The following is a 94,740-nucleotide window of genomic DNA, read 5'->3' as shown; positions in this document are numbered from 1 at the left end:
CGTCTGTTACATTTCCTGTACTCCACACTCCATAACCTACTGCCCAAAAATGTTTTCCCCAGTAAGTATGACCCAGTGAACTAAACTCTTGTTGAAGTTTCCTTGATGTTCTTCCCTTCATTTGTTTCACTATTGAGCTTATACTATATTTAGGAGCATATTCTATATGCATGTGCACATGGTCTTGACTTACAACTCCTTTTAAGATTTCAATCCCCTCTGCATCACATATTTGTATCAGTAGTTCGCGACATCGTGATTGAATATCTCCTTTTAAAACTTTATATCTATACTTGGTAGACCAAACTATGTGGCAACTAAGACGGCTGGTGGTATGTGAACCCTTTCGATTATAGCTTGTCATAAGCTAATCTACAAAATTTTATCGCACTACTAAAGTGCTGCAATAAAATTGCAGGGTTTTAATATCCCTGTTCTGAGACCAATAAAATGCTAACCATTACAATAGTAAATTATGCATAACTTTCTACTACTTGAAGTACTTTGTTACAACTCAATTTCTGCTAAAAATATAAACTCATCTGTTGCTGCATTTTCAGAAATTATATTTTGGTTGTTATAAGTTAGTTTCGTAGGTACAAAATAAGAAACTCCACAAGGAAGTTCCACAAACTTAGCTTCCACATTCAATACAATTGTTGTGGTACTGTTCAAATGAATGGTATATTCAAAATTTGATTCGTTGGGAATAGACAAACTTAGCGTATGATCATACTTTCGTATATCAGCATCTGGATTTGCAAATTCATTAGGCGGAATATACCAAAAGCCCGGTGACTCAAAATTACCTTCCACTGTAATATTTTCAGGATTTACCGTTCCGTTTTCAATTAGATTAGCACCCGTATCATCAACGAGTCTTATATACAATTCAGGGAATACCGGGTCAAAAAGTGAACAATCAACCTCATTGGCATCATCACTAGAACAGCTCGCAAACAAAATTCCTATCAGAACAAAAGCAAGTAATTTTTTCATAATTCAGTTTTTGTATAGATGCTTCGTTCCCCAAGGAGTTGCGTGCTAATATCCGCTAGTCATGAAACTTTTACCAAATAAACCTTTCAGAAGAGCAAGGCTTATTTCATTTTCAATTGATATACATCGCTTACTATTATTAGTCAATACATCACTATTTATTTCTCTTCGTAATACTGAAGCCAAGATTTTATTCTTCCAACAAACATTTTTAGATAATTTTCAGTCAGAAAAATATTTGACCAATCAAATCTCTGCGCTTGTATCCCAAGATAAAAAATAAAAACAGAAGCTCCTGCTTTTGGAATTAGATCGAGTTCCCTTTTTGATAAACTCCTATTTTTGCTATACCCACTTAGAAAACTCTCAACTTTTGACTCATACTTTTCTTTATCCAATTCTATGAAAAAAAGTTGTTTACAAAAATAAGCTACATCCAATATGAGCTTTCCATTTCCACAAAAGTCAAAGTCAAAAATCGTGATTTCTTTTTCATCGGCAATCGCCATATTATCATACCAAATATCCATATGTAAAATTCCGTTTTGAGCTTGGTCAAAATCTGAATCGCTAAAATCTTCACCAAATTTCTTAATGAATTCCATTTCTGGTAAATTATCAGAAAAAAATTGGCTCAAATATTCGTAGGGTTGTTCTACTAGAGATTTTTTATCATAGAAAATTCGGTTAATTATTTTATCTGAAGTTAGATTATGAATTTTAGCCATAAGTGAGCCAATTTCAAAACAGGTGTCTTGGTCCATAAACCTCATTTTTTCTCCTTTAGCAAAAGAGAATAAAACAACATAACGAAGCCCTTCAGGCGCATTTATCTCCTGAATTTGATTGTTTTCTTTGTCTGAAATTGGATATGAAACGGAAAGATTGTTTTTTCTGAGTAATTCAAGTAATACTAATTCTTCTTGAATTTCAGCTTTTGTTCTCCAATTATAACAGTAAACTCTAACAACAAATTTTCTTTCTGCATTTGAAATGAAATAGGTGTGATTCATGCCTGTTCTGAATAATTTACATTCAAAACTTCGGCTTAAATTGTATGTATCTTTAATAAATTCACCTAATTCTTTTTCTGATAAAGTTGAATTTGATACTGGAAAAGTTGTCATTCTATTATATATCTATGATTTGCTGTATTATATATTTGAACTTTATAATTTCTTTTATCAATTACTGTATCTTTTCGTTTTTTAAAATCAATATCAAAAATTCCATAGTCAGACTCAACAACTTTTAAAGAATAGCTTTCATATAGTTTAATTCCTAAATGCTCAATTCCGTAATTGGGAAGTTGTTTTATTTTATGAAATACAGAATCATTTTTTACAAAATAGAAGTAAACAACATCTTTTTGGGTTGTTGTACCTTTTCGAACATTGGGTCGCAACTTTTCAATAGTTCCATATGTTTTAAAAGAATTATTTTCCAATTTTTCAATTCGGTTTTTCCTATTAAAAAAAATTAGAATTGTCAAACCACATAAAAGTCCTCCAACAATCAGAACTGAATAGATTTTATCTTTTTTACTCCAATATTTTTTCTTTTTTCTTCTACCCAAAGTTTTTCTGAAATAATTTAAAACAGCTTCTCGCTACAATCGGTTACAGATTTAAAGATAGAAATTTTTTGTCACAGACATGAACATGTAATTCCTAAAACAAGCTTTTGCAATAGCAAAATCAGCAAAACCTTTTAATGAAATTTATAGCTCTAAATTATCCTAAAACAGACTTGTTTTTTTAACCTAGATCTTTGTTGTGTGTAGGTTTTTCAATTTATTTTTTCAATTTTCGGTTCAACAGTTGATACTACGTTCACAATGTGATTCAGCGATATAAATGCATAATGTTTAAATTCTCCTGGATAGTCCGCCGATGCAAAAGTGTCCGCTTTTACATAGTCCAAGAAATTCGATTTGTTATAAGTCCGAATTTTTTCTCCAACGTATTCAGTTCCTCCAAGACTTTCGTAACTTTCATTAATTACCGAGTAGGCAATATATCGGTCAAAAGTTATTTTGAATATTTCACTGTTTTCATTGTGATAAACTGGTCGAGAAGGTCCGATATCAACACCGAGAATTTTATGACTCTTTTCCAATTCGCCTACTATTCCCATTGTCAATTCAAATTCCAATGAGTTTTCTTCTGGCTCAAATATTTTGGTCAGAAATATATTCCTTTCGCTATTTATTCTATCGTAGTTACTCATTTTTTAAACTTACGCACAACTCATTTATATCATGAACAATATACAACTTTTTATACTCCTCTCGCCCAATTCATAAAAACAAAGAAGCTCAATAGCAACTCATAAAAACAAAACACCAACTTTTACCAAAGAGTTGTGTAACGGTTACTAGTGTTGGCAGTAGTTTTTTATTCCGTTTAGTATGGTTCAAATTTTTCTTTTTTTAGAAATCCATGATAATAAAGAACTTCTATTTATAAATTAAACTTTGTTTTAACGCGTTGCCACAATGAAACATAGCCAATGTCATTACTAGTATTTTTTCTTAAACTTTTTAGTGGAACATTCACGTCACACTCATTTTTTGCTAAGTCGGAGTAATAATTGTCTTGAAATAATTTCAGATTATCCCAATTCGAAAAACTTTGATAATGTCTAGAAGATGAATAGCTTTTGTCAACTTCTAATTGTCCAACTTTTTCAATTTCAATTTCTGCCTTTTTGTAGTGTTGAGCGTAGTACCAACTTATTTTTTCTTTTGGTTTAAACTCTTTATTTATTTGTTGCTGAAGTCCGAATAGAATTTTTGCGTTTTTAAAATCTTGTTCAGTTGGTTTATCAGATTTTTTTATGTTGGTCACAGCAACTAAATTAAGTCCAAATTCCGATTCTTTTTCTGATTCAAGAACGAATGCTCCACAGAAGTCTCCGTCACTTAATTTGAATATTAAACAATCTCCTTTTTGAAAAATCGCATCTCTTTTTTTCTTTACCTTTCTTTTTCGAGCAGTTTTCTTTTCAGTTGATATTTTTTCCAGAAAATTTTCTAATACTTTTCTCCGTTTTGTCAAATCCGATTTTGAAGCGTCAAGTTCTTTCCACAATTCAATGTCCTTTTCGGATTTCACAATATCTTCAATTTGGTTGTAGATTTTTGGATCAAGAGCTTTACATTCCCATTGAGACTTTGCTATAGTAATCCAAAAATTATTTTGGTCTTCGTGAGAATCAATTAATTCTTTATTTTCTTTGATTAACCTTTCGGTTATGGCAGAAACTTCCATTCCTTCATTATATAATTCAAAGAATTTATAGTTGATGTCTTCGTAAATGTCATTTGAAGAAATTCCTGTTCCCCAACTTCCCATAGGCGTTTTTCAATATTAGTTACAACGGTAAATTGTATGAGTAGTGGCAGATTGCGTGGCAGTTTCCTGTCAAACCGCTACGCAGTTTGAGCGGGTTACAAACCTTGATATTTAACACTTTACCTGCCATTACTTATACAAAATGTGTGTGCTTAGTTTTTTTTCTTTTATATTCATCACGGTCAAGTTTCTCGATGGTTATTTGCATCAAACAAAAGAGCAAATCTCTTTATCTATTTTTTATTCTGGTAAGCGTCCAAATTTATTTATTTCTTCCAACGAATCATCCCAACTTGCTTTGTTTGAAATAAAAATATGTGCATCAGGTCGTTTTTCTAAATTTGTATCTAAACATCCTGCTGGAACTACTAGAAGGTTACCATCCATTTGTAAATTGGGCAGAGCTGAACCACAATTTGTACAAAAAGCTTTCACATGATTACTCTTATGTGGTTGATATGTTTTAATTTCAGTTTCTGTTTTTATCCATTCTAGTTTAGCTGTTGTAGAAAATAAATTTGCAGCATGCGCAGACCCTGTATCTTTCCTACAATATCTGCAATGACATAAATAAAAACTCTCAAAGTCACCTAAAACTTTAAATTTAATTCCTTTGCATAAACAAGAACCCAAGTATTCCATTTGATAAGTCCCTTCTTAAAATTATGATTTTAGTGAAAACCATTTTTTGTTATTTTCAATTTTTTCTCACTTGCACTTTCCAATCTTTTCTTTAAGCAGTCCGCGTCTCTCTGTTAAAATTAAGCACAACTCATTTACATCATGAACAATATACAACTTTTATACTTCTATCGCCCAACTCATAAAAACCACCCACCCCACTTTTACCAAGGAGTTGTGCAACAGTTACCATCTTTGTTGGCAACCGTTATTTTTTCCAGCCTTTATAATTTGAAAAGGTCTCATAATCACAACCTGTTTCATATTCCAATTCCTTGTTCATCCGTTTTTCATAGGCTTCTTCTGCAATATATAGCAATGGCTCAAAGTCCTTATCCTTTGGCATATCCTTTGGATTTTTCAATACACTTTCAAAATATTCCTGACCATTTGCTATGACGCAACATCTAACATATAGAAAGTAGTCAACTGAAAAATTTGAACTTTCGTCTTTGAATGAATCTTCGCCAATATTTTGAGCGTGTTCTTTGGTGTCCAGCAAATACAACTTATAAGCCAAACTTTCTTGAAACTGTTTTATCTCGCTAACCTTTTTCTTCGCTAAAAAATCAATTGCAGGCTCCATTCTTTCTTGGTCGTCATCTTTCGTCCAGTCAATTTTTTCTATTACTTCCCAAAACATATTATCATCCAACATCTTTTTAGGCTTCATAGATTGCTTTCTATATTCTTCTCTTGCAATACGAGCTTTTTCATTTTCTACTTCAACTTCTTTTTTGAATTCTTCTTTTTCATTTTCCCAACGCCATTCAAAAAAAGCAGTTTTACCATAATCATTACCCATTAAGCCAACTAAAGGGAAGCCGCCTTTTAAGCCACTTCTTCCATCTCCCAATTTGAAGTCAATACTTGTTTCGAATTCTGTCATTGGCCTATTTCCCAAGTATTCAAACTTGCTTAAATCATTGTATTTTGGGTTATTGGTGTAAAAGTCAATTGCATATTGATTTGAGCATAAAAATCTATTGCAACAAAGAATTTGATTTAATCTTTCATCATTTAATTCTGGTTTTTTCTTGTCCACATAATTCAAAACACCAAGCATCATTAGATCTCCATCAATTTCTTCGAAGAATGACTTTCCAATTTTGATGACTTTGAACGCCCCAAAAAAGTCTCTTTCCAGTTTTGTTATGTATATGTCTCCTTCTTTTCCGTTCATTTTCAGCTTGTTGCTAACTCATTTACATCATGAACAATATACAACTTTTTATACTCCTCTCGCCCAACTCATAAAAACAAAATACCAACTTTTACCAAAGAGTTGTGTAATGGCTACCGCTGTTACCCAACGTTTTTTATTCCAATTTTGTTTTCAATCCAATCGTGAAAGTATATTAAAACTCCAATTATTAAATGAAAACAAATTAATATTTGTCCTAATAATGCTGACGAACCTTTAGAATACATTCCAAAAAGCCCAGATATTATGTGATAACCAGCTAATAAAAACAACCCAACATTAGATTTACTGCTTAAAATCCAAAAGATTAAAATAAGCTGAAATATCAGTCGCCCAATTTGAGATGGAAGTCTTTCAGTACCAACTTTGTTATAAACTAAAACCATTAAAATCAGTTCAACAATTAAAGTCAGAAATATTGCAGAAATCAAAACAGGTCTTTCCTTCATAGCTTTGCTCAATCAGAATAAGGTATTAATCCAAAAAAATGTAAACCTAAAAGTATTATCGATAAAACAACTCCACCAATACTACTAATAAAAATTGTTATTGATATTGAGTCCGGTGAATTTTTAAATTTAGCGTGACTTACTTTACTATCATAAATTGAATAGATAAAAAGTATAATGCAAAATATTATTAATAATGTTGAACTTTTCATTGTTTTCAAATGTTGGGTAATGATTGGTATAACCATAAGTTACCGGATTCAAAGATACCTATTTTCAATCAAGCACTGTTATAGCAAACAAACTCCTAAAACAAGCTTTTGCAATAGCTAAATCAGCAAGACCTTACAATGAAAATAATGTCTTCAAAGTATACTAAAACAGACCTATTTTTTAACTCAGATCTTTGTTGTATTTTCGTGCTTTATTTTCCGTTCTGTTTGTAGCGTTGGCAAAGACATACTCTTTTGCAATTTTTGGCTTGTGTATTGGCTTAAGTGAATTGCAAATGTGTATGGCTTTAGGCGTTGGCTATTACATTCCGCTTATCAATTCCTTTGCCTTGTCCAATGTAAACGCTCCATCAACTTCTTTTTTGTCAAAAATCATAAAGTAAGCGAAGTCATTACCAGCTTGTTTTTCCCATTCGTTTCCAAGTCTGCATTTTCCTTCACTGTCTGAACCATCCAAATGGTCTCCTTTGGTTTCAATCAAAATGGTTTTTCCTGATTTAGTTCTCAAAATAAAGTCAGGATAATGATTTGCCTTAAATCCGTTAATGTAAAATCCTTTTCCTCTTTCTAAATTTCTATGCCAAAACTCAATGTTTGAGGAAGTTCCAATTTCCATAATTACTTTTTCCTCAAAGTTGTTCATTGAGCCTTCTTTTTCGTACAAAGAATTTCCAATTGATGAACCAACATTCCCAGGAACAATTTCCTTTCCTAATTTCCAGTTTTGCTTTGTGATTATGCGTTTAGATTTTACTAAATCCATAAACCTTTTTTCTGCATAACTGTCCGCAAGTTGTCTGATTTTAGCTTTTATTTTGTCTGTATAACTCCATTTTCTAACTAAAATATCACGCATTTGTTCTGCGTTCATTCCTTTTAAAATTCTACCAACGTAGACTTTAATTTCTTGGTCTGGAATTGGATACATATTGCCAATAATCTGCATAATTTGGTGAGTAATATCACTTATTTGTGCATCTTTTGGTTTGGCTAAAATGTATTCTGCAATTGGGTCTTTTACTTGACTTTCTTCAATTTTTACCCAATCTGGTGTATAATTATCTTTTACAGTTTCGGTTAAATCTACTTTGTACAAAGCAGATGAAATTTTGTCAAAATCAATTTTTATATCTTCATCAGATAATTTAAAATCTTTCAATAACGATTCTCTGTTTAGCAGTTCTTCGTCTGTTCCAAAAATGTCACTTGCTACAACTTTTAAAAAGAATTGAGGAAAATTTATCTGTTCAATAAATTCTTTATTCGCTTCTTTAACTCGATAGCGTTTTACTTTATCTCCCATTTCTTGAAATATATTTTCGTCAACTGGTTGCTTTTCTTGTTCCTGTATTTGCTGTTCTAACTCTTTGTTTTGTTCTTCTGCCATTGATTCTATTTCTTCAATGACTGAAGTATTTTCAATTTCTTCTTCAGTTGCATTTGGGTTAAAAGAAATTCGTCCTTTGTCAATGGTTTCTTCTTTTTCCTCTGTTTGTTGCTCTGGAAATAAGAAAGACTCAACAGGATTTACAACTTCTGTTTGTTTCTCTTCTTCTGTCATTTTATCTGCAACTCTGTGTTCGTTGCCACTAAAACCTGATGCTTTTAAGCCTTCAACAATACTTTGTAAAGTTTCGTTGAATTTTGCAGAAGCTGTTAGAACATAAGAAAGGTTTAATTGAAACGCTTTGTGTTTCTGAACATACGGTTGACGTAAAACTCTACCCAAAATTTGCTCTACATCTACAGCACTTGATTTGTCAGCCAATGAAGCCAAAATGTATGCAAAAGGACAATCCCAACCTTCTTTTAAAGCGTTTATTGTAATGATATATCGAACTTCACAGTCTTTACTTTGTAAATCTGGAATGCTTTTAAGTTCGTCAATATTTGCTGTTTTAATTTTGATTTGATTTTCAGGAATACCTAAACTCAATAATTGTTCTTTTAATTTCTCAAAAGTTGTATTATCATTTTTAGTTTTTGGTTGTGCCTGAAACAATACAATGGGTCTAATGTATTTTCCGCCTTCTGCTTCTTGTTTTTTGGCTAAAATTTCCAATTTGCGTTGTAAGTGCAACGCATTGTTTATCACTTCTGTTTTATCGTGATTGTTGTAAACAATAACAGGAAGTTTAACCATATGTTCCTTTTTCAATTCTATTGCAGGAACCAAACTCACAATATTGCTATTGTCTTTTGGTGTTGCTGTTAAATCTAAAATAAAAGACGGATTTAAGTTTTTGAGCATATCAACACTCAAATCACTTTCTGCATTGTGACTTTCGTCAACCACCAAAACAGGATGTAAACTTCTAATCACATTTATTAAAGCTGTGTCGTCAACATCTGCTAATAAGTGTTTTCTATTTGCGTATTGTGGAACAAAAGAAGCCAATTCGCCATTTTCTTGATAGACTTTTCTATCTTCTTTTTTTCTTGCTCTTAAACTCGCAAAGCTCAAAACAAAAATGCTCAATTGTTCTTTTACAATGGTAGGATTGAAATTTGTACCTTGTAACAAATCTTCTTTTTGATAAATCTCAACTTTATGGTTAAAAAGAGCATTTAGTTTTTGACGATAAGGATGTTCTGGATTTGATAAAGCGTTTACGGTTTGTTGTAATAAGTTACTCCAAGGTACTAACCAAATAACTGCTTTTGTTTTGCTTGTATCGTAAGCTGAAAAAATAGAGTGCAAAGCATTTACAGCAATAAATGTTTTACCACCAGCAGTTGGTACTTTTACGCAAACGTGAGCAGAATTTGGAACGTTATTTTTATATGGTTGCATTCCTGTATTGTCAATAGGATTGTAAGGTCCAATTTTATCTTCCCAATATTGGTTGAATGCAGTTGCTACGTTTTTATGTTCTTGAACATATTCTAGATACTCTTCAAGATTTTCTATTACTTTTTGTTGATAGCCTTTTAATTCCATAATCTAAAATCTTGTAATGTCTCTTGGTATTTTTTTGAAAATGATATTGTTTTTTGCCATAAATTCTTTTGGTAACAAACAATTATCTGCATAAATAACATATTGTTCTCCTTTGGTTTTTATGAGTTGTAAAGCATCAAAATCTAACGTGGTTAATTGGTCTTTTTCGTAAATAAAGTAGTAAACTGAATCTTCTTTTTTACCTAAAAAGTAATCTGAATCTTTTGGTTCTATAAATGGTGTTCTAGTTTCTGAAAACCAAATGTATTCTCGTATTTTATTTATGCCAACTTGCTCGTTTAAGTTTTGGTTGTTATCAAAAAGTGGTAAGCCTAATTCGTAAAAATCAAAATCGCCACCAGTTCCATCAATTTTTTTGTCGCCTTTACCATAACCTTTTGAAGCTCTTTTTACTCTCTCTGCTGTTATTGTGTTTGCATATTCCTCCATTTCAATTAAAATGAATTTTCTATTGCCTTTATCTTTTTGATTTAAATTTAAAACTGCGTTTCCAGTAGTTCCTGAACCAGCAAATGAATCAAGTATTATAGCCTCTTTATCTTTTATAGCTATATTTATTAGATATTCAACAAGTTTAGATGGTTTTGCAAAATCGAACTTAATCCCAAGCTTTAATAATTCTTTAGAGCCGTGTCTGTTCTCATATTCTGAAATCAAATTTGTTGGTGTTTGACCTTCTTCTTGTCTTTTTTTAAGCCATATTTTAGTATAAATATTCCACTTTGCGGGCTTACCATTTGAGTCAACTAAAACTTCGTTTTTTGTTTTTTTGAAAACAATATTTCCTTCTTCTTTCTCCTTTAGATATCTTTCAGCAGTCCATCTCCAAACTTTGTCATTTTTAGTTTCTGGCGGAATTGATGCTCCATCTGCAATTTCTTTTGGAAAAATATTACCACTTGGTATTACAAATGAGCCATCTGGACATTCTATGTAATACCTCTGATTGACACAGCCTCTCAATGGGTCAAGTGTTGATTGATAAAGGCCAAAAGCTCGATAATTTTCTCCTTTTCGTTCTCCTTCTGTTTCTACCTGATTATATAATTTTTTCACCAGCTTTTCATCCAGTTCAGCTTTAAAGTCAGAAATCATATTTTTATTTCTTGCATAGGCTAAAACGTAATCTATATTGGGTGAAAAATAGTTTCCTTTATTTCCACCAGATTTCATTACTCTCGAAACAATTCCACACTTATTTAGACCACCAAATATTTCATCACATAATGTTTTCAGATTACTTATCTCATCTTCTCCTATGCTGATAAATATGACTCCATCATTTGATAATAACTTTTGAAGTAATTTTAAACGCGGATACATCATACACAACCATTTGTCGTGTCGTGTTAAATCATCTCCATCTTTTCCAACAACTTCTCCTAACCATTTTTTTATTTTTGGGTGGTTTACATTGTCGTTATAAACCCAACTTTCATTTCCTGTGTTATATGGTGGGTCAATATAGATGCACTTTACCTTTCCTTCGTATTCTGGTAGTAGGCTTTTTAATGCTTCTAAATTGTCTCCGTGAATTATTTTGTTTCCGCTTTCAGTTGGTTGATTCTGTTCTCCATTTTCAGCAGTAAAACCGTATTTGTGTTCCAAAACTCTGTAAGGTACATCTTGGTGGTGGCTTATAACTTTATCTTTTCCTATCCAATTGAGTGTTGGCATATTATAGTTGGTCTTTGTTTGAGATTATTAATTCTTTTACGTCAACATCTAAAATATTTGCAATTTCCATTAGTGTTTCCAGTCGTGGTTGTTGTCTGTTTTGGGCATAAGCATTTACCATATTGTAGCTTTTCCCAAGTTTTTCAGCCAACCAAGTCTGCTTTATTCCTTTATGTTCCAACACTTCCTTAATTCGGTTCATTTAATTCGGTCTTGTTTATATTTAAATGGTCTCATTGAATTGCTTCGCTTATTTCAAATGTTTTGTCAGTCCACTAATTTACATTTATATCTCAAAAAACTGTGTAAAAAATCAAAATGTTTTCGTGTGGTGGTGGTGGTGGGGAAGTGAAAGCTCTTTTGGTTTTTCAGCGCTGGCTTTGAGCGTTGAGAAAAACCAAATGTGCTTGATCATGTGGTGGCTCTTTTTTTAGCTTGCTTACAACAGTTAGTATATGAAAAGTAGGCGATTTCGAAGCCTGAATCTTTCGGTTAAGCACAAAGTTTGATACGAGCCAAAAGCCTTGATTTTATTGCTATTTCGCCTATTTTTTATATACATCTTTGTTATCTGCTGGCTTTTTATTTTCAGGTCTATTATTCCATATAGTTAAAAATTGTCCTGTGGACATTTTACGAGCTGATTGTTTTGCTTTTAAGGCTAATTCTCCTTCAAAGAGTTGGTCGATAGTTTCAAACCAAAGTTGAAGCCAAGTTCCAAAGTGGGTTTGACTTATAGAATGGTTCAAATTTTTGTCAACGTTTATGTGTTTCATTGACGGGCTCCCTTTAAACTTTGCTATACCAAATAAATTGGTTTCCCAAAAATCAGTCAGTTTTTCAAGGTGTACTGGCCATTCTTCTTCCGGAATATGGCTATTGAAAATTGGACCTAATGATTCGTTCTTCCGAATTTTTGAGTAGAACGTATGTACTAATTTACTAATGTCTTCACGATTATTTATTGTATCCATTACATTAAGAATTATCAGCGACTTTCTTTACTCTAGAGACATCATCTAATTTGGATAATGTTAAACGAACAATGCTGTTTTTTTTAGCTGTCAAATCGTGATAAACATTACTTTCCAGCGTGATAATATCTCCCGTTTGAAGCAATTTTATTTCATCTCCTATTCCAAAGTCTATTTCACCTTCTAGAATATGAACTATAATAGGATACGGAGCTTTATGCTCTTTCATTGTTTGTCCATTTTTCAAAAGAACTCTAATTTCCTTTGAAAATGAAGTTTCCAAAATGATTTTAGTATCAACCCGATTATCACTATACTCTATATTTTCATTAAATGACTTGATATTCATTCCATTCTTATTTTATGCCTGCAGATAACTCATTTATATCATGAACAAGATACAACTTTTTATACTCCTCTCGCCCAATTCATAAAACAAAGCGGCTCAAAAGCAACTTGTATAAATTAACCCCCAACTTTTACCAAGGAGTTGTGCAACGGTTACCGGTGTTGTGCCAAGTTGTTATTTTAATCCGCTTTATGCTTTTCCGAAAGACAAGGTTCTGCATATTCCAAAATTCCGTCGTTCTCATATTCCGTTAATATTTTTTGGATTTTAGAATAATTTACATCTTTCAGAATCTCCATTGAAAAGTATGATTCATTTAGCCCTTCGCTTTTGCAATTCAATTCTTTAAATCTATTTCTAATAATTTCCTTGTCAAACCCTTTTTTGGTGATGATTACTAAAATTATAGAATTTCCAGAATGTTTAATTGTCTTTTTGTAAGTGAGCATTTTTTCTGATTCGTCAAATTCCGCGTAAAATTGGTCATCGGTTGCAATTTGTGGTCCGTAGAATGGAATATTATCTAGTTTATAAATTCCTTTGTCCTTGTCAATTATTTCCGCCCACATAGTTTCTACAGTCAGTTCATCCAGAACATTGCTGTGATATTTGAATAATATCTTTTCGTACTTTTCTATAGTTTTTGTCATTCCGCAATTAGGCCCAACGGTCTTGTATAACAATCAGTTGCGGATTGATTTGAAACTAAGATAGCTAAAATCCCCGACTTTTATGCTTGCGCGGTTGTGTCCGCAGGACACAAAACCGCAATTGTTGTTATACGGTGTTGTAAAACGTTTTTATCGTTTCGGTTTTGGAGGTAATGGTCTAGGTGGCCTAGGAGAAGCTGGAGGTTGTCCTAATTGTCTCCCTGGTGGCGGAGGCGGAGGCGGTGGAGGTTTTTGATTTGACATAATTTCAGTTTAATAGAGTTAATAATGCTGTTATAGCTAAAAAAATAATAGCTAAAATTAATATTTTTCTAGACCAATAAAAATCTTTTATTCTACCATCATTCACTAATTGATTATGAGTTCCAAATTCAATATAGTAATTCAATAAATTTTTTTGAAATTCATCATCTGCGTCTTTAATTGCACTTTCCTTTGGATTTTTCACTTTCGTTTCTTTATAAAAATTAAAGAAGTGATGATATAATTCATTTTCACGATTCATTAAGTCTAATGAACAAGGTAAATATTTGTATTTTCTAAATCTGTTTAAATACATTCTTGATAGAAATATTATTGCAGAAATGATTGATAATAAAAAAAATATACCTCCTAAAATAATAAGGTAAGATAAAATATTTCCATTTGTAAAGTCAATATTTTCTTTTCTAAAAAGATAAAATCCACCACCCAATAATAAGGTCAGGAGCGTAGTAGGAAAATTAATAGAATTATCAATTTCGCTTTTTCTTTTCAATTCACTTATATGAATGTCTTTATAAAATTGAAGTTGATTTTTCAATTTTTATTTCTAAAATTAGATTAATCACCTTTTTTATGCTTATGAGGTTTTAATGACGGTGTATTCCCTGGTGTAGATTTATTATCTCGTTGTCGTCTGTCTGGTTTACCTGTAGATTTCGCAGTTCTTTTTGGTCCCGGTTTAATTCCCATAATTTTAATTTTTAGAAAGTTAAATATAAAAATAAACCTTTTAATTAAAAATCGGAAATTTTTCAAATGTTTTACAACGGTCTTGTATATGAAAAGTAGCAGATTTGTATGTGCCATTTTTCAGTTGAAAACAAAGATAGCAGAAAAGAACCAAACTTTTAGTTTAGCTCTTAACTGCTATTTTTTATATACGTTGTTACCCACTGGCTTTATTCCGTTCTGCTTTTCAATTCCGATATTTTCTTAAATGTTCGGATTGAGCGTTGGCAAGACATACTCTTTTGCAATTTTTGATGGCGTGGTGGCTTTGAGCGAATTGCAAATGTGTATGGCTTTTAGTAGGGATTAACTTGCACAACAACTCAATTTAGAAACATCTTTTCCAAAAGTAATTGCCGCTAATTTTATCCCTTCTCCAAGAGTTAAATACGGGTAAAAACTTTCCGCAAGTTCTTTTACCGTAATACCAAATTTAATAGCCATACTTAATTGTTGAATCAATTCACCTCCTTCTGGCGCAATCACTCGTGCTCCAATTAACTTATCGGTTTCTATATTGCGAATTAATTTAATAAAGCCTCTTGTATCTTGTGCTGCTAAAGCTCTTGGAACGTGAGATAAATCTAATTTTGATACTTCAAAGGGAATGCCCTTCTTTTCTGCTTCTATTTCGTCCATTCCAGCTCCCGCAATTTGAGGGTCTGTAAATACTACCCATGGTAAGGATGCATAATCTACACTTTGTTTTGATAATGAAAATGCATTGTTAACTGCTGTGCTGCCTTCGGTTGCTGCTGTATATACAAATGGCGGTGTATTTGTAACATCACCTGCGCCATAAATATTAGAAACATTAGTTTCCATTTTCTCATTCACCACAATATGCCCTCTTTCTGATAGTTTTAGGTCTATATTTTCAAGTCCTAATTTAGAGGTATTTGGCGTGGTTCCTGTAGCAACAACAATATGTCCTTTTTCAACAATTTGTGTTGTAGAACCATCAGGACAGTTACAATGAATAATAGTATCGTTGCCCTCTTTTTCAAATTTAAAAGCTCTAAAATTTGGAAGAATTTCAATCCCTTCACTTTTCATTTGTTCAACTAAAACATCAGTAATGTCTTCGGTTTGACTTCGTAAAGGCCTATCGGTAAATTCTATGATACGTACTTTTACTCCTAAACGATTATATGCCATTGCCATTTCCAATCCGATATAACCTGCGCCCATTATGGTCAAGCTTTTGGGTTTTTCTTCCAAATCGAATAAGGACACATTGGTTAGATAACCAACCTCATTCAATCCTTCAATATTTGGAATATTGGTAGTTGCACCTGTTGCTATTATAATGTTGGTAGCATTATATTTATCTTTTCCATCTACAAGTATTGTGTTATTATCCACAAACTCTGCCCATCCCTTTAGCATGGTTAAGTTTTCAAAATCACTGACCACATCCATATATTTTTGTTGCTGAAGTGAAGCAACCAATGCTTTTTTATCTTTTATGATTTGTGCAAAATCAATGTCTGCACCTTTAGGTTTTATGCCTTTAAAATTTGAATGTGTCGCGTGATGTACCGTTTCGGCAGCCCTAATAAGGTTTTTAGACGGTACACAACCCACGTTTACACAAGTGCCACCAAAATCCAATCCTGCATTTACCATTAGCGTTGTGAGCCCTAAACCTTCAGCATTAATCGCTGCTGAAAAAGCTGCTGAACCACCACCAATAATGATTAAATCGAATTGGTTTTTGTATTTGGAATTAACAGCGGAAACTTCTTCGTCATCAACATTATTTACAACCGAATAATCCCCAACACTGTTGACAGCATTTATGACATCTGCTTCACTCATCTTATCAGCATCAAAAGTAAATTCGCCTTTTCCGGTTTCGTGGTTTACTGTGGAACTTAAAACACCTTGAGTTGCGTTCATATCCTTTTCGATATGTGTTTCACAACCGTTACAGGTCATACCCTCGATTTCCAATGTAATTGTTTCTGTTTGTTTTTTCATATCCTGTCTTTTTTTAATATATTCTTTAACATTTTATTTGTAATTAAGTATGTTTTTATGTGGTGCTTAATAAATATGGGTTATTATTTTTAACAACATTTTAAGCCAATTTTATTCGATTCAAACAGATCTTCCAAGGTTAATATCTTGCCATTTGCATTGCTGTCAAGCCATTGTTTTGCGGTTTGTTCGCTTGCAAAAAAAGAAACGTGATTACAGAAGGAGCCTCTGATATTGCAAGAGTCCATTTTTTCAACCAAAGAGAGAAATATTGGATACGGATTAGATGATACCAAATGATCACAGTCAATATTCAACTCAATTAAAGAATTGTCAATTGGGTCTTGAGATATAATTTGGGACGAAACATCCAGCCATTCGGTAAACAATATAGCGTCTAATGCACACCAAGTATAAAGTGTTTTGCCTTGCACTATAAACTTGTGGTTAGTAGGTGTGATCGACAAACCAGAAAAGGCAGTGATTTCATCATTTTCATTTAGCTCTCCTAATAATTCCAACAGTGAATCAGCTTTCTCTTTAGTCGCATCGATAAGTGCATAAAATGTTGTTTTTGGCAGTGGATTGCCTTTAAGTAATTCCCTTTGGACATTCACGATAAAATTATTATCATCAAGTTGAATTTCAGATAACATGGTGTTTAATTGTTTGCCCAAATATTGCTTTGCTGTTTTCATTTTGTATATAATTTAGATTATGTTTATTTCATTTTCCGCACGAAGAAAATGCTGATCATTTTAACAAGTCGTACCTTGTCTGTTCTTTAAACTTAATGCCTTCAAATCGAAATAAGTAATACCAATATCACCGATGTCTTCTAAATTGAAAATGTCGTTGACCAATTCCGTATGGTTATCAAGATGAGTGCCTATAAGTGGAAATTGATTGCTAAAATTTTCCGTGAAAAGTATGTACTCATTTGAGCTAATTTTGTTTTTAAGAAGCCGATGTGCTATTATTAAATCTTTACCAAAGAGTTTACAATAGTCTTTTACCATTACAGAGCCAAGTTGTCCAAAATGAAGCACAAATTTTAGTGAAAGGTTATATAGATTTTGGCAAGACTCACACATACATTTCGATCGTTTAAATTCATCTATTCTTTGATGAAATTTGTCGAACATCAATTGACATTGATTAATGATTTCCGTTGCTGAATATGGAAATTCATAACTGTAAAATAAAATAGCATCGCCTTCGATTTCAGACACTTTAAAATTTAGTATATTATTTTCTAAAATTGATTCGAGCAATAGTGCAATTTTTTCCTGACTATGCCTAATTTCAGAAGTGGCAATGTATTTGGTAAACCCACTAATATCTGGTATAAGAATAAGTGCTGGGTTACTGGTGTGACAAACTTCCATTTTGATATCTTTTTTTAAATTAAGTACTGTATTTTCAGTCCATTTAAAAGCTAACTAGCGATTATCATTTTGAGTTTTAAACCCTATTTTCTTTTTAAATTTTATAACTAATTTTTCTTGAGGTTTAAGAAACTCTTCAATAATTTTTTTACAGTCACTGATGGGCTGTCCAATAAGTTTATCAATTAATTCTTTTGGTGGATTTTGCAATTCACAATCTCCAATCTCTATGCAACAATCCAAGTGGTCCGGATTGAAAACTTCCTTCTTTGACTGTTTCATTAGAACAATTATTTAATTAAATACTTAAATACAGTTTGAAAAAAATTGAGGTATTATACCCCAACTTTTTTTGCGACTTTAGTTTCCCTAGCTTTTTGGCTCCATCAAACTTGCCTTATAAGGTGTTTTATTAATGGCTTCAATAATGGCTTCTACTGTAGTTAACTTTGGATTGAAAGTCACAACCGCTCTATCCTCTTTATACTCGACCAACGGTTCTATAACTCCCTCTACTTTTTCTAAAGCCTTCATTACATGGTTTGAACAAGACATACAAGTCATGCCTGTAACTTTTAAAGTAACTGTTTTAGTTTCTTGCATATTGATATTGGCTTTCTCTACCTTTTTGTCATTTTTCGGCAAACAACACGATTGTGCTTGTGCATTAAATGAAAATAATAAAAGGAATAATCCTGATATAACTAATAATTTTTTCATAAGATTTATTTTTATTTATTAATAACTTTATAACCCGTTGAATTTATAGCTTTTTCTATATCTTCTTTAGATGTTTTTGTATTGTCAAACTCCACTTCGGCATTAGCTTTCTCATAAGAAGCAGCTACATTAACAATACCTTCTAATTCGTTAACAGCGTGCTTAACGTGTTCTTCACAAGAAGCGCAAGTCATACCTTTTACATCAAAATTTACAGTTTGAATGTCTGATTGATTTACGACAATAACCTCTTTTTTGTTATCTGGATAAAATATATGAGAATAATAAGGAAAGCTAATTGAAATAGCTGCAAACAATGTAATGCCTATTAAAAAGCCTTTGGTTTGATACCATTTTGGTTTTGCATCAACTTCGCAACAGTCATCGGCTTTTTTGGGTTTTAAGTAAGCATACCAAGCATAGCCAATAGCTATTACAGCTAAACCTATTAAATAGGGTCTAAAAGGTTCCATCCAAGATAGTGCAGATGCACTTCCTCCTACACCTGCTATTAATGCAATCACTGGTGGTATGCAACACGATGATGCCGCAATAGCAGCAAACAGACCTGTATATGCTGCATTTTTTGATGTGTTTTCTGTTTTCATTTTTTAAAAATTATGCGATTTTTCTAATTAATTCTATGGATTTAAAAATGCTATTAAAAATCTCTGTTTCATCACTATTTAATGAATAGTAAAGCGTTTGACCGTCACGTCGTGATGTAATAATTCCTGCATCTTTAATTTTACGAATGTGTTGAGATACAGCAGGGACGCTCATTTTTAAAATGTCTGCCAAATCACAAGGACATAATTCGCCTTCTTCTCCTAAAAGGTAGAGTATTTTTAAACGTACATCGTTCCCGGCAATGGATAATAATTTTGTCAATTTCTGAAAACTTCCTTCCATTTTATGTAATTTTTCCATACAGTTTAATAACTGTTTATGGTTGGCTTCTGCTCTTGTACAGGTTATTTCTAATTTCATAAGTTATGTTTTATAGGTGCAAATATATAATTAATTATGTATTTAAGCAAATACTTAAATACATAATTACGAATTTTGGGAAAGTTTTAGCTCTTTTGGTTTTTAGAGCGTTGGATTTATGTGTTGGGAAAAACCGAAAGTGCTAAAATATGCGGCTGGTTTTCAGCTTGTGGGTAACTCGTTTATATCATGAACAAGATATAACTTTTTATACGATTATAAATTTTTATTCCAAAAAATTCTCACAAACAGCAATAAAAAGGCAATAACCATACAACCTCAAAAAAGGTGATTTAAAAAATTCTTTTCAGGAGACACCAAACAAAAAAACCTCCTGCAAAGCAAGAGGTTTTTGGGTATACAAAGGAGACACTGCCTAACTTTCTAAAGCAGCCTCCGTTTCTTCTACTCTTTGTTGATATCCAGCTTTTTTACCGGCATAAAATCCTAGTAAAAATATCCCAACAGGTACAGCCAGTCCTAGTACCGATAATAATATAAGTTGTAGTGGTCCTACGATTCCTAAAGTCATAAGCTTCTTTTTAGTGAGTTAATTTCTTTCAAAATACATTTTTTTATACAAACCGTACTTACAATTAACAAAACATTAGTAGTGATAAATAGTGACGGTGATATGACACTATAATTTCAATCATAAACACTTCATCATACTTAACTGTTTTAGCAAAGAGACCAGCTAGCGTAAAGGCAGTATCTAACCATCTAAAATACGAACCATCTAACAGTCTAAAATTCTAACCTCTCACTTCTAACTTTTCATGTCAGGCTGAGCATTATCGAGAGTAAAATATATTTTAATCGAAGATACATTACGAAGTAATCGAAGCCTATAAAAACGCATCTCCAGCCCCTCAAAAGAGGGGAAGAAATGCGCTAACAATCTAATAATTAAACAATCTAACCATCTAACCATCTAACTATCTAACTATCTAACAATCTAACCATCTAACCATCCAACCATCTACTAACTTACGCCGGCATCACATACGAATATTGCAAACTACTAAATTCAGAAACCTTTTTTCGCCCCGTATAAAACACCCGGCAAACATATTTAACATTAGGTTCCAAATTTGAAATCGTAACACTATTATCAGCGCTTACGCGCTGTTGCAAATTGCTCAAATTACCAGCCGTATCAGCAGGGCCATAACAAAACACATAACTATCTACCTGAGTATGGCTTTTTACCGTCATATACAATTCCAGAGGATTAGACCCCGGTCTGGCCTCAAAATCAGTAGGAACTTGTAGCGGTTTAGGCTCTGTAGTTTCATAAGCCATCATAAAGCCACTGGTTTTTAAAATAACCTCATCATTATTTCCCTGTAGGTTTACCTGCTGTGCCACCGAGCGCAGCAACGCCACCAGCGTAATGCGCGCTGCCCGTTTTTCGGCAGTATTTACTTTGCCTCCACCCAAAGTAGCCGCTAGTTTTTGTGCGTAGGTAGTACTAGCCGTAGCTAAACTCGTTAATACCCCTTCTGTAAAAGTAAAATTGGTATTACCGGTTAATTGAACCACCACATCTTCTGCAAATACGCTTAAATTACTGTCTCTCATGTTTTCGTAATTAATCTTGACTTTCATAATTTTTTGAGCCATTTTTTTTAGTTTTAAATAATTAATAATTCAGTTTAAAAAATGCATAGGTAGCCTGGGTTACTGCTTACAAAAACAGTAACTACTACAAAACCAATACATTAATTTTTAAATTCGGAAAGCATACACGCCTCGCCATGACTATAAATAAGGTAGCTAAACTCCGTTTGTTCATGGCACATCCATGGTATAGGCACTTAAAATCAGTACTTTTTTACTAGGATTTAAGCCAATTTCAGCTCCATAAACTGTTTTTGATGAAGCAAACAAAACATAGTTTATCATTTCAAAAACATTTGATGGAACAAACAAAACAGTTGACAGCGCATCAAAAACATATTTTACGACAAACAAAACAGTTTTTGTAGTAAACAAAACATTTGATAACGCATCCAAAACAGTTGATGCCGCTATCCACAACATGTTTTACTACAAACACAACAATTGTTGTAGTAAACAAAACAATTTATGGAACATCAAAAACAATATATGTGACGTCAAAAACATTTGATGAAGCATCAAAAACATACATTACGTGCTACCTTCTTGTAATCAACATGGCAAAGAACTTGTTCGCTGTGTTCTATAAGCGCTTAGTAATTAAGAACATACCAAAACTAAAACATACAATTGATAGTTGACTTGACTTAGATCAAGTCAAATGCACTTTTTTGTAAGAAATTACCAATAAAAACGTGTTTTTTTTGAAAACAGGTAGAAAATTAAGCTGTAAAGTAATTACAGCCAGCTATATAGACAGTGCTTTTATGTGTCTATTTGCCATCTGCTCAACGTAGAAGGATTGACTCCCAAATAGGCTGCAATGTCTTTTTTATGTACATGCTTTATAAGCATAGGTTGGTGTTTACACAAATAGGCAAAATGTGCTTTGGGTGGTAAAGTAGCAAACCGTATTCGTTCGTAAGTTCGGTAAGCGTGGCAGTGTTTTACAAAATCTAGTTCTAGCAATAGCAGTTCCGGGCATACAGTTTGTAATTGTTGCAAAGCATCAGCATCTATATACAACAAGTGTGCAGAAGTAATCAGTTTTGTGTACACCTCTGCCCCGGGTATCGTAGGGCACGTATGCGGAGTACAAATAAAATCACCCGGATAAAAAAAGCGTGTAATGCTATGATGCTCTTCACAATACACCAAATTACAAGCCATACCCGATAACAGCAAATACATACCGTTCTTAGCAGTACAATGGGTAAACAAGGTATCATTTACATCTTTATAATGATACCGCAACAGTTGATCCAGCAAACCAGGACATGCCTGTTCTATACTGCTTAAACATGCCAACAAACGCGCACCAAGAACCTTACGGGTTTCGCCCGTAACCATCTCAAACGGATTGTGTAACTGTACTATTTCACAGATCATAACAGCTGTATTACCTTGCTACTTGGTCATTTGCGTAACAAGTTAATACACAACACCACACCAAAAAATCCCCATATATAGGGATTTTACAACCATACGTTATCAACTGAAATTGTATACTGAAAGGTCATAAGTCCTAAGTCATAAGTCCTAAGTCATAAGTCCTAAGTCGTAAGTCCTAAGTCATAAGTCCTAAGTCCTAAGTCCTAAGTCCTAAGTCCTAAGTCCTAAGTCCTAAGTCCTAAGTCCTAAGTCATAAGTCCTAAGTCCTAAGTCCTAAGTCCTAAGTCGTAAGTCGTACTTCTAACCTCTAACTTTTCATGTCAGGCTGAGCGGAGTCGAAGCCTCACTTCTAACTTCTCACTTCTAACTTCTAAACAAAACAGAGGGTTAACAAATTACTTGTAAAGCTGCGGGCATAATTTCTATATGCAAAGAACCATCATTACAATAGCGCAATTCTCCATCCTGCTGTATGCATAAATTATTCTTTATACTCGACATAATTTCTACTGATTTTACTTTTACATGGCGTAGTCCTCTGCAATAATTTTCTTTGCGTAGTAGTACCAAAAGCGTCATCCATAAAATAGCTAGTTTGGGTTTACGGTCTATTATGATAAGATCTAGCATTCCATCCGTAACACTCGCTTCTCGATGTAATGAAATTTGATACCCCAATTGATTGCTATTAGTAATCATAACTAAAAACGGAGTCACGGTAAAAGATGTGCCTTCTGCAGTAACAATCTCTACCTCTTCTAAATTCCATTTCTTAAAGAATGCTTTTACAACCGCATGTGCATAATTAAGAAACGGAGATGATGTAGCATGGGCTCTAGCTTCCAAAACACGTGTATCAAAACCAAAACCTGCATTACTAAAGAAAAAACTATTGTTCACCTTTCCTACATCAATGCGTTTTACTTTGCCTTTCACCAGTACTTCTGCTGCTTTAGCTATGTTTTTTGGTATGTTTAAATGACTTGCCAATCCGTTACCGCTTCCCAAAGGTATGCATCCAAATAAAACAGATTGCCCTACCAATACCGATGCTACCTCGTTAATAGTACCATCACCACCACAAGCTACTATAATATGAGCGCCATCTTTAAGTGCTGTTGCAGCTAAACTAGCAGCATGTTTACTAAAGGCCGTGTATGCATAGGTTACACTATATTTTTTAGCTGAAAAATGACTACCAAGCTGATTTTCTAAATCACTTATCTTGCCTATCCCTGCTTTTGGGTTGATAATAAACCATAACTTCTGTTGCATATGTCCTACTCTTTTAATCCATTATGATGGTATAAATAATCGGCTGTTTGGTAGTTGGCTATAGCCTTAGCTACCGATGTTGTATCTGTTTTTGTAGGATGTAAAGTATTGCTACTACGATCCCATATATATGCATTTGCTGTTCCTTGTTCGTCTAAAACCGTGAGTTTATGAGGTGTTAAGTACCCTAATTTTCTATAGTTACCTACAAAAGCTCTTTCTGGTGCGTGAGGATCAAATACATTATGCCCATACAGATTGGTTTCATAGCTAAAATGTTGCAAAGCAAATAGCGAAGGAAAAAGGTCTATCTGTGAACACATCTTGTTAATTTCTCCCTTTTGTCCTCCAGGTGCATTAATCACAATAGCAGGAATACGGTAATTGGCAATATTCAATTCCCAACGACCCGCACTACTAGCGCAATGATCTGCCACTATAACAATAGTAGTGTTTGCATACCAAGGCTTAGTTTGTGCTTCTTTTAAAAATTCACCTATCGCATAATCTGTGTAAGCTACTGCTCCTTTACGCCCTGTACCACTGGGTATAGCTACTGTACCTTCTGGGTAAGTATAGGGTCTGTGATTTGAGGTAGTCATGATAAAATGAAAAAACGGTGCAGTATGTGTTTTCACATAAGTATCTGTATAGGATATCGTTTTATTAAACAAATCTTCATCACAGACACCCCAGGCATTTTCAAAAGTAACCTCATCATCCGTAATACTGTAATGGTTAGTTTCAAAATCATTGGAAGAAGCCAACCCCCTGTTTCTATCTACAATGGTAAATCCATTATTGCTAAAAAAGTAATCCATATTATCAAAATATCCATCACCTCCATACAAAAATGTATTGGTATACCCCAGTTGTTTGAAAACGCTGCCTACAGTAAACAAATGCTCGTTATCCTTTCGCTTTAAAATGCTGCGACCAGGTGTAGGTGGAATAGAAAGAGACAAAGCCTCCATACCTCTTACAGTACGTGTTCCCGTAGCAAAAAGATTACTAAACCATAAATTTTGATCAATGATACTATCTAATTTTGGAGTATTATGATCTGTATTACCAAAATGCCCTAAAACATCGGCACTTAAACTTTCTACACAAATAAGAATTACATTGTTTTTGATGGGAGCTATACTATCTATAACATTTCTTCGTACCGAAAAATTTGGTGCTTGCTTTTCTATGGGTTGCAAAAAACTATGCTGTACCATACGAAAAGCTTTCTCGTTTGGCATTGTTTCATAAAACTGACGAAAATTGAGCTCATTACTTCGAAAGGCTGCAAAAAAAGAATAAATACCAGCTTTCCCTATTTCGTTCTCGTATCTATTTGCAGACCACTCTGCAGTAGTATTATTGATGAATACTGAAAAAAAAGCAACTAGAATCACATTCAATACCAGTATACTCCATTTTTTAACAACGGATGCTTTTCCCTGAAAAGTAGCCGCAAAAATACCTGCTTTTTGAAATAGCCACCAAAATAACCAAACCAATAGAGCTACACCTGTAAGCAAAAGCGGTATAGGGTACGATTCGTTGATATTATGAACTACTTCATAGGTATAGATAAGATAGTCAACAGCTATAAAGTTGAAACGGCTTTTAAATTCTTCCCAAAAAGTAATTTCAGCAAAGAATGTTAGTATTTGAATCAACATAACAGCAACAAATCCTGTATGTACGAGCATCTTATCGGCTAAAGAGCCATTCCATTTAGAGGGAAAAACAGCTAGATACAATGAAAAAGGAAGACAAAAGAAAACTAGTACACCAAGATCCATAAAAGCTCCTGTACACAATACCCCCAAAAAATGAGTTACATGAAAAGGAATATCTGCACCACTCCAAATCCAAAATACAATTCGCAATACTGCCGAAACTAGTAAGAACCAACCTGCATAGCTAAACATAGTGCTATACCTTTCTTCATATCTCTTTGCTGCCATTGGTATTATTTTATAAAAAGCAATACAAACTTATGGCAATAACAGCTTGGTTTTCTTAAGATTCAATTAAGATTGAAATGAATAATAAATGACTCAACAGAATGGTTGAATCTTTCATAGAAGTAACAAAACATTAGCTACCAAAGCTATCTGCTAAAATTCATAACTTCCAACTTCCATTGTCAGGCTGAGCATTATTGAGAGTAAAATATATTTCAATCGAAGATACATTACGAAGTAATCGAAGCCAAACTTCAAACTTCTAACCTCTCACTTCTAACTTCTAACTTCCATTGTCAGGCTGAGCATTATGGAGAGTAAAATATATATATCAATCGAAGATACATTACGAAGTAATCGAAGCCACACTTCCCACTTTTAACTTCTAACCTCTCACTTCTAACCTCTCACTTCTAACTTCTAACCTCTCACTTCTAACCTCTCAAGTAAAAATTTCTCAAAATAATTTTTCCTACTAAAAATATGACATATAACAAGAGATGTTTACTTTTGTTATTTAAATTGAGTTTAAATAAAGATAAGATAGCGGTGCATAGAGAATACGCTACAGCATCATTCTAGTATATCTATTTAATGCCTATATAATTATGAATTTTAATCAGTTAAAATATATACTGGCTGTGGCTAAACATCAAAGTTTTACCAATGCCGCACATGCTTGCCATGTAGCACAATCTACTCTAAGTAAAGAAATTCAAAGACTAGAACAAGAGTTTGATATCATTATATTTGATAGAAGCAGAAACCCGGTAGTCCCTACTACTTTGGGAAAAAATCTACTTATTCAAGCTCAAAATATACTAGATACCAGCAAAGAGTTTGAAAAAACAGCTCGCACCTCCTATAATAATATAGAAGGCACGTTTAAACTAGGTATTTTATCTATACTGGCTCCATACCTGCTACCTAGCCTTTTATACACCATAGGGCAATCTCATAAAGCTATTAAAATAGTGGCTACCGAAGCCAATTTTGAATTGTTGGAAGCTCAGTTACACGCTGGAACCATAGATGGTTTTATAGGGTTTATTCCTTTTATAAAATCTGGATACTACAATACATTTCTAGGAACAGTATCATTAGTATCCTACAGCAATAAAAAGCCTGCTTTAGCAAAAACTCATAACCATAAAATACCCATATTATTACATAATGATTTAAAACACGTTTGGGAAGATGATCGGTTACAATCAGTATCCAAGAACCAACTTCAGGTGTATGAAGGCTCTTTAGAAACTATCAAACAAATGATTAAACTACACGGTGGACAAACTTGGCTGCCAGATCTTGCCAAAATTTCTTTAAGTAGTGAAGAAGCATTGTTCTTGGAAAATCAAAACGATGTTTACAAACAGTCAGTTGGTCTTATTACCTCTCGTTATTTTGAAAAAGAAAGCATCATTAAACTTATCAAAGAAACTATTCAAAATAACTGGCCAATCTTAGATAATTAAGCAATGTTTTTCTTAAATATATAACATTAATTTTTCTTGGTGATTGTTTGATGGTTTTTAGCCATAAGACACATCGCTAAAATGCATAGGAACAAAAGGTGTATTTAGTCTAATTTTGAATAAGTCTAAATAAAAAACCAACAATGAGAAAAAACGACTTTTTAATTCTATGTTTTCTAGTGCCCTTGCTATCGGTAGCACAACAGTTTACTAACCATACTTCGCTTTCAGGTATTTTATATGGTGAAGCCATTTGGGTACCTACTACAAGTCAACCAACGGCGTTGATTACTGTAGGGTATGATACCAACTATGGAAACTTTGGTACTGGATATCATTATGACGACAATGCCTTTAACCAAGACATAGCTAGTATAGATGCCTACGGGTATGCCACTACTGATACATTGGATGTAAATGCAGACGGACTTACAGACTTTCTGGTATCGGGCTATAATAGCAATGACGAAGAAGTAGTAGATCTATACACTCAGCAAGATGATTTTACCTTTACCAAAACTACACTTGCCATGGCCGGTGTTACTACAGGAAAATTAAGAGCAGCCGACTTAAACCAAGATGGGTACGATGATTTTATAGTAACAGGCGTATCGGGTTATGATTATATAGCCTACCTTTATATAAATAATGGTGATGCTACTTTTACACAAACAACCAGTCCATTCTTTGGGAATAGCTATGGTTCCATCACTATTTTTGATGCTAATAACGATACTTATCCCGATGTTTTACTGTGTGGATATAGCAACAGTTATGAGCCGGAAACGCACCTTTATCTAAATGATGGTGAAGCTACCTTTACAGAAAATACCAATGCTGGTATTACAGGACTTTACTTTTCTGATGCTAGTGCAAATGATTATGACAATGATGGAGACCTAGATCTTATAGCCAGTGGTATGAATTCATCATACGTTCCGTTTACAGCTATATACCACAATGATGGTTCAGGAAACTTTACGGTAGATGTAACAAATGAATTTACCCAACTCTATTTTGGAACTACAGACTTTTTAGATGTAGACGGTGATGGAGATGCCGATATTTTACTTACAGGATCTGACGCAGATGTAAATACCCATGCTACGCTTTACATAAATGAAAATGGTACTTTTACAGCAGATGCTAATACACCGTTGGAAAGTGTATATATTAGTTCTTCTCACTGGGCAGATTTTGATGGAGATGATGATCTAGATCTTGTTTTAACAGGACTTAATGCAGATGGTGATGCTTCCACTACTGTTTATGCCAATACACAAAACGATATCTTGTATTGTACACCAAGCTTTAACTTTCCAGATAGTGAGGCAGAACCTATTTCTTTAGTTCAGTTCAATACTATAGATAATAGTACAAGTGCAACAGTGGATGCCACAACTCCACAGTACGAAGATTTTACTGCAATAAGCACACAAGTAGCTATAGGAGAAACCTATACGCTTACTTTAGCAGGTAATACCAACGGAGATTATACCAATTATTTTACTGTGTATATAGATTGGAATCAAGACGGAACATTGTCTAACTCCCTATCTAATAATGAAAAATACCAATACATAGATGAGATTACAAATAGTACAGGCGAAGATGGGATTACCACAAGTGTAGACATTACCATACCTGCAGATGCGGTATTAGGTAATACCAGAATGCGTGTAATTAAAAATTACCAAGCTCCGTCACCATCTCCATGTGATTATGCAGCAACCTTTGGCCAAGCCGAAGATTATACCATAACTGTAACCGGCGCTACCACTGTATGTAACAATACATTACCGGGGGAAAGCGCAGGAGATACCGGTTGTGTTACATTAACATACAACAATGAAACCGTATCATACACTACTGTAAGAACAGCAGATAACCAAATTTGGTTACAGCAAAACTTAGGAAGTGAGCAAGTAGCAACGGCTGCTACCGATGCTAGTGCTTATGGAGATCTTTTCCAATGGGGTCGCTGGGATGACGGTCATCAAAACAGAACTTCTACAGAAAGTACTACAGCTTTATCTCCCAATGATCCAACCGGATTAGATGGTGGAATGAACGTATTTATTCTTAGTAATCCTGAGTGGTGGGCAGCAGGAGCTTCATCAGACACCTGGGAAGCTTCCACCCCTTGGGAAGCTACTGATACAAATGGTTGTGACCCTTGTAAAGCTCTAGGAGAAGCTTGGCGTTTACCCACTGCTGATGAATGGCAAACAGTAGTAACTGCAGAAGAAATTACCAACGTTGCCTCTGCCTATAACAGTAATCTTAAATTAACTGTTGCCGGTGCAAGAAGTACATCTGGTATATATAATGACGGAGTTCGTGGATATTACTGGAGTAAAACTACAAGTGACAATCCAGCATACGCAAAATATCTTTACTATAGTAACTATATAGTAAATACTACTGCAGGTGGTTTTAGAGAACAAGGTTCTTCTATAAGATGTATTTATGATGAGACTTCTTTAGCTACCAGTCCTGTAAGCATAGATCAAACCAAAATACAACTATACCCAAATCCGGCAAAAACATCTATTACCATAAGTGCTCCACAAATAGTAACAACTGTTACCGTTTATGATATAACCGGAAAAACCATCGTTACACAACAAGGAGCAAGCAAAGAAATGAACATTGCCATAGCTCACCTAGCTAAGGGGGTTTATGTTGTAAACGTTACTACTCAAAACGGAAGTGTTACACTACGTTTTATAAAATCTTAGAACCATCCAAATTTTTATCTGACTAGAGTTGCTACATATCCCTTTGTAGCAGCTCTTTTTTTGTAATAACTCTATATTTTTGTTAAAAAACAGTGTGAATAGCAACATTTTATAGCATAAAGATTTCAAATTATATTTAATTTTATTATTTTTAATGAATCTAGATAAATATAAATATCAGTACTTAATCACTATGATACCCAATACATTTCCCATCGCAAATATGAACACTGTTTCTTGGAAAGAATTACAACAATTAATTGTTAAAGAACTTCCTATTTTATACAAACAGCGCATTCTACAACTCTATTGCAGTACTTATCCATTAATAGAACCTATCATAGAAAATTATAATGTTCACTATTTTGGCTTTGAAAGAGATGAGAGTTATGTGGTACCTCTTTTTCAGCAATACAAACAGTACATTAAAAAAAGAAAATTACTTGTTGGTTTATTACAGGAAGAACAAATACCGTATGTGCAAGGTTTTTTCCATCACATCATTAGTATGAGTCCTCCTACAGAAAATGATAATGAATTACAAGATCACCTACAAGAAACTTATAGAGTGCTTACTGCTGGTGGTTATATGGCATTGTGGTTTACCAAAAATACTTATCAAGAAATAATGGCAACTATTACTGCAGTAAAATCTTCTACATTTCAAATGCTAGATGTAAAAATTTTATCGCTCAAAAGAGAGAAAGACTTGCCTATTAACTCTGTGTTGTTTATTCTTAAAAAGCCACCAAAACCAGTAGAAGAAAAACAAATTGTACAAATAGTTACAAAACAGCGGTACTACTAATACATATTCCTAAAAAGGACCAGAAACAGCTGATTCCAAAGCTAGAAAATGAGTTACATTTTCAACCATTAAAGGATATATCTTTAATTCACAATAATAAGGGGTATTGTCTTTTTTATAGTTAAGCACCACAGTAGAAAAAGGAGTTTTTTGTGTAATGTTTTTTCGAATTATTTGTTTACTCTCTGCTGTGGTTGCCACCCCTTGTAACATTTTTGGTGATTGTTGTAATACTTCGGTTTTACCATAACCCGTCATATCTACAAAACCATTACTTACCCAAACAATTTTTTCGTCTGTATTGGTAACTACCAATGCATCAAATGATTGTTCTTTAAATATAGATTCCCAATCATTGGTCCATTCATATGTTTTTTGCAATTCTTTAAAAGCACAAATGGCAGCCTCTTGACGTCTTTTTGCTAATAATTCATGATAATTAAAATAGTGCATATCCCAACTAAGTAAAGGCATATGATAATATGCTTCTTCTGTAGTAGTTTCCAAAGCCACTGCTGCATCTTCATTTTCTAGCATGAACAAGTCTAAAGCTAGCATGTGGTTCATTTTGTATTTCATTTCAAATAGCTATTTAGTTCTGGACTATAAAACTACAAGAATTTGTTGAATTTATAAACTAAGGTTTGAAACAGGTGTAAGCACGAAGTTATAAATTGAAAATTCAGCATAAATCTTTCTAACTCCTCACTTCCCCTGAGCATTATGGAGAGTAAAATATATTTTATATCGAAGATACCTTACGCAGTAATCGAAGCCTCACAACTATAATTAAAACTACACCCTTTGTAATTCTTCCAAACGCTCAATAGCAAGCATTTCAGTACTCAAATTAGAATATTCAAAATCTGGCGAACCTAATTCTTTGGGGTTATCGGAAAGATATCCCGCATATGCATACAAAACCCCTTTGGAAGCTAATATATGGGGTTCATACATCTCAAACTGAAAAACTTCCAGTACCGTACCATCTTTTAAATACTTAGTGGTTGCATGCTCTAATCTAGGAGGAATTTCGTCTACCTCCATATGATCTTCTAGCCACAAAGCTACATAAGACGCAGCAAAATCTTTGCGGTTTTGCAACGCTTCAGGAAATAATTCTAACCGGTTATATTTCAACAACAATTCATATAACAAAACTCTTTTACCTAGCTGATTTGCATAGGTATGTATATACTTTTCTTGGGGTTCTTTCCCTTTTTGTAACGCATCATAAACTTTCCGTACATCATCAAAATACAAAGCCTCAGGAGAAGCATTTTGGATTCTAAAATAGATGTATCTATATTTTATTACAAGTACAAAAAACATAAAAAGAATAAATACTCCTACCAAAAGAGACACTGGAATCTCATCAGAAATAAATAGCCACATAGATCAGTTTTAGAAAATAACGTTTAAAGATAAATAACTTTCTTAAAACCAATATACGCTTCCCATTAAAAACAAAAACCCCTGCACATGGCAGGGGTTTTCTGAAAATCAAACAAATAAAGCAATGTGATGCTTTGATTAGTTGTTCATTAATACGTTCTTCATATCTACATCGGTATCAAATGCATTGTGAACTTTCTCTGCAGTGATATCTTTAGATACGTTCATATCGTTTGTTAATTTAATGTCTGTTGAAGAAGCTCCTACTTTTACAGTATACGTTCCTTTTTCAGCAATCCAAGCGCTTTGTGCATCTACAAAAGAAGCTAGGTCTTTTGCAGTTAACGTAAATGTCAACGTTTCGCTTTTTCCTGGTTTTAATTTTTTGGTTTTACCAAAAGCTTTCAACTCTTCTGATGGCTTGTCTACCATATTAGCAGGAGCCGAAAGATATACTTGTACTACTTCTTTACCTGCAACATCGCCTGTATTGGTTACTTTTACAGATACCTCAACTTCATCTTTAAAGTTGGTAGTGCTTAGTTTTAAGTCTGAATACTCAAAAGTTGTGTAAGAACCACCAAAACCAAACTCATACGAAGGTTGTACTTCAAAAGTGTTGAAATAACGGTATCCTACATAAATTCCTTCTTCATAAGAAACCTCTTTAGGATCGTTTGCTGGAAATCCAGGGAAATTAGCTGCGGATGCATGGTTGTAATAATCTACAGGGAATGTCATAGTCAATTTTCCACTTGGATTTGATTTTCCACTGAAAACATCTGCTACAGAATTACCACCTTCTTGACCTGGTTGCCAAGCCAAAAGAATAGCATCTACTTTATCTTTCCAAGTTGCTGTTTCAATAACACCACCAATGTTTAAAATCACAATCACTTTTTTACCTTCTGCATGAAATGCATCTGCAACGGTATTGATCATTTTCACTTCATCCTGACCTAAATAGAAATCGTTAGCAATTTTTCTATCGTGTTGCTCACCAGCGTTTCTACCAATGGTAATTACCGCAACCTCTGAAGCTTTTGCTTTTTTAGCCACCATGTCTTTTGCCAATGGCATTTCTGGAATACGTTGCACGTCTGATAACAATCCGCCATTTTTCTCTCTACGTGCCATTTCTTCTGCAGTTACTTTTTCTACAAAAGGAACATAAGCAGCCTGTAAATCTTTGTCTATTTTATATCCTGCATTGTTCAATCCTTCAATTAAAGAAATGGTATAAGCTTCGTTTACATCGCCACTACCAGTTCCACCAGCAATAAAACTATACGATGTATCTCCAAACACAGCAATGGTTCCGCTTTTCTTGGTAAATGGCAATACGTCTCCTTCATTTTTCAACAATACCATTCCTTCGGTTGCAACGCTACGTGTCACTTCGGCATGTGCTTTTAAATCTGGCTTGTTACTATATTTTCCATCTTTTACTGTTGGAGATGCTGCAACATATTCTAAAACTCTACGAAGACTGTTTCGAACTGCTGCTTCATCTATAGTACCGTTTTTGATAGCTTGGATCAACTTGCTTTTTTGAGCAGCTGTACCCGGCATCATTAAATCGTTACCAGCTTCTATTTGTGCTACAACATCACTCACTTGTGTAGAGTCCATAATAGCTCCAAAACCTGGGTAACCACCAAACCAGTCTGTCATAACCAAACCTTTGTAACCCCATTCATCTCTCAAAACTGTGGTTAAAAGATCATGACTTGCAGATGCATAAATACCATCAATTTTATTGTAGGCAGTCATTACAGTCCAAGGTTTTGCTTCTTTTACAGCAATCTCAAAACCTTTTAAGTAAATCTCACGCATCGCACGCTCTGTAATATGTGCATTTACAGACAAACGGTTACTCTCTTGATTATTCGCTGCAAAGTGTTTCATAGAAGTCCCCACTTTGTGCGACTGAATTCCTTTGATATACGCTGCAGCAATTTTACCTGCTACCAAAGGATCTTCAGAATAGTATTCAAAGTTTCTTCCGTTCAATGGATTTCTTTGAATATTTAAAGCCGGAGCCAACAATACATCTACTCCATACTCTTTTACTTCTTCTCCCATAGCTTCTCCAACAGATTCTATTAAATCTGTATTCCAAGAGGAAGCCAAAGAAGTACCTACAGGAAATGCCGTTGCATAGTAGGTGTTTGGATCATTTTTACGTTTTGGCTGAATACGCAATCCTGCAGGACCATCTGCAAAAACAGTCTCAGGAATTCCTAAACGCTCTATAGGTGCGGTTCCACCTGCTGCACCTAAAACACGTACATCTGGCTCTCCTTCTAAAGGTACCAACCCTGCATAACCAGGCATCCCAGGACCAATTAACAATTCAGCTTTTTCTTCTGGAGTCATGGCATCGATCAGCTCATCTATCGATGCTTTTCCAAACTGAGGTGCTTTTTGCGCAGTAGCAAACTGTACACTTCCTACAGCTGCCAACGCTACAACGCCCAGTTTCAAAACGCTATTTCTCATAATTGATTTGTTTGTGTTACTATTTAATTCTTATTATTTCTTCGTGTATGTTTTTGTTCTTTCGTCTGAAATCACTCCGTTCCAATCTAGACCATAACCAAAATCATAGGAATGCCCTTCTGAATCTTTATACGGAATCATATCAAACGGAACATCTTCTTTTTGTGTTTCCACCGTTTCCATGTTTGCCGGCATTTGTAAGGGTAACAAACCAGATGGTTCTGCTTTTCCTGAAATGATATCTAGCACGGCTTGTGTAGAAACTCCAAAATTCAATACAATACCTTCCACTTGATTTTCAAACTCTGAAAAGATCATGGGCTTGTCTGCCGTTACCGAAACAATTACAGGTTTATCGCCCATCATCATTTTGGTATCCTGAATGGTTCTAAGATCCATAATATTAGAAGCTGTGGAAGTTTTTCCTTTGAAACTTCTGTCTGTAATTTCAGGATCTATAACCGGATCTCCTGCTGCAATACTTTTAGCTCTTGCCGAAGTTGCCGTATAGGTTTCATACTGAAGAGAAATAGGTACATAACCATTTCCGCCTTCCTTTCTGTCAACCTCACTATAACCGCCTTCTTTACTCTGCGGACTTTTTACAAAAACGATTGCAAAATCTGCTTTTTGAGGATCTTCCGTTACGTTATAATATTTTTTTACCAATTCCATATCTACCGGATATTTGTAGCTTGCCGGCGTGGCAATACCCCACCAATTGGTAGCAACCGGGGTGTAAATTTTTGGAACGTAAACTGTTTTCTTTTCTTGAACAGGAAGCGTTGCTGCTTTATTCTTCAATAAAACAATTGATTTTAATTGTGCTTCGTAGCCGGCCTGCATAAATTCTGGTTTCCCAACAATGCTTTTAGTTGCTGATACATTCAAATATGGATTTTCGAATAAGCCCGTACGGAAAATATTCTTCAATAAACGTACTGCAGAACGCTCAAATCGTTTGCGCATATAATCTTCGCCAAATTCTTTCACCCCCATTTGATAGGCTTCCAAAACCGGACCTTTATCATTATTCCCACCAAACTGATCTACACCTGCCATCAACACTTTGTAATGACGTTCGGCAACGGTCATAGCCTCTGTTCCCCAAGGTTTCCCGGCAAATGTTCCCGGTGTAGCACCTTCATCAGCAGTAATTAACCAATCGGTGCACACAACGCCATCGTACCCATATTTATCACGCAACAATTCTGTAATCATGTATTTACTGAAACCGTTCCCTACGTTTTCATTATAGACATCATCACGATCAAAACTAATGGTGTAATAAGGCATTACAGCAGCGGCTTCTTTGGTTCCGCCATCCAATTTAAAGGCACCTTCTAAAAATGGTTTGGTATGATCTGAAAAATTATCTCCCGGATATACGGCAAATTTCCCCATAGCCCAGTGTCCGTCACGACCACCTTCTTCCGGTCCGCCTCCTGGCCAGTGCTTCACCATAGCATTTACACTATGATATCCCCAACCTTTTTTGATTTCGGTTGCTTTATCAGATGTTTGAAAACCTTCAATATAAGCTTTTCCCATATCCGTCACCAATTCAGGAGACTCGCTAAAAACATTGGCGATACGAAACCAACGAGGCTCTGTTCCCAAATCTACCTGAGGCGATAAAGCTGTACTAATCCCCAAAGCTCTGTATTCCTGAGAAGCAACCTCTCCAAATTGTTTTACCAATTCAGGATCAAAAGTTGCTCCCATTGCCAATCCATCAGGCCATAAAGAAATGGCTCCTCCTGCTCCGGCATTGAATTCTGAAGTAACCATGGCTGTATTTCTTGGATCGGAACTATTATTGGCCGGAATTCCCAATCCTAAGCTTTCTACATACGCCTGTACATTGTTATTCCACTCCGCAGCAATCTCTGGAGATTCTACCGAAGTTAACAACACATGGCGCAGGTTATCGTCTTTTAAAAATTTCTTTTGCTGATCTGAAATTGCAGATGCTTTTAAACCACTTTCTGCAAATGGCTTACCCTTATAAGTTCCTGCTCCAAAACCCACCGGATGTGCCGGAATGGCCTGGTGTTGACTGTACAACATTAAACCCGCAATTTGCTCAACCGACATACGCTTGGCCAAATCTTTCGCTCGTTTTTCTGCTGATAGTCGCCAGTCTTCATAAGGATCTAATACACCGTTTTTATTCAAATCTTTAAAGCTTTCTCCTTTCACTTTTAAAATTTGAACTCCGGAATTAGTACTATATCCTAATACAGTTCCTGATTTGCTTTTTACCGTTTGTATGCTTGCGTCCTGGGCGAAACCTACTCCTGTCCCCAATGCCAAACATATTTGCAACAACAATTTTGTTTTCATCGTATATTAATTTTGATTGGCTATCTGAAGCTTTGCATAGAAATCTTCAAACAGCAATCGGTTATCCAAATGATGGTATACACGAATGTTTCTTCCCGAATGGTTCACCTCATACAATCCTGCATCATTGATTTTCGGAGCTTGTTTAAGCGTGTAGAAACTAGAAGAAGGATCGGCCTCAAAACTTGATTGTAAAGCCGTTAACAACACCAATGGATTATCGCCCATGATGTAGGTTTCTCCTGTGTATATTTTATATTTATTGGTCAATTCCATTACGTTTTCAATTTTTTCCGTAAGGTATTTACCTATTTTTCCTTGTGGTTTTACTTTGGTCAGCAATTCTGCATAGGAAACCAATGTTTCTCTGTATGCATTTCTTGGTACTTGCCAAAGTGAAATATTGGACTGATTGAAAATTACTTGAGTTGCTTTGATATCAATCGCTGTATTGTATTCCAAAGAAGTATATCCTGGAGGAGGTGGGGCAATATCTGTGTATTCCGGACCACCAATCCAAATCAGCGTGATCTTCTCTGCTATTTTTGGTTCTAGTAGATAAGCATTCGCTATTTCTGATAATCCACCACCACAAACTACATACAAAGGCGAATCTACATCGGTACGCATCGCTTCTTTTACAATAAACTTGGCAGCAGCTGACTCATTGGGTGTTTCGGTATCTTTCAAGCCTTGATTACTTCCTTGATAGACATCAAATTTTCCGTCTAACTTTAGTAATGACAATACTTCATTTACATTTTGAACGGCATGTGTAGCGGTTTCGTTAGAAGGATCAAAACCATCACCCGGCTTTAAATGTGAACCAATAATACCACGAATATCAACAGATGGTGATAATACATGCTGAACCAATTGGAACAATCCGTCTGGATCGCCAGCATAGTCATTATCTAGAATTACGCGCATTCTAGGAGTTACTTTTTGTGAAAAATCCTTTTGAGCAATTCCAAAAAACGGAATTGCCAAAAGGATGATTAAGATATATTTGTTTGTTTGTCTTTGCATCATTAGAAATTAAAGTTGACCGATAATTGTACTGTGAATGGTCTGATGTATGAACCAGATAATAATTGACCGTAATACTGACTTGCATCATCAATCAATTCTGCTCCGTTGATGGTTCCTTTAGCTCCGGTTTGGTTTAAGAAGTTCACTACTGTTGCTCCAAAACCTATATGATCGTTATACTGATAGTTAATACCTCCAAAGTTTTCCCAACGCGGCGCAAAATACAAGGCATTGGTAATGTTGGCATATTGCTTACTGAAGTATCTGAAACTTGCCCAAAATCTCCATTTATCTACAGAATAACTCGGATCTATTTCCATTAATACATTGGAGATTTCTAATACCGTATTATCGCTGTAATCATAATCGTTACCAAAAGCTGAGAAAGTAAAATCTTTGTAAACAGGATCTTGGAACGTAATTAAATAATGAAGATTGAATCCTTTGAAAGGTGTAATCATCATATCCGTTGTCCAACCCAATGTTTGAATTTTATAGAAAATAGTTGCTTGTTGCGTTTCTGTATCGTCTTCAGGATTAACCAGGTTGTAACGGGTTAAATAGTTATTTTTAGTAAGGTACGTAGCCTGAGAAACTAGACTAAAATAATCTGTATTCCAGAAAATTCCGGCACCTGCTAACGGACTTCTACTTTTTACAATACTTGGATATACTGCTGTCGAGAAACTTTCTAAACGTCCATTTTCTTCGGTATATAAAAAGTTTGCCAATGCACCGAAGTTCTTAGTAATATTATAGCTTGCATTTAAACTTCCTGCTACGTGGAAAAAGCTCTTATTGATATCTTCGGTAGTTGCTTGAGTAAGATCCCAATCTGTTGTTCTTGTTGTTGGCGAATAATCTCCATCTAACAATTGGTGTCTTAGCATTAAACCATATTTCAGTTTGAATTTATCTGAAACTTGCCAACTATCGTTACCGTATACAGCTAGTTTGTTTTCCGCTCCGTTAAAATATTCTGCACTGGTATTGTATGCGTAAAACCCGCTTTCATCTGTTCCAGGTCCAATTAAACGTTGTGGTTGATCTTCTACCGTTTGAAAGAATAAAGATCGGTTTGAATGGTATTTATCTACATGATAATACTGCTCTAAAATTCCGAAAGTAAGATCGTGATTCTTAATTTTTTTGTTCAACGAAAAACGTCCCATAATGTGCGTGGTAGGAATTTCTGGAGAATTCATAGCCAATTGTGTTCCTACATTTCCAGTATAAGTTTCTCCTGTAGAAGCAATGGTATAACCATCGGAAGCCTCTGCGGTAAAAATACTCAACGGTATGCTATACATTAAAGAAGCTTTGGCTAGATGCATGCGGGTAGAATATTTAAAATTCCATCCGTTATCCAATTTATAGTTACCAAAAACATCTACAGTGTGCGATGTATTTGTATTTGCAGCACCATCTAAAGAACCCCAGTAATAATCACCAGTTATAGCGTCTTTAAAACGAAGTTTTCCATCTCTTACGATGTAGGAAGAATTACCAATATCAAAACCATCTACTTCTGAAGCTTCTCCATTTGGTCCGTATTCAAAAACCGCATAATTGGTATTGATATAAGAATCAGCATATTTATAAAATATATTGAACTCACCCTTATCATCTTTAAAATACTTGGTGACACCTGCTCTAAAGATTTTAGTTTGATCTACATATTTATTAAAACCAAGATCGTATGTTGAAGGATCAAAGTTTACAAAAGCACCTGCAGAATAGGTCCATCCATTTTTAGAAATAGGTCCGGATACATTTACATCTCCCTGAAACCAACCAAAATGACTTCCTGATAAATTTCCTTTTACATGAAAATCTTTAGTTCCATTCTGCGTATATGAATTCACCGCAAATCCAAGGTCACCCATAGATAATGCAAGATCCTCCATTTTTAAAAGCCCTGTGTTTTTAAGTGACACGCTTTGGCGCCAAGACTTGTTTGGTAACTCTGGCCAAAAGAAATAGACCAAAGGTAAATCGTTTTCGAGAATAGTAATACCACCCACACTTGCAGGAAGACCGATGTTAACATCTCTGGGGCCGGAATTGTTTGCGGCGTTTAGCATTACGTTTCTGTCTCCGCCCTTTTCAGGGTCGTTATCTGTTTTACTTGTTTGTTTTTCAATCGCTATAGAATCTTGTTTTGAAATGTTTTGATCCTGAGCGAATACGTTAGAGAAACTCATAGCAAAGAGCCCCCCTAATACTAGCGTTAAACCATTTGTTTTTTTCATGCTTCGTTAGTTATCCATTTGTTTTTTGATACGCCTTTTTAAACGCATCACAACAATAAGGAGGTAGTTTCATCACCGTACTTATAAAAGATTTGCGATATAACCCGAAAATCGCAGCGATAACCTTTTAGTAAATCCATGCACAGTATTTTGAAAAGAACACACTTATTGCTTATATCCGAAGCAATATTACATCATTTTATTTATGTTTCAAAATGAAGCATACTTTTTTTATAATTTTAAATACTTTATTTTATATTTTTCATAAGAATATGCTTTTTAAAACCACATATTATCATTTTATTTTTCAACAGCTACATGACTGTTCCTGGTAAAACGTCATAAAAAAACCTTCCAACAGCATTAAATACTATTGGAAGGTTTTGGATGAATACATTCTTCGATTGGAATTCCAACCGATTATTCATCTATTAAAAAGGCAATTTTTACTGTAGTTTTAGTAGTATTGATTCATGTGGTTTCAAAGAAGCTTCCACAGTTTTTCCTGAATATTCAAAAGCTTCTCCAGACCATAGGTTGGTTGCTTTTAATTCTTCTGAAAGACCTAATTGTTCCAATGTTACTGAAACCGTTTTTACTTCCTTATCTCCTAAATTAAATAGAGCAACATAGGTTGCGCCAGTTTCTGGATTTTTAGAAGTTACAGCAAGTTCATCTTCAGTTTGAAATACTTGTTTTACATTAGTTGCTTTTTCATGCATTTCCAAAACGTCCTTATTGGTTAGTAGTGATAATGTAAACTCATCATTACTTGGTAAATCTCCTCCAAAGAATAATGGAGATTTGAATATGGTGAAAAAGGACATTAAACTGTATTGCTCTTCCTTTGTAAGACGCGTCATGCGATCTTCTCCTCTTTCCCCACGAATAGAGATTCTACCTAAAGGAATCATATCACAATCTGGCCAAGTGCCATCACCAATGTATGGATACCAATCTTCAGAAGTTTTAATTAGATGTTTCATGTGCCACCATTCGTCCCAAACATCATTCACCATTCTCCACATGTTTGCATGACTGTCTACATGTGCTGCAGCATCAACAGGCGTTTCTCCCGGAGATGTACTTAACACAATTTCTCTTCCTGTTTGATCAATCGCATTACGTATCAAATCAATTTCTCCTTGATGATAAATTGGTGCCGAAAGGTCATCGATCTTAATAAAATCTACACCCCACGAAGCATACAACTCCATAATAGAATTGTAATATTCCTGAGCTCCCGGTTTATCGGCTACAACCGTATAATTATCTGTTAACCATTTACACTGCTCTTCCGGAGAGTAAATTTGGTCTGCTGTAATGCCTTCGGTTCCTTTGATCAGTAGTTTTTTGTTTACAGCTTCTACAGGAATACCACGCATAATATGGATTCCAAATTTTAAACCTTTGCTATGTACATAATCTGCTAGTGGCTTAAACCCTTGCCCATCTTTTGCAGAAGGAAACTTGTTGGTAGCCGGTTGATAGCGGCCATATTCGTCCATTACATAAATAGGATCGGTTTGATTGTAACCAGATGCTTTGGTATTTTCTACAAACCAACGGATATCCACAACCACGTATTCCCACCCAAATGACTTCAGGTTTTCTGCCATATAATCGGTATTGGCTTTCACCTCTTTCTCTGTTACTGTGGGTCCGTAACAATCCCAACTATTCCACCCCATAGGAGGCGTTTCTGCCCATTGGGTGAAATTGGTTGTTTTTACTTCGGTTTGTTCTTGTTGTTTCAGCATTTTTGCTTCTTTTTTCTCTTCTTTACAAGAGGCAAAAACAAGCAACAATACTCCTAAACCGGTTAGCATGTTTCTTTTCATTGTTTTGTTGTTTAGCTGTTTGTTAAATTGACTTTGTGCTAATTTAAAAAAATTAAACCTGATGCAGGAATAATATTCCTGCAAACAGGTTTACGTAAAAAACACATTTATTAATAGATCGCTCTATCCGAATTTATAAGTATATCTTTTCAACCGGTGTGTAATAGTATTCATTGGAAGAATTAGATCTCACGCCTATTCTCATGAATACATATTCTCTGTCTGACAGATTTTCCGGTACATCAATAGCTATAGAATTTGCAGTTCCTGGAGTAACAGTTTCCAGGTCCACGTGATATACTGAGGCATTATAATTACTATCTGTAAGGTACTTGGTTCCAAAATAAACATTTACAGATTGTAATCCGGTTTCTTCAACCACTTGATTCACGGTAAAAGAAGTATTTATAGTAGTACCTTGATTTTCAAAAGATGCATTTTCTATAGTAAAGTATGGCGTTACAGGTACATCATACGTGGTTCCGCCATTTACATTGATGACCAACGTATCTTGCAACGCTGCTTCCCATGGAGCTCCGGCTATTCTTACCATTTTATATTCTCCATTGAATAACGATGCTGAATAGGTACCATCTTGTGCTATATACACTTCAATACTTTTATTGAGTTCATAACCATCTTGCCAAAGTTCAAACCTAGCTCCATTGTTACGTACTCCAACTGCTTCGCCTTCATACACTACTCTACCGGAAAGCATTGCATTGGGTTCATCAAAATTATCGTAATTTTCACAGCTGGTGAACAGTAAACCTGCCAACAACCCTACTATATATAAGTTTCTAATTTTCATATCTATTACATTTTAATGGATTAATGGAATGGATTTTTAACCAATAACGGATTGTTATTTAAGATTCCCTGATCTATCAACGAATAGTAATTCGCAAAACGGAAGAATCTTGCTCTCATAAAACGTGTTGGTTCAATTCTTCTATAGATATATTTATTATTATCAGGATGTCCTGGGCGTACAATACGGTATGGGTAAATACCTCTTACCATAGCATTGTCATCGTTTTGATCACCATTCCAAATTTCGTGAGCAACTCTCCATCTTTTTAAATCGAAATATCTATGATCTTCAAAAGCCAATTCTACGCGACGTTCATGTCTAATAATATCATTACTAAGACTTGTTAAGCTATTTGCTTCAAATCCTGCACGTTCTCTTACAGCATTGATATATTCTAAAGCAATACCTTCTTGCCCCAATTCATAAGCAGCTTCTGTAGCATTTAAATAGATTTCACCTGCTCTAAACCAAGGCCACCAATTATCTGCTAAAACTCCTCTAATACTAGCACCAGGACCTTCACTCACAAATTTTCTAAGATAGAATCCTGTATTACTCACATTCTGAGTATTGTCTTTTGGGCCATCAAAACCGGTCATTAAACCTCCATCTCCACCAGCATCTGTTTCATAGTTGCCTCCTAAATTTGGTGAGGTAAGAAAATCATAGCTTTGAGTATCCTCGTTCCAATCTGCAACTCCGGCTAAAATACTTAATGGCGCTCCTTTGAAACTAGAACCACCATACAATACGGTTCCTGCTAATCTTGGATCTTTATTATCAAAAATATCATCTATTTCATCATAAACAATATAGTTCCCGTCACTATCCATTGTTTGTAGCGTTCCTTCTGACCCGTCAAGGTATTCAAAACTTTCTACCAAACTTAACGATGGAGATATCATACATTGCTTTTCATTATCTTCTGATAATGTTCTAGGGATATTCTCGTAGGTAAATGAGTGTGTTTTTAAGCTCAATTCATAATCTTTCGCAAAAATAACCTCAGAGCTACTTTTTTCTATAAGCATTTCATAAAAGTTAGTAGCCTTATCAGGGTTTAAGTCATACAAAGCATAGGCTCCACTATTGATTATTTCTTGCGAAGCGGCCAGTGATTTGGTATAATACCCATCTGCCATATCTGCAGGGATACCTACCTCTTCTCCCGGTAGGGAAATAGAGGCTGACATTAAATTGTTATACTTTGCTAAAGACCCGGCATACAACATAGCTCTACTCTCCAATGCAAGTGCTACATAGGTATTGGCTCTTGTTTTACTAGCGTTGTTGGCTGCAAGACTTCCTTTAATAGCCTCCAACTCATCATAAATAAAATCATACACCTCATATTCTTTAGATCTAGGAATTTGAAGGTTTGAAGGGTCTCCACTATAGTCATAAATTAATTGTTCTGTAACCAACGGAACACCTCCCATACGTTTTACCAATTCAAAATATACAAAGGCTCTAATGAATCTTAATTCTGATTGATACAAGGCTTTTTGTTCTTCTGAAATATCGGTACTATACTGGTCTATATTATCCAAAGCAAGGTTGATATCTCTAATAAACCCGTAATCCCAATAACTACCATAATTATCTCCGTATTCAAAGTTATTATGCCAATTGGAATCCCAGTGACCAGACCACATGGCCTCGTCTGTCTCTGTCATCCCACCAGTATTGAAAACCCCTAGTAATGTGGGTAATCTATTATAATAGTTTGCCATTAATGAATTTATAAGGGCAGGATCATTCCATAATTGTTCGTCTGAAATAATGTTTTGTGGATCTCTCTCTAGCCATTCTTCATCATTACATGAAAATGTAAAGAATGCTATTACTAATGCTGCTGATATAACTAGTTTCTTCATTGCTTGTTTTGATTAAAAGGTTAAGTTAAATCCGGCTAAAATGGTACGCTGCGTTGGGTATACAACTGCCGCTCTTGCTTCTATCTCTGGATCAATTTGATAATCTTTTACATTATCAAAGGAAACCAAGTTAGATCCGCTTAGATACACACGAACTTTTTGAATGTTGATTTTCTCTGTGAAGGTTGTTGGAATGGTATACCCAACTTCCAAATTTCTAATACGAAGAAAACGAACATTGTGTAGCCAAAAATCGCTATTACGTGCATTAGGACCCGAATTTCCGTTTCTTATAGCTGGATATTTTCCTGGAATCCACTCACTATTTGGATCATACGGATCTGCTCTGTGCCAACGATCTGTTAACAAGTATGCTGGTGAATTTCCTCCTGCGTGAAATGCATTTCTAAGCTCGTAATCCTGAAACCAAGACTGCATTGCTCCTCCAGAGAAATCTACATTTAAATCAAATCCTTTAAAGTTTAAATTGATGTTACCACCAAAAGACATCATTGGCGACCACCCTGTTGGGTATCCTATTGGTCTTTCATCTAAATAGTTGATGACACCGTCACCGTTTACATCTTTGTAAATAAAGTCACCCGGTAATTGAGTAGTATTGTTCTGTCCATCATTATTTATACCATAGTTATCTATCTCTTCCTGACTTTCGAAACGACCTACAACTTGATATCCCCACCAAATACCTCCGTATCTGTTTTCAGCTGAATTGCGGTATTCGTCATACGAATTACCAAAACGAGGCTTATAAGACTCTATGTTTCTAAATCTAGAAAATGTAAAGTTTCCACTCACGCTATAGCTAAGGTCACCTACAAAATCTTTATAGGTTAAAATTCCTTCTACCCCATTGTATCCATTTTTACCTAAGTTTTCGTTTGGTAAAGAATATCCAACCTCACTAGGTAATAGTACATCATAGCGTTGCCCAGGAATACCGGTTCTTCTGATCCAGAAAACATCGGTAGTTGCTGTTAATTTACTATCAAACATGGCTACATCTATACCTATGTTTGCGTTGGTGTTCTTAACCCAAGACAAGTTGGTTACCGGTAAACCTCTCGGTTGCATACCTGTTACATACGTACCGTCTAAAACTGCTCCTCCACTATTCCAAGTATAGCCCGGTAAATAATCAAACATACCTATACCTTGTTCCATACCAGTTTGCCCTACGGAAGTTCTAAATTTAAAACTATTGATAACACCGGTTAGTTTTTCAAAGAATGGCTCTTCTGAAACCTTCCAACCTAGTGAAGCACCAGGGAAAAATCCGTAACGGTGTCCCGGAGGGTATAGATAAGAACCATCATATCTTCCTAATAATTCTACTAAGTACTTTTTCTTGTAGTTATAGTTTACTTTTCCAATATATCCTACACGTGCTTCGTAATCCCACCAATCACTAAATGAATTCATTTTATCATATTCTAACAATGGTAAATAATCGTTAGATGGATTGGTTCCTACTGATAAATAATCCTTCTCATAATCTGAACGCTCATACGCAGCTACCACTGCTATGGAGTGATCTCCAAAATCTTTAGAATAGTCAAATTGTAATTGATAGAAACGAGCCAATACTTCTCTTTCTGTTTGATATCTCCAACCACCGTCTACACCGCCGGTTCTTTCATACACGTCATCTCCTCTATAGGTATACACGTCATATCTATATTGAAAACCATCAAACTTTCCATTGGTATAATTGTAAGAAGCTGTACCCTTTACGTTTAAGCCAAAATCAAACTTATATTTTGCATACAAGTTTACGTTTGCATTTCGCGTTAAATTATCTTTGTAACCAGCAATATCTCTTTTGAACAATGCCGGGTTTCGTGAATAGTCTCTGGTATGGTTTATATACTCTGGATTATCATTGGCATATGGCCCTACTGTAGGAATATTACTGAACATTCCTAAAATTGCTGCAAAATATCCGTCACCACCTGGTAACCCAACATCTTCTGTTTTTTCTTCTCTAGCACTAATTTGTGTTCCTAGGCTAAAGTTTTCAGTAACATTAGATTCCAAATTTACCTGAAGATTTGTTCTTCCGTATTTAAAATCTTCAATTAATGCCTCTTGTGTTGTATTGGCTACAGACATGTAGTAGCTTACACGCTCTGTTCCTCCGGTTACATTAGCGTTGATATGGTATTGTGGAATGTTCTTACGCATGGTAAGATCATAATAATCATATCCTTGATAGCCCGGTTCTGTACCCGCTTGCCACTTGGCTAACTCTTCTGGTGTAAATACTTCGTTAGGATCACGGCCTTCATTTTGAGCGGCTTCTACCAAACCTCTTGTATACTGTGCTGCATTTGCTAAATCTGGAAAACGTGTTAAGTTTTGCCATCCGTAGTAACCATTTACATTTACACGCGCATCTTTATTTTTACTACCTTTTTTGGTAGTTACCAATACTACTCCATTGGCTGCACGCATACCATAAACCGCAGCAGACGCATCTTTCAAGATAGTAATACTTTCAATATCCTCCATATTCAAAGAATTGAAAATATCATTTCCGCTAACGTTGGAGGATTGTACCCAGTCATTTCCGGTTTGTCCGCCATAGGCTACTCCATCAATGACAAACAACGGATTTCCCATGTTACGAATTTCTACGGAAGCACCACGCCCTGGACGTGCATCTTTTGCTCTAATGGTAACCCCTTGTACTTTACCAGCCAAAGCTCCGGCTGTTGTTGTAGAAGCTGTACGCACAATATCTTCAGATTTCACCTCACTTACAGCTCCGGTAACATCTTCTTTTTTCTGTGTACCATACCCCACAACTACTACATCGTCTAATTGTGAAAAATCTTCTTTTAGTACTACGTTTATTTCGGTTTGATCTCCTACAGTGATTTCTTGTTTTACAAATCCCATAAAGGTGATGACCAAAACCGCATCTTCACTGGAAACAGCAATGCTATAGTTTCCATCAAAATCTGTGGTAGTTCCGTTGGTAGTTCCCTTTTCCATAACGGTGGCTCCCATAAGCGGCATGCCATCTGATTCTGAAGTTACCAAACCAGAAACTAAAACTCCTTGTTTGGTTACCTTCATAGCTGTAGCTACAGCTTCCTTGCGTTTTACCACTATTTGTCTGCCCTTTACGGCATAGCTAAGCGGTAACGCTTTAAAAGCTTGCGTTAAAACTGATTCTATAGTAGCATCTTCTGCTTTGAGCGATACTGTATACGAAGTGTCGAGTACATCATCTTTATAAAAGAAAACGTATTCGCTATTTTTTTGAATTTCTTCAAAAAAGTCAGTAATAGAAACTTCATTCACATCAATGTTTAATTTCTGTGCGTACGAATTATTTCCAAATACTGAACCGAGTCCAATGGTAATTAAAAGTAAAAATACTCTCATAAAAACTATGACATATTTTTTGACATCAAGTTTTTGTTCCCCAATAGGGAAACTAATATGATATTTATTCATAAATTCGTGAATTGTTAATTAGTATTACTTATTTGCTGTAGTATTAATAATCTTACACCGAAGGATGCGGCCAACATCTTTCGGTTTTTTTATGATGATAATCCTTGCTTCATAGGCAGATAGTTTGACATTTTAATTGGTTAATTGATTACTTTATTCTATTAGAATTTCATTTTCTTCTTTTTTGTATGTAAATGAAGAGGATTCTTTAATAACATCTAACACCTCTTCTACTGTATTTTTCAAGTCTAAATATCCCGAAAACGTTTGGTGTTCTCTTGCTGTATTTTGCAACTTCACAGGTACATTGTAATAGCGTGACAGTCTGGTGACTATATACTCAAATTCATCATTCTTGAAAACAATCAAACCATCTCTCCATAAAAAGTGATTGTCTACATTTCCTTTCGCTGTGTTCATACTAGCTTCAGACCTGCTGTAGCTTGCTATTTCTCCAGGTTTAATGGTAACCGATTCTTTATGACTTATATAATCACCAGCTTGATAGCTGATCTTTACACTTCCACTTTTCAAAGCTGTTTTTATAAACGGCTCATCTTTATAACTACTCACATTAAAAACAGTTCCTAAGACTTCTATTTCCTGGTCTTTTGCCATGACTATAAAAGGATGTTCTTTATCATGCGCTACATCAAACGCTGCTTCCCCTTCTAAATAAACAATTCTTTTCTTTCCTTTGAATACAGAAGGGTATACCAACCGAGAACCTGCATTAAGCCAAACATTGGTTCCATCTATCAGCTGTAATTTGGTTCTTCTTCCATAAGGTACTACCAGCGTATTCAGCGCTACTTTATCTTCTTTTACTTTGGAATCTCCTACCAATATTTCATTGTTCTTTCCTGTATAAGAAATTACAGAATCTTTCTCTGCAACGCTCAACGTTTGATCTGCAAGCACCAAACTTACGTTCTTCGTAGTATCTACTTTTACATTTTCCAATGCATCTACGTAAATCTCGTTATCAAACGCTTGTTCTTGTGAATAGAATACATAGCCTCCAATTCCCAAAGCAAGCACGAACGATGCTGCCCAAGAAAATCTTTTCAATCGTTTTTTGCGCTTGTAGCTTTCCACAGAAGAAAAAATACGCTTCTTTAAAAGAAACTTTCGTTCTCCTTGAAAATCTTTAAGTAATTGTTTTTCAATATCTTTCATGTAAAACACAATTAAAAGCGTTCATGCATTTTCTATATAAAGTCAAAACATGACTGCGTATAGACAAAAAAATTACATTTTTTTTAAAATTTATTTCAAAAAGTAGTGAGAGTAATTAACGATAAGGTTTTCGGATTACCAAATACTTAAAAACAATCCAATAAAAAGCACGCAAATCTCTTTTAAAGATTTGATACCTCTATATACAATAGTACGGCAGGTTTCTACCTTTACATTCATGATTTCGGCAATTTCCTCGTACGATTTGTTTTGTATGTATTTTAGCTGCACCCCTTCTCGTTGCTTTTTTGGAAGCAACTGCATGGCATGGAAGATTTTTTTTGAGTTCTCATGGAAGAGCTCTTCTTCTATAAATGCTTCTTCAATAGAACTTGAAGTTTCGGGAACTACATTTTTGTTTATTTGAAAGGAGCTTTGGTATTTCTCCTCTTTGTAAAGCGGGCTTTTAAAAATTCTATTTTTTAAAGAACTCAACAAATAGAACTTAATATTCGAAGTATCCGATAGGTTTTCATGGTACTTATATAGGTCCAGGAACAAATCATGAATAGCGTCTTCTACAATAGCGGTATTGGCCGTTACTTTACATCCATAGAGGAACAGCTCATCAATATACATATCGTATATAGAGCCAAGCGCCACAGTGGAGCCTTTCTTAAGTTCTTTCCAAAGAATGATGTCTGATTTTGCGGTATTCAATTTGTTAGTTGGTTTCACTCAGATTTACAATTATGTAATCATCAAAATAAACCTGATTAAGACCAAATTTAATAATTTTTTAAATACAAAAATAAATATCTATCAAAAATGATTTGTTTTGTAGAATTATCCCACAGAATGAACATTTATTTAAATATCCGTTATTTAAAGTTTTTTACATTACGAATTCTTCAAAAAGTAGTGTGTTGATAACTTCTCTTCTTTGGTAACTTCATGCATATGAAAGTGTTATAACCTCTTCTACTATAACTCTCCTTCTAGTCCATTTCAGATTTCTTAGATTTCGGTTAGTTTTGTAAAAATCAAAACCCAAACCCCCAATAGGTCATGAGCGTATTTGTGATTAATAAAAGATTTGATGGCAACTATAAGTTCGTTTTTAGCAATCGAAAAGGTAAAATCATTTTTACCAGCATTAGCTGTAAACGAAAATCTGATTGCCAACTCATTATTGAAGCTTTGCAGAACAATTACGATATGTTTGTGATCACCAAAACTAAAACTCCACGTGGCAAATTCTTTTTTAGGGTTTCCAAAGGCGGATTGGTACTAGCTTCCAGTCGCCGCTATGCTTCTGATTATAGTTTACAGAAAGGAATAGACTATGCCAACCGCTGGATAGAACAATCAGAAATGCTAGACTTACCGGAAGAAGACGATGTTTTTTCAACACCCGCAGAAGATATTTTCACTTCTTAAGGACACGTCAAAAACACCCCCTATGCTATAACAGCATTGCGTACACGCATGCTACGAACGTGCACTAGTTTGGAAAAAGATATAGTACTAGCAATCATAGCCTTCTATACCCATTTTATACAAAGTGCCCATACATAACCTATGCTGCATAGCCTATAAAACATGGCTTTGCTATTCCAAATAACTTCAACCAACTTGTTAAATCTTATCCCAGTTTTTTTCGGTATAAATGCTCCGCAACTGTGCTGACAATCATATTTTTTGGGGACAAAATCCCAAAGAAAACTCTGTTTTTTCCCTTTTAACAACCATCGTTAAAATCTGTTAAGTTGGCTTGCTGGTCCAAGAAACTGCCCTAGACTAGCGGAAAATTCAAATACAAATAGTTATGAAAAAGAAAAATGTAACACTCTTAGCCATTCTGTTCTCAGGTTTATTTGTTTTCACTTCTTGTAGTGATGATGATAACGATTCTGAAGCTAGCACAGGAGACAGCGCCAAAATGAGCGTGAAGATGGTAGATGCCCCGGGAGATTATGACGCAGTGAACATTGAGGTAGAGGATGTAGTTATTAAATATGCAAACGATACCGAAGTAAGTTTAGACGTTGATGATGAAACTTATGATCTTTTACAATTAACAGGAGGTGCCAATGCACAATTAGCCCTAGAAGAAGACATTCCTGCGGGAACCATTTCTCAAATCCGTTTGGTTCTAGGAGGTGATAACTCTATTGTAGTAGATGGAGAAACCTATGATCTTGCAACTCCAAGTGCACAACAATCCGGATTGAAATTAAACGTAAACGAAACCCTGGAAGCCGGGTACACCTATGAGTATATTTTGGACTTTGATGTAGAAGAATCTATTGTTACTCAAGGAAATGGAAGTTACTCTTTAAAACCAACCATTAGAGCTACTGCCACAGCAGAAACAGGGATCATAGAAGGTGTTGTAGTACCAGCAGGTATACCAACCCTTGTAACCGCTACCAACGGTAGTGTAGAAGTTTCTACCTATGCAAATGCTGATGGTTCTTATGCTTTATATGGTTTACCAGAAGGAAGCTATACCTTAACCTTCACCCCAGCATTGGGCCTTGGTTTGGAAGCACTCGTATTGTATGATGTAGTAGCTGTAAACGGACAAATCATGACGGTAGATACCGTTACTTTTGAAACTGAATAATTGCTGTTTCCCAGATATTTTGAAAAAAGCTGTGTCAATTTTGCACAGCTTTTTTTGTTTGGTTACATTCGTCTCTTATGAAATCACTGTATAGCACTCAAAGGAAATCGGTAGGTATACAAATGCTTTTTGTAGCATTTGTGGCCTTGTTCGCGGTGCTATCTTCTTGTAATGTTCGTAAGGCTGTACAAAATGAACTAGGCATTGCTACACAGAAGAATCCTTCTAAAACTACACTTAGTTCTGTAAACACCTGCCATTTTGAGCAAAGTCAATTGCAGCAGGAAACTGTAAAGATTGCCTGTGAAAAGATATTGGTACCGGCAAGTGTTGCTGCGTATTTTTATCAAAGCGAAACCACCACTACCGATGTTCCGCTGTATGACGAGGACGCTCCTCCTCATACCCACAAAATTCCCTATTACATATTATATAGAAAGTTGAAAACACACGTGTAGCCCTACTCTTTTTGGCCACTTGTAATTTATTTTATGCAACCTTTCTACAAAGGGTTGTACAACTTTATATATCTATATGATGCATACACTAGAAAAAAATACCAATTTTTCACAAGCCGGGTTGTTTACCCTATCGCTACGTGTGATTACCGGATACACTTATTTTTCTGCCTTTTGGAGGCGCACCGTTCTCATGGACAAACTAGACCCCGACCTACCCGGTTATATTGGTGTCAAATTCAATCATTTTTTACCACATGCCTTGGGTATCAAAGGCCTTATTGAATACTTGCTTACCCACCCGGAAGCACTTTGGTACAATATGGTGATCTTTACCATTATTGAAGGTGTGGTAGGTCTCTTTTTGCTTTTGGGTTGTTTTACACGGCTGGCAAGTATAGGCACCTTTGCACTAGCCATGGGCATTCTACTAGGCTCCGGATGGCTTGGAACTACCTGCGTAGATGAATGGCAAATAGGAATCCTAGGCTTAGCAGCAGGGTCTACCCTCTTTTTTACCGGTAGTGGTACCTATAGCCTGGATCAACGCTGGATACAACAAAGCAAACGGTTTACTACCACAAAATGGTTTGCCTGGTTAGGTTCTGGTACGTTTCCTATGCCTGCAAAAAAGCTACAAGGTGTGGTAGCACTTACCGCTATTAGCCTACTCCTTATTGCCGGTGGAACCCATCAACATTTCCATGGAGGTGTATGGGGTACGTTGCATAACAAATCTATACGACCTACAGTTGAACTTTCGGAAGTAGGTTATGCCAACAACACCCTATCCTTCAACGTATTTAGAACTCATGGCGTAGATGTCTACGGATCTTTTTTAATCGGTATTCAAATACAAGATGCTGCCCACAATACGGTAATGTATTTAGATGGAACTATGCTAGCTACGTTTCCTAAAGCACAGATCAAGAATCATTATATTGCCAAGGTAGCACCAGGAAAGCATAGCCTTATCATTCCACTAGGCGCAAAGGCTACCATTACCCTTCCCATGGCAACAACTATGTCAAATACACTTCCGGAAGGAACCTATACACTTACATTAACGGACATCAGCGGTGCTGAATGGACCACAAACTTTACTATATAAATCAGTATGAAAAAATTAGTTTTAATCACCTTATTCGTATGCTTGGGATGTGTATCTCATGCTTTTGCACAACAAACGGAAACACACAACTACGTAGTGATCACCAGAAATATACAACAGCTACACCCCATTCTACTCGCAGCACAACAACTGGCTACAAAACATGGTAGTAGCATGGGTAACTATGAAGTGATTGTATGTGGGAAAGCGGTACAAGAATTGACCGATGCCAACAAAATGGCACCTTTACTAGAAATGGCTGAACAACAACAGGTAACCCTATTGGCCTGCGGCCTTTCACTCCACAAATTTAAAATTGATACCTCTGCTGTGGTCAAAGGAATCACTGTTATAGAAAACGGACTGCTCTATACCTTTACCAAACAGGAAGAGGGCTATAAAAGCATTACCCTATAATTTACTATACACCTGTATGTTATGCGCGTGGCATGCAGGTGTATTTCACTCTTTGCTTAGAATTTTCGATACCGAACTGCCCATAGCATATTCCCTATAAAAACTGCCAAGGCGGCTATGTGTAACCCAAAAACGGCAAAGTTTCCCAGAAAAAAAATGCCCGGTAAACTGAGAATTGCAATAAGCAGAAAAATTTGAAGTAGTGATAAATACAACGAAGTTCTATACCCCGCTATGGCTATGATGCCATACCCTATTAAGATAACCAACCAGTCTCCTACCCGTAACAATACCAGAAAATTGGCGATATCCCAAGCCCAACCAACCGTTTTATTGATTCCTACATTTTCTATACCCCCAATAAAGGTAAAGATCAACTGTACCAGTACGAGTATGATGAAGGTTCTTTTTTGGATGATGGTGGTAAAGCTCACTATGTTGGTTTATTTAATTTGCTTGGAAAGTACTTATAATTTTGAACTATACCGACACCCGATAGTAACTTTTCGTTATAACACATAGTAGATACTTGCACGAAGTTACTCCGTAGTTACTATGAAGTTAGTATGTAATTAGTACGTAGTTAGGTTACTATAGCGTTACTATACAGTTACTATAGACTTACTATAAGGTTACTATAGCAATGGTAGTTTTACCCCTATTTTTAAAGCTTTTCTACGCTGCCGTTACAGGAATGCTAAAGATACAGAATTTAGTCTATAACCCCTATAACCTAAGACTTTGTATTTATTTTTTTTGACATGCGTTGCACATGCTACTTGTTTTTGTTGGATTACGAATGATAGCTCTATACAAGATCATTTGAAGCCATATTCACCTTTTAATCAACAGTATAGCTACCATACCTGTAAAAAAGCACAAACTACCAAACTATTGTACCAATTTGTGCAAATTTGTGACACATTGCATCTAACAATACCCTACTGTACCTTTATGGTAGTGTTGATACCTTTTGGTGACTGGTTTTACAAGAAATGACTCAATGTTACATTTTCGTAAAACACCCCTGTGTGTTTGTTGCACTGTTGTTGCAGTAAACGGTGAATTTCCTTTACGAAAATGCCATTTTACCAAGAAAGACTGGAACAAAACTGGGAGCAAACCCCTTGGTAGGTGGTTTAGAGTCCACTGCAACTACTACAAAGGTATCCTTGAGTGTTGTACTTTTTTATATCTTAGTTGTTGTAATGGTTTTTATTGTATTAGCTACAAAGAAGCCTCGCTCTAAGAGCGATGTACTTGCTTCCATAAGCACCCAGCATGTGTGCTGCCTATCGGTAACCAACCCGACATACAGAGGGATATTCCTTTGGACCTTAGCTAAGAGATGAAACCAACCCCATCTTTTTATACAAAACTCCTCCTTTTGGAGGTGTATGTCTATGGTCTTTAGAAGGCTTTTTGTAAGATTTTTTTGGAATAAAAATTAAAATCGCGTAAAAAGTTATATCTTGTTCATGATATAAACGAGTTGTAGCACATTAAAACCAACAATATGACCAAAAAAATATTTTTTTCATTAATAGTCGTAGTTAATGGAATTTTTGGATACTCACAGAACAATCTGAGAGACCTAACAGCCAAAAACGAGAAAGCGATATTCTCTATTTTTACCTATGACGATTTTGGAGTTCCAAGCGGTTCAGGAACTGGATTTTTTATCAATAGTAATGGAATAGGAATTTCAAATTTTCACGTTTTAGTGAATGCTTCAAAAGCAATTATTAAAACAAATAATAAAAAATCCTACAAAGTTGTTGAAATTTTAGAAAGCAATTCTGATGCAGATTTAATCAAATTCAGAGTTGAAAATTCTGAAAATATTTCTTTTCCCTTTCTAAATCTAAAAAACACTGGTGTTAATAAGGGAGAAGATATTTTTGTAATAGGCAATCCTCACGGTTTTGAGAGCACTGTTTCAGAAGGGATAATTTCCTCTATAAGAGAAGTTGACGGTTACGAAAAAGTAATTCAAATAACCGCACCTATTTCACCAGGAAGCAGTGGAAGTCCTGTAATGACAATGGATGGCAATGTAATAGGTGTAGCAACATTTCAATACAAAGAAGGTCAAAATTTGAACTTTGCTGTTTCAGCAAATATGATTTCAAAATTAAACCCAATAAATAAAAATTTAACAGCTTCCAATAATTCCAATTTTATAGTCATAAATGAAAGATGTCAAGATAATTCAGAATTAGTATTGAATTCACTAGAGTTTAAAGACTATGAAACCGTATTAAATTTCTCGTTTACTAATGTATCTATGGGTTATGGAGAATATATGCTTATATGGTCAAAAATGAACACCACTGACGAAACGTTCTTCATTCAAGACTTGAAAACTATGGAAAAATATTACGCTAAAAACTCTTCTATTGGTAGTTCAAGAGAGAATGGTACCACAGTTGCATTAGGTGAAACAAAGCGATTTAAAATTATTTTTCCGCCAATTCCAAAAACCGTAACACGAATGAACATTATGGAAGGTATTTCGAGTTCTTGGAATTTTATGGATTTAGATTTAAGCAAATATCTAAATATCGAAAATCAAGAAACTGAAAACTATGATGTTCAATTTGCACTGACCAAATTAGAAAATAAAGAATTTAAAAATGCACAACGACTTCTATCTGACAAGGTAGAAACTGATAAGTCTTCACATTCTACATACAATGTGATGGGTATTCTCTCATACCTAATGGACAATAACTATGATGCTTTAAATTACTTGAGTAAAGCAATTGAAATAAATCCAAGAAATGATATTTATTACTTTAATCGTTACAGAGTTTATCTAGAAAAAAAACAAGATTACGACAAAGCACTAGAAGATATTAGTTATGCAATAAGAAATAGACCAAATCAAGGTGATTATTATCAGCATCGAGCTTATGTCTATATGATTAAAAAAGACTGGAAAAAAGCCAAATCAGATTTAGATTTAGCCATTAATTTTATGGGTGAAAATTGGCAATTATTAAAGTTAAGAGGTAATTGCAAAACTTGGCTAAATGATATGAATGGAGCTTGTTCTGATTGGAATGATTCTTACCGTTTATCAAACTATACTGATAGCGAATTAAAATCGACAATAAAAAAATATTGTAAATAAAATAACTACGCACAACGGTAGCTGTTGCACAACTTCTTGGTAAAAGTTAGTGGTTGGTTTATACAAGTCGCTTTTGAGCGACTTTTTTGTTTTTAGTGGTAGTTGATTTTCTGGGTTTGTGGAAGGCTTACAAGCAGATTATGGGCTTTTAGAAAGGCTTTTATGGCCATTGTAAGCAGGCGGTGTGTTTCCCTGATTACTATGTTTTTTTGCTGGTGTTGCAAGCTTCAATACAAATTGTTTTCAGACACATGGTCACTGAGCAGAAACTGGGTAAACAATGCTTCTTGTACGATCTTTTTACCTTGCATACAGTAAGACACGAAAAAATAACGGTTGCACCTTAAAATGGGTGGAGATTTTTTGCTAACTTGTGCAACAGGCACAACATATATAATTTATTGCTAGTTCTAGCCTACTTACGAAAATCCTCGCGGATTTTCTATTTAGTTTTTATTTACTAAATTTAGTGCTTAAACCACGCAACGAAATCATACACAAACACGTTAGTAAACATTAAAAAACGAACTTATGAAGTTTATATATACTTTTTTTATTTTCTTTTTAACCTATACTGAGCTTAATGCTCAAGTTGTTACTGAATTTGTTACAGATAATGATATGACTGAGACAATTAGTTTAGCATTTTATGGTAATGATCTTTATTTTTCATCATGGTGGGAGGAGATTTGGAATAATCCCTATGATGATATTTATAAAATATCTAAAATAGACATTACCGAAAGTACGCCTACAATTATCGATGTTGTAAATTTACCAAGCTTACCTGGGGGTATGGTTTTTAAAGATAACTATCTGTACTTTTCACATGGCTATACAATTTCTAAAATAGACATTACGGAAAATACTCCTAACATAATAGATATTATAAATGTGAATAGCAGAGTAGAAGGAATGGCTATTCATGGTAATGAATTATATTTTACTGTTGCAGCTGGTAGTAAAATTTCAAAAATCAATATTACGGATACAACACCCGTGATGATAAATGTTGCAAGCGATTTAAATTCACCATATGATTTAGTATTTAAGGGAAACGAATTGTATTTTTCCAATCAATACTATATTCAAAAAATTAACATTACAGAAGCGGCACCAAATCCTAATCAGGTATCAAATGTAGGTTCCTCAAGGGGCTTAGTATTTGATGACGATATTTTATTTATAGCTAAACGATTTAATGGTAAAATTTATAGCCAAGATGTTACATTACCACCTAACGCTTTACTATTAAATACTTCGTACACGGCATTTAATGATATTGCTTTATTAAATAATGACTTATTTATAACAGGGTTTAATAATATTTACAAAATCGAAAATGTAAGTGATTTAGTTACGCTATCAGTAGGCGAAAACTCTTTTTCCTCTAATAGTTACAAAATTCATCCAAATCCAACTTTTAATGAGATCTCAATTTCAGGAATAAGAAGCAAAGAAGCATTTATTATTTATGATGTTTCAGGAAAGGAAGTTCTAAAAGGAACTATCTCTGTCAATGAAAAAATTGATGTTAAAAGTTTAAGTAATGGATTATTTTTTATAGAACTTGACAATGGTAACAGATTAAAATTTATAAAAAAATGAATACAAACAACGTTTGCTAATCGAGTAGACGGCCGTGAACGATAAGTCCACGGTGCACCTCTCACACCACCGTACGTACGGGTCGCGTATACGGCGGTTCAAAAATGATATTAACCCTTATAGTATGTTAGCATACTTAAATAACCTCTTTTCTGTAATTTAGATTGCGTTATTGTCGTTCGTAGAATAGGACTTTTAGCTACGGCCCAACCTCCCATATTGGTTCGACTCCATGCATAGGCTTGTCCTTGGGGTATGCCCAAACGAATTAGGTTTTTCCGTTTGCGTTCGGGTTTCTTCCAATCGTGCCAAATGCAATAAAGAAAAGAAGATCAAAGAGCCTCAATTATCAATTAACTATTCCAATTGACAAAGACCATTCGAAGGACTTAGTTGTAGATGAAATTCTATATCAAAGTACATCTATAGGCGACTCAATAACTCTTGTCCTGAAAAATGGATTATTAAATTTTGAAATAATTGAAGAAATAAAAACTAACGCTAACAAAGATGGCAACCGTTACACAACTCCTTGGTAAAAGCTGGGATCTGGTGTTCAAGTCACTTTTAAATGGCTTTGTTTTTATAGAATAGCCGTGAAGTTGAAGAAAAAGTTATATCTTGTTCATTATATTAACTAGTTAGCCACAATTATGAAAAAAATGGTACTCATATTAACAATTCTGTTTTCTTTACAGAGTTTTGCTCAAGACACTACTTGTGTTTGGCAAGATGGATATTACAGAAACTATGTTGGACTTATAACAGATAATATTCCTGATTCGGATTTTAATAAAACCGATTTTATAAATCATCTTATAACTAACAGCAATCCCTCCACTTCGGAATTGGATTTTTTAAATACTTCAATTACAGAAGTTTCGCTATCTTTCCCTTCATCTCAAGTTGGAAGTTCACAAAAAGTTGTCACCGTAGTTTCTGACTCTAACGCAATGAACGCTTTTTTAATTGCCTTTTCGGAGTCATTTGATTGGGTAGAACCTTATTGCGAAATTCTACTTGGACGAGATGAATTTGATTTGGCAAAAGGAATTAAAATATATCCTAATCCCGTTTCTGATAACTCATACATTCAAATTGATCATACAACAGCTTTTAAGAGTTTAAAAATTTATGATATAACTGGAAAACTAATGTATTCTAAAGAAATCGAGAATTTAAATCTTATCGAATTCAGTGAGTTCAAGTTGAGCAATGGAATTTATATTCTTAAGTTTATCTCTGACCATTTAGCAGTTTCGAAAAAAATAATCTATAAATCAATGTAGCTAACGCTAATTCTTACACAACTTCTTGGTAAAAGCCTGGATCTGGTTTACACAAGTCGCTTTTAAATGGCTTTGTTTTTATAGAATATCCGTGAAGTAGAAGAAAAAGTTATATTTTCTTCATAATATTAACGAGTTGGCAAACAGTTGAAAAAACAAATCCACATATTCATTTTAAGTCTGATCTCCACTTTTGCATTTGGACAAACCGAAAAGAAATTCCCTTGGGACTGAACGTAAAGTTATTGAAGCGACTACCAAAGTATCTTCTAGTGTTGCTTTTTTTTATAACTTAATTGTTGTATTGGTTTTTATTGTATTAATAACAAAAAAGCCTCGCTCTAAGAACGATGCACTTGCTTCTATAAGCACCAAGCATGTGTGCTGCCTATCAGTAATTAACCTAACATACAGAGGATATTCCATTAGATCTTAGCTAGGAGATGAAACCATGCTCATACTTTTTCTACAAAACTACTTTTTGGAGTGTACGATTATTGTTTTTATAAAGCTGTTTGTAAGATTTTTTTTGAAATAAAAGTTTACAATTGTATAAAAAATTGTATCTTGATCATAATATAAACGAGTTAGCAGTAATTTAAATAAACGGAAAATATGAATAAAGTGAAAAAAATATTGATTACAGCAGGAATATCTATTTTATTTATTTTTACGATATCAATCCTGAATATTAAATATGACAATGGAAGTCAACTACGTACTTATATCGGATGCTTTCTTTTGTATGTTATAATTCGTGCAGTTTGGAAAATATCACATAATGATAACGAAAATCGAAATTTACCAATAGATAAATCAAATTAGTATTATTTTGAAAATTACTGTTTAAAAGCACGAAAGCACAACATCATCTATAGCAAAGTGCTAAACCACGCAACTATTTATAGCCGAGACAATTGTATGTCATTGATAAAAGCAAATGAAAAAAATAGTAGCATTCATATTGATACTGATAATTGCACCATTTCTGGGTGGGATTTACGGGATTCTTCATGATCAAATAACCTATTCAATATCAGAAGAGTATTATACAAAGTTTAAATTCGTACAATTTGGGCTTGAAAACTGGGGATTAGGACAGAATATTAGAACTGGGAAAGCACCAGAAATTATACTAAACAACCCTAGATTTGGAGCTGCAATTGTTGGAATTTTAGCGACTTGGTGGGTGGGTTTAATAATTGGAATTTTTCTCGGACTCATCGGATTAATTCATCGAAACGGAAAAGAGATGTTTAAAGCTACTTCAAAATCAATCGTTTTGACAACCGGAATAGCATTATTGACTGGTTTCATTGGACTTCTTTATGGTAAAATGTTTCTAGTAGAAAATCCTCCAATTTGGTTTTTACCTGATAATGTAATTGAACGCGGAAACTTTATAATGGTTGGTTCTATGCACAATTTTAGCTATCTAGGCGGACTGATAGGATTAATATGTGGAATCATATTTAGCGTAAGAGAAAAAAGAAAATATAAAAAAACCATATAATAACAGTAAGCATTGTCCGATCCCTTGGTAAAAGTTAAGAGTTGGTTACTCAAGTCGCTTTTGAATGGCTTTGTTTTTATAGAATATCCGTGGAGTGGTCTAAAAGTTGTATCTTGTTCATGCAAAACGAGTTGGCAAACATTAAAAAATAAAAGATGAAATCACTTATTCTCGTAATGACTTTGATTCTATTCTCAACCTTTCAGGTATTTGCTTGCGATTGTGAATGTACTGGTGATTGTTCGTTTAGTTCAATTTCAAATAATTCAGAATTTGTGGCTTTGATTAAAGTAATATCTTATGATGATTATTTGGATGATGAAATTATGGGATATGAAGGGAAAATGCCATATTCAATGACAGTTGAAATAATCAAGAAATATAAAGGAAAAGAAACTCGAAATACCATTAAAATATGGGGAGATAACGGGGCAAAATGTAGACCATATATTTCCAATTTCAAGATTGGAGAGCATTACCTTATTGCTCCTAATCTTCTAAGAGTATATAAATTAAAAGGAGAAAAATCAATAGACTACGACTTTTTCAGTTGCAATACCGACTATCTGAAAGTTGATATTGAAAAGCAAAAAGCTTACGGTGAATATACCAAAATTAAGACTGAGATTGAACTAAAGGAATTTGAAGAAAAATTAATGATATAACAAAATGCCAACAACACCAAAACCGCATTAAAATGCAGTTTTGCCAAACGGTTGGGCGTCATTTAAAAAAAGAAATGGGATTAGACATCACACATTACAAAGCAACATTAGAACTTCCCAAAAATTCTGAATTGATAAATATTGGCGGAGAGATTCGAGGAATGTTTGGTGCTGAAACTAGAGAAAGTTTTTCTGACTTTAATGTGCCATTTGAACATTTTAAGAATTTCATTCAAGCTATTGATTGTCCAATAATAATGGAAACAGTTATCATTGTAGAGGAGAAAAATGATATTGAATATGTAAATAATCACTTCTCAAGTACTGACTATAAAATACTATTAAACGATAACAGTTTGAACAGAAACCTGAAAGCATACGAAAGCGGAAAGGGCTTGAATGATTCTAAAAGGCACTTTGGGGAAAGTGTATTGAATAAATGGAAAGTATTGAATTACTATAAAATCGAAAAAAGAGAAGGTTTCTACTACCATCAAGTTGCTTACCAAAGAAAAGGAATGAACGAAAATCTTTGGAAAAGATTTTGCAACAATGATATTTATGAATATGCTTTAAAATCTGATTTCGAATACGCAAATAAATGTGTGAGTAGAAAAAAGCCTTATGAACCAAAAGCTGATTTTGAATTGAGAAAAGAAAGCTTCAAAAAAGAATTTTTAGATAATTACGAAAATGGCACAAGTTTTATGTCTGTGTCATATTAAAAAACGAACGCCCAACACTGTTGCGCAACTCTTTGCTAAAAGTTAAGGGTTGGCTTCTCAAGTCACTTTTGAGCGGCTTTGTTTTTATAGAATATCCGTGGAGTGGTCTAAAAGTTGTATCTTGTTTAGTATATAAATGAATTAGGTAACTATTAGGATGAAAAACGTACTTACCATTTTGCTATTGATTTTGACCAATGCTATTTTTGGACAACAAATTCAGTATGTTCATGCTGATAGTGGGCTAATTGTAAGAGAAAAGCCAGAAACATGTTCTAAAAGAATTGGAAAACTTGAATACGGAACAAGAGTTTACATTATAACGGAAACTGAATTCAATTTAACAATCAAAGATGAAGGTAAAGACATTAGCGGAAGTTGGGTTGAAGTAGAAGAAGTCGATGGAAATCAAAAAGGGTATGTATTTAATGGTTTTTTGACATCAGATGAACTGAAGAAAAGAATAGAAATCAAATTTCGGGATTTTTCCCTGCAAATGGAATTAGAGGTTTGGGATGAAAATGAAACCTTAAAAACAGTTCATATTGATACTGCAAAAGTTTCGTTAGAACTTGGAGAAACACCAGAAGGGAAAAAAATAAAAATCAAACAATCTAAATACAAAAAAATAGAGGTTTTCCAAAGATATGAAAACAGTATTACTATAATGAACGAAGGTCCTCATTGCGACTTAACCGAATGGAAACATTTTTATTCAGATTGGAAAAAATTGGATTATGATTTGACTGAAAATACATTTATATCAGATTCTTATGAAACTTATGATTCAGAAAATTTTATAGACGTTGACATTAATGAATTAAAAAAAGCCGTAGAAACAGAATGTGGTGAATATTGGTCTGAACATATAAAAGGTATACAGAACGTACATGAATATCCAATTGGAGTTTCAATGAGTACGATATTTTTAAAAATAATATTGACCGATAAAAATGATTCAGTTATTGAAAAAACAATTGAATTTGAAATTCCGATGGGATGTTAAACATCCAATTACATTATCCTATCCGATGCACAACTCCTTGGTAAAAGTTAGTGGTTGGGTTATACAAGTCGCTTTTGAGCGACTTTTTTGTTTTTATCGGTAGTGGATTTTCTGGTTTTGTGGAAGGCTTACAAGCGGATTATGGGCTTTGAGGAAGGCTTTTATGGCCATTGTAAGTAGGCGTGTGTTTCCCTGATTACTATGGGCCTTTTTGTTAGTGTTGTAAGCTTCGATACAAATCGTTTTGAGGTACATGGTCACTGAGCAGAAACTGGGTGAACAATGCTTCTTGTACGATCTTTTTACCTATCATACAGTAAGACACGAAAAAATAACGGTTACACCTTAAAAAGGGTGGGGATTTTTTGTTAACTTGTGCAACAGGTACAATGTATAACTGCAATTTGCTTCGCCAGTCGCTAGGCTCTAGTCGGCGGATTCGACTACGTCCGAATCCAGTCGGAATTGCTAACGCCAGTTCTAAACCGAAAAATTTGCGTACTTTAACCCATAACTGACGGTTATACTAGACCGTTATGAGCAATTAATTAGACTCTAGTTTAGCAAAACCAACTGTCTTACGATAAATATCAGGTGATACTCCTACCTTCTTTTTAAAAAAACGACTAAAATAGAATTCATCGTCATAACCTAAAAAAGCAGCAACTTGTTTCACTGGTTTAGAAGTTAAATAAAGTTCTCGTTTCGCCTCAATAATGATCCTATTTGAAATTAAGGATGAAGTCGTTTGATTGAGGTATTTCTTGACGATACCGGCTAAAGTTTTAGGACTTACACTTAGTTCATCTGCGTATTCTTGGGGAGAATGGAATTTGCAATAATTACTCTCAATTGCATCGACTAAATTTTGTAAAATTTCTGTTTTTGAATCTGACGATCTGGGAGTTAATTGTTGATCAAATTGTTTCTTTTGTCTGACCGCTTCTATTAAAAACACTTTTAAAAATGCCACAAGAACTTCATGCTGAGCGATTGAGTCTTTGTCCATCTCTTTCGAAATTTGATCAATCAAACTAAGAAATAGGCTTTGCTCGTTTACAGTAAAATAGGGTAAACCATGGAAATTATTAAAAAGGAATCCCTCGGTCTCTATTTCGTTTTGATGTCTATATGTACAAAAAAAATCGGGATGAAAATTCAATAAATAACCCTGACACTTTTCTTCAGAACGTATCATGAAAGGTTGATACGGAGCCAAACAAATCATATGATTTCCTTGCAATTCAAAACTCTGAAAATCAACCCTTAGTTCATAGCTAATTCCACATAACAAAACTATAGAATAATAATTTCTTCTTTGTAAATGATCAAACTGGCTTAGATCGTTTAACTCTTCTAATCTAAACGCAAGTTCCCCGTTTTGTTTGTCTATAATTATTTGGGCCATACTAAATTTATTTTTTAGCTCATTCAAATTTAAAAAAAAGGAGTGCCCAAAGCACTCCTTTCTTAAATCAAATAGTTATTTTGAAGCTAAAATGTTAATTTTTTGAATTGCTGAAGCATCAAAGCCTTCCAAAATTACAGGCGCATTCTCCATCAACGCTGCTGCTACTTTCCCTGTTAAATGAGCATCTCTGCCAGCGTCATCTGCAAACGTATCGAAAATGGCATAGGTTTCTTCATTGATTTTAAAAGCATACCAAGATAAAGTTGCAGGCTCAGAACTTACCAATGACTTGCCAGCTTGTAAGAAATCCTCCACTGCAGATGTCTTTCCTTCTTTGGCTTTCATAATCACCAACAATCCGTTATTCTGATTCCCCACTTTATGATTACTTGCTTGAACATCAACGGTCTTAATATCTTTGCTAGGATCAAAACCTTCTAAAAGATCTCCAGCATTGGCCAATAAGGCTTTTGCCACTTCTCCTTTTAAGTGTGCCTGTCTGCCTTCTTCAGTTTCAAATGTGTCATAAATTCCGAAAGTTTGTTCATCTATTTGAAATGCAAACCAAGATACAGTTTTTGGCTCTGCATTTACCAATGATAAACCACCTAAAAGAAACTCTTTCACTTCTTGCTCCTTACCTTCTTTCGCTTTCATGATTACTAATAATCCGATTTTTTCATTTTTTGTGTTGTCCATAATTTTATTTTTTTTAGATTGAGAAAATGCTTGAATTGTTATCCCTAGCATTAGAACTAGGCTACTTAATTTGATTAAACTTTTAAATTTCATTTTGACTTATTTTTGTTACACTACAAATGTAAAGCTAAATAAGGGGTCTTGGAATGGAGATAAGAGACTGAAGCATGGACAATTTTCCAGTGACAATGAAGAATGTAAAAAAGCTCATAATCGAGTAGACGGCTCCGTTTGTAAGAAAATAATTAACTTTACCAACAAACCAATACTAAGCTGACAAATCCGCGTCTCATACTCCGCCAAATGGCAATAAAAGATACCGTTGCGAGTAATTTAAATGAACATCGAAAATTCAATAATATTAGAAATTTTTAAAGGTATTTCTTTTTCAAAAAAAGAAATGAATCTTATTGAAAGTAAACTTAAAAAACTCAAGTTAAAAAAAGGGACTACAATATTAAAAGCAGATGATAAAGTGAACAATCAATATTATGTTTACAATGGATGTTTAAGAACTTACTTTATTGACAAATCTGGTAAAGAACATACTTTGCAATTCGCCATTAATGATTGGTGGATAAGCGATTATACGGCTTTCTTCACGGCATCCAAAGCGATTATGTATATTGAAACTATTCAGGATGCAACTTTATATGAAATTTCCAAAAAAAGTATGGAAGAATTATTTATAGAGATTCCACAATTAGAAACTTTTTTCAGAAAAAAAATGGAAAGAGCTTTTGCTAGCTTTCAAAAAAGAATATTAGCAAGTTTGGCCCAATCAGCTAAAGAAAGATACGTTTCTTTTATTAGCACTTACCCAAATATTGAACAGGCTGTAAAAAATTACCATATAGCTTCTTATCTAGGAATTACTACCGAAAGCTTAAGTAGAATTAGAAAAGAAATATCTGATAATTGATTTTATTACCATACATCAATTTTCAGTACTTAATTTGACAGTAATTTTGTCTCTAATCAAAAGAATAACAACAATTATAATCGCTTTAGCTTTATTTTCCTTTTGTGGTAAAAACCCAAAGGAAACTAATTCTAATGAAAAAAATTAAGTATTAACACAAAAAAAAGCAAAACAATGAAAAAAGTATTATTTGTATTAACTAATCACGAAGATTTAGGAGATACTGGAATGAAAACTGGTTTTTGGATTGAAGAATTTGCAGCACCTTATTACTTATTAAAAGATAAAGGAATTGAAATTACTTTGGCATCTCCAAAAGGAGGACAACCTCCAATTGACCCAAAAAGTAATGAACCAGATTTCCAAACTCCGGCAACCATAAGATTTAATGATGATAAAGAAACTAAAGAAATCTTATCTAAAACAATAAAATTGGAAACTGTTAATCAAGCAGATTATGACGCAGTATTTTATCCTGGTGGACACGGTCCTTTATGGGATTTAGCTGAAGATGAAAACTCAATTGCCTTAATAGAAGATTTTTATAACAACAATAAACCTATTGCTGCTGTTTGTCACGCTCCTGCAGTTTTTAAAAACACAAAAAATACGGATGGAACATCTTTGGTTAATGGGAAAAAAGTAACTGGATTTACAAACGGAGAAGAAGAAGCTGTTCAACTAACTTCTGTTGTTCCATTTTTGGTTGAAGAAATGTTAAAGAGTAATGGTGGAATTTACACTAAAAAAGCAGACTGGAGTCCTTATGCGGTCGAAGATGGTTTGTTAATAACTGGACAAAATCCTGCATCTTCAGAACCAGTTGCCGAACTGTTACTAGAAAAGTTAAAGTAAAAACTACTTACAACAAAGACGGTAGCTGTTGCACAACTCTTTGGTAAAAGTTGGAGGTTGGGTTATACAAGTCGCTTTTGAGCGACTTTTTTGTTTTTAGCGGTAGTGGATTTTCTGGTTTTTCGGAAGGCTTACAAGCAGATTATGGACTTTTAGAAAGGCTTTTATGGCCATTGTAAGCAGGCGTGTGTTTCCCTGATTACTATGTTTTTTTTTGCTGGTGTTGCAAGCTTCAATACAAATTGTTTTCAGACACATGGTCACTGGGCAGAAACTGGGTAAACAATGCTTCTTGTACGATCTTTTTACCTTGCACCCAGTAAGACACGAAAAAATAACGGTTGCACCTTAAAAAGGGTGGGGAAAAGTGAACATTCAGATTTAAATTATAGTGCATTCAGGCAATTTGATAGTTTTGAAATCTATAAGGACAATGGGATAAAAAAAGCATTTGAACCCATACAAGGAAATTTTGATATTTACTTTTTTATTTCAGCTTTTACAGGGGATTCCTTCGACGGAACTCGAAAAACATTTCACGATTATTTAATTTTAAAAGTGAATGCTAAAACTGAAGCGATAATTGATGGATTTCAATATACACTGGAGTGGGCAGAACCACCGCCAATTTCCGACTTGTATAGAGTAACCGATAAAACCAGAAAATTATCTGATGGAATCAATTTGAATCAACTTCAGATGACACACGTTGAAATAGCGTATCTAACCGAGGAGGAGAAAGTACTGAAAGATCATGGAGTTTTAAAACTTAAAGAATAACGAACCGAAGAAACCAACACGTATAAGCGAACCAAACTGATGAAAAAAATACCATTTCTACTCATATACAGCAGAATAGTCTTATGCTTGCTCATAGCTTTATTAGCCATTTTAAAAATGGACAATTATGCTATATGGATAGTTGCCTTCATGAGCCTGGGATTGATCACTGATATTTTTGATGGAATTATAGCACGGAAACTCAATGCCTCCACTGAAAAGCTTCGAATTTGGGATTCTAATGTGGATCAATTTTTTTGGATGACCATAATTGTTTCCATTTTTTACCTCAACATTGATTTTTTGAAAGAAAACTATGTATGGATTGGAATTGTAATTTTCCTGGAACTCCTCGCCTATGTATTCAGCTATTGGAAATTTAAAAAATCAATTGCCACGCATTCTATTTTAGCTAAGTTTTGGACACTGTCTTTATTATGGTTTTTGATAGACCTAGTACTTAATTCCTCCAGTCAAATTCCCTTTATCGTTTGTATTTTCTTAGGAATACTATCAAGAATAGAAATACATTTGATCATCATCAACTTAAAGAATTGGACTACCGATGTGCCATCCATTTGGGTAGTTTCAAAAATCAACCGAGGGATTGCTATTAAGAAAAACAAACTATTTAATAGCTAGAAAACCTGTGTCTACATACATTTATGATTCTTGCAACGACTAGCTACATAAATTATTTTGCGTCTCTTTGTTTGTACAGCTAAGAGTAAAAAAGTATTTAAATATCGAATTCTAAACAAGATAATAGATTTTTATACGCAACCATTTTTACTTTTCAATATCTAGTCATAAAACATCACTTATGCGAACGATTTTACTACTTATTTCTATGTTTATTTCATTACTTAGTTGTTCTACTAACGATGATGACACTTTTACTAATGCTGATATTTTGGGAGACTGGATTTGGCTTCAAACAACTGGTGGTATTGGCGGAGGAATGGATACCCCGGAAACTACAGGGCAAACCATCACATTGACAATCTCAGAAACTACGATTAAGGAGTATATAGACGGTGAGTTAGTAATAGATGCAAACTATACCATTGAACTTGATGATTACTACGGTGAGCAGGTACAAGTGATCATCATGGAAGATATTGCTATAGGGCAACGAATTAGGTACTTGGATGAAAATACACTGGAATTGAGTAGTCACAACATGTTCGATGGCTTTCAGCATGTATATGCTCGGGAATAAAATCAGGTGATCATCAAATACCTATTTACCACTTTGGGAATCTATTTAAATAAGTTCATTTAAAGGCGTTATAAGCAATGATGAGTTACGATAGTCATCTGTTCATCTTGAAGATTTAAAAGACGTAGAGAACTTCCTATTTTAAATCACACTATTACTGTTTGGGATAAAATATGTATATTGCTATAGCTATTTTATTGTCTTTTCATTTGAGAAAATACAAGTTCATAGCTACATCATTATCTTATCAATCTAATCAAACGGTTTCTATTATGAAACATCTTTTCTACGCCGGTATATTCCTATTCCTATGCGCTTGTTCATCATCCAACAAACAAACGACTACGTTGAAGAACAGCACCACTTTTCGGTTAACAGAGATATCCAAAGATACTAATTATGGGTATTCTGAAAAAAAACCTGTGGAAGTAGGTGGTGTATCAGAACAATCGGGCCCTATGAACGAGCGACGCTATTTAAATGCATTGGCCGGCCCTAATGGAGAACAAATATCTTACTTTAGAGCGGGTAGCTGTTGTCCCATAAAGAGTAACAATGATCCTTTTGGTTTTGGAAGTGTTATGCTAGACATTTACCGTGTAACTTGGGAAGGAAAAAAAGATACCGTATCTATTTATATCAATATGTATGATTCTGGAGAACTAAAAGCTCCTGTTGGATTTACAATTAAAAAATAATACGTAGACACCTCTTCTATTCTTAAGTGAATCTTAAGACTTAGAAGCTCATAATACTGTATATTTATACTATCAAAAAAACACCTTAAAAAAAGAAAAGATAGTATGAAGCGATTACTCCTAGCCTTTTTGCTGCTGTTGGCTATGCAATTACAAGCACAAGACTGGCAAACAAACTTAGATACTGCTAAAAAACTAGCCAAAGAAAAACAGGCGCCAATTATATTGGTTTTTCAAGGGTCGGACTGGTGTGCGCCATGCATTCGATTGGACCGAAATATATGGAGCACAGAAGATTTCAAATCCTATGCAAAAGACCATTATGTAATGCTGAAAGCAGATTTTCCTCGTAAAAAAGAAAATCAATTACCAGAAGCGCAACAAACGCATAACAAAGCGTTGGCTGAGAATTATAATCCAAACGGTTATTTCCCTTTGGTTGTGGTGTTAGATGCAGAAGGAAAAGTACAAGGAAAAGTGGGTTTTGAAAAAATGAGCCCAAAAGAATACATTCAATTATTGAATTCCTTTAGCAAAAATTAATGCGCAGCGCTCTTATTTACATAGCACTCTTTACCTCTATGCTTACCATAGCCCAACAAAACTACAAGCGAACGCTTAAGTTAATGGGGAGCAGGTTTGACATTACTGTGGTAGCTAATGATGAAACCTCCGGTAATGCTGCCATAGACAAAGCCGTTGCAGAAATCACCCGATTAGAAAAAATGATCTCTTCTTGGGACAGTACTTCTCAAACGGCGGCTATCAACAAAAATGCAGGCATACAACCCGTATATGTGAGTACAGAATTATTTGAATTGATAGCACGTGCTTTAAAAATATCTCAACTTACACAAGGGGCTTTTGATATTAGCTATGCTTCTATGGATAAAATCTGGAAGTTTGATGGTTCTATGACAGCAGCACCTTCACCTGATGCCATTGCGCAGTCCGTTGCAAAAGTTGGATATCAAAACATCCTTCTTGATAAAAAAGCTCAAACTGTATTTCTAAAAGAAAAAGGAATGAAAATAGGCTTCGGAGCTATTGGGAAAGGATTTGCGGCAGACAAAGCCAAAGCACTTTTAATGGCAGACGGCATCGTTGGTGGTATCATCAATGCATCGGGCGATTTAAATACCTGGGGAACCCAAGCCGATGGTAGCGACTGGAAAGTGGCCATTACAAATCCGTTTAACAAAAGTAAGGCGTTTTCATGGCTTCCCGTAGTAAACAGTGCGGTGGTTACCTCTGGAAATTATGAAAAATATGTCTCGTTCAACGGCAAACGCTATTCTCATATTATAGATCCCAGAACAGGATATCCTACCACAGGGATCATCAGTGCTACCATTTTTACGAAAGATGCAGAAGTAGCCGATGCTTTGGCTACCTCCGTTTTTGTAATGGGTATTGAAGTAGGACTCGATTTTGTGAACCAACTCAAGGGTGTAGAATGTATTTTAATAGACGATAAAGGAAAAATGTATACCTCAGAAAATATTGATTTAGAAAATGAAGAATAATATCAAAGTAATCATAGCTATGATAGCTATCGGTTGTTCCATGGCAAGTTGTAACACCGTAAAGGAATATGAAAAGGTAAACCTCAACGATCCTGATATGGCATTGGGTGATAAAGCGGTGAATAGAAATGTAGACAGCTTCCATTCTTATCGTGAGGCGGCTTCCGGCGCTAATGGGGGAAAAACAGGTGGTGGATGTGGATGTAATTAAAAAGACAACATGAAAAAACTCATATTTTTAATTTTATTATTGACTTGTGGTTTTAGTAAGGCGCAGGAGACTTCGGATTCGCTTGCCTACAAAAAACGTGTCTTAGAAAATACAGAAGTAGACTTTCTGGCTAGTTACTATACCCAGGATGGAAATAACGCTGCTGTAAGTGGTGGAATCGGTACAGAAGAATTAACCGATGGTACTTCTACCATTGTAGTATCCATCCCTTTAAATGCAGACGATGTGTTGACGGTAGATGCCGGTATTTCGGCTTATACTTCAGCTTCTTCTAGTAATGTGAATCCGTTTGATGGTGGAAAAGATGCCAATCCGTTTCAGGCCTCTTCCGGAGCCTCTAGCAGCGATCTTTGGACCAATCTCATGGGAAGTTATTCGCATAGTTCAGATGATCGAAACCGTATTTGGGCATTGCACGGATCTATGTCTACAGAATACGATTATTTTTCACTAGGTTTTGGTGGTAGTTACACCATGCTTTTCAATGAAAAAAACACAGAATTAACTGTAAAAGCAAATGCTTATTTTGATAGCTGGAAGCGATTGTATCCATATGAATTACGTCCATTTCTTTCAGGAGGACAAGGGTTAAGTGCGAGTTTGTTTAATACACATACCATTACCGGAAATGCAGATTATCAACCCTTATTTAGTGAATTGACAGAGAAGAAAAGAAATAGTTATTCTGCAGGTTTAGCATTGTCACAAGTGTTCACTAAAAACATGCAGGGATCTTTGCTGCTAGATGTGGTACAACAACAAGGATTGCTTTCTACACCTTTTCAACGGGTATATTTTGCAGACGTAGCCGACTCTTATATTGATGAATTTCAGTTAGCTGATGATATTGAAAGATTACCTGATTCCCGATTTAAAATTGCCGTTGGAGGTCGTTTAAATTACTATCTGAATGAAATCGTGGTTTTACGTGGTTTTTACCGATATTACACAGATAACTGGGGCATTACTTCTCATACAGCTAGTTTAGAAGTACCCATAAAAATAGGTAGTAAATTTACGCTATATCCTTCCTACCGATATTACAATCAGACAGCGGCCGATTATTTTGCACCGTATGAAACGCATCTATCAACAGAGTCCTATTATACATCCGATTATGATTTGTCTACATTCAATGCAAGTCAGTATGGATTTGGACTTACCTATACTGATATTTTCACTGGATTCCGTTTATGGAAATTAGGTTTGAAAAGTATTGATCTACGCTACAATTACTATGAACGCAATACCGGCCTTACCGCCAATATTATTTTATTTGGTGTGAAGTTTGTAGCAGACTAAATAGAAAAAGCCGTTCAAATCTGAACGGCTTTTTTATGATATCATCACTACTTCAATTTATACATGTTGATCTATTAAAATCACATTACCGTCAGGATCTGTGATCATACAACTACCGGGACCTTCCGTGCCTTCCTTAACTTCGCTCATCATGGCTACGCCATTATCCTTTAAACTTTGTTGAATACTTCGCACATCATCAAAATCGGTTTGCTTTTGCGCATTCTCGTCCCAGCCCGGGTTAAAGGTTAAAATATTGCCTTCAAACATTCCTTGAAACAAGCCAACCAAGGCATTTCCATTTTTCATGATCAAATATTGATGTTCCATGGAACCTGCAAAGACCGAAAAACCTAGTTGCTCATAAAAGTTTTTAGAGGTTTCCAGATCTTTTACATTCAAACTCATGGAGAAAGCTCCTAATTTCATACTAGTTGATTTTTTAAGTTTGTTCTAAAGGTATTGATTTTATGAGAAAATAAAATACATCTTTCGGAAAACAAAAAAAGCGATATACCAAGATATCGCTTTTAAAAAAGTTTTGTTATGATGACTCTTAACATCATACCACTAAATTAAAGATGAATATTCCCCCAAACACTGTACTTTAATTCAAGATTAAAATTACCACGCATGCTACTAAAAAAAAATACCCAATATTGAGTATTTTTAGCTGTTCTATCAATTCATCTCCTTTTAATTACTTACAATTTCAAAGGGTTTTAATCCTAATTGATCTCTTATTTTATTTTTAGCTGCTATTACTGCTGTATCTGCCTTTTTCTGAAGTCGCTCTTTATCCGAAAAATAATATTTATACTTTGCTTTTGTGAGTTTGATGCTGTAATCATCAAAATTAGCTCCATCTACATTGATTCCCATTTTAAAAGGTACCGGTGATTTTAGTACGGAAATGTGATAATCGTAACTCAAATCTAAATGTTGTTCACCTCCAAAGGCGAGTCGGTACCTATCGATTTCTACCAAAGCCGGTAAAATCTCAAGTGTATTGTTGGCTATCTGCATTTCCACCTCTAAATGTTTTACAGGATTTCTTTCTTTACTTTTAAACTTTAATGTTTTGGCCAATTCACTAAAGGTTGGTCCATCGAGCACCATAATGTCGTGCGCCTGCAAAGCAGCTATTCCATTCAACGAATTGGTTTTAAAGTCTAAATGTTCGTCTAAAGTGGCGGTACCTTTCATTCTAAAATCGGCTACACCCAGAAAAGATTTCGTTGAAGGCATCAAACTATCTAACACTGGGAGCACATTGGTAAGTTGGCTCATAGCAATATGAGACAAATCGAACTGAAAATCTATTGCCGAAGTACGATCGGGCTTTGGCGAATAGGTGATATTCGTGTTTAAATGAGCTGCTGCCGTTTGTAATGAAAAATCCTTTAGGTATAAATTTCCTTCCGAAATTTGAAGATCGCCCTCTAAGTCCGTAAGATCGGTTGAGCCAAAGGCTAATTTTTTAATGTGAGTAGAAAAATGAAACTGTAGACTATCAGGTATTGCAAAAGATTGCTTTTCTGTAGTGGCCGCTGTTTCTTGTTTCATTGGAGCCACGTTTTCATTGGGTACTTCTGTATCTTCCATCACACCCGAAAAAGCAGCCATCAATTCATTGGTATTTATAAAATCTGATTGCAAATCTAATCGGGCGGTTACTTTGGTTCCGTCAAAAAAACCTTTAGCATGGTCAATAGCTCCGGTCAATACCGCATTAGATGTTCCAAACTCTACCATTGCCTTACGTAGCTGTAAAGAATCTTCTTGAAAAGAAATAGCCGTTCTTGGCATGTGGAGCGGTGTTTTAATCCCATCAATTCTCGCATATAAATCTCCAAAACCTACACGTCCTCTAGGCTTCCAGCGTTTTCTACCCGCATGGTCTAAACGTACCTTGTAGCCTCCTTTTTTGATTCCTAAAAAGTTATTTGCATACCGAATTCCTAAACTATCAATTGAAAAATTAGAGGTTATGTATCCTTTTTGCCCTTGTTCTCTTGGATGTAAAACTGCCTCTATTGCAGTTTTCTTAAGCAGAAACATCATAGAATCTGAAACCGATTTTCCCCGTACCGATTCCATACTTCCATTAAGCGCTAGCATTACATGGGGGAATTTTTTTCCTTTTCTCTTTTTGTTATGAGGCGTTGCTCCTGCTACTTCTTTTACGGTACCGTGTGCCTTTATAGTTTTTGCATGAAGTTCTTTATCTAACTTGTAAACCAAATTAGTGTCTTCGATAGTCATATCAACCGCTGTATGATTTAATCCTTCGGTTTCACGATAAAAAGTAAGCAATGCTTTTTCTGAATTAAAATCCAGACTATCTTTTTTCATATTAAAAACCACATCTTTCATTGCAATACTTCCGGAAAGATCAATATCCTGATACTGTTCTTCCTGAATTGCTGATAAAGAGAATTGACCTTGAAGATTGGCTTGTGCGGTTCCATGCAGCGTCATAGAACTGTCTACTGGAAATTCGTTGTACAATTTGGTGAGATCTAAAGCTCCGTTTAAAGCTGATTTAATGTAAACATCGCCCAATACATCGGTTATTTGCATGTTACCAACCAAATCTATTCCCGTTCCTTTTACCAATAATGTATCTATATTGACCGTAGATGGCTGCGATTTATCCAGATAAAAAATACCTCTTGCCGAGGTGGACAATGCGTCGATACTACCAGCAATGTTCTCGTATGCAATACTACCATTCTCCAAATCCATAGCCACCGCAATTTTAGGCAAATGGCCACTGCCGTACAATCCTGTCATATCAATATCAAAATGTACTGCTCCTTGGGCTACAATATTTTCCTTCGGTAAAAAAACCTTGGGGACCACATTGATAAAATTGGTGATAGAACTGGTGGTTAATCCGGCGTGAAGATCCATTTCCATGGCGTGCTCTTTCTTATTGGGACGTAGAGTTCCGTTTGCTTTGAAATGAATATGATTCACACTAATGTCTTTAGAATCTATAGTTACCACACGCGTGGCTCTATTTAAATCTACTGTAACTTCCATTCCCGGACTTTGAAACGTATGAAACAATTGCTCTTTGTAGTAAGCTTCTACATTTTCGCTATGCGTAGTAATAGCTATACCAATGCTATCGGCAGTTTTTTCAGCAGATAAGATTAGTGAAAAATCATTGACCTTATGCGATACGTTGGTAACAGCATCGTCATAGATCAAGGTAGCATGCTCTATTTCTAAATGATGTACGGTAATGTCATTGATCTGTAAACTATCGCTTGTGGTGGTTTCTTCTTCAGTTTCCTTTAAAATATTCCAGTTGGTATTTCCTTCTTGGTCAGCATAGGCATACAGTTTTGGTTCTTCAATTTGAATATTTCGAATGGTGATGTTATGATGCTGAAGATATTCCCTAAGGTTCACCTCTACCAGTGCTTTTTTAAAGACTGCTAAGGTATCTTTCTGCGTTCCTGTTTGAAGGGTTTTAATTGCGGTATTTTCCAATGCTACGCCAAATCTGGGAAACGTACTGAAAAATGTAAGAGAAACTCCATCACAGCTCACTTCTGCATTGAGTTGTTCATTCAATACCTCTACCACAACGGGCGTAATTTTTTCCGGAGTAAATATAAAATTTAGCGCCACAGCTATTGCCAATGAAAAAACAACACCTATAACCAGCAAACTAATAATCAATCTTTTAAACACTCTTTTAAATCGCATACGCACTAAAACTTAACAATTGGCAAGGTACTATTTTATACGGTTTTCTAGCGTGACTATAGTGATATCTCTTATCAGTTTAATTTTAATAGCACTGAAATATTACATTAACTTCTTATAATAGGGCCACTTTGCTTTTGATGCGTCGCTTTTATTGTGGTTACGCTAGTATCATCACTTAGAATAACGTTACCCTCTGGCGGTTGAGAAAATTCTAAAACCCTGTGATACTGTTCTGGTAGTCTTAGGTCTTTGGCTTCTTTCCAATTTGCTTTTCCAAGTACAGCTACCAACTCTCCTTCTTCTAAAATACCTTCGCGGTAGCGCATATTTTTGTTCCACCCTAAAAATCCTTCGCTGGAAGTTCCTTTGCTTTTTAAATAGTTTTCCAGATACGCCGGCGCATCTTTAAAAGAATATGATTCTTGTTTATGATCTTTTACTAAATAACTATCCACCATACTGGTGCTGCTTATAGTAGCATAGTTACCCTTATCTTCTATCAAAAATCGAGACGTTACTTTTTCATCAATAACGCTGTGCCAAGAGGAAGAATTTCCACTGCTTCGTTTTCTTTCTACTACCACATGATAAAAAGCACAAGGTCTACGAGAAATGGGTGCTATTAATGGCTCATCTATAAAGGTTACTTTTCCAATAGCTTTGGCGATTTCTCCATCTCTAAACTCACTCACAGATTTGTGAACTGCTTTGTTAAGTTTCCGTTTTACCATGGCCTTTTCTGAAAAGAAAAAATGGTACACCATTGAAACCGCTATAATGCACAGAAATATGACGAAAATGATAGGTGAATCCATAGATAAAAAAGTTGTTAGGTCAATGACAAGATACAAATTACTTTATAATTTTTACTTAAATACCGTTAGTAATTGATTGAGTTCAACACAATGACTTTCCGCTATGAAAACCTAATAAACTCCGGTGCAACATGCTCCGTAAGCCAAACTCCATTTTCTGATTGAAAAAAAGCTATGCCCGCTTTATGCATTTCATCGGCGGCAATTTCAAGCAATATCGGTTTCCCGTAGCGTTGGCCCACTGCTATAGCGGTTTCCGTATTGTTAGAAAGATGTACATGATGGCGTTGGCCTTTTAGCAATCCTTGTTTTTTAATAGATGCTATATTTCTTTCTGCGGTGCCATGATACAAAATTTCCGGCGGTACTTTAGCCACAAGTCCAAGATCAATATTTACAGAATGTCCTTGATTGGCTCTTATCTTTTCATCATTAGGACTCAACACAAAGCGCTTTTTATCACTATTGTCCACTACCCATTTTAACTCTTCTAAAGTCAATTGAAACGTGTCACTCTGAATGTTGGTTAGTAATTCTTGAGTATTCGCCCATCCATTTTCATCTAAAGAAATACCTATAACTTCTGGTTGATGACGTAAAATAAGACTTAAATATTTACTTATTTTTTGTGCTTTTTTTGAATTCATTTCTTGTAATTAATACACTTTACAAATAATCTACCCATTACTGTAATGTGCCACTGTTGGTTTTTTGTGTATTGATGGTATATACCAGTTGCTTTCCTTCTAATTGAAAACCGGCTCTAGCCACTCCGCTGATTCTTTCTTCAGACAATGCTACTACGTAGAACATACTTGTTTTTCCGGGTGCAATATGGGTTACTTTATCACTTTTTTGTCCTAATTGCTGATTTAAATAAGCGCTCACATCTAAACCATAATCAAACTTCTGTATGTTTTCTAACGTCATGGAAATTTCGGGTACATATAATTGAAAATAAGTGGGATTAACGGAGGAAGTTTCCAATGGAAAATCTACAGACAACTGTAATGGTTTGGACGTTTTGTTGGTCACCTGAGTCCAAAATACAAAATATGCGTACGTTTTACCATACGCATCTGTATAGTCTAATCCACCTTTGGGATAACTATTTTGAATAAGAATAGATTCGCCCGCATTTGTTGGGTAGTGATACTCCGTATGAAATTCTTGCCCTATCAGGATGTTACTTAACAACAGTATGAATAGGAATGACACATGCTTCATAACTCAAAGATACTAGAAAACGATAAATGTTTCAGGTATTAGTTCGTTTCTAATTGTTCTGAGTGGTTTTCTAAAGTAGCAATAAGAGTTTCCAGCGCTGTCAACCAATCAGGATTCACATCCTTATTTTCTTTTGCTGCTATCCATTGTTTTTAAGTATAGATTTTTTCTGAATACTAAAAGCGAAAGATACAGAAAATAAGCTATCTATTTGGTGATTACTTCCTCGTATACCACTCCGGGAGTAGTACTCAATACCAACGTGCTGGTGTTTTGAGTTTCCATTCCAAATGTAAAAAGCGTTTGATCATCTTGAATTGCTAAAATAGCATTAGTATAGGAATCATACGCCATTCCTTTTAAGGTTATAGAAGATGCTAAAGTTTGCAATACGGTTTCTCCGCCATTAAACTCATCTAACTGCACAATAGCCGGAGAAAGATCACTGTCAGGATAGCGAGCTTTCTTAAAAGCAAAATATGCATTACTAGTATTGGTTAACAATCCGGAATACGTATAGTCTGAATTCAGTTGCATTTCTATTGATTCACCACTTTCTATGTCTATAGCTTGCATGTAAAAGCTTTGTAAAAAACAGAAGATCTTTTCCTGTTGTTCATCATAGGTAAGATCTGCCAAAAAAACACCTTCATTATAAGAAGCGACTACAGTTTCGGTTCCTGTAGCTACATTTACCGAAACCACTTCATGCAAATTTCCGGAATATTGATTAAAATCACTTTTAAAAAGATATATAGTTCCGGTTGCATCTAAAACTACATCGCTATAATACATATAAGGCGTGCTATTGTCTAGCATTACGGTAGTAAAAGAACCATCAGAAAGATCTATGAAGTAGAGTGCATTTGCTGCATTGTCATATCCATCTTTTTTAGTTACACCTATCAATGTATTGGTGGTACTGTTGTAAACAAAATCATGTAGCTTGGTAGCAGGATCAAAACTAGCAATGGTATCCTGAGTACCAGTAACTATATCCAAACCCAAAACCGCTGAATTTACGGTACCTTCTTCGCTATATACAAACGTAAACACATTGAAATCTTCATTATCAGTTGGAAACGCAGTATCATCCGTTGTACAACTCATCAATAGCAAACAGGAAGCTAACCAAAATGTAAAAATTCTATTCATATACAACAGTTTTCAAGTAATAAACCTCTATCTCATAAAAGATTAGCTTCAAGATACATTTTTTTTATGGAAGATAAACGATTCCCGAAAATAAATAATGGTAAACCTAATTCTTCATTGTAAAGCTATCGTCGTGGTCTTTTTAAGGAAGCTATTTCACTTCGAGATTTTACTTTGCTAAAAATTCTAAAGCCAATAATCGCCAATAAAATACTATATCCAATAGTGATTTTTACGATTCCCATTTGAGCAACTCCAAGCAAGATCCCGTTAATCCCAGATCCTTTGATCCTTCCTCCTATTTCAAAAACATATCCATCTACCATCATATTGGCTAAAGATGCAACATATATATATAAAGACCTGTAACAATCAGTAATGCAAAGAATTGTGGCTTGGCGTATTTCCATAAACTTGGATGCTCTTTGGAATAACTGAACTCTGGAAGTTCTTGGCGCAGATGCTCAAAGATCTCATTTTTCACTTGCTCATCTTCAAGTATCAATTCTTCCTCTGAATCCTTTCGATAATAGATTTTCAACTCGTTTTTCCCATGCTGATTTTCAATTGCCGTAATGTAATTGTAGGGAATACTGAAAAGGCCTTCAAGGAAATCCAATTGTGCATTGCTAGTAAGCCTGTTGTACACTTCATATTTGGGATTTCCCTTATAAATAACGCCATCTTTGATTACAATAAGCTTGTTAGCTTTGGAGTTATTTTGATTCCAATACTGCATATTTAATAGATTATAAGTTTTGGTTATGTATAAAGGCACTGACTTAGGATACGATGTTTTATAAAAAACACCCCATCCTTTAGCTACTTCCGCTCATCTAGTACTTTTGTGATCAACTTTTCAAGATCGTCATATGTAATTTGTAATGAGTTGGAAACTTAGGAAACAACTTATCAAAAGTGATATAATAGCCTAGCTCAAATGATTCAGTAACTTCAAATGTTTTCATTTCAATAATTAGTTTTTAGTATAAGTTATTTTTTCGCCTTCTGATATAAATACCAGCGCATCAAAATGTCGAAACCATTGGGTCTTGTTCTCTTTTAGATGAAACATTCCTTCGAATTTCATGGTAGCATACTCAGGGTAATCCTCAATCAAGTGCTTGGAATCTATAAAATAATTAGACTTTGTAGAAGGTAGGTAATGCAATAAATTCTCTGGATCTTCATGAGATTTAGCAATCCATTTTTCTTTTCGGTAAGGCATATAAATAGGTGAGAAAGCAATGTGATAGGACACATTTGGCTGTTGAGCTACAAACTGTGCTCCCATTGTTTCTCCCTTCATAAATTCATATTCGTATTTAGCCATATGGGCGTTAGCCAACCATACAATCATCTTTTTATCTGGCATATGATGCACTAAAAAATTTAGGTTTGAAGCCATTTGAGTATCCCGAATAGGAATTCCCTTTGTACTACTCTTGTGCGTGGTATTAATGAGAACGTCACTTTGCAAAGTCTTTAAAAATTGATACCAAAGTATATCCTTCTGAACTTCATTTTGGCTCAATAAAGAGGTTATTCCTTTGTTAAGTAGTGCCAGATTGTTTTTTCCGAGTGCCTTACTAGCTTTGCTCCTATTTTGAAGATAAACGGTGGTGAGTTCCAAAAAACGATCGTCAATAGTTATCGCCTTTGCTTCGATAAAAGCGGCTAGCTTTTGTGTAAAATGAGTTTGTGTATAGTTTGCTCCCAATTGATTATCAAAACCCCAAATGGTTACCTCTTGTTCTTGTAAAAATTGAAATAACTCAACACACTGTTCTGAACGAGACCAAAATGGATATAAATTGTTCTTACTATGGTCAAAATAAAGTGCAAAGAAATCTGCTTCAAAAGCAATTTCAGTATATCCCTTTTCCAAAACCAAGTATTTAACAAATGCTGTTTTTGCAAGAAAGTCCGATCCTATATGGTGTTCCGATTCTCCTAAAAAAACAACTTTTTTGTCTGCCAGTTGCTCGTTCAATACAATTTTGACATCCCTAGTCAAAAGAGTTTCCATTTTGTTGAGTGGATAGATATAGTCTTCTACTTGTGCAAAGGCCATACAACCAAAGAGCAACAAATAGAGATGTAATATTTTTTTCATGAATTTCTTTTAAGGTCTGTTCAACAGTGACAGATGTATACATTCTACTGATTGACAATCAACTAGAACTACTATTTCTTTTTAAGTCAATATGTTTCACCCCGTCCTTTAGCTACTTCCGCTCATCTAGTACTTTTGTGATCAATTTTTCAAGATCGTCATATGTAATTTGTAATGAGTTGGAAGCAATAGATAAAGGAGAGCCATACATTTTATAATTGGCTTTCATGGCTTGTTTGGCAATTCCGTTTTTTGCGCGGGCAATGTATTTTTCAGGTTGATTGGTCAATAACATCATAATTTTTGTAGAAGCTACCTGAACGGTTTCCAAACCTATGATATCATCCCATTCTATGAGTCCTACACTCGTACCGCTGGAGTGGTCTGTAATCCCATTTTCATCCATAATAAGTCCTACTTTTTTATCAAATAATTTCTTGAAAATAAACACTACGCAAACACCAAAAAATACGATGGAAGCAATACCCGACATCCTTATGACTTCGGAACTTTGAAACAACGGAGTTTTAAATTGTTCGGGATGTATGGTAAACCATGTGCCAAGCACCACAAAACCAATACCTCCTAAAAGAAGTAATAATAATTTGGTCTTACTCAAAGGGATTTCTATACGATCTTCCATAACAACAGTACTTTACAAGAGTGATTCCCTAAAGGGCTACTGCAAAATACAAACATTTTTTATACATCTTACCTATGGTCCATAAAAATAAAGAAAGAATTGAACTGGTAACGTTCCTTTAGCAGCTGGTTATTGTAAAGGTTTTAACGTATGAACTCCTAAGCTACTGACTTATTTTAGCCAAGATCTACTAATTCTTTTTGTAAATTCTCTCTTGCCTGAACTTCATACTCATTTCTGAAAAATGCCGTTTTAAAAACCGCTTTTTGATATCTTCATTTTGTTTCATTTGTTTAAATTTCATCATTTTATGCATAGAAATCTATCTATCCCATCCATCAATCACATAATAGTTTTCAGGATCTTATTCACAATTGATGAAGTATATTTTAATGTGATTTCTATTCATACAAACCAATATACAACTTCTACTCCAAACCGTTAGAACAAAATGGTAAAACCACCTTCCCAAGAAATAGCGCAATAGCCATAAAATCCTTCCCATGATCCCGGTGCGTACCTGTTGGCTTCCCGTAAGCATCCTCTTACCTTAGTCCATGGTGAGTCCATGGTAAGTCCATACCGGGTCCATGGTTTTCCCATAATAATATGGACTCACTATACTGTTATTTTAAATTGAATATTTGCTCACCCAAATGAAGCGCTCAATGAATGCATGCGCAATTGGTAAGATATAGGTTTCTGAATGTTTCCAAGCCCATATGATAACAAGATATAGCATAGCCACAATGTTACCAAACGTACCAGCTTATTTTTCATTGGGCAGTACCAAAAAATCATGTAACGTGATATGCATGACTCACGCATACCTACCTACGGAAAGATTGTCTGTAGGCTAACGGCGTTTGATTGATCTTGGATTTAAACAATTTATTAAACGACTGTGAATGTTCAAAACCTAAAGCAAAGGCTATTTCACCCACAGATTGGTTGGTGGTGACTAGCTTTTCTTTGGCTTTGGCCAATACATACTCATGAATATGGTATTGTGTATTTTGCCCGGTGACCGAGCGCAACATATCACTCAAATACCGTGGCGATACATGCAGCTGTTCTGCCAAATAACCAACTGTTGGAAGTCCGGAGAGCAGTGGTGCTTCGGTATCAAAATAGCTATGTAGTAGTTGTTCCATATTCGCTACCAGATCATGATTCACTTTGGTTCGCGTTATAAATTGACGCTCATAAAAACGATTGCTATAATGGAGAAGCAAATCTAAATGTGACAAAATAATTGCTTGGGTATGTTTATCTATATGCTGATATTCGGTCGCTATCTTTTCAAAAATAGCTACTACATCTTTTTTTTCTTTTTCAGAAAGATGCAAAGCTTCGTTGACTGCATACGCAAAAAAACCGTAGTTATGAATGTCTGCAGCCAACGGATGTGTTGCTAAAAAATCAGGATGAAACATCAATACATAACCTGTTCCCTGTATTTCATTAGAGGCATTGGCTTCATTGGGCTCCACCGTTTGTACTTGATTGGGAGCTATAAACGTCATGGTACCCGTATCAAAATCGTAATACTGCAGCCCGTACTTTACTTTAGACTGAATATTATCTTTTAAAGAAATGGTATAAAAGTCTGTGGCAAACTGTGTCCAAACAGCGGTATTTGTCAAATGCAATTCAGAAACACGTACTACACTCACCAAAGGATGTAGAGGCTTTGGTAAGGATAATAACGCATGAAATTGTGCTAAGGAATGTATCTGTTTCACTTTACAAAAATACCATTATTCTCCAAAGAACTGAGTTCGAATCATTTTTCTAAATGCTTCACTACCCATTTGGGTACGTGCTTCATATAATTGTGCTGCATCAGGCCCTGCAATATATTTCACCTGGTCTTTTCCATCGGTAGCTGCCTCATAAACCACTGCGGCTATACGCTCTGGAGTAGCGGCAGCATCCATCATTCCCTCAATACTACCAAAGAGTTTATCCTCTAAAGTTTCATAAGCCGAATGTGAATTTTTATCTAAAGACCTCCCTGTAAAATCAGTTGCAATAGCGCCGGGAGCAACTGTTTTAATACCAATATGGTGCATTCCCAACTCAAAGGACATGGCTTCGGACCAACCTTCTACACCAAATTTTGCCGCTTGATACAGTGAATGTAACGGAAACGCAAGACTACCTCCTATAGATGTAGTGGCAATAAACAAACCGCTTTGCTTGGCTCTGAAATACGGAATAAAAGCTTTGGTTACTCGTATAACTCCCAATAAGTTGGTTTCTATTTGGCGAGTCATTTGATCATCGGTCATGGCTTCCAGTGCACTCATAAGTCCGTAACCTGCATTGTTAAATACAACATCTATGCTATAGGTAGCTGTTACCGCTGCCACTACAGTTTCTATTTGTTGATGATTGGTCACGTCTAGTTCCATAAGGCTTACATGATCATATTGGTTTAGTTCGGTTTCCTTTTCAGGATTTCGCATAGTGGCAATCACCTGCCAACCTTTGGATTGAAAAAATAATGCGGTGGCTTTTCCTAAGCCTGAAGAAGCTCCTGTTATAAATATGGTCTTCATACTATTTTTTGAATTTGTATTATAGCTGTTGCAAAATTGCTTCAGTATGTGAAGAAATATGTTGCCAAAGTGAGGTTTATTGTAGCCAAAACTTCGTACGTATTGGTTGTATGGCTTTATCTATCACGCGGTGTCTTACAACATAGCAATAACAATTGATGCTATACAACCATAACTTTGTTCCCTATTAGCGAATTCGTCAAATGGCTACTAGGAGTTTTAAAAAGCTATTTTTATGCTTTTTTGTACACAATTTTAATAGGCTCTTAACAGCATTACAGAAGTGAATTTTGTTTGTTTGTAATTATGAATAGTAAAGAGTCTTCATCAAACTTTTGGAAAAAACTGATTCGTAACCGCTGGTTTAAGTGGATCGTTGGGATCATCTTGGCGGGTTTCGCTGCAGTGTTGTTATTTATGGGAAGTGTGTACTTTGGTTTTTGGGGTAAAATACCTGATGCTAAGGAAATTACTTCGCTCAAACAAGCCATTGCTTCCGGCGTATATGACCATAACGGAAAACTTATTGGTAAATACTTTATCTATGACCGTGAGTTGGTAGCATACGATCAGTTACCCAAACATTTGGTAGATGCCTTAGTAGCTACGGAAGACGCTCGTTTTTATGAACACGACGGTGTAGATAGTCGCAGTATGCTACGTGTATTGTTTAAGTCTATTCTTATGGGTGATGATTCTTCCGGTGGTGGGAGTACCATTACCATGCAGTTGGCAAAGAATCTTTTTGGTAGACCCGATCACGGCCTATTTTCTATGCCGGTAAATAAATACAAAGAAGCTATTGTAGCTGGAAGATTGGAAGACATTTATGCTAAAAATGAAATTTTAACCTTGTACTTAAACACGGTTTCATTTTCTGATAATACCTACGGAATTGAAAGTGCTGCAAAGAAATTCTATAACAAAGAGGTAACCGACCTTACACTGGACGAATCTGCTACATTGATAGGAACGCTTAAAGCAAACCATAGCTACAATCCACGATTGTTTAGAGAGCGTAGCCAATTACGAAGAGATGTGGTGCTTACCCAAATGCAAAAATATGGTTACATTACGGAAGCGGAAGCCCAAAATGCCATGTTGAAAAACATCAAACTTACGTACAGAAGTTTTCAATCTGATGAAGGTGCAGCGCCCTATTTTAGAGAACAAATACGCCAAGAACTCGATACGCTCCTAAAACAATACAAAAAACCAGATGGTTCTGATTATGATGTGTACAAAGATGGTTTACGCATTTATACAACCCTAGATTTGGATATGCAGGAAATTGCGGAAGATGCAATGATGGCACACATGACGTATATTCAAAATCAATATGAAAAGGCATACGGTAACTATACCCCATGGCGAAAGAACAAAAAGATCTTTCAATCGGCCATGCGTAAACTTCCGGTTTATCAAAAACTAAAGAAAGAAGGCCTTTCAGAAAAAGAAATCATTGCTCAGTTAGAAAAGAAACATTCGGTACACGTTTTAGAGCAAATGAAAGATACTGTGTTAGAGATCTCTACCTTAGATAGTTTACAATACCATTTAAAACAATTGAACACCGGTTTCTTAGCCTTGGAACCAAATACTGGTGCAGTACGTGCCTACATTGGCGGAGTAAATTTTAAGCATTTTAAATACGATCATATTTCACAAAGTAAACGCCAGGTAGGTTCTACGTTCAAACCTTTTGTATATACTGCTGCCTTGCAAAACGGTACGCAGCCATGTGCCTATTTCCCTATTGAAGCGGTTACATACAAGGATGAAGAAGACTGGACGCCCACCAATGCTACCAAAAATGAAGATGACGATGAACATACGTTTTACAGTATGAAATATGCTTTGAGTCATTCTGTAAATACCATTGCCGTTAAGGTACTGAAACATACAGGGGTAGATAAAGTTATAGATCAGGCTCATGCCATGGGTATTCAATCAGATTTACCACAAGTGTCCTCTATTGCACTGGGAACAGCCGAACTTTCTTTAAAAGAATTAGCTTCTGCTTACGCCAGTTTTGTGAATGATAGTCGCCCTATAAAACCATATTACATTACCAAAATTGTAGACAAACGTGGCAAAGTGATCATGGAACATACAACCGAGAAAGAAGCTCCACAAGCATTTTCAGATGATACGCGCCAAACCATGATTGAATACATGAAGGCTACCGTAAATGAAGGTACCGCTACCCGATTGCGTTATACGTATGGTTTACAAAACGACATTGCCGGAAAAACCGGAACTACACAAGACAACCGTGATGCCTGGTTTGTTGGGATTACTCCTAAACTAGTTACCGTAACCTGGGTTGGGAATGACAATCATCAAATAGGGTTTAATAGTACCAGAATTGGTCAAGGTGCTAATGCAGCATTGCCTATGTTTGGTAGATTTTATAAAAAACTAAATCAGAATGCTACGTTCAACGATATTACCAATGCACATTTTGAAGATCCTTCAGAAGAAGTAGTGGCAGCATTGCAGTGTGAAGATAGGTATGAAGAAACTTTTGTAGACCGACTTTTCGGAAATAAAAGTACCATTAAATTAAAGGGTGAAGATACCGAAGAAGCTCAGAAAAAAGAAGACGAGAAAAAGAAAAAACGAAAAGGATTTTTCTCTTTTCTTAAAAAGAAAAAAGCACAATAAGCACTGAAAAAATTCTAAGCAACTCTCAGGATAATTTGTAGTTTTGCCAGAGTATTTTGTACTAGTGAACCTATGTACTAAAGGTACATAGCAAGCGCTCTAATATCTGATGAAACAACTATGATGGAAAATTTAAACTGGTTAACCAAACTGGTATACAATTATCTTCGTGAACACGGTTTTGAAGAACAAACCGCTTTTAATATCAACCTTTTGGTAAATGTAACCATATTACTGGTTGCCGTAATTCTGTTTGACTGGATTTGTAGAAAAGTAGTGGTGCAAGCATTCAAAGCTTTTTCAGACAAAACCAAAACTACTTTTGATGATTTTCTGGTTGAAAGTAACTTCCCTAAATATGTAGGACACGTAATTCCATTGATTCTGGTAGTGAATTTGATTCCTGCTATTTTTCAGGGGCTGGAAGATTGGAAAATTGCAGTCATGGCCATCACCGATGTGTACTTGATCATTTTGATCATTTGGATTCTAAGAAGTCTGGTGAAAACCACTCGCGACTTCCTGAAAACCAAAGAAGCCTTTAGAGACAAACCTGTAGATAGTTTTGCACAGGTGATCATCATTGTATTTTGGATCATCGGTTGCCTTTTCATATTCTCCACATTAACCGGAAAAAGCATTCTATATTTCTTAGGAACACTGGGTGCCGCTTCAGCAGTAATACTATTGGTATTCAAAGATTCTATTTTGGGATTTGTAGCCAGTATTCAGGTTTCTGTAAACGATATGGTACGTGTTGGCGATTGGATTACGCTTTCAAAATATGGTGCAGATGGCGATGTATTTGAGATCAACCTTACCACGGTAAAGGTTCGTAATTTTGATAACACCATCACCACCATTCCTACCTATGCCCTAATTTCTGATTCTTTCCAAAACTGGAGAGGAATGCAAAATAGCGGTGGTAGACGTATCAAAAGGGCTATTTACATTAAAACAAATAGTGTGCGTTTTCTTACTAAAGAAGACTTAGCGAAGTTTTCCAAGATAAAAGACGTAGCCGATTATATAGAACACCGTCAGCGTGATATTGATAATTTTAATAGAGAACATAAATACGATAAAACCAATTTGGTCAACGGACGAAACCAAACCAATTTGGGTATTTTCCGAAAGTATTGTGATGAGTATCTCAAAACACACCCGGCTACCAATAAAGACATGACGATGATGACGCGTCATCTGGCTCCTACTCCACAAGGAATTCCCTTGGAGATTTATGTATTTTGTAGTGATAAACGTTGGGTAAATTATGAACGTATCATGGCAGATATTTTTGAACATTTGATTGCTGCCGTTCCGTATTTTGATTTAGAAATTTACGAGTTACCAACCGGTAAAGATTTTCATATACAACAAGAGCAGGTTTAATACCTGCTCTTTGCTTTTCCATAATGAAAAAATACTATTAATTGTCGCCATTTGCTTCGGCCTCCGCTAAACGATCTTTTACAAATTCCACTTCGGTTTTCCCATGTGGTTTTGGTCTTCCATCATCACCTAAGTTTACCATAATAATATTGTCTACGGTAATAATGGTTTCGCGGGTCATCTTATTTCGTACTTCACATTTCAGTACCAACGAAGAACGACCAAATTTAACCACCTCTATTCCAATCTCTACAATATCACCCTGACGTGCAGAAGCCATAAAGTTGATTTCAGACATATATTTGGTAACTACTTTACTATTTTCCAGTTGTATGATAGAATACAGCGCAGACTCTTCATCAATCCAAGCCAAAAGCTTTCCTCCAAATAAAGTTCCGTTTGCGTTGAGATCTTCGGGTTTTACCCATTTTCTTGTATGAAATCTCATGAAAATAAATTTTTATTGTTGTTATCTAATGTTTGTGGAATGTGCAATGACAATCCCAATCTTTTATTCAATTGTTCTATAAAATATGCTGAAAGTAATGGCGAAGACTCTTCAATATTTTGATGTATAAAGAAATCAAGTTTTGACAATCCCTGAGCTTTCCAAAGTTCTATTCTATCTATCCATTCGTCTAGCCTGTCATAATCTGTGGGATGATTTGCCCCAACATAGCGTACAAAAGCCTCATCATTGGTAAGTCTCATATGCATAAGGTCACGTCTACCGGCGGTATCTACAATGATATTACCCAACCCGTTTTCTTGCAATAAATGATACAACTCTTCTGAAACTGTGGTATCATTGAACCAATCGGTATGTCTAAATTCTACCGCCAACGGAATTTCCTTTGGCCAAAGCTCTACAAAGCGTTGCACTCTGTCAAAATTCTTAGGAGCGAAGTTGTTATGCATCTGGAGAAATACGGTACCCAGCTTTTCTTTTAAGTGTACAAACCCATCCAAACATTCTTCCAAAGCATCGTCAATACCATTCAATCGCTTTAAATGACTTACACGTTGCATAATTTTTGGAAAAAAACGGAAATCATCAGGCACAGCAGCATACCATTTATCGAACTGTGTAGTTGGAAAATTTCTATAGAAGGTAGCATTTAGTTCTATACTGTTAAATTGGGAAGCATAATATTCCAATTCGTTTTTGGTACCTCTTGGATAAAAATTCTTCAAATCTTGTTTATTCCATTTGGCACAACCAACATACACTTCAAAACTTTTAGGTTCTGAATTTTGAAGGATTACCTCCGTTTCCGGATGGTCTTTCGGTATGGTAAAATCTACAGTTTCAGGATGGTCTACTTTTCCAAATTTCATAGCTGATAATTTGTAGTAAAGGTACAATTCTTTGCTTCAAAAAGTGGTTCGTCACATTGAAAATACCAATGCATGATTGACAGATATTATGAAAACGTTTTCTTGATGAATCTGAAAATTCTTTCAGTTTATAACACCTACTAACAAAGAGCTAAAAACTTTAACATATCGCCTTCCAGACGCTTTACTACATCGATTTCATAAACCTCAATTTTAGCAAACCTTTATGAATACTACACTTACATAATAAATGTATACATTACACTTAAATGAGAATAATGCATAGCTTTCATGATTTAAATCACTATTACAAAAAAATAAAACTTAATTATTGAAAATATCAAAAAATAGCTTTAAACTTGTAGTCGAATTAACCATATCTTAATGTTTAAACGACTATAAAATGAGTAAACAGACTTCGGTTGATAAAATAAGTGTTTATCTCATCACGCTGGTTGCCAGTTTGGGAGGTTTGCTTTTTGGGTATGATACAGCTGTAATTTCGGGAGCGGTAAGTTCTTTAAATCAGTTTTTCGTGGCTGCTTTGGATACCACAGGAGCTTCTTCTGCAGCAGCCATTATAGAATACAAAGTGATTCTTACTGTTTGTATTATAGCCATTGCAGTGCTGTTCTCATCTTTCGTTTACAAATTCTTTTCTAAAATTAAAGCTTCCGCAATCGTAATAGTCTTTTTGGTTATTGGAGGTTACTTTTACTATACAGGATTTCTTAGCGCTCCAAATGTGATTACCGAAAACCTTAGAAGTTCAATTTTAGGTTTTGTGATAAGTTCTGCTATCGTTGGTTGTATCATTGGTGGTTCTATAGGCGATAAAACTGCTAATTCCTTAGGTAGAAGAAACGGATTGATCTTAGCAGCCATCTTATTTTTGATTTCTGCCATGGGTTCAGCGTTCCCCGATACCATGAATATTTTTGGCGGTAATTACTTAACCTCGTTTATTATTTATAGAATTATTGGAGGTGTTGGCGTTGGGTTGGCAAGTATGCTAGCACCATTGTACATTGCTGAAATGGCTCCTACACATATTAGAGGAAAATTGGTTTCCTTCAATCAGTTTGCCATTGTAAGCGGAATGCTAATAGTGTATTTTGTTAACTACTTGATTGTTGCCGGCCAATCGCCAGAATGGATCAACACTACCGGATGGCGTTATATGTTTTTATCAGAATGTATTCCTGCGGTCATTTTTCTACTTTCTTTAATATTTGTTCCAAAAACTCCTCGTTTCCAGGTAATGAAAGGTCAGGAAGCAGATGCCTTGAAAGTTTTGGAAAAAATGAATGGTCCAGAAGCTGCTCCGGTAATCTTATCAAACATTAAAAATTCATTCAACCAAAAGAAAAGTCATTGGTTATCTTTCGGTTGGGCAGTAATTATCATAGGCATTCTGTTATCGGTATTTCAGCAATTTGTAGGTATCAATGTGGTACTTTACTACGCTCCCGAGATTTTTAAAGGCATGGGAGTAGAAAACGATGCTTCCATGAAGCAAACCATTATTGTTGGTTGTATCAATATGTTATTTACCATTCTAGCCATTACCACTGTAGATAAATTCGGTAGAACCAAACTTATGTTGATAGGAAGTGTATTTATGGCCATCAGTATGATAGGTCTAGGTTTTACACTGTACGCAGAAGCTACCGGAATTTTGGCATTACTTCTCATGCTACTATACATAGCAGCGTTTGCTATGTCATGGGGACCTGTAACCTGGGTATTATTGGCTGAAATTTTTCCAAATAGAATCAAAGGTGTAATGGCCGTAGCTGTGGCAGTACAATGGTTGGCAAACCTTACCGTAAGCTGGACATTCCCTATAATGAATAATAACGAAGAATTAAACGCTATGTTCCACCATGGATTCGCTTATTGGATCTACGGTATCATGGCTGTTTTATCTGGATTGATTGTTTGGAAATTTGTTCCTGAAACAAAAGGAAAAACATTAGAAGACATCGAAAGTATTTGGCTTAAAAAATAAAATTACACAACAAACTATGTATTTTTTAGGAATAGATTTAGGAAGTTCCTCCGTTAAATTATCAGTTTTAGATGCTGATAAAGGACGTTGTATAGCTTCGGTTACTGCTCCCGATTTCGAAATGGAAATCAAAGCGCCTAAATTTGGTTGGGCTGAGCAAGATCCTGAATTATGGTGGCAATATACCAAAGATGGTATTGCAAAGTTAGCCAGTAAATATCAAGTAGATCTAAGCAAAATCAAAGGAATAGGGATTGCATATCAAATGCACGGATTGGTACTTACAGACGAAGCCTTGAATCCTGTAAGACCGGCAATCATTTGGTGTGATAGTAGAGCTGCAGTACTTGGTGCTCAATCCTATTTACAAATTGGAGAAACGCATTGCCAGGAAACTTTATTAGGAAGTCCGGGTAATTTTACTGCTTCAAAATTAAAATGGGTAAAAGAAAATCAACCTGAAATTCTTGAGGAAGCAGCTTATATGATGCTTCCGGGTGATTTTATTGCAGCAAAACTTTCGGGTGTTGCACAAATAAGTACATCCGGTCTATCAGAAGGAACTTTATGGAATTTTAAAGAAGGACGTTTGGCTACCGAAATTATGGAGCAAATGGAAATTCCTTCTGAATTGGTTCCGGAGATTGTTCCTAACTTCGGCGAGCAAGCTACCATTAGTGCAGCTATTGCTGAGGAACTTGGTTTTTCAAAAGATGTAAAGATTACCTATCGCGGAGGTGATCAACCAAATAATGCATTATCTCTAAATGTTTTAAAGCCAGGAGAAATTGCCACTACAGCAGGAACTTCGGCTGTAATTTATGCGGTAAGTGACCAAGATAATTATGATCAACAAAACCGAATCAACACCTTTTTACATGTAAACAATACTCCCGAAGAAAAAAGAAACGGGGTTATGGTTTGTATCAACGGATCGGGAATTTGCTACCAATGGTTACGTAAAATTATGTCGGTTAGCGGAACTTCACTCATCGATTATGAAAAACTAAATGGTTTAGCGGCGGCTACTTCTGCCGGTGCGAAAGACCTTCGCTTCTACCCTTTTGGAAATGGCGTAGAGCGTATTTTCAATAATAAGAATGTAACCTCAGGAATTCAAAATTTAAACTTCAATATTCATCAATCTGCCGAAGTGGTTAGAGCTGCTTGTGAAGGAATCGTATTTGCCATGAACTTTGGTTTTGACGTGATGAAAAGCGTTGGAGCATCGGGTTCTTTGGTAAAAGCTGGTAAAGC

At 35.1% G+C, this 94,740-nt stretch carries 90 protein-coding genes (1 of these 90 cut by a window edge); 30 read left to right on the top strand and 60 right to left on the bottom strand.

The genetic code is table 11. The features are described from left to right. The 15 genes from tnpA to BM383_RS14755 form a co-directional block, all read right to left on the bottom strand. Window positions 1–364, bottom strand: a 364-nt coding sequence (gene tnpA / locus BM383_RS14825; protein ID WP_093025925.1) for an IS200/IS605 family transposase, incomplete at its 3' end; no start/stop codon positions are given. A gap of 143 nt (window positions 365–507) precedes the next feature. Next, window positions 508–999, bottom strand: a complete 492-nt coding sequence (locus BM383_RS14820) for a hypothetical protein (RefSeq protein WP_093025924.1) — start codon at window positions 997–999, stop codon at window positions 508–510. 158 nt (window positions 1,000–1,157) lie between these two features. Further along, window positions 1,158–2,126: a phosphotransferase gene (locus tag BM383_RS14815; RefSeq protein ID WP_093025923.1), complete on the bottom strand. Its 969-nt coding sequence runs from the start codon at window positions 2,124–2,126 to the stop codon at window positions 1,158–1,160. Beyond that, the gene (locus tag BM383_RS14810) at window positions 2,123–2,575 is read right to left on the bottom strand and encodes a hypothetical protein (protein WP_093025922.1); all 453 of its coding nucleotides are present in this window, start codon (window positions 2,573–2,575) and stop codon (window positions 2,123–2,125) included. Before BM383_RS14810 ends, BM383_RS14815 begins: the two co-directional genes overlap by 4 nt. Before the next feature lie 212 nt (window positions 2,576–2,787). Beyond that, window positions 2,788–3,228, bottom strand: a complete 441-nt coding sequence (locus BM383_RS14805) for a hypothetical protein (RefSeq protein WP_093025921.1) — start codon at window positions 3,226–3,228, stop codon at window positions 2,788–2,790. A 233-nt stretch (window positions 3,229–3,461) separates the two neighbouring features. Beyond that, a complete protein-coding gene (locus BM383_RS14800) occupies window positions 3,462–4,355 on the bottom strand; it encodes a hypothetical protein (RefSeq protein ID WP_093025920.1) in 894 nt (297 codons plus the stop codon). Window positions 4,356–4,595: 240 nt separating this feature from the next. Continuing rightward, window positions 4,596–4,997, bottom strand: coding sequence for a GFA family protein (locus BM383_RS14795; RefSeq protein ID WP_093025919.1), 402 nt, complete (start codon window positions 4,995–4,997; stop codon window positions 4,596–4,598). Between the two features lie 247 nt (window positions 4,998–5,244). Then, complete coding sequence (locus BM383_RS18880; RefSeq protein ID WP_093025918.1) at window positions 5,245–6,219, bottom strand: DUF4240 domain-containing protein; 975 nt, start codon at window positions 6,217–6,219, stop codon at window positions 5,245–5,247. Window positions 6,220–6,341: 122 nt separating this feature from the next. After that, window positions 6,342–6,689 carry a hypothetical protein gene (locus BM383_RS14785; protein WP_093025917.1) on the bottom strand — a complete coding sequence of 116 codons (348 nt, stop codon included), beginning with the start codon at window positions 6,687–6,689 and terminating at the stop codon, window positions 6,342–6,344. A 534-nt stretch (window positions 6,690–7,223) separates the two neighbouring features. Then, window positions 7,224–9,863 carry a DEAD/DEAH box helicase gene (locus BM383_RS14780; RefSeq protein WP_093025916.1) on the bottom strand — a complete coding sequence of 880 codons (2,640 nt, stop codon included), beginning with the start codon at window positions 9,861–9,863 and terminating at the stop codon, window positions 7,224–7,226. 3 nt (window positions 9,864–9,866) lie between these two features. Next, window positions 9,867–11,561, bottom strand: a complete 1,695-nt coding sequence (locus tag BM383_RS14775) for a site-specific DNA-methyltransferase (RefSeq protein WP_093025915.1) — start codon at window positions 11,559–11,561, stop codon at window positions 9,867–9,869. Window position 11,562: 1 nt separating this feature from the next. Beyond that, window positions 11,563–11,763 carry a helix-turn-helix domain-containing protein gene (locus BM383_RS14770; RefSeq protein WP_093025914.1) on the bottom strand — a complete coding sequence of 67 codons (201 nt, stop codon included), beginning with the start codon at window positions 11,761–11,763 and terminating at the stop codon, window positions 11,563–11,565. 343 nt (window positions 11,764–12,106) lie between these two features. Next, the gene (locus tag BM383_RS14765; RefSeq protein ID WP_093025913.1) at window positions 12,107–12,535 is read right to left on the bottom strand and encodes a group III truncated hemoglobin; all 429 of its coding nucleotides are present in this window, start codon (window positions 12,533–12,535) and stop codon (window positions 12,107–12,109) included. 4 nt (window positions 12,536–12,539) lie between these two features. Continuing rightward, a complete protein-coding gene (locus tag BM383_RS14760; protein WP_093025912.1) occupies window positions 12,540–12,884 on the bottom strand; it encodes a cupin domain-containing protein in 345 nt (114 codons plus the stop codon). A 179-nt stretch (window positions 12,885–13,063) separates the two neighbouring features. Continuing rightward, window positions 13,064–13,534: a DUF4265 domain-containing protein gene (locus tag BM383_RS14755; protein WP_093025911.1), complete on the bottom strand. Its 471-nt coding sequence runs from the start codon at window positions 13,532–13,534 to the stop codon at window positions 13,064–13,066. An 82-nt stretch (window positions 13,535–13,616) separates the two neighbouring features. Here BM383_RS14755 and BM383_RS18875 point away from each other — a divergent pair, with 82 nt between their 5' ends. Then, on the top strand, window positions 13,617–13,790 hold the full coding sequence (locus BM383_RS18875) for a hypothetical protein (RefSeq protein ID WP_177229141.1): 174 nt from the start codon (window positions 13,617–13,619) through the stop codon (window positions 13,788–13,790). A 12-nt stretch (window positions 13,791–13,802) separates the two neighbouring features. On the opposite strand, the gene BM383_RS14750 is transcribed toward BM383_RS18875, so the two are convergent. The 15 genes from BM383_RS14750 to BM383_RS14685 all read right to left on the bottom strand — a co-directional run bounded on the left by BM383_RS14750 (window position 13,803) and on the right by BM383_RS14685 (window position 25,880). Beyond that, window positions 13,803–14,357 (bottom strand): hypothetical protein, encoded by a 555-nt coding sequence (locus tag BM383_RS14750; protein WP_093025910.1) that lies wholly within the window; start codon window positions 14,355–14,357, stop codon window positions 13,803–13,805. A 20-nt stretch (window positions 14,358–14,377) separates the two neighbouring features. Continuing rightward, window positions 14,378–14,509: a hypothetical protein gene (locus tag BM383_RS19065; protein ID WP_010134019.1), complete on the bottom strand. Its 132-nt coding sequence runs from the start codon at window positions 14,507–14,509 to the stop codon at window positions 14,378–14,380. A 345-nt stretch (window positions 14,510–14,854) separates the two neighbouring features. After that, window positions 14,855–16,531 carry a mercury(II) reductase gene (gene merA, locus BM383_RS14740; protein WP_093025908.1) on the bottom strand — a complete coding sequence of 559 codons (1,677 nt, stop codon included), beginning with the start codon at window positions 16,529–16,531 and terminating at the stop codon, window positions 14,855–14,857. An 89-nt stretch (window positions 16,532–16,620) separates the two neighbouring features. Continuing rightward, window positions 16,621–17,229 carry an organomercurial lyase gene (gene merB / locus BM383_RS14735; RefSeq protein ID WP_009780799.1) on the bottom strand — a complete coding sequence of 203 codons (609 nt, stop codon included), beginning with the start codon at window positions 17,227–17,229 and terminating at the stop codon, window positions 16,621–16,623. Window positions 17,230–17,289: 60 nt separating this feature from the next. Then, window positions 17,290–17,919: a DUF2652 domain-containing protein gene (locus BM383_RS14730; protein WP_009780798.1), complete on the bottom strand. Its 630-nt coding sequence runs from the start codon at window positions 17,917–17,919 to the stop codon at window positions 17,290–17,292. Between the two features lie 54 nt (window positions 17,920–17,973). Further along, a complete protein-coding gene (locus tag BM383_RS14725; protein ID WP_009780797.1) occupies window positions 17,974–18,201 on the bottom strand; it encodes a hypothetical protein in 228 nt (75 codons plus the stop codon). 87 nt (window positions 18,202–18,288) lie between these two features. Continuing rightward, window positions 18,289–18,639, bottom strand: a complete 351-nt coding sequence (locus BM383_RS14720; RefSeq protein WP_009780796.1) for a heavy-metal-associated domain-containing protein — start codon at window positions 18,637–18,639, stop codon at window positions 18,289–18,291. Window positions 18,640–18,650: 11 nt separating this feature from the next. After that, complete coding sequence (gene merTP, locus BM383_RS14715; RefSeq protein ID WP_093025907.1) at window positions 18,651–19,247, bottom strand: mercuric transport protein MerTP; 597 nt, start codon at window positions 19,245–19,247, stop codon at window positions 18,651–18,653. A gap of 10 nt (window positions 19,248–19,257) precedes the next feature. Continuing rightward, complete coding sequence (locus BM383_RS14710; RefSeq protein WP_093025906.1) at window positions 19,258–19,629, bottom strand: ArsR/SmtB family transcription factor; 372 nt, start codon at window positions 19,627–19,629, stop codon at window positions 19,258–19,260. 376 nt (window positions 19,630–20,005) lie between these two features. Further along, window positions 20,006–20,161, bottom strand: coding sequence for a hypothetical protein (locus tag BM383_RS18870; protein ID WP_177229140.1), 156 nt, complete (start codon window positions 20,159–20,161; stop codon window positions 20,006–20,008). A gap of 458 nt (window positions 20,162–20,619) precedes the next feature. After that, window positions 20,620–21,240, bottom strand: a complete 621-nt coding sequence (locus BM383_RS14705; RefSeq protein WP_143106436.1) for a fibronectin type III domain-containing protein — start codon at window positions 21,238–21,240, stop codon at window positions 20,620–20,622. Between the two features lie 183 nt (window positions 21,241–21,423). Further along, window positions 21,424–21,675, bottom strand: a complete 252-nt coding sequence (locus BM383_RS14700) for a hypothetical protein (RefSeq protein ID WP_093025904.1) — start codon at window positions 21,673–21,675, stop codon at window positions 21,424–21,426. A gap of 342 nt (window positions 21,676–22,017) precedes the next feature. Continuing rightward, window positions 22,018–22,641 carry a cyclic nucleotide-binding domain-containing protein gene (locus BM383_RS14695; protein WP_143106435.1) on the bottom strand — a complete coding sequence of 208 codons (624 nt, stop codon included), beginning with the start codon at window positions 22,639–22,641 and terminating at the stop codon, window positions 22,018–22,020. A 390-nt stretch (window positions 22,642–23,031) separates the two neighbouring features. Further along, complete coding sequence (locus BM383_RS14690; protein ID WP_093025902.1) at window positions 23,032–23,919, bottom strand: diacylglycerol/lipid kinase family protein; 888 nt, start codon at window positions 23,917–23,919, stop codon at window positions 23,032–23,034. 5 nt (window positions 23,920–23,924) lie between these two features. Further along, window positions 23,925–25,880, bottom strand: a complete 1,956-nt coding sequence (locus BM383_RS14685) for an LTA synthase family protein (protein ID WP_093025901.1) — start codon at window positions 25,878–25,880, stop codon at window positions 23,925–23,927. Between the two features lie 608 nt (window positions 25,881–26,488). On the opposite strand from BM383_RS14685, the gene BM383_RS14680 reads away from it, so the two are divergent. The 3 genes from BM383_RS14680 to BM383_RS14670 all read left to right on the top strand — a co-directional run bounded on the left by BM383_RS14680 (window position 26,489) and on the right by BM383_RS14670 (window position 30,904). Then, on the top strand, window positions 26,489–27,355 hold the full coding sequence (locus tag BM383_RS14680; RefSeq protein WP_093025900.1) for a LysR family transcriptional regulator: 867 nt from the start codon (window positions 26,489–26,491) through the stop codon (window positions 27,353–27,355). A gap of 143 nt (window positions 27,356–27,498) precedes the next feature. Beyond that, the gene (locus BM383_RS14675; RefSeq protein ID WP_093025899.1) at window positions 27,499–30,096 is read left to right on the top strand and encodes an FG-GAP-like repeat-containing protein; all 2,598 of its coding nucleotides are present in this window, start codon (window positions 27,499–27,501) and stop codon (window positions 30,094–30,096) included. A 154-nt stretch (window positions 30,097–30,250) separates the two neighbouring features. Next, window positions 30,251–30,904 (top strand): hypothetical protein, encoded by a 654-nt coding sequence (locus tag BM383_RS14670; protein ID WP_093025898.1) that lies wholly within the window; start codon window positions 30,251–30,253, stop codon window positions 30,902–30,904. Between the two features lie 9 nt (window positions 30,905–30,913). Here BM383_RS14670 and BM383_RS14665 read toward each other — a convergent pair whose 3' ends face one another. The 12 genes from BM383_RS14665 to BM383_RS14610 all read right to left on the bottom strand — a co-directional run bounded on the left by BM383_RS14665 (window position 30,914) and on the right by BM383_RS14610 (window position 50,345). Beyond that, on the bottom strand, window positions 30,914–31,483 hold the full coding sequence (locus BM383_RS14665) for a PAS domain-containing protein (RefSeq protein ID WP_093025897.1): 570 nt from the start codon (window positions 31,481–31,483) through the stop codon (window positions 30,914–30,916). 216 nt (window positions 31,484–31,699) lie between these two features. Further along, complete coding sequence (locus BM383_RS14660) at window positions 31,700–32,299, bottom strand: hypothetical protein (protein ID WP_093025896.1); 600 nt, start codon at window positions 32,297–32,299, stop codon at window positions 31,700–31,702. A gap of 138 nt (window positions 32,300–32,437) precedes the next feature. Then, entirely contained in the window at window positions 32,438–34,801 is a 2,364-nt protein-coding gene (locus tag BM383_RS14655) for a beta-glucosidase (protein ID WP_093025895.1), read from the bottom strand. Between the two features lie 33 nt (window positions 34,802–34,834). Then, a complete protein-coding gene (locus tag BM383_RS14650; RefSeq protein ID WP_093025894.1) occupies window positions 34,835–37,147 on the bottom strand; it encodes a glycoside hydrolase family 3 protein in 2,313 nt (770 codons plus the stop codon). A 6-nt stretch (window positions 37,148–37,153) separates the two neighbouring features. After that, window positions 37,154–38,179, bottom strand: a complete 1,026-nt coding sequence (locus BM383_RS14645; RefSeq protein WP_093025893.1) for a nucleoside hydrolase — start codon at window positions 38,177–38,179, stop codon at window positions 37,154–37,156. Further along, window positions 38,179–40,431, bottom strand: coding sequence for a TonB-dependent receptor (locus BM383_RS14640; RefSeq protein ID WP_093025892.1), 2,253 nt, complete (start codon window positions 40,429–40,431; stop codon window positions 38,179–38,181). Before BM383_RS14640 ends, BM383_RS14645 begins: the two co-directional genes overlap by 1 nt. 446 nt (window positions 40,432–40,877) lie before the next feature. Further along, window positions 40,878–42,272: a glycoside hydrolase family 27 protein gene (locus tag BM383_RS14635; protein WP_093025891.1), complete on the bottom strand. Its 1,395-nt coding sequence runs from the start codon at window positions 42,270–42,272 to the stop codon at window positions 40,878–40,880. A 133-nt stretch (window positions 42,273–42,405) separates the two neighbouring features. After that, entirely contained in the window at window positions 42,406–43,083 is a 678-nt protein-coding gene (locus BM383_RS14630) for a DUF3823 domain-containing protein (RefSeq protein WP_093025890.1), read from the bottom strand. A gap of 20 nt (window positions 43,084–43,103) precedes the next feature. Next, window positions 43,104–44,963 carry a RagB/SusD family nutrient uptake outer membrane protein gene (locus BM383_RS14625; protein ID WP_093025889.1) on the bottom strand — a complete coding sequence of 620 codons (1,860 nt, stop codon included), beginning with the start codon at window positions 44,961–44,963 and terminating at the stop codon, window positions 43,104–43,106. 12 nt (window positions 44,964–44,975) lie between these two features. Beyond that, the gene (locus tag BM383_RS14620) at window positions 44,976–48,374 is read right to left on the bottom strand and encodes a TonB-dependent receptor (protein WP_245766600.1); all 3,399 of its coding nucleotides are present in this window, start codon (window positions 48,372–48,374) and stop codon (window positions 44,976–44,978) included. Window positions 48,375–48,599: 225 nt separating this feature from the next. Beyond that, window positions 48,600–49,625 carry a FecR family protein gene (locus tag BM383_RS14615; protein ID WP_093025888.1) on the bottom strand — a complete coding sequence of 342 codons (1,026 nt, stop codon included), beginning with the start codon at window positions 49,623–49,625 and terminating at the stop codon, window positions 48,600–48,602. Between the two features lie 135 nt (window positions 49,626–49,760). Further along, the gene (locus BM383_RS14610; RefSeq protein WP_143106434.1) at window positions 49,761–50,345 is read right to left on the bottom strand and encodes an RNA polymerase sigma factor; all 585 of its coding nucleotides are present in this window, start codon (window positions 50,343–50,345) and stop codon (window positions 49,761–49,763) included. A 348-nt stretch (window positions 50,346–50,693) separates the two neighbouring features. Between BM383_RS14610 and BM383_RS14605 the strand changes: the two genes are divergently transcribed. The 5 genes from BM383_RS14605 (at window position 50,694) to BM383_RS14585 (ending at window position 54,240) form a co-directional block, all read left to right on the top strand. Continuing rightward, window positions 50,694–51,065: a DUF1508 domain-containing protein gene (locus tag BM383_RS14605; RefSeq protein ID WP_093025886.1), complete on the top strand. Its 372-nt coding sequence runs from the start codon at window positions 50,694–50,696 to the stop codon at window positions 51,063–51,065. A gap of 388 nt (window positions 51,066–51,453) precedes the next feature. After that, window positions 51,454–52,254: a DUF4382 domain-containing protein gene (locus BM383_RS14600; RefSeq protein WP_093025885.1), complete on the top strand. Its 801-nt coding sequence runs from the start codon at window positions 51,454–51,456 to the stop codon at window positions 52,252–52,254. A gap of 77 nt (window positions 52,255–52,331) precedes the next feature. Then, window positions 52,332–52,712, top strand: a complete 381-nt coding sequence (locus BM383_RS14595; RefSeq protein WP_093025884.1) for a hypothetical protein — start codon at window positions 52,332–52,334, stop codon at window positions 52,710–52,712. Window positions 52,713–52,788: 76 nt separating this feature from the next. After that, window positions 52,789–53,823 carry a TQO small subunit DoxD gene (locus BM383_RS14590; RefSeq protein WP_218157946.1) on the top strand — a complete coding sequence of 345 codons (1,035 nt, stop codon included), beginning with the start codon at window positions 52,789–52,791 and terminating at the stop codon, window positions 53,821–53,823. Window positions 53,824–53,829: 6 nt separating this feature from the next. Beyond that, complete coding sequence (locus tag BM383_RS14585; RefSeq protein WP_093025882.1) at window positions 53,830–54,240, top strand: DsrE family protein; 411 nt, start codon at window positions 53,830–53,832, stop codon at window positions 54,238–54,240. A 56-nt stretch (window positions 54,241–54,296) separates the two neighbouring features. Here BM383_RS14585 and BM383_RS14580 read toward each other — a convergent pair whose 3' ends face one another. After that, window positions 54,297–54,674 (bottom strand): hypothetical protein, encoded by a 378-nt coding sequence (locus tag BM383_RS14580; protein ID WP_093025881.1) that lies wholly within the window; start codon window positions 54,672–54,674, stop codon window positions 54,297–54,299. A gap of 1,082 nt (window positions 54,675–55,756) precedes the next feature. On the opposite strand from BM383_RS14580, the gene BM383_RS14575 reads away from it, so the two are divergent. The 7 genes from BM383_RS14575 (at window position 55,757) to BM383_RS14535 (ending at window position 64,182) form a co-directional block, all read left to right on the top strand. Continuing rightward, complete coding sequence (locus BM383_RS14575; RefSeq protein WP_093025880.1) at window positions 55,757–57,376, top strand: trypsin-like peptidase domain-containing protein; 1,620 nt, start codon at window positions 55,757–55,759, stop codon at window positions 57,374–57,376. Between the two features lie 531 nt (window positions 57,377–57,907). Beyond that, window positions 57,908–58,984: a T9SS type A sorting domain-containing protein gene (locus BM383_RS14570; protein WP_093025879.1), complete on the top strand. Its 1,077-nt coding sequence runs from the start codon at window positions 57,908–57,910 to the stop codon at window positions 58,982–58,984. Window positions 58,985–59,646: 662 nt separating this feature from the next. Beyond that, on the top strand, window positions 59,647–60,273 hold the full coding sequence (locus BM383_RS14555) for a T9SS type A sorting domain-containing protein (RefSeq protein WP_177229137.1): 627 nt from the start codon (window positions 59,647–59,649) through the stop codon (window positions 60,271–60,273). A gap of 940 nt (window positions 60,274–61,213) precedes the next feature. Continuing rightward, window positions 61,214–61,786, top strand: coding sequence for a hypothetical protein (locus BM383_RS14550; protein ID WP_093025876.1), 573 nt, complete (start codon window positions 61,214–61,216; stop codon window positions 61,784–61,786). 155 nt (window positions 61,787–61,941) lie between these two features. Beyond that, window positions 61,942–62,451, top strand: coding sequence for a hypothetical protein (locus BM383_RS14545; protein ID WP_245766599.1), 510 nt, complete (start codon window positions 61,942–61,944; stop codon window positions 62,449–62,451). A gap of 32 nt (window positions 62,452–62,483) precedes the next feature. Further along, a complete protein-coding gene (locus BM383_RS14540; protein WP_143106433.1) occupies window positions 62,484–63,176 on the top strand; it encodes a hypothetical protein in 693 nt (230 codons plus the stop codon). Between the two features lie 157 nt (window positions 63,177–63,333). Beyond that, on the top strand, window positions 63,334–64,182 hold the full coding sequence (locus BM383_RS14535) for an SH3 domain-containing protein (RefSeq protein WP_093025874.1): 849 nt from the start codon (window positions 63,334–63,336) through the stop codon (window positions 64,180–64,182). Window positions 64,183–64,726: 544 nt separating this feature from the next. Here the strand turns inward: BM383_RS14535 and BM383_RS14530 are convergent. Together BM383_RS14530 and BM383_RS19020 are read right to left on the bottom strand one after the other, a co-directional pair. Continuing rightward, the gene (locus tag BM383_RS14530) at window positions 64,727–65,590 is read right to left on the bottom strand and encodes a helix-turn-helix domain-containing protein (protein WP_093025873.1); all 864 of its coding nucleotides are present in this window, start codon (window positions 65,588–65,590) and stop codon (window positions 64,727–64,729) included. A 75-nt stretch (window positions 65,591–65,665) separates the two neighbouring features. Continuing rightward, on the bottom strand, window positions 65,666–66,292 hold the full coding sequence (locus BM383_RS19020) for a putative quinol monooxygenase (protein ID WP_143106432.1): 627 nt from the start codon (window positions 66,290–66,292) through the stop codon (window positions 65,666–65,668). 337 nt (window positions 66,293–66,629) lie between these two features. Here BM383_RS19020 and BM383_RS14515 point away from each other — a divergent pair, with 337 nt between their 5' ends. The 10 genes from BM383_RS14515 to BM383_RS14470 all read left to right on the top strand — a co-directional run bounded on the left by BM383_RS14515 (window position 66,630) and on the right by BM383_RS14470 (window position 73,829). After that, window positions 66,630–67,214 carry a Crp/Fnr family transcriptional regulator gene (locus tag BM383_RS14515; protein ID WP_093025870.1) on the top strand — a complete coding sequence of 195 codons (585 nt, stop codon included), beginning with the start codon at window positions 66,630–66,632 and terminating at the stop codon, window positions 67,212–67,214. 174 nt (window positions 67,215–67,388) lie between these two features. Further along, window positions 67,389–68,069: a type 1 glutamine amidotransferase domain-containing protein gene (locus tag BM383_RS14510; protein WP_093025869.1), complete on the top strand. Its 681-nt coding sequence runs from the start codon at window positions 67,389–67,391 to the stop codon at window positions 68,067–68,069. Window positions 68,070–68,426: 357 nt separating this feature from the next. Next, window positions 68,427–68,849, top strand: coding sequence for a hypothetical protein (locus BM383_RS14505; protein WP_093025868.1), 423 nt, complete (start codon window positions 68,427–68,429; stop codon window positions 68,847–68,849). A gap of 39 nt (window positions 68,850–68,888) precedes the next feature. Next, window positions 68,889–69,491, top strand: coding sequence for a CDP-alcohol phosphatidyltransferase family protein (locus BM383_RS14500; RefSeq protein WP_093025867.1), 603 nt, complete (start codon window positions 68,889–68,891; stop codon window positions 69,489–69,491). A 181-nt stretch (window positions 69,492–69,672) separates the two neighbouring features. After that, window positions 69,673–70,071, top strand: a complete 399-nt coding sequence (locus tag BM383_RS14495) for a hypothetical protein (protein WP_143106431.1) — start codon at window positions 69,673–69,675, stop codon at window positions 70,069–70,071. Between the two features lie 272 nt (window positions 70,072–70,343). After that, window positions 70,344–70,769, top strand: coding sequence for a 2-dehydro-3-deoxyphosphooctonate aldolase (locus tag BM383_RS14490; protein ID WP_245766598.1), 426 nt, complete (start codon window positions 70,344–70,346; stop codon window positions 70,767–70,769). 105 nt (window positions 70,770–70,874) lie between these two features. Continuing rightward, a complete protein-coding gene (locus BM383_RS14485) occupies window positions 70,875–71,312 on the top strand; it encodes a thioredoxin family protein (protein WP_093025865.1) in 438 nt (145 codons plus the stop codon). Further along, window positions 71,312–72,295, top strand: coding sequence for an FAD:protein FMN transferase (locus BM383_RS14480; RefSeq protein WP_093025864.1), 984 nt, complete (start codon window positions 71,312–71,314; stop codon window positions 72,293–72,295). The genes BM383_RS14485 and BM383_RS14480 overlap by 1 nt, the downstream gene beginning before the upstream one ends. Then, on the top strand, window positions 72,285–72,506 hold the full coding sequence (locus tag BM383_RS14475; RefSeq protein ID WP_177229136.1) for a DUF4266 domain-containing protein: 222 nt from the start codon (window positions 72,285–72,287) through the stop codon (window positions 72,504–72,506). Before BM383_RS14480 ends, BM383_RS14475 begins: the two co-directional genes overlap by 11 nt. A gap of 9 nt (window positions 72,507–72,515) precedes the next feature. Then, complete coding sequence (locus BM383_RS14470; RefSeq protein ID WP_093025863.1) at window positions 72,516–73,829, top strand: DUF3570 domain-containing protein; 1,314 nt, start codon at window positions 72,516–72,518, stop codon at window positions 73,827–73,829. A 57-nt stretch (window positions 73,830–73,886) separates the two neighbouring features. Here BM383_RS14470 and BM383_RS14465 read toward each other — a convergent pair whose 3' ends face one another. The 13 genes from BM383_RS14465 to BM383_RS14410 all read right to left on the bottom strand — a co-directional run bounded on the left by BM383_RS14465 (window position 73,887) and on the right by BM383_RS14410 (window position 86,075). Beyond that, window positions 73,887–74,258: a VOC family protein gene (locus tag BM383_RS14465; RefSeq protein WP_093025862.1), complete on the bottom strand. Its 372-nt coding sequence runs from the start codon at window positions 74,256–74,258 to the stop codon at window positions 73,887–73,889. Between the two features lie 267 nt (window positions 74,259–74,525). Continuing rightward, window positions 74,526–77,552, bottom strand: a complete 3,027-nt coding sequence (locus tag BM383_RS14460) for an AsmA family protein (protein ID WP_093025861.1) — start codon at window positions 77,550–77,552, stop codon at window positions 74,526–74,528. Between the two features lie 107 nt (window positions 77,553–77,659). After that, the gene (locus BM383_RS14455; RefSeq protein WP_143106430.1) at window positions 77,660–78,370 is read right to left on the bottom strand and encodes a hypothetical protein; all 711 of its coding nucleotides are present in this window, start codon (window positions 78,368–78,370) and stop codon (window positions 77,660–77,662) included. Window positions 78,371–78,471: 101 nt separating this feature from the next. After that, window positions 78,472–79,017 (bottom strand): RNA 2'-phosphotransferase, encoded by a 546-nt coding sequence (locus BM383_RS14450; protein WP_093025859.1) that lies wholly within the window; start codon window positions 79,015–79,017, stop codon window positions 78,472–78,474. A gap of 37 nt (window positions 79,018–79,054) precedes the next feature. Beyond that, window positions 79,055–79,597, bottom strand: a complete 543-nt coding sequence (locus BM383_RS14445) for a hypothetical protein (protein ID WP_143106429.1) — start codon at window positions 79,595–79,597, stop codon at window positions 79,055–79,057. A gap of 207 nt (window positions 79,598–79,804) precedes the next feature. Continuing rightward, window positions 79,805–80,752 (bottom strand): NHL repeat-containing protein, encoded by a 948-nt coding sequence (locus BM383_RS14440; protein ID WP_093025857.1) that lies wholly within the window; start codon window positions 80,750–80,752, stop codon window positions 79,805–79,807. Window positions 80,753–80,877: 125 nt separating this feature from the next. Beyond that, window positions 80,878–81,081: a hypothetical protein gene (locus BM383_RS14435; RefSeq protein WP_093025856.1), complete on the bottom strand. Its 204-nt coding sequence runs from the start codon at window positions 81,079–81,081 to the stop codon at window positions 80,878–80,880. Between the two features lie 5 nt (window positions 81,082–81,086). Then, entirely contained in the window at window positions 81,087–81,491 is a 405-nt protein-coding gene (locus BM383_RS14430; RefSeq protein ID WP_093025855.1) for a hypothetical protein, read from the bottom strand. A gap of 237 nt (window positions 81,492–81,728) precedes the next feature. After that, on the bottom strand, window positions 81,729–82,868 hold the full coding sequence (locus BM383_RS14425; RefSeq protein WP_093025854.1) for an erythromycin esterase family protein: 1,140 nt from the start codon (window positions 82,866–82,868) through the stop codon (window positions 81,729–81,731). Between the two features lie 112 nt (window positions 82,869–82,980). Next, window positions 82,981–83,511, bottom strand: coding sequence for an STM3941 family protein (locus tag BM383_RS14420; protein ID WP_093025853.1), 531 nt, complete (start codon window positions 83,509–83,511; stop codon window positions 82,981–82,983). Between the two features lie 441 nt (window positions 83,512–83,952). Next, complete coding sequence (locus tag BM383_RS18865; RefSeq protein WP_177229135.1) at window positions 83,953–84,114, bottom strand: hypothetical protein; 162 nt, start codon at window positions 84,112–84,114, stop codon at window positions 83,953–83,955. Between the two features lie 227 nt (window positions 84,115–84,341). Continuing rightward, entirely contained in the window at window positions 84,342–85,256 is a 915-nt protein-coding gene (locus tag BM383_RS14415; RefSeq protein ID WP_093025852.1) for a helix-turn-helix domain-containing protein, read from the bottom strand. A gap of 15 nt (window positions 85,257–85,271) precedes the next feature. Further along, window positions 85,272–86,075: an SDR family oxidoreductase gene (locus tag BM383_RS14410; protein WP_093025851.1), complete on the bottom strand. Its 804-nt coding sequence runs from the start codon at window positions 86,073–86,075 to the stop codon at window positions 85,272–85,274. 306 nt (window positions 86,076–86,381) lie between these two features. Between BM383_RS14410 and BM383_RS14405 the strand changes: the two genes are divergently transcribed. Both BM383_RS14405 and BM383_RS14400 read left to right on the top strand, forming a co-directional pair. Next, window positions 86,382–88,742 (top strand): penicillin-binding protein 1A, encoded by a 2,361-nt coding sequence (locus BM383_RS14405; RefSeq protein WP_093025850.1) that lies wholly within the window; start codon window positions 86,382–86,384, stop codon window positions 88,740–88,742. Window positions 88,743–88,865: 123 nt separating this feature from the next. Further along, window positions 88,866–90,134 carry a mechanosensitive ion channel family protein gene (locus BM383_RS14400; RefSeq protein WP_317040086.1) on the top strand — a complete coding sequence of 423 codons (1,269 nt, stop codon included), beginning with the start codon at window positions 88,866–88,868 and terminating at the stop codon, window positions 90,132–90,134. Between the two features lie 37 nt (window positions 90,135–90,171). Here the strand turns inward: BM383_RS14400 and BM383_RS14395 are convergent, their stop codons facing one another. Both BM383_RS14395 and BM383_RS14390 read right to left on the bottom strand, forming a co-directional pair. Beyond that, window positions 90,172–90,582: an acyl-CoA thioesterase gene (locus tag BM383_RS14395; protein WP_093025848.1), complete on the bottom strand. Its 411-nt coding sequence runs from the start codon at window positions 90,580–90,582 to the stop codon at window positions 90,172–90,174. Continuing rightward, on the bottom strand, window positions 90,579–91,472 hold the full coding sequence (locus BM383_RS14390; RefSeq protein ID WP_093025847.1) for a DUF72 domain-containing protein: 894 nt from the start codon (window positions 91,470–91,472) through the stop codon (window positions 90,579–90,581). The genes BM383_RS14395 and BM383_RS14390 overlap by 4 nt, the downstream gene beginning before the upstream one ends. Before the next feature lie 403 nt (window positions 91,473–91,875). Between BM383_RS14390 and xylE the strand changes: the two genes are divergently transcribed. After that, entirely contained in the window at window positions 91,876–93,483 is a 1,608-nt protein-coding gene (gene xylE, locus BM383_RS14385) for a D-xylose transporter XylE (RefSeq protein WP_093025846.1), read from the top strand. Between the two features lie 16 nt (window positions 93,484–93,499). Further along, window positions 93,500–94,740, top strand: partial view of a xylulokinase gene (locus BM383_RS14380; RefSeq protein WP_093025845.1) — the 5' portion only. Its footprint extends 253 nt past the window's final position; 1,241 of the gene's 1,494 nt are visible here — the first part of the coding sequence; it begins with the start codon at window positions 93,500–93,502; its stop codon lies beyond the right edge, outside the window.

It is taken from the genome of Pustulibacterium marinum (assembly GCF_900116665.1).
In the GTDB taxonomy this organism is placed as follows: Bacteria; Bacteroidota; Bacteroidia; order Flavobacteriales; family Flavobacteriaceae; genus Pustulibacterium; species Pustulibacterium marinum.
The sequence above is the reverse complement of the archived record's forward strand: the minus strand, read 5'-3'. Positions and strand labels throughout refer to the sequence as shown.

Coding starts and splice junctions, on each gene's coding strand:
- BM383_RS14800 (WP_093025920.1), bottom strand. CDS start 4,355: ATGGGAAGTTGGGGAACAGGAATTTCTTCAAATGACATTTACGAAGAC.
- BM383_RS14650 (WP_093025894.1), bottom strand. CDS start 37,147: ATGAAAACAAAATTGTTGTTGCAAATATGTTTGGCATTGGGGACAGGA.
- BM383_RS18880 (WP_093025918.1), bottom strand. CDS start 6,219: ATGAACGGAAAAGAAGGAGACATATACATAACAAAACTGGAAAGAGAC.
- BM383_RS14760 (WP_093025912.1), bottom strand. CDS start 12,884: ATGAATATCAAGTCATTTAATGAAAATATAGAGTATAGTGATAATCGG.
- BM383_RS14450 (WP_093025859.1), bottom strand. CDS start 79,017: ATGAATTCAAAAAAAGCACAAAAAATAAGTAAATATTTAAGTCTTATT.
- BM383_RS14770 (WP_093025914.1), bottom strand. CDS start 11,763: ATGAACCGAATTAAGGAAGTGTTGGAACATAAAGGAATAAAGCAGACT.
- BM383_RS14820 (WP_093025924.1), bottom strand. CDS start 999: ATGAAAAAATTACTTGCTTTTGTTCTGATAGGAATTTTGTTTGCGAGC.
- BM383_RS14500 (WP_093025867.1), top strand. CDS start 68,889: ATGAAAAAAATACCATTTCTACTCATATACAGCAGAATAGTCTTATGC.
- xylE (WP_093025846.1), top strand. CDS start 91,876: ATGAGTAAACAGACTTCGGTTGATAAAATAAGTGTTTATCTCATCACG.
- BM383_RS18875 (WP_177229141.1), top strand. CDS start 13,617: ATGCTTGCGCGGTTGTGTCCGCAGGACACAAAACCGCAATTGTTGTTA.
- BM383_RS14425 (WP_093025854.1), bottom strand. CDS start 82,868: ATGAAAAAAATATTACATCTCTATTTGTTGCTCTTTGGTTGTATGGCC.
- BM383_RS14510 (WP_093025869.1), top strand. CDS start 67,389: ATGAAAAAAGTATTATTTGTATTAACTAATCACGAAGATTTAGGAGAT.
- BM383_RS14615 (WP_093025888.1), bottom strand. CDS start 49,625: ATGAAAGATATTGAAAAACAATTACTTAAAGATTTTCAAGGAGAACGA.
- BM383_RS14400 (WP_317040086.1), top strand. CDS start 88,866: ATGGAAAATTTAAACTGGTTAACCAAACTGGTATACAATTATCTTCGT.
- BM383_RS14710 (WP_093025906.1), bottom strand. CDS start 19,629: ATGAAATTAGAAATAACCTGTACAAGAGCAGAAGCCAACCATAAACAG.
- BM383_RS14535 (WP_093025874.1), top strand. CDS start 63,334: ATGAAAAACGTACTTACCATTTTGCTATTGATTTTGACCAATGCTATT.
- BM383_RS14640 (WP_093025892.1), bottom strand. CDS start 40,431: ATGAAAAAAACAAATGGTTTAACGCTAGTATTAGGGGGGCTCTTTGCT.
- BM383_RS14690 (WP_093025902.1), bottom strand. CDS start 23,919: ATGCAACAGAAGTTATGGTTTATTATCAACCCAAAAGCAGGGATAGGC.
- BM383_RS14460 (WP_093025861.1), bottom strand. CDS start 77,552: ATGCGATTTAAAAGAGTGTTTAAAAGATTGATTATTAGTTTGCTGGTT.
- merA (WP_093025908.1), bottom strand. CDS start 16,531: ATGAAAAAACAAACAGAAACAATTACATTGGAAATCGAGGGTATGACC.
- merB (WP_009780799.1), bottom strand. CDS start 17,229: ATGAAAACAGCAAAGCAATATTTGGGCAAACAATTAAACACCATGTTA.
- merTP (WP_093025907.1), bottom strand. CDS start 19,247: ATGAAAACAGAAAACACATCAAAAAATGCAGCATATACAGGTCTGTTT.
- BM383_RS14485 (WP_093025865.1), top strand. CDS start 70,875: ATGAAGCGATTACTCCTAGCCTTTTTGCTGCTGTTGGCTATGCAATTA.
- BM383_RS14755 (WP_093025911.1), bottom strand. CDS start 13,534: ATGACAAAAACTATAGAAAAGTACGAAAAGATATTATTCAAATATCAC.
- BM383_RS14455 (WP_143106430.1), bottom strand. CDS start 78,370: ATGGATTCACCTATCATTTTCGTCATATTTCTGTGCATTATAGCGGTT.
- BM383_RS14675 (WP_093025899.1), top strand. CDS start 27,499: ATGAGAAAAAACGACTTTTTAATTCTATGTTTTCTAGTGCCCTTGCTA.
- BM383_RS14625 (WP_093025889.1), bottom strand. CDS start 44,963: ATGAAGAAACTAGTTATATCAGCAGCATTAGTAATAGCATTCTTTACA.
- BM383_RS14605 (WP_093025886.1), top strand. CDS start 50,694: ATGAGCGTATTTGTGATTAATAAAAGATTTGATGGCAACTATAAGTTC.
- BM383_RS14445 (WP_143106429.1), bottom strand. CDS start 79,597: ATGAAGCATGTGTCATTCCTATTCATACTGTTGTTAAGTAACATCCTG.
- BM383_RS14465 (WP_093025862.1), bottom strand. CDS start 74,258: ATGAAATTAGGAGCTTTCTCCATGAGTTTGAATGTAAAAGATCTGGAA.
- BM383_RS14440 (WP_093025857.1), bottom strand. CDS start 80,752: ATGAATAGAATTTTTACATTTTGGTTAGCTTCCTGTTTGCTATTGATG.
- BM383_RS14575 (WP_093025880.1), top strand. CDS start 55,757: ATGACCAAAAAAATATTTTTTTCATTAATAGTCGTAGTTAATGGAATT.
- BM383_RS14435 (WP_093025856.1), bottom strand. CDS start 81,081: ATGATGGTAGATGGATATGTTTTTGAAATAGGAGGAAGGATCAAAGGA.
- BM383_RS14490 (WP_245766598.1), top strand. CDS start 70,344: ATGAAACATCTTTTCTACGCCGGTATATTCCTATTCCTATGCGCTTGT.
- BM383_RS14795 (WP_093025919.1), bottom strand. CDS start 4,997: ATGGAATACTTGGGTTCTTGTTTATGCAAAGGAATTAAATTTAAAGTT.
- BM383_RS14660 (WP_093025896.1), bottom strand. CDS start 32,299: ATGTGGCTATTTATTTCTGATGAGATTCCAGTGTCTCTTTTGGTAGGA.
- BM383_RS14700 (WP_093025904.1), bottom strand. CDS start 21,675: ATGTTGTGGATAGCGGCATCAACTGTTTTGGATGCGTTATCAAATGTT.
- BM383_RS14495 (WP_143106431.1), top strand. CDS start 69,673: ATGCGAACGATTTTACTACTTATTTCTATGTTTATTTCATTACTTAGT.
- BM383_RS14480 (WP_093025864.1), top strand. CDS start 71,312: ATGCGCAGCGCTCTTATTTACATAGCACTCTTTACCTCTATGCTTACC.
- BM383_RS18865 (WP_177229135.1), bottom strand. CDS start 84,114: ATGGGAAAACCATGGACCCGGTATGGACTTACCATGGACTCACCATGG.
- BM383_RS14805 (WP_093025921.1), bottom strand. CDS start 3,228: ATGAGTAACTACGATAGAATAAATAGCGAAAGGAATATATTTCTGACC.
- BM383_RS19065 (WP_010134019.1), bottom strand. CDS start 14,509: ATGGGAATTAAACCGGGACCAAAAAGAACTGCGAAATCTACAGGTAAA.
- BM383_RS14570 (WP_093025879.1), top strand. CDS start 57,908: ATGAAGTTTATATATACTTTTTTTATTTTCTTTTTAACCTATACTGAG.
- BM383_RS14390 (WP_093025847.1), bottom strand. CDS start 91,472: ATGAAATTTGGAAAAGTAGACCATCCTGAAACTGTAGATTTTACCATA.
- BM383_RS14430 (WP_093025855.1), bottom strand. CDS start 81,491: ATGCAGTATTGGAATCAAAATAACTCCAAAGCTAACAAGCTTATTGTA.
- BM383_RS18870 (WP_177229140.1), bottom strand. CDS start 20,161: ATGACTTTAGGAATCGTAGGACCACTACAACTTATATTATTATCGGTA.
- BM383_RS14665 (WP_093025897.1), bottom strand. CDS start 31,483: ATGAAATACAAAATGAACCACATGCTAGCTTTAGACTTGTTCATGCTA.
- BM383_RS14705 (WP_143106436.1), bottom strand. CDS start 21,240: ATGAAAGTCAAGATTAATTACGAAAACATGAGAGACAGTAATTTAAGC.
- BM383_RS14775 (WP_093025915.1), bottom strand. CDS start 11,561: ATGCCAACACTCAATTGGATAGGAAAAGATAAAGTTATAAGCCACCAC.
- BM383_RS14410 (WP_093025851.1), bottom strand. CDS start 86,075: ATGAAGACCATATTTATAACAGGAGCTTCTTCAGGCTTAGGAAAAGCC.
- BM383_RS14720 (WP_009780796.1), bottom strand. CDS start 18,639: ATGAAAAAATTATTAGTTATATCAGGATTATTCCTTTTATTATTTTCA.
- BM383_RS14680 (WP_093025900.1), top strand. CDS start 26,489: ATGAATTTTAATCAGTTAAAATATATACTGGCTGTGGCTAAACATCAA.
- BM383_RS14470 (WP_093025863.1), top strand. CDS start 72,516: ATGAAAAAACTCATATTTTTAATTTTATTATTGACTTGTGGTTTTAGT.
- BM383_RS14585 (WP_093025882.1), top strand. CDS start 53,830: ATGAAAAAATTAGTTTTAATCACCTTATTCGTATGCTTGGGATGTGTA.
- BM383_RS14670 (WP_093025898.1), top strand. CDS start 30,251: ATGAATCTAGATAAATATAAATATCAGTACTTAATCACTATGATACCC.
- BM383_RS14765 (WP_093025913.1), bottom strand. CDS start 12,535: ATGGATACAATAAATAATCGTGAAGACATTAGTAAATTAGTACATACG.
- BM383_RS14645 (WP_093025893.1), bottom strand. CDS start 38,179: ATGATGCAAAGACAAACAAACAAATATATCTTAATCATCCTTTTGGCA.
- BM383_RS14555 (WP_177229137.1), top strand. CDS start 59,647: ATGGTACTCATATTAACAATTCTGTTTTCTTTACAGAGTTTTGCTCAA.
- BM383_RS14395 (WP_093025848.1), bottom strand. CDS start 90,582: ATGAGATTTCATACAAGAAAATGGGTAAAACCCGAAGATCTCAACGCA.
- BM383_RS14655 (WP_093025895.1), bottom strand. CDS start 34,801: ATGAGAAATAGCGTTTTGAAACTGGGCGTTGTAGCGTTGGCAGCTGTA.
- BM383_RS14630 (WP_093025890.1), bottom strand. CDS start 43,083: ATGAAAATTAGAAACTTATATATAGTAGGGTTGTTGGCAGGTTTACTG.
- BM383_RS14815 (WP_093025923.1), bottom strand. CDS start 2,126: ATGACAACTTTTCCAGTATCAAATTCAACTTTATCAGAAAAAGAATTA.
- BM383_RS14475 (WP_177229136.1), top strand. CDS start 72,285: ATGAAGAATAATATCAAAGTAATCATAGCTATGATAGCTATCGGTTGT.
- BM383_RS14545 (WP_245766599.1), top strand. CDS start 61,942: ATGAAATCACTTATTCTCGTAATGACTTTGATTCTATTCTCAACCTTT.
- BM383_RS14405 (WP_093025850.1), top strand. CDS start 86,382: ATGAATAGTAAAGAGTCTTCATCAAACTTTTGGAAAAAACTGATTCGT.
- BM383_RS14540 (WP_143106433.1), top strand. CDS start 62,484: ATGCAGTTTTGCCAAACGGTTGGGCGTCATTTAAAAAAAGAAATGGGA.
- BM383_RS14635 (WP_093025891.1), bottom strand. CDS start 42,272: ATGAAAAGAAACATGCTAACCGGTTTAGGAGTATTGTTGCTTGTTTTT.
- BM383_RS14780 (WP_093025916.1), bottom strand. CDS start 9,863: ATGGAATTAAAAGGCTATCAACAAAAAGTAATAGAAAATCTTGAAGAG.
- BM383_RS14785 (WP_093025917.1), bottom strand. CDS start 6,689: ATGAAGGAAAGACCTGTTTTGATTTCTGCAATATTTCTGACTTTAATT.
- BM383_RS14600 (WP_093025885.1), top strand. CDS start 51,454: ATGAAAAAGAAAAATGTAACACTCTTAGCCATTCTGTTCTCAGGTTTA.
- BM383_RS14685 (WP_093025901.1), bottom strand. CDS start 25,880: ATGGCAGCAAAGAGATATGAAGAAAGGTATAGCACTATGTTTAGCTAT.
- BM383_RS19020 (WP_143106432.1), bottom strand. CDS start 66,292: ATGGACAACACAAAAAATGAAAAAATCGGATTATTAGTAATCATGAAA.
- BM383_RS14550 (WP_093025876.1), top strand. CDS start 61,214: ATGAAAAAAATAGTAGCATTCATATTGATACTGATAATTGCACCATTT.
- BM383_RS14590 (WP_218157946.1), top strand. CDS start 52,789: ATGATGCATACACTAGAAAAAAATACCAATTTTTCACAAGCCGGGTTG.
- BM383_RS14515 (WP_093025870.1), top strand. CDS start 66,630: ATGAACATCGAAAATTCAATAATATTAGAAATTTTTAAAGGTATTTCT.
- BM383_RS14725 (WP_009780797.1), bottom strand. CDS start 18,201: ATGAAACAGTCAAAGAAGGAAGTTTTCAATCCGGACCACTTGGATTGT.
- BM383_RS14420 (WP_093025853.1), bottom strand. CDS start 83,511: ATGGAAGATCGTATAGAAATCCCTTTGAGTAAGACCAAATTATTATTA.
- BM383_RS14595 (WP_093025884.1), top strand. CDS start 52,332: ATGAAATCACTGTATAGCACTCAAAGGAAATCGGTAGGTATACAAATG.
- BM383_RS14695 (WP_143106435.1), bottom strand. CDS start 22,641: ATGATCTGTGAAATAGTACAGTTACACAATCCGTTTGAGATGGTTACG.
- BM383_RS14730 (WP_009780798.1), bottom strand. CDS start 17,919: ATGGAAGTTTGTCACACCAGTAACCCAGCACTTATTCTTATACCAGAT.
- BM383_RS14530 (WP_093025873.1), bottom strand. CDS start 65,590: ATGGCCCAAATAATTATAGACAAACAAAACGGGGAACTTGCGTTTAGA.
- BM383_RS14620 (WP_245766600.1), bottom strand. CDS start 48,374: ATGAGAGTATTTTTACTTTTAATTACCATTGGACTCGGTTCAGTATTT.